At 44.3% G+C, this 115,343-nt stretch carries 85 protein-coding genes, 2 tRNA genes and 1 CRISPR repeat array (1 of these 88 running past the window's edge); of the genes, 28 read left to right on the plus strand and 59 right to left on the minus strand.

The features are described from left to right. The first annotated feature begins 117 nt into the window (after positions 1-117). Both NBH07_RS13435 and NBH07_RS13440 read left to right on the plus strand, forming a co-directional pair. Positions 118-2,952: a SusC/RagA family TonB-linked outer membrane protein gene (locus tag NBH07_RS13435; protein WP_080504959.1), complete on the plus strand. Its 2,835-nt coding sequence runs from the start codon at positions 118-120 to the stop codon at positions 2,950-2,952. 20 nt (positions 2,953-2,972) lie between these two features. Beyond that, on the plus strand, positions 2,973-4,343 hold the full coding sequence (locus tag NBH07_RS13440; protein ID WP_005855624.1) for a RagB/SusD family nutrient uptake outer membrane protein: 1,371 nt from the start codon (positions 2,973-2,975) through the stop codon (positions 4,341-4,343). A gap of 77 nt (positions 4,344-4,420) precedes the next feature. On the opposite strand, the gene NBH07_RS13445 is transcribed toward NBH07_RS13440, so the two are convergent. From NBH07_RS13445 to NBH07_RS13455, 3 genes are all read right to left on the minus strand, one after another. Further along, positions 4,421-5,893, minus strand: coding sequence for an ATP-binding cassette domain-containing protein (locus NBH07_RS13445; protein ID WP_036628661.1), 1,473 nt, complete (start codon positions 5,891-5,893; stop codon positions 4,421-4,423). A 136-nt stretch (positions 5,894-6,029) separates the two neighbouring features. Then, the gene (locus NBH07_RS13450) at positions 6,030-7,517 is read right to left on the minus strand and encodes a SusD/RagB family nutrient-binding outer membrane lipoprotein (RefSeq protein ID WP_005855620.1); all 1,488 of its coding nucleotides are present in this window, start codon (positions 7,515-7,517) and stop codon (positions 6,030-6,032) included. A 25-nt stretch (positions 7,518-7,542) separates the two neighbouring features. Further along, on the minus strand, positions 7,543-10,788 hold the full coding sequence (locus NBH07_RS13455; RefSeq protein WP_005855618.1) for a SusC/RagA family TonB-linked outer membrane protein: 3,246 nt from the start codon (positions 10,786-10,788) through the stop codon (positions 7,543-7,545). A 561-nt stretch (positions 10,789-11,349) separates the two neighbouring features. Between NBH07_RS13455 and NBH07_RS13460 the strand changes: the two genes are divergently transcribed. After that, positions 11,350-12,018, plus strand: coding sequence for a 3-keto-disaccharide hydrolase (locus NBH07_RS13460; RefSeq protein ID WP_005855615.1), 669 nt, complete (start codon positions 11,350-11,352; stop codon positions 12,016-12,018). A gap of 51 nt (positions 12,019-12,069) precedes the next feature. Here NBH07_RS13460 and argB read toward each other — a convergent pair whose 3' ends face one another. Then, a complete protein-coding gene (argB, locus tag NBH07_RS13465) occupies positions 12,070-12,837 on the minus strand; it encodes an acetylglutamate kinase (protein ID WP_005855613.1) in 768 nt (255 codons plus the stop codon). A 77-nt stretch (positions 12,838-12,914) separates the two neighbouring features. On the opposite strand from argB, the gene NBH07_RS13470 reads away from it, so the two are divergent. From NBH07_RS13470 to NBH07_RS13495, 6 genes are all read left to right on the plus strand, one after another. After that, a tRNA-Gly gene (locus tag NBH07_RS13470) sits at positions 12,915-12,987 on the plus strand. A gap of 363 nt (positions 12,988-13,350) precedes the next feature. Then, positions 13,351-14,538 carry a lipoprotein N-acyltransferase Lnb domain-containing protein gene (locus NBH07_RS13475; RefSeq protein WP_005855611.1) on the plus strand — a complete coding sequence of 396 codons (1,188 nt, stop codon included), beginning with the start codon at positions 13,351-13,353 and terminating at the stop codon, positions 14,536-14,538. Next, positions 14,535-16,121, plus strand: a complete 1,587-nt coding sequence (locus tag NBH07_RS13480; RefSeq protein ID WP_005855609.1) for an alkaline phosphatase family protein — start codon at positions 14,535-14,537, stop codon at positions 16,119-16,121. The genes NBH07_RS13475 and NBH07_RS13480 overlap by 4 nt, the downstream gene beginning before the upstream one ends. 132 nt (positions 16,122-16,253) lie before the next feature. Further along, positions 16,254-19,634: a preprotein translocase subunit SecA gene (secA, locus tag NBH07_RS13485; protein WP_005855607.1), complete on the plus strand. Its 3,381-nt coding sequence runs from the start codon at positions 16,254-16,256 to the stop codon at positions 19,632-19,634. Positions 19,635-19,730: 96 nt separating this feature from the next. Next, the gene (gene ald / locus NBH07_RS13490) at positions 19,731-20,825 is read left to right on the plus strand and encodes an alanine dehydrogenase (protein ID WP_005855604.1); all 1,095 of its coding nucleotides are present in this window, start codon (positions 19,731-19,733) and stop codon (positions 20,823-20,825) included. Positions 20,826-20,980: 155 nt separating this feature from the next. Next, complete coding sequence (locus tag NBH07_RS13495; protein WP_005855602.1) at positions 20,981-21,724, plus strand: tetratricopeptide repeat protein; 744 nt, start codon at positions 20,981-20,983, stop codon at positions 21,722-21,724. Between the two features lie 91 nt (positions 21,725-21,815). Here the strand turns inward: NBH07_RS13495 and rseP are convergent, their stop codons facing one another. From rseP to NBH07_RS13535, 8 genes are all read right to left on the minus strand, one after another. Further along, complete coding sequence (gene rseP, locus NBH07_RS13500; protein ID WP_008780932.1) at positions 21,816-23,144, minus strand: RIP metalloprotease RseP; 1,329 nt, start codon at positions 23,142-23,144, stop codon at positions 21,816-21,818. 30 nt (positions 23,145-23,174) lie between these two features. Continuing rightward, on the minus strand, positions 23,175-24,326 hold the full coding sequence (locus NBH07_RS13505) for a 1-deoxy-D-xylulose-5-phosphate reductoisomerase (protein WP_009276294.1): 1,152 nt from the start codon (positions 24,324-24,326) through the stop codon (positions 23,175-23,177). Positions 24,327-24,332: 6 nt separating this feature from the next. Further along, positions 24,333-25,196 carry a M23 family metallopeptidase gene (locus NBH07_RS13510; RefSeq protein ID WP_008780930.1) on the minus strand — a complete coding sequence of 288 codons (864 nt, stop codon included), beginning with the start codon at positions 25,194-25,196 and terminating at the stop codon, positions 24,333-24,335. A 28-nt stretch (positions 25,197-25,224) separates the two neighbouring features. Beyond that, the gene (rimM, locus tag NBH07_RS13515; RefSeq protein WP_008780929.1) at positions 25,225-25,746 is read right to left on the minus strand and encodes a ribosome maturation factor RimM; all 522 of its coding nucleotides are present in this window, start codon (positions 25,744-25,746) and stop codon (positions 25,225-25,227) included. 12 nt (positions 25,747-25,758) lie between these two features. Next, positions 25,759-27,063, minus strand: coding sequence for a UDP-N-acetylglucosamine 1-carboxyvinyltransferase (murA, locus tag NBH07_RS13520; protein ID WP_008780928.1), 1,305 nt, complete (start codon positions 27,061-27,063; stop codon positions 25,759-25,761). Then, entirely contained in the window at positions 27,060-27,665 is a 606-nt protein-coding gene (locus tag NBH07_RS13525; RefSeq protein ID WP_008771685.1) for a DUF4290 domain-containing protein, read from the minus strand. The genes murA and NBH07_RS13525 overlap by 4 nt, the downstream gene beginning before the upstream one ends. Positions 27,666-27,731: 66 nt before the next feature. Then, positions 27,732-28,229, minus strand: coding sequence for a GNAT family N-acetyltransferase (locus NBH07_RS13530; protein WP_009276293.1), 498 nt, complete (start codon positions 28,227-28,229; stop codon positions 27,732-27,734). Between the two features lie 95 nt (positions 28,230-28,324). Next, positions 28,325-30,139 carry a glycoside hydrolase family 2 protein gene (locus NBH07_RS13535; RefSeq protein WP_122380673.1) on the minus strand — a complete coding sequence of 605 codons (1,815 nt, stop codon included), beginning with the start codon at positions 30,137-30,139 and terminating at the stop codon, positions 28,325-28,327. Between the two features lie 394 nt (positions 30,140-30,533). On the opposite strand from NBH07_RS13535, the gene NBH07_RS13540 reads away from it, so the two are divergent. From NBH07_RS13540 to NBH07_RS13595, 12 genes are all read left to right on the plus strand, one after another. Then, entirely contained in the window at positions 30,534-30,992 is a 459-nt protein-coding gene (locus NBH07_RS13540; protein WP_009017720.1) for a Lin1244/Lin1753 domain-containing protein, read from the plus strand. Positions 30,993-31,662: 670 nt separating this feature from the next. Further along, positions 31,663-32,097, plus strand: a complete 435-nt coding sequence (locus NBH07_RS13545; protein WP_009017719.1) for a hypothetical protein — start codon at positions 31,663-31,665, stop codon at positions 32,095-32,097. 201 nt (positions 32,098-32,298) lie between these two features. Continuing rightward, on the plus strand, positions 32,299-33,150 hold the full coding sequence (locus NBH07_RS13550; RefSeq protein WP_005855566.1) for a DUF3298 and DUF4163 domain-containing protein: 852 nt from the start codon (positions 32,299-32,301) through the stop codon (positions 33,148-33,150). 20 nt (positions 33,151-33,170) lie between these two features. Continuing rightward, complete coding sequence (gene rsmG / locus NBH07_RS13555; protein WP_009017718.1) at positions 33,171-33,863, plus strand: 16S rRNA (guanine(527)-N(7))-methyltransferase RsmG; 693 nt, start codon at positions 33,171-33,173, stop codon at positions 33,861-33,863. Next, complete coding sequence (locus NBH07_RS13560; RefSeq protein WP_005855561.1) at positions 33,860-34,498, plus strand: MBL fold metallo-hydrolase; 639 nt, start codon at positions 33,860-33,862, stop codon at positions 34,496-34,498. The genes rsmG and NBH07_RS13560 overlap by 4 nt, the downstream gene beginning before the upstream one ends. 12 nt (positions 34,499-34,510) lie before the next feature. Next, the gene (gcvP, locus tag NBH07_RS13565) at positions 34,511-37,363 is read left to right on the plus strand and encodes an aminomethyl-transferring glycine dehydrogenase (RefSeq protein WP_156682595.1); all 2,853 of its coding nucleotides are present in this window, start codon (positions 34,511-34,513) and stop codon (positions 37,361-37,363) included. Then, complete coding sequence (locus tag NBH07_RS13570) at positions 37,360-38,469, plus strand: glycoside hydrolase family protein (protein WP_039848705.1); 1,110 nt, start codon at positions 37,360-37,362, stop codon at positions 38,467-38,469. Before gcvP ends, NBH07_RS13570 begins: the two co-directional genes overlap by 4 nt. Positions 38,470-38,581: 112 nt before the next feature. Further along, positions 38,582-39,961: an MFS transporter gene (locus tag NBH07_RS13575; protein WP_005855557.1), complete on the plus strand. Its 1,380-nt coding sequence runs from the start codon at positions 38,582-38,584 to the stop codon at positions 39,959-39,961. 183 nt (positions 39,962-40,144) lie between these two features. Continuing rightward, positions 40,145-40,624, plus strand: a complete 480-nt coding sequence (locus tag NBH07_RS13580) for a helix-turn-helix domain-containing protein (RefSeq protein ID WP_250833525.1) — start codon at positions 40,145-40,147, stop codon at positions 40,622-40,624. Between the two features lie 154 nt (positions 40,625-40,778). Further along, entirely contained in the window at positions 40,779-41,684 is a 906-nt protein-coding gene (locus tag NBH07_RS13585; protein ID WP_005855555.1) for an electron transfer flavoprotein subunit beta/FixA family protein, read from the plus strand. A gap of 4 nt (positions 41,685-41,688) precedes the next feature. Continuing rightward, positions 41,689-42,708 (plus strand): electron transfer flavoprotein subunit alpha/FixB family protein, encoded by a 1,020-nt coding sequence (locus tag NBH07_RS13590; protein WP_009017714.1) that lies wholly within the window; start codon positions 41,689-41,691, stop codon positions 42,706-42,708. 4 nt (positions 42,709-42,712) lie between these two features. Then, positions 42,713-44,419 carry an acyl-CoA dehydrogenase family protein gene (locus tag NBH07_RS13595; protein WP_008780918.1) on the plus strand — a complete coding sequence of 569 codons (1,707 nt, stop codon included), beginning with the start codon at positions 42,713-42,715 and terminating at the stop codon, positions 44,417-44,419. Between the two features lie 51 nt (positions 44,420-44,470). On the opposite strand, the gene NBH07_RS13600 is transcribed toward NBH07_RS13595, so the two are convergent. The 3 genes from NBH07_RS13600 to tpx all read right to left on the minus strand — a co-directional run bounded on the left by NBH07_RS13600 (position 44,471) and on the right by tpx (position 47,605). Beyond that, positions 44,471-45,754, minus strand: a complete 1,284-nt coding sequence (locus NBH07_RS13600; protein WP_005855552.1) for an MATE family efflux transporter — start codon at positions 45,752-45,754, stop codon at positions 44,471-44,473. A 27-nt stretch (positions 45,755-45,781) separates the two neighbouring features. After that, a complete protein-coding gene (locus NBH07_RS13605) occupies positions 45,782-46,999 on the minus strand; it encodes an MFS transporter (RefSeq protein ID WP_005855551.1) in 1,218 nt (405 codons plus the stop codon). Positions 47,000-47,104: 105 nt separating this feature from the next. Next, the gene (gene tpx / locus NBH07_RS13610) at positions 47,105-47,605 is read right to left on the minus strand and encodes a thiol peroxidase (RefSeq protein WP_005865275.1); all 501 of its coding nucleotides are present in this window, start codon (positions 47,603-47,605) and stop codon (positions 47,105-47,107) included. A 165-nt stretch (positions 47,606-47,770) separates the two neighbouring features. Here tpx and NBH07_RS13615 point away from each other — a divergent pair, with 165 nt between their 5' ends. Then, positions 47,771-49,042: a DNA recombination protein RmuC gene (locus NBH07_RS13615; protein WP_005855549.1), complete on the plus strand. Its 1,272-nt coding sequence runs from the start codon at positions 47,771-47,773 to the stop codon at positions 49,040-49,042. After that, a complete protein-coding gene (locus tag NBH07_RS13620) occupies positions 49,039-50,622 on the plus strand; it encodes a YfcC family protein (protein ID WP_009017712.1) in 1,584 nt (527 codons plus the stop codon). The genes NBH07_RS13615 and NBH07_RS13620 overlap by 4 nt, the downstream gene beginning before the upstream one ends. Here NBH07_RS13620 and trxA read toward each other — a convergent pair. From trxA to tamL, 8 genes are all read right to left on the minus strand, one after another. Continuing rightward, positions 50,619-50,918 (minus strand): thioredoxin, encoded by a 300-nt coding sequence (gene trxA / locus NBH07_RS13625; RefSeq protein WP_005855547.1) that lies wholly within the window; start codon positions 50,916-50,918, stop codon positions 50,619-50,621. The two genes, NBH07_RS13620 and trxA, sit on opposite strands and share 4 nt — an antisense overlap. Before the next feature lie 866 nt (positions 50,919-51,784). Beyond that, positions 51,785-53,673: direct repeats of the CRISPR family, unit length 47 nt; unit sequence GTTGTGATTTGCTTTCATTTTAGTAACTTTGAGCCATTGGAAACAGC. 107 nt (positions 53,674-53,780) lie between these two features. After that, complete coding sequence (gene cas2 / locus NBH07_RS13630; RefSeq protein WP_005855545.1) at positions 53,781-54,113, minus strand: CRISPR-associated endonuclease Cas2; 333 nt, start codon at positions 54,111-54,113, stop codon at positions 53,781-53,783. Between the two features lies 1 nt (position 54,114). After that, complete coding sequence (gene cas1 / locus NBH07_RS13635; RefSeq protein ID WP_005855544.1) at positions 54,115-55,044, minus strand: type II CRISPR-associated endonuclease Cas1; 930 nt, start codon at positions 55,042-55,044, stop codon at positions 54,115-54,117. 114 nt (positions 55,045-55,158) lie between these two features. Next, the gene (gene cas9 / locus NBH07_RS13640; RefSeq protein WP_005855543.1) at positions 55,159-59,433 is read right to left on the minus strand and encodes a type II CRISPR RNA-guided endonuclease Cas9; all 4,275 of its coding nucleotides are present in this window, start codon (positions 59,431-59,433) and stop codon (positions 55,159-55,161) included. A 507-nt stretch (positions 59,434-59,940) separates the two neighbouring features. After that, positions 59,941-60,789, minus strand: coding sequence for an IS3 family transposase (locus NBH07_RS13645; protein ID WP_009017645.1), 849 nt, complete (start codon positions 60,787-60,789; stop codon positions 59,941-59,943). A gap of 32 nt (positions 60,790-60,821) precedes the next feature. Then, on the minus strand, positions 60,822-61,202 hold the full coding sequence (locus tag NBH07_RS13650; protein ID WP_008780911.1) for a transposase: 381 nt from the start codon (positions 61,200-61,202) through the stop codon (positions 60,822-60,824). Between the two features lie 248 nt (positions 61,203-61,450). After that, positions 61,451-61,524, minus strand: a tRNA-Arg gene (locus NBH07_RS13655). Between the two features lie 78 nt (positions 61,525-61,602). Continuing rightward, entirely contained in the window at positions 61,603-63,963 is a 2,361-nt protein-coding gene (gene tamL, locus NBH07_RS13660) for a translocation and assembly module lipoprotein TamL (protein WP_009017643.1), read from the minus strand. 76 nt (positions 63,964-64,039) lie between these two features. Between tamL and NBH07_RS13665 the strand changes: the two genes are divergently transcribed. Continuing rightward, positions 64,040-64,807, plus strand: coding sequence for a TrmH family RNA methyltransferase (locus NBH07_RS13665; RefSeq protein ID WP_005855539.1), 768 nt, complete (start codon positions 64,040-64,042; stop codon positions 64,805-64,807). Positions 64,808-65,083: 276 nt separating this feature from the next. On the opposite strand, the gene NBH07_RS13670 is transcribed toward NBH07_RS13665, so the two are convergent. The 4 genes from NBH07_RS13670 to ileS form a co-directional block, all read right to left on the minus strand. Beyond that, entirely contained in the window at positions 65,084-65,869 is a 786-nt protein-coding gene (locus NBH07_RS13670; RefSeq protein WP_250833526.1) for a DUF4296 domain-containing protein, read from the minus strand. Then, entirely contained in the window at positions 65,870-66,487 is a 618-nt protein-coding gene (locus NBH07_RS13675) for a lipoprotein signal peptidase (RefSeq protein ID WP_005865261.1), read from the minus strand. Further along, complete coding sequence (locus NBH07_RS13680; RefSeq protein ID WP_005855535.1) at positions 66,488-66,868, minus strand: TraR/DksA family transcriptional regulator; 381 nt, start codon at positions 66,866-66,868, stop codon at positions 66,488-66,490. It abuts the gene before it with no gap. A 167-nt stretch (positions 66,869-67,035) separates the two neighbouring features. Then, entirely contained in the window at positions 67,036-70,458 is a 3,423-nt protein-coding gene (gene ileS, locus NBH07_RS13685; RefSeq protein WP_005855534.1) for an isoleucine--tRNA ligase, read from the minus strand. Between the two features lie 225 nt (positions 70,459-70,683). Here ileS and NBH07_RS13690 point away from each other — a divergent pair, with 225 nt between their 5' ends. Beyond that, positions 70,684-72,891 (plus strand): alpha-galactosidase, encoded by a 2,208-nt coding sequence (locus tag NBH07_RS13690; RefSeq protein ID WP_009017640.1) that lies wholly within the window; start codon positions 70,684-70,686, stop codon positions 72,889-72,891. 8 nt (positions 72,892-72,899) lie between these two features. Here the strand turns inward: NBH07_RS13690 and NBH07_RS13695 are convergent, their stop codons facing one another. From NBH07_RS13695 to NBH07_RS13825, 27 genes are all read right to left on the minus strand, one after another. Then, positions 72,900-73,949, minus strand: coding sequence for a DUF3810 domain-containing protein (locus NBH07_RS13695; RefSeq protein ID WP_039848700.1), 1,050 nt, complete (start codon positions 73,947-73,949; stop codon positions 72,900-72,902). 95 nt (positions 73,950-74,044) lie between these two features. After that, entirely contained in the window at positions 74,045-74,473 is a 429-nt protein-coding gene (locus tag NBH07_RS13700) for a D-Ala-D-Ala carboxypeptidase family metallohydrolase (protein ID WP_005855530.1), read from the minus strand. Between the two features lie 5 nt (positions 74,474-74,478). Continuing rightward, on the minus strand, positions 74,479-74,676 hold the full coding sequence (locus tag NBH07_RS13705) for a hypothetical protein (protein ID WP_005855528.1): 198 nt from the start codon (positions 74,674-74,676) through the stop codon (positions 74,479-74,481). A 5-nt stretch (positions 74,677-74,681) separates the two neighbouring features. Then, positions 74,682-75,131 (minus strand): HU family DNA-binding protein, encoded by a 450-nt coding sequence (locus NBH07_RS13710; RefSeq protein WP_005855526.1) that lies wholly within the window; start codon positions 75,129-75,131, stop codon positions 74,682-74,684. Positions 75,132-75,331: 200 nt separating this feature from the next. Continuing rightward, positions 75,332-75,835: a hypothetical protein gene (locus NBH07_RS13715; protein ID WP_008771657.1), complete on the minus strand. Its 504-nt coding sequence runs from the start codon at positions 75,833-75,835 to the stop codon at positions 75,332-75,334. Between the two features lie 1,159 nt (positions 75,836-76,994). Beyond that, a complete protein-coding gene (locus NBH07_RS13720; RefSeq protein ID WP_009017637.1) occupies positions 76,995-78,251 on the minus strand; it encodes a nucleotide sugar dehydrogenase in 1,257 nt (418 codons plus the stop codon). Between the two features lie 11 nt (positions 78,252-78,262). Continuing rightward, positions 78,263-79,702: a flippase gene (locus tag NBH07_RS13725; protein WP_156682596.1), complete on the minus strand. Its 1,440-nt coding sequence runs from the start codon at positions 79,700-79,702 to the stop codon at positions 78,263-78,265. Between the two features lie 37 nt (positions 79,703-79,739). Beyond that, complete coding sequence (locus NBH07_RS13730) at positions 79,740-80,615, minus strand: ATP-grasp fold amidoligase family protein (RefSeq protein ID WP_009017635.1); 876 nt, start codon at positions 80,613-80,615, stop codon at positions 79,740-79,742. A 42-nt stretch (positions 80,616-80,657) separates the two neighbouring features. Further along, entirely contained in the window at positions 80,658-81,380 is a 723-nt protein-coding gene (locus NBH07_RS13735) for an O-antigen ligase family protein (protein ID WP_229045728.1), read from the minus strand. A 559-nt stretch (positions 81,381-81,939) separates the two neighbouring features. Next, positions 81,940-83,088: a glycosyltransferase family 4 protein gene (locus tag NBH07_RS13740; protein ID WP_009017633.1), complete on the minus strand. Its 1,149-nt coding sequence runs from the start codon at positions 83,086-83,088 to the stop codon at positions 81,940-81,942. Beyond that, positions 83,085-84,332: a CapA family protein gene (locus tag NBH07_RS13745; protein ID WP_011966008.1), complete on the minus strand. Its 1,248-nt coding sequence runs from the start codon at positions 84,330-84,332 to the stop codon at positions 83,085-83,087. The genes NBH07_RS13740 and NBH07_RS13745 overlap by 4 nt, the downstream gene beginning before the upstream one ends. A 4-nt stretch (positions 84,333-84,336) precedes the next feature. Further along, entirely contained in the window at positions 84,337-85,563 is a 1,227-nt protein-coding gene (locus NBH07_RS13750) for a CapA family protein (protein ID WP_009017631.1), read from the minus strand. 12 nt (positions 85,564-85,575) lie between these two features. Further along, the gene (locus NBH07_RS13755) at positions 85,576-86,577 is read right to left on the minus strand and encodes a sugar-transfer associated ATP-grasp domain-containing protein (RefSeq protein WP_009017630.1); all 1,002 of its coding nucleotides are present in this window, start codon (positions 86,575-86,577) and stop codon (positions 85,576-85,578) included. A gap of 14 nt (positions 86,578-86,591) precedes the next feature. Continuing rightward, positions 86,592-87,668: an NAD/NADP octopine/nopaline dehydrogenase family protein gene (locus NBH07_RS13760; RefSeq protein WP_156682597.1), complete on the minus strand. Its 1,077-nt coding sequence runs from the start codon at positions 87,666-87,668 to the stop codon at positions 86,592-86,594. 36 nt (positions 87,669-87,704) lie between these two features. After that, the gene (locus tag NBH07_RS13765; RefSeq protein WP_009017628.1) at positions 87,705-88,796 is read right to left on the minus strand and encodes a sugar-transfer associated ATP-grasp domain-containing protein; all 1,092 of its coding nucleotides are present in this window, start codon (positions 88,794-88,796) and stop codon (positions 87,705-87,707) included. Between the two features lie 12 nt (positions 88,797-88,808). Continuing rightward, positions 88,809-89,786, minus strand: coding sequence for an ATP-grasp domain-containing protein (locus NBH07_RS13770; RefSeq protein ID WP_011966005.1), 978 nt, complete (start codon positions 89,784-89,786; stop codon positions 88,809-88,811). A 2-nt stretch (positions 89,787-89,788) separates the two neighbouring features. Then, a complete protein-coding gene (locus tag NBH07_RS13775) occupies positions 89,789-90,724 on the minus strand; it encodes a 1-aminocyclopropane-1-carboxylate deaminase/D-cysteine desulfhydrase (RefSeq protein WP_009017554.1) in 936 nt (311 codons plus the stop codon). Between the two features lie 2 nt (positions 90,725-90,726). Further along, the gene (locus NBH07_RS13780) at positions 90,727-91,251 is read right to left on the minus strand and encodes a GNAT family N-acetyltransferase (RefSeq protein ID WP_009017553.1); all 525 of its coding nucleotides are present in this window, start codon (positions 91,249-91,251) and stop codon (positions 90,727-90,729) included. Continuing rightward, entirely contained in the window at positions 91,248-91,898 is a 651-nt protein-coding gene (locus NBH07_RS13785; RefSeq protein ID WP_008780894.1) for a sugar transferase, read from the minus strand. The genes NBH07_RS13780 and NBH07_RS13785 overlap by 4 nt, the downstream gene beginning before the upstream one ends. Before the next feature lie 15 nt (positions 91,899-91,913). Next, entirely contained in the window at positions 91,914-93,200 is a 1,287-nt protein-coding gene (locus tag NBH07_RS13790) for a DegT/DnrJ/EryC1/StrS family aminotransferase (RefSeq protein ID WP_008780893.1), read from the minus strand. Between the two features lie 6 nt (positions 93,201-93,206). Further along, positions 93,207-95,654, minus strand: a complete 2,448-nt coding sequence (locus NBH07_RS13795) for a GumC family protein (RefSeq protein WP_156682598.1) — start codon at positions 95,652-95,654, stop codon at positions 93,207-93,209. 30 nt (positions 95,655-95,684) lie between these two features. Further along, positions 95,685-96,482: a polysaccharide biosynthesis/export family protein gene (locus NBH07_RS13800; protein WP_005855491.1), complete on the minus strand. Its 798-nt coding sequence runs from the start codon at positions 96,480-96,482 to the stop codon at positions 95,685-95,687. Positions 96,483-96,531: 49 nt separating this feature from the next. Further along, the gene (locus tag NBH07_RS13805) at positions 96,532-96,960 is read right to left on the minus strand and encodes a BT0820 family HAD-type phosphatase (RefSeq protein WP_005865215.1); all 429 of its coding nucleotides are present in this window, start codon (positions 96,958-96,960) and stop codon (positions 96,532-96,534) included. A 34-nt stretch (positions 96,961-96,994) separates the two neighbouring features. Then, positions 96,995-98,944 (minus strand): polysaccharide biosynthesis protein, encoded by a 1,950-nt coding sequence (locus tag NBH07_RS13810; RefSeq protein WP_009017551.1) that lies wholly within the window; start codon positions 98,942-98,944, stop codon positions 96,995-96,997. A 238-nt stretch (positions 98,945-99,182) separates the two neighbouring features. Then, positions 99,183-99,620 carry a hypothetical protein gene (locus NBH07_RS13815; RefSeq protein WP_009017550.1) on the minus strand — a complete coding sequence of 146 codons (438 nt, stop codon included), beginning with the start codon at positions 99,618-99,620 and terminating at the stop codon, positions 99,183-99,185. 9 nt (positions 99,621-99,629) lie between these two features. Further along, entirely contained in the window at positions 99,630-100,292 is a 663-nt protein-coding gene (locus NBH07_RS13820; RefSeq protein ID WP_005865210.1) for a transcription termination/antitermination NusG family protein, read from the minus strand. Between the two features lie 419 nt (positions 100,293-100,711). After that, positions 100,712-101,644, minus strand: a complete 933-nt coding sequence (locus NBH07_RS13825) for a tyrosine-type recombinase/integrase (protein ID WP_005865208.1) — start codon at positions 101,642-101,644, stop codon at positions 100,712-100,714. A gap of 905 nt (positions 101,645-102,549) precedes the next feature. Here NBH07_RS13825 and NBH07_RS13830 point away from each other — a divergent pair. The 3 genes from NBH07_RS13830 to NBH07_RS13840 are packed head-to-tail and all read left to right on the plus strand — an operon-like array spanning position 102,550 to position 108,860. After that, positions 102,550-105,744, plus strand: a complete 3,195-nt coding sequence (locus tag NBH07_RS13830; RefSeq protein WP_009276268.1) for a SusC/RagA family TonB-linked outer membrane protein — start codon at positions 102,550-102,552, stop codon at positions 105,742-105,744. Between the two features lie 13 nt (positions 105,745-105,757). After that, the gene (locus tag NBH07_RS13835) at positions 105,758-107,269 is read left to right on the plus strand and encodes a RagB/SusD family nutrient uptake outer membrane protein (protein WP_008771643.1); all 1,512 of its coding nucleotides are present in this window, start codon (positions 105,758-105,760) and stop codon (positions 107,267-107,269) included. A 34-nt stretch (positions 107,270-107,303) separates the two neighbouring features. Beyond that, positions 107,304-108,860 carry a M81 family metallopeptidase gene (locus NBH07_RS13840; RefSeq protein WP_122246742.1) on the plus strand — a complete coding sequence of 519 codons (1,557 nt, stop codon included), beginning with the start codon at positions 107,304-107,306 and terminating at the stop codon, positions 108,858-108,860. A gap of 119 nt (positions 108,861-108,979) precedes the next feature. Here NBH07_RS13840 and metH read toward each other — a convergent pair whose 3' ends face one another. The 5 genes in view from metH to NBH07_RS13865 are tightly spaced (at most 33 nt apart) and all read right to left on the minus strand, a layout consistent with a single transcriptional unit that may run on beyond the window. Further along, a complete protein-coding gene (metH, locus tag NBH07_RS13845) occupies positions 108,980-112,603 on the minus strand; it encodes a methionine synthase (RefSeq protein ID WP_156682599.1) in 3,624 nt (1,207 codons plus the stop codon). Then, complete coding sequence (locus tag NBH07_RS13850) at positions 112,596-113,555, minus strand: nucleoside recognition domain-containing protein (RefSeq protein WP_005855462.1); 960 nt, start codon at positions 113,553-113,555, stop codon at positions 112,596-112,598. Before NBH07_RS13850 ends, metH begins: the two co-directional genes overlap by 8 nt. A gap of 6 nt (positions 113,556-113,561) precedes the next feature. After that, positions 113,562-114,023, minus strand: a complete 462-nt coding sequence (gene smpB, locus NBH07_RS13855) for an SsrA-binding protein SmpB (RefSeq protein ID WP_005855460.1) — start codon at positions 114,021-114,023, stop codon at positions 113,562-113,564. 14 nt (positions 114,024-114,037) lie between these two features. Further along, positions 114,038-114,604, minus strand: a complete 567-nt coding sequence (locus tag NBH07_RS13860) for a YIP1 family protein (RefSeq protein WP_008780886.1) — start codon at positions 114,602-114,604, stop codon at positions 114,038-114,040. Between the two features lie 33 nt (positions 114,605-114,637). Further along, on the minus strand, positions 114,638-115,343 hold the 3' portion of the coding sequence (locus tag NBH07_RS13865) for a BFO_2992 family lipoprotein (RefSeq protein ID WP_057319669.1). The gene runs 44 nt beyond the window's last position; the window shows 706 of its 750 coding nt (coding positions 45-750); its start codon lies beyond the right edge, outside the window — the gene reads right to left on this strand; the stop codon is at positions 114,638-114,640.

Below are 115,343 nucleotides of genomic sequence, written 5' to 3' on the forward strand. Positions count from 1 at the left end.
AAAATTGTAACAAGTTATTTCTTGAGCGTTACTGAATAATCACAAGCAATGACAAGGTTCCGCGAAAACTAAGTAATAATAAAAAATAACCTATTATTCATAGGTTCCGCGAAGACTCTGGTATTTTCATACGTCGGAATGGTTGCGAAAGAAGCTCCAATCCAAGATGTAATGAAAGTTGTTTTGAATACGGCGGCGACAGAGCTGGATGAAGTTATGGTTGTCGCTTATGGTACGGCGAAAAAATCATCTTTCACGGGATCCGCTAAAGCGGTAAACGCAGAAGATATCGTAGCTGGCTCCAAAGAGTCCTTGGATAAGGCTCTTTCTGGAAAGATGTCCGGTGTTCGCGTAACCTCCAACACTGGTGATCCAGGAGCTCCCGGTGATATCAATATCCGTGGTGTCGGCTCTATCAGCGCAGCCAAGTCTCCTCTATATGTCGTGGATGGCGTGCCTGTAAAATCAGACTCGGATATGGCATACTACGGGAAACAGTCCAGTTTGCTAAGCTCCTTGAACCCTGATGATATTGAGAGCATGACGGTGTTGAAAGATGCCGCAGCAGCTTCCTTGTACGGCTCTCGTGCAGCGAATGGCGTTATCATCATTACGACCAAAGCCGGAAAAAGAGGCAAGACGAAAGTAAGTTACAATGGCGAGGTCGGCTGGAGCAATATGGCTGTAAAACAGTACGAGACAATGAATGCCTCCGAATTGCTCCTGTACGGAAAAGAAGCGATTTCCAATTATTATATCCTAAACGGACTCGCTGGCAACCGTGATCAAGCATACGCCTTGATTGACAAGGAAGGCGACATGGAAGCATTCTTCAACGACCCATCGGGTAACACGGATACCAATTGGCGTGATGAGGTTTACCGTACAGCCTTGACGCATAACCATCAATTATCCGTAAACGGAGGTAACGACCGTACACAATTCTATGTAGGTCTTGGTTATAATAATGCGGAAGGTATCGTAATCGGTAGCGATTTCGAACGTTTCTCCGGTCGTATCAATTTAGATCATCAAGTAAATAATTGGTTGACTATCGGTGTTAAGCAAATGATCGCATTCACTACCCAAAATGGTTTCCGTGATCAGCAAAATCAAGATCAAGGTATCGGTACTGCTTCTCCACTGAGCTTGGTGTACTCCTCAGACCCGACGGCTCCCGTAAAGAATCCGGACGGTACATACAACGCCGACTCAAACTGGGGTGCCGCTTCCAATCCGCATCTAATGTTGGGCAAGGAACAATGGATTAAATCCCGTGTAATGCGTAGTATGTCTAACATTGATTTAGGCGTAAAATTCTCCAAGCAATTATCGTTCAAGACGATTTTTGGTTACGACTATATCGATACGAAACACTTTGAGTATTGGTCTCCCAACAGCGTGGACGGTAAGGCCGTAGGCGGCTTGGGATCTCGCTATACTTACGAGAACCGCAATTTAACAAGTTCTTCCACGTTACGCTACGCTAATACATGGAACGATGTTCATAATTTTGACATCCTAGGTGGTTTCGAGGTAACAGAAGACGAACTGACAGCCATCTATACTACGGCAAAACAATACTCAACCGACAAGTTACCGGAATTAGGAAACGGACAACCAGATGGCGCATCCAGCGAAGTATTTGGCTCCGGAATCGTATCCTACTTGGCTACCGGCAACTATAATTACGACAATAAATACTATCTGTCTGCCAGTTTCCGTCGGGATGGTTCTTCCCGCTTGGGAACCGATAATCGCTGGGCGAATTTCTGGTCCGTATCTGGCGCATGGCGCATCAGTGGCGAGAATTTCCTTAAAGACAATGAATTGTTCTCTGATCTAAAAGTCCGCTTCTCTTACGGTACAAATGGAAACTTGCCGGGCTCATATTACGCGAACCAAGCGTTATATGCGTTCTCTGGTGGTTATGGCCCCTCTTCCGCCATCTATTGGAATCAAGCAGGAAATGAGGAATTAGGTTGGGAGAAGTCCAAAAACATGAATGTGGGTTTTGACTGGAACTTATTCAACCGAGTAAATCTGACAGTAGAATATTACAACAAAACAACGACCGACCTGTTATTCGAGATCCCGACTTCTATCGTCACAGGTTTTGAGAAAAACTGGCAAAACCTTGGTAAGCTACGCAATAGCGGTATCGAGATAGAGGTAAATTCCCAAAACATCAAGAATCAGCACTTCTCATGGGACACGAATTTCAACCTTACATTCCAGAAGGCGACGATCAAGGAATTGCCGAACCATAACGACATCGAATATGGAGACGGCGATATGTATCTGCACCGAGAGGGAGAATCCATGTATACTTTCTATCTGCCGGAATGGAAAGGCGTGAATCCGGATACAGGACTAGGAGAATTCTGGAAAGATCCAAACGATCATAGCAAAGGAGTAGTGAACAAGTACGATGAGGCTGAAAAAGGAATCGTAGGCAAAGCCATTCCCGACGTAACGGGAGGTTTGACAAACACGTTCCGGTTATATGATTTCGATCTTTCATTCTTGATTACCTATCAATTTGGTGGCGATATATTCGATTATCCGAACTACTTCTTCCATCATGACGGATTCCGTTTAGGTTCATTCAACCTAGAAAAGAGCGTAGCGGGTAATTATTGGATGAACCCGGGCGACAACGCCTTATACCCGAAGCCTATCTACCAGAATCCATATCGCTCGGATCGCTTCTCCAGTCGTACCATCGTATCTTCTGACAATATCCGTATGCGTGAAATCACCTTGGGATACAATGTACCGGTATTGAAAAACATATTCAGTAATCTGCGTGTGTACTTCCGTGCGAATAATCCGTTCATGATCTGGGCAAAGACAAAAGGCATCGACCCGGATGTTCCCTTGAATGGTTATCGCCAGGTAGATACCCCGGTCTCTAAAAGCTTTGTCTTTGGTGTAAACATCACATTATAATTTATTAAAATAGAATCTATATGAAAAAGATATATTTAGTAGGTCTAGCGTTCGCCTTATTAACGGCCTCCTGCGATGATGTCCTAGAAAAGACATCATCTACCCAATTACCTACGATAGACGCAATCTCTTCCGTAGCCGATTTGACAAATGCCGTGAATGGCGTATACGAGCAACAGGCTACAGAGGTAGGCTCGTATGGAGCGGAATTCACATTGCTGGCCGATTTACGAAGTGGGGATTTCCAATCTATCTCCACGGTGAATCATGCCGGCCCCATGTATCGTTACCAAACAGGTAAAAACGATGAGATGGTTTATAGTTTCTATAAATTATTCTACAATAGTCTAGCTCGCCTTAATAATGTATTAGCCGCCGCCGAGAATCTTGAAGGTGCGGATGTAGACATATTGAAAGGAGAACTATACGCTATGCGCGCCTTGTATCATTTCGATTTAGCCAGAGTATTCGCTAAATTACCATCAACAACAGATATGAACGATCTGGGCATCGTACTCTCCACAGAGGTTTATCCCACGGATTATATCGGGACCCGGGCGACCTTACAGCAGACATACGACCAGATATTGAAAGATATCGAGACCGCATTGCCTCTTTTGAGTAAAGATAAACAAACCGGACACATCAATTATTGGGGGGCTTTAGCGATCCGCGCACGCGCTTACCTTTACTTAGAAAAGAATAAAGAGGCACTGGCTGACTGTAAGGAGATTATCGCTTCCTCTCCTTATAAGTTATACACACGGGATGAATATATAGGCGCATGGGATAAGGAAGGAACGAACGAGGCTATATTCGAGATCTTAGTTACCCCGAATTATAACGCGCAACGTAACTCTATCGGTTATTTTACACATGCCTCCGGCTACGGTGAATGTGCCGCTACTGAATCTTTCCTGGAAGAGCTGGCTAAGCATCCGGGAGATATCCGTACGGAATTATTCGCAAAAGAGACCGATAATGGCTATGACGGGACCTATCCGCAAAAGTATAAGGGACGTGACGGGCAAATCTATGTAAACAATCCAAAGGTCGTGCGCCTTTCCGAAGTTTACCTAATAGCGGCCGAGGCCGCACTAAAAGCAGGGGATACCTCCGCGGCCGCCGGATATATGAATACGTTACGCAAGAATCGTATTGAGAATTATACCGATGTCGCTTCTATCACGTTGGATGATATCTTACTGGAAAGACGCCTAGAATTATTCACGGAAGGACATACCGCTTGGGACGCTTGGCGTAACGGCAAGTCTGTCAACAATAAATTCGTAGGTGAGGTTAAGCCGGGCGATTACCGTACGATCATGGCAATTCCTATCGGAGAAATCACCGTATCAAGAGGTCAGTTGATACAGAACCCAGGATATTAATCCTTTATCCATAAGTATTTATTGATTTTAGAGGATGTGCCACTTCACCACGGCACATCCTCTTTTTCTTTGTACGCTCACGAGTGCTTCACTAGCTCGAACCGCTTGTCTACACAAGCAGGTAATTCATGCGGGTAATGGGTTACGTAAATCAAGGTTTTTCCCGGGCGATCGCAGAATTGCTCGATAATAGCAGCCGCCTTTTTCTTATTGCTCACATCCAGACCGTGGAGAGGCTCATCTAATATAATTAAATCGGGATCTTTCACGAAAGCTCTCGCTAATAAAGCCAAACGTTGTTCTCCCGATGATAAGGTCAAGAATAAACGGTCTTTCAAATGTTCGATGCCAAAAACTTTCATCCACTCCAAGGCTACCGTTTCTTGCTCCGCATTACACTTACGAAACAAGCCGATCGAATCGAAAAAGCCGGAACCGACAATATTCAAGGTAGGGACATTCTCCTTATAATATAAGTGCATCTCCGGCGATACATATCCGATACGCTTCTTGATATCCCAAATACTTTCCCCGGAACCTCTCTTTCTATCAAACAAATACAACGTATTCGCATACGACTGGGGATTATCCGCGTAAACCAAACTCAGCAAGGTAGATTTACCAGCGCCATTCGGACCGAATAACGCCCACTTCTCCCCGTTCTTGATTTCCCAATCCAAATCTTTCAAGATCGTACGGCTACCATAGCGTATTTTCACATGCTCCATGCGTAAAGTCACCTCATGTAAAGAGGCTATCTTGTTCATATCCACAGGTAAACGAACCTTACCAACTTCCTCGCATGCATGAATGCCTTCCGTTGGAAAAAGACGGGCGATTAATTCCGTATCCGACATAAACTCCTCTCGAGTCAGCGGAGGCAGGCAAGTACGATCATGGATAGGCAATACATGCGTGATCATTGCCGGTATGTCATTGGGGTTAGATAATAACAAGACAACTTGAACGCCATTCAATTTTGTCATTTGCCCCAGCATCTCTACCAATAAATCCCGGGATGGAGCGTCTAAGCCGATAAAAGGATTATCCAAGATCAAGACACGAGGACGGCTAAGCAACGTCCGGACAATCAAGAATTTTCGTAATTCACCACTTGATAAGAAGATCAACCGCTTAGGCAATAAATCCTCTATACCGAAAAGAGTCAATATCTTCGCTAAATTATCAGAGCCGGCATATTCCTTCAACAATTCCTCGACAATAGGCATCTCCTCCGTCTCTGTTGAATGCCAACGCTGTTGGTAATAAGAATTCCGGCAATCCGCCAACGAATAAATATCCTTAAACGCTATACTCTTGATAAAGTCACTCACCTTACCATCCCCGGAGAACACGACCTCACCTTCCTTAAAAGCGAATTTACGCTGCATAATATCCGCTATCAAGGTTTTACCAGCGCCATTCGGACCGACCACAGCCCATTGCTGCCCTTCATCAATTCTCCAATTCACGGGTGCCGTAAACCGCAATTCCGGCAAACGAGTAACGATATTCTTAATATCGACCACCATCATTCCTTCTTTTTCCATCTTTTTTCTAAATAAGCCGGACAAAGGTACATAGTTTATTTAAAAATGACAGCATAATGACAAAAAAAGGGGCCACTCATCACGAGCAGCCCCTCTATAGTATACAGGCACTTGGTATGTCTATGTTAACTAGTAGTTAATGAACGCCTGTACGTGTATCCCACCACATTTGTTTACCCCACAAATTATCCACGACTTCCGCATCGAAGGGAGCACAATTCGCATTGTTCAAATTACGTTCCTTATCAGGATACGGAGAGCGGAATGGAGGTACGTTATGATTAGAATAGTTTGCCGGACGGCCCGGAGCCGGATACAAGTTGTCTGGCACGCCTGTACGGCGATACAATGACCAACCTTCCATTCCTTGCTTGAACATGGCAACCCATTCCTCATAATAAATCTGTTTCTTATCATTCGTGAACTTACCCGCGTTCGCAAGGTAATCCGCTATATCTTCGGCAGATACGCTATTCTCTTCCATGGAATAGGTAACAGCCTTATTGTATGCGTCCTCTGCGGAGATTCCGGTATTCCATCCCAACATAGATGCCTCAGCGACACAGAACCAAGGCTCAGCGACACGCATATAAGGAGAAAAACCAGCCAAGTCCGTAAAGAAACGTGCTCCCCAAATGGAATATTTAGAAGCTACCGCATTCGCTTTCGCCCCGATCGTATAACCTACATACTTAGGCTCACCGGCCTCCACACTTTCTTTTGTGGGTTGGAAATAAGATGAGCGACGAGGGTCCTCACGTGTATTCATATGATCCACGATCACGTCTGCGGCACAATACTCCGTCTTACGTGTACGATAACCGTCTGCCATCGGTTCGTAATAGTTGGGGTCTGTTCCGATCCACCAGAAGAAAGCATTATCATCGTTGCTTTCCATGATCGGATACTTAGTGGGATTACCCATAACTTCCTCTACGGTCTCCTTAGCCAACGCCGGGGAAACCTCTGAGATACGCATCGCTAAACGAAGACGCATAGAATTACAATATCTCTGCCACTTCTCGATATCACCACCGAATAACAGGTCTCCCTCGCCTAAGTCATCACTACCACCATCGGCAAAGCCATCCGCTGCTTCCTTCAACGTAGCCAATAAGCCCGGATAAATATCCTCTTGCTTATCGTATTTCGGCTGCAAGATTCCATCCGTCATCTTAGCGGCATCCGTATAAGGGACATCACGCCAACGATCCGTGGCCACCTGCATCAAATGAACCTGCATAACCTTCGATACGTTCAGCATATTAGGAGTCTCATTAAACGTGGCACGCTTCTCGATATCTTTCAGGTTATTCAATATACGATACAAATACTCCCAGTTCGTATCCTGTACACCCGTACGGAAATTATAGCGGGACTCGTCGATATAAGTCATCTTCGAAGCATATCCGCAGAAAGTCATCGGCTCATCCATTGCGAACCACCGATCATACAGACGATAGGATGTGTAATATAAAGAATACGCCAGAAGATTCGTCGTAGGCACATCCGTAGGGCTATCTGGGTCTGTATTGACCTCCTCAAACGAATCGGTACACGAGCTACCGAATACAGTAGCGCCGACCATCATAGCCATCATGAAATTCTTGATATATCTTTTCATATTAAATTCCTCAGATTAATGTTGATTAAAATGTTACACCTAACTTAAGACCAAAACTACGAGAAGGAGGATAAGAGTTGGACTCAAAACCTACACCAGAGTTGAATCCTCTGCTTGTAGCCGCAGTCTCGGGATCATCACCACCGGTACTTGTAGACTCCGGATCAATATGAGCGATATTTGACTTATGCACCCAAAGCAACGCCAAGTTCGTACCAACCAATGATACATGAGCGGCCTTGATACATTTAGTCTTCTCTAGAATTGATTTCGGGAAATTATATGTCAGGTGAGCCTCACGCAATTTCAAGTAAGAACCATCGAATACAGACATCTCACAAATCGTATAATAATTATAGAAGAAGTCCTCCGCGTTGACAGCGACATCATTAATCTTACCATCTGCGGTCTTGAAGACCTTGTCCGTCATATAATTCTGGCCAAGTACGACGCCATTCTCACGCAAATCGCCTTCTGCCGTGTGTTTCAAGATACCCGTCTGAGAACCGAATGCTTGTGTAACAGAATATATGTCACCACCCAAACGGAAATCCAATAAGAAACCGAAGCTCCAATCCTTATAAGAGAACTCATTGCTGAAACCAGCCAACCACTTCGGCGTAACATCACCGATCTCTTTTCCGGCCTCGTACACAGGAATACCATCCTCTACCAAGATCGAGCCATCCTCATTATATACGTAACCAGTACCTACCAAAGTACCCCAGCTCTTACCGACCATAGCATAGTTCTTCACGCTCCAGCTACTACCGATTTGGTAAGCGTCCAAGGACTGTCCGGTAACGGGATCTGTATAAAGCTCATCGATTCGGCTCTTATCCTTCGCCCAGTTCAACGTAGCCGTCCAGTTGAATCCCTTCGGATTCTTGATGATATCACCGGATACCTGCAACTCGACACCCTTGTTGCTGATCTTTCCAGCGTTGATATACATAGAGGTATAACCGGTAGAGGTAGCCACATTCGCATTCATGATCTGATCGCTCGTCACCTTATTATAATATGCGGCATCAATATGCAAACGATTGTTGAACAAATTAGCCTCAACACCAACTTCCCAAGTCTTTACGCTCTCCGGACGAAGATTTGTAGGAGGAAGGATTGTCGGATTATAGAACAATGTAGTACCATTGAACGAAGAACTGATCAATGAATAATAAGCGTTCGAACGATACGGGTCCGTTGCGGAACCGATCTTTGCCCAACCACCACGCAATTTCAAGAAATTCAAATAATCGCCATTTTGCAATCCGGGGAATGTCTCGGTCAAGATCCAGCTACCACTGAAAGAAGGATAGAAGAAAGCGTCCTTGATCGTAGAGTCCCAGTCATTACGGACACTTACCTCGGCATAAGCCATATTCTTGTAGCCGATAGAGGCATTAGCGTATACAGAGTTTGAACGACGTTTCTCATGGTCGTTCAAGGTGTACGGGGTTCCATGAGCGTTCGCTACGGTAAACAACCCCTCTGCGGTCAATTCGTCCGCACCTGTCCCCATGATAGCTGTTTGATAATCACGATAGTTGGCTCCAGCCAAACCATTCAAGGCCCAATCACCGAAGTTCTTGTTCACGTAGGCGATAAAGTCCGCGTTAAACTCAGTCATCGAACGGTCGAAGCTACGGAAATATCCATTCGGATAGTCGATATTCCATAAAATACGAGAGAACTGATTAGAATCGTAATGATCCAAGCCCATACGACCTTCAAACTTTAACCAATCGGTCGGTTTGATATACAAAGAGGTCTTGCCATAGAAACGATTACGATCATAACTATTGGTATTCTTATTCAATGTCCAATACGGATTCGCATGGAAAGACTGTATCCAGTTATAATGCGTATATTTTCCATACTCATCCACTTGATCCCAATTATTCTTCAAATCCTTCAAATCAACTTGACGACCAAACCACTGCATGATAGACTGCAAAGCATTCGTACTGTTATATCCCGTACCCGGCAAGTTCGCGCTTTTCGTGCGAATATAATTCGCAGACAAGTCGAAATCAATATACTTATTAAACGTCATTTTCGTGTTCACCGCCATAGCATAGCGCTTCTGATCAGTGTTCGGGGTCGTACCGCTTTGATCACGGAAAGATAAAGATGCGCGTGTAGACGTTTTATCCGTAGAGGCAGACAAAGCCACCGTATGATTCATTGAATAACCCGTTTGGAAGAAATTCTTGATATTGTCCGGGCAGGAAACCCAAGGAGTAGCCTGACGCACGCCATCGATCACCGGGCTATTGTATTGCGGCAAATTCAATCCGATATCCAAGCGAGGTCCCCAAGACTCATCCGCGTTATCGTTGATACCACTACCCATACCATCTACATAATTGTAACCATTCTCCAAGGCAAAAGTTTGATAATCGCCAGAATATCCCCCCGCTTGCGCTTCCTTCCAATCATACTCGGAAGCGTAATAGCCTTGTCCGTACTTATTCTGCAATCTAGGCAAATTATAAACCCGGTCAATCGTGATATCACCCTCATAAGAGATAGATACACCCTTGTCTTTCTTACCGGATTTAGTAGTAACCAAGATAACGCCATTACCGGCACGCATACCATACAAAGCGGCAGATCCACCCTTCAACACAGAGATGGACTCTATATCCTCCGGATTAATATCATTCAAGCCGGAACCCAAGTTTACAGTGGCACCTTTCGCATTATCATTAGCGATAGGCACACCGTCCACAACGATCAACGGTTGGTTATTACCAAAAGAGGAATTACCGCGAACCACGATATTCTGCGACGCACCAACCTGTCCACCTTGAGAAGTAATCTGCACACCGGCGATCTTACCGGAAAGTGAGGTCGCCAAGCTCTGTTGGCCAGCTTTTGTCAACTCATCAGATTTCACCTCTTGCAGGGCATAACCCAAGGCTTTCTTCTCACGAGTCAAACCCATAGCGGTTACAACCACCTCATCCAACGCTTTTGAATCCGAGTCCAAAACAACGTTGATCACGGATGCCACAGGTACTTCCTTCGTTTTCAATCCTACATAAGAAATAAAGATCATCTTAGCGTCTCTCGGTACATCTAAACTAAAGTTTCCCTCAAAGTCCGTAACCGTACCAATCGTAGTGCCTTTCACAACGACAGCCGCACCGATCACGGGTTGCTGATCTTCCGATGATATAACATTACCTGTTATCTTCATCGTCTGTGCCGTTGCGACTCCTATGCCTATAAACAAGCATAATAACAAAAAAGTCAACCTTCTCATAAACACACTTTTTTATTTAACAGTTAATTATTTAAATCAAATTTCACACATAACTTACCATAGTTTACGAAGAACTTAGTTTAAAACAGCAGGATTATACATGCATATATATAAAATTACATTAAAATATTTACTTTACTTTTACATACAATCACACATACACCTAATCCTCACACTGCAAATATAAAGAATATTTTCTGTTAAAAACAAATAATACCATGATTTTGTGTCATTAAAACAGTCAAATATATTTCATAACGTCATTTCCAGACCTATTAAATGTATATTTTGACACATAAGCAATATCATAATAACACAAAACCAATCAAGCAATAGGTGTTTTTTAGTTAATCTATTTTACAACAATAAAGATTATACAAAATTTTAATATCATTTTAACAAACTATTTGATCTTTGATAAAAAAAAGAAGATTTCCTTAAGAATCATAGCATTTCAACCTATTTCGCTTTCACTTGTAAATAAAATCGTTCTTCGTAGACTATGTTCCTTCCAAAATAAATGAATACATTTGCCTTACGTAAATCTTTAAAACTAATAGCATGAAACATTTTCTTTTAGCCATGGCTACTTTATGGTGTGTGGCAAGTACATTCTCCTCATTCGCGGCGGATAACAATAAATGGAAGCCTCTCTTCGGTAAAAATCTGGAAAACGCCAACTACAATCCGGAAGTTTGGAGCGAGACTGATGGCGTGTTAGGCGCCGTGAAGGACGAGTCTATCTGGACAAAGGATGAATATGAGAACTTCGAGCTGGATCTTGATTTTAAGACCGACGTGGGCACGAACAGCGGAGTAGTCGTTTACTGTACGGACACGAAGGATTGGATACCCAACTCGGTAGAAATACAGATAGCGGACGACCATTGTGAAAAATGGGGAAACGGCAAGCCGTATGAGAAATGCGGAGCCATTTACGGACATCTAGGCGCCGTGCAAGACAAGGTAGTCAAAAAACCCGGGGAGTGGAATCATATGCGTATCAAATGCGCCGGACAACATATCATGGTTATCCTCAACGGAAAGAAAGTTACCGAAATGGATATGAGCAAATGGACTTCCGGCACCAAGAACCCGGATGGAAGCGATATCCCAAGTTGGTTGCCCAAACCTTTCGCCGAATTACCGACCAAAGGATTTATCGGATTACAAGGAAAACATGGAGATTCATTAATCTGGTTCCGTAATATCAAGATTCGGAGTCTTTGATAGACCTATTATATAATGTACGTGAGGGGCCATAAACAGCCCCTCATCTATTTAAAAGACTCTCGTCCCTTTTCCTTGGTGAATCTCCGAGGCTTGCGTAATAATCACTTGCTTCACCCCGGCGTCTATCGCTTGGTAAGCGTTTTCCAGCTTCGGGATCATGCCCCCTTGGATAATTCCTTGTTCTACATATCCCTTAAACGCTATACGATCGATTTCCGGTATCACGCTCTCATCATCGTTCTCGTCCAACAAAACGCCTTTTTTCTCGAAACAGAACATCAATGTCACCTCAAAATGTTTTGCCAACGCTTTAGCGGCTTCTCCCGCTATCGTATCAGCGTTCGTATTCAACATATGGCCTTGCTTATCATGTGTAAGAGGAGCCAGTACCGGCACGATACCTTGATGGATAAGAGAGGCTAGCAAATCGGCATTCACCTCTTTCACGTCGCCTACGAAACCATAATCCACCTCTGCCACGGGACGTTTGTCGGAGCGCATCAAATTCATGTCCGCACCAGTCAATCCTAAAGCGTTTACGCCCAACGCCTGCAAGCCCGCTACGATGTTTTTATTCACCAACCCGCCATAGACCATTGTCACGACCTTCAAGGTCTCGGCATCTGTAATACGGCGACCGTTCACCATCTTGCTCTCGATCCCTAGTTGGGCGGCAAGCTTGGTAGCCGAGCGTCCTCCCCCATGCACCAAGACCTTATATCCCTCGATAGCAGCGAAATCGTTCAATAATTGACGAAGCGTTTCTTCTTCCTCAACGATCTTCCCTCCTACCTTTATCAAGACTAGTTTTTCCATACTTAATTCTTTTTTATAAAATTTTCTCGCCAAAGTTACTAAAAAAAGAAAGATTTGTATACATTTGCACTCGCAATGCGGTAGTAGCTCAGTTGGTAGAGCATCAGCTTCCCAAGCTGAGGGTCACGAGTTCGAGCCTCGCCTACCGCTCTATCAGGCATTAGGCGATTATCCAAATAAGGATGGTCGCCTAATTTTGTTTTATCTCCTCAATGCTCCTTCTAAAAGCAACGTCTGTTTCTCTAGCTAGAAACTAGAGTTTTGTGCAAGGGAAACTTCTGTTTCCTCATAGGAAAACTTTTGTTTTCCCTAGAAGAAACTAAAGTTTCTTAAAAAAAAATCCGCAAAAAACTGCAACACTCTTATAATCAAAGACGTAACCAAGTTTCCTTTTCCCTTTATAATAAAAACAAAGCTATCTCTTTTCTCGACATAAAGCCATATGTTATGCTTAAACGATCTATACTGTTTAAGAAAAATAATCTACCTTTGCGTCAAATAATCAAGAAGAGAATGACAAAAAGCATATTTCTATTCCTGCTGGGGATTCTTTCCCTATCGGCGATGGCGCAACCCAAACTGAGCGAGGAAGCCCGTATCAGTCTGATGACCAGCGCACCGTACGATGAAGAGGTATTCACCGTGTACGGGCATGCCGCTCTACGCATATACGATCCCAAGCAAAATATAGATTATATATTCAATTACGGTATATTTGATTTCTCCAAACCTAATTTTATCTACCGATTCGCTAAAGGAGAGACGGATTATAAACTGGGAGTAGCCGATTTCCAAGACTACGTGATCGAGTACCAAATGCGGGGCAGCGATATCACGGAACAAGTATTGAACCTCACCCAAGAAGAGAAAGAACATATATGGGATGCCCTGCTTATTAATTACAGGCCGGAGAACAGGGTATATCGTTATAACTTCTTCTTCGATAATTGCGCTACCCGCCCTGCCGCGATCTTGGAAAAGGAGATCAACGGGAGCGTCGATTATCAGTATCCCTATCAATCCCAGACCTTCCGGGATCTTATTAATTATTGTACCCGAAACCATCCGTGGCTCACATTCGGATGCGACCTAGCGCTAGGCAGCCCCACCGACCGGGAGGCCACCCAACACGAGATGCTCTTCCTCCCCCCTTATCTAAAAGAAGCGTTCTCTAAAGCCACCATCACGGGCCCGGACGGGACAATCCGCCCATTGGTGAGCGAGACCCACGTGATCGGAGCCGGGGAAGCCGACGAGCCGGAAAAAGATATCTGGGATTTATTCACCCCTTTAGTCTGCGCTTGGCTTCTGTTCGGAATCGTTTTAGGGCTTACTTGGATCGAATGGCGCAAAAAAAAATACTTCCTGTGGGTGGATTGTGTCCTTTTCTCAGTAGCCGGAGCCGGAGGTGTCATCCTCTTCTTTCTTAGCTTCATATCCGTCCATCCCTGCACGTGGCCGAACTGGTCTTTGGTATGGTTACAGCCGCTCGATTTGATCGCTGTTATTTTGTTTTGCGTAAAAAAGCTGAAGAAGGCTGCATATTACTATCATTTTATTAACTTTGCGGCGCTTACGCTGATGTTACTGGGATGGCATTTCATTCCGCAACATCTAAACAGTGCCTTTATTCCGCTTGTAGCCTCGATTTGGGTTCGTTCGGGTTGGGGTGTTTACAGAAAGATATGGAGAATCGGATGAGAAAAATTATAACGTCACTTATCGCTATCCTCGTGGTAACAAACCTTGAGGCGCAGCAGCGTACCCCCAAATTGGTGGTATGTATTACTGTGGATCAGCTAAGGGGCGACTATATAGAATACTTTTATAATACATTTGGCGAACGGGGCTTCAAGCGTTTGATGAACGAGGGGTTGGTGTACAACAATATCCGCTTCGAGTTCTCTGACATAGACCAAGCCAGCGCGTTTGCGACTCTTTTTACCGGAAGCAACCCTTGCTTCAGCGGTATCGCCGGAGATAAGACGTTTGATTTCGAGAAAGAGAAAGAGGTCTCGATCTTAAATGATCCCGAATATCTGGGTAATTACACGAAAGAGAATTATTCGCCCAAGAATTTATTCAGTTCCACGATCGGCGACGAGTTGAAAATCGCCTCTCAAGGAAGAAGCGACGTATATTCCATCGCCCCGGATGCCGAGAGCGCCATCCTTTCCGCCGGACATGCGGCGAACGGAGCTTTCTGGATGGATAACACCAACGGGAAATGGGCTACCACGACGTATTATAAGGGAATCCCTTGGTACGTAGACCGCTATAATAACGGCCCGGAATCCTTGGCGTCACGCTTGGAAACCATGGTATGGACTCCTACCCTTCCGATGGAGAAATACGATGCCTTTCCTTACGTATTGGATGATCTACCTTTCCGCTATACGTTCAGCGAGAAGTTCGCGAACTGCTATCCGAACCTAAAGACCTCGCCGTTCATCAATAAGGAGATCAATCGTTTGGCCCTCCAGTTCCTAGAGTACGGAGGGTTTGGTACACGCAGTTGCCCGGATATGTTATCTATCACGTACTACGCAGGCAATTACCGGGGTACGATGAGCAAGGAATACACCCGGGAGATTCAAGATACGTATTACCAACTCGATCAAGACATCGAGAAGCTATTGGATACGATCGACAAGAAAGTGGGCTTGGCCAATACATTGGTAGTCTTCACCGGTTCCGGTTATTATAAAAGCGAGGAGTCTTATCCGGACGGCTTGATGGTGAACGGTGGCGAGTTTCACCCGAAACGTTGTCTAGCCCTGCTTAATATGTACTTGATGGCCATTTACGGCCAACATACCAGCTGGGTACAAGGATACTACGACAACCAGATCTACTTGAACCGCAAGGCGATAGAAGACGCCAAGCTGGATTTGACGACTTTACAGAACAAGGCCGCCGAATTCATACAGGAATTTAGTGGCGTACAACTCGTCACTACGGGTAGAAGCTTGCTTACGGGTGACTGGAACGAGGGAACCGCCAAATTCCGTCAAGGTACGCATCATCTGAGACGGGGCGATCTGATCATCGAGTTGCAACCCGGTTGGAAAGTGAACCTCGACAATCCGAAAGAAAAAGTCAAGATTATACGCAATAATGCTGTTATCACCCCGCTGGTATTTATGGGCAACGGGTTGAAACCCCAACATATCTACCGCGAAGTCAAGGCCACTGAGGTAGCCCCCACGGTAACCCATGTGCTAAGAATCAGGCCACCAAACGCTACGCAAAGCTTGCCGCTCTGGGAGCTGACAACCAAATAATAGAGAATTGATTATTAAAGTTGATAATTATCAAGGGTTGTGGCTCTTCTTTCTATTTATTATTATCTAATTATTCAAACAACAAAGTAATAACAGACGATAGTTGCTCAACTATCCATTAACATAAGAATCATGGGATTTAATGAGTTTATGACGAAGCTGTTCGGCAATAAGTCGCAGCGTGACCTTAAAGAAATCACACCTTACGTAGATAAGGTAAAGGCCGTATATCCGTCAATCAAGGCACTCTCGAACGATGAGTTGCGTGCGAAAACAGATGAGATCAAACAACGTATCCAAGACTACGTAGCCGAGGAGAAAGCGCAAGTGGAAGAGCTTCGCAAAGGCATCGAGGATAAGGAACTGGAAGAACGTGAGGCGATCTGGGCCGAGGTAGATAAAATTGAGAAAGCCATCACGGACAAGATGGAAGTAGTACTGGAGCAATCCTTGCCCGAGGTATTCGCCATCATGAAAGATACGGCCCGCCGTTTCGCCGAGAATGAGGAAGTGGTAGTTACCGCTAACCAATTCGACCGGGATCTGGCCGCTCGTTTCGACTTTGTCCGCATCGAGGACGATAAGGCGATCTACGCCAATCACTGGAAAGCCGGTGGTAACGAGATCACTTGGGATATGATCCATTACGACGTTCAGCTATTCGGTGGCGTCGTTCTTCATAAAGGTAAGATCGCCGAGATGGCTACCGGTGAAGGTAAGACCTTGGTGGCTACCCTTCCGGTATTCTTGAACGCCTTGACACGTAACGGTGTACACGTGGTAACCGTGAATGATTACTTGTCAAAACGTGACTCCGAGTGGATGGGACCGCTTTATATGTTCCACGGGCTTTCCGTAGACTGTATCGATAAGCACCAGCCGAATTCCGAGGCTCGCCGTAAGGCTTATGAGGCGGATATCACGTTCGGTACGAACAACGAGTTCGGTTTCGACTACTTGCGCGACAATATGGCGATCAGCCCGAAAGACTTGGTACAACGCAAGCATAACTACTCCATCGTCGATGAGGTGGACTCCGTATTGATCGATGACGCTCGTACGCCGCTGATCATCTCCGGACCGATCCCTCGTGGCGAGGAACAATTATTCGAGCAATTCCGCCCGAACGTGGAGGTTGTCGTGAACGCGCAGAAAGACCTTTGCTCCAAACTATTGATCGAGGCCAAGAAGAAAATGGCTAGCGACGACCAGAAGGTCGTTGAGGAAGGCTCTATCCTTCTGTACCGCTCCTTCAAGGGATATCCCCGCAACAAGGCGTTGATCAAGTTCTTAAGCGAGCAAGGCGTAAAGGCCCAAATGTTGAAGACGGAAGAATATTTCATGTCCGAGAACATGCGCCATATGCACGAGGCGACCGATGAGTTGTATTTCGTGATCGACGAGAAGAACAACAGTATCGAATTGACGGATAAAGGTATCGACCTATTGACCGGTAAGACGGACGACCCGACCTTCTTCGTACTTCCCGATATCACTTCCCAATTATCCCAATTGGAGAATATGACAGGAACCGAGGAAGAGAAACAGGCCCAAAAGGACGAGATATTGGCGAACTATTCCGTCAAGAGCGAGCGTGTACATACCATCAACCAATTATTGAAAGCTTACACCTTATTCGAGAAGGATGATGAGTATGTGGTTATGGACAACAAGGTCATGATCGTTGACGAGCAGACGGGTCGTATCATGGACGGACGTCGTTATTCCGATGGCCTGCACCAAGCGATCGAGGCTAAGGAACGTGTAAAGGTAGAGGCCGCTACACAAACATTCGCCACGATCACCTTGCAGAACTACTTCCGTATGTACCATAAGTTGTCCGGTATGACCGGTACGGCGGAGACGGAAGCAGGCGAGTTCTGGGATATCTACAAATTGGACGTAGTAGTGATCCCGACCAACCGACCGATCGCCCGTAACGATATGAACGATCGTATCTACAAGACAAAACGTGAGAAATATAACGCTGTTATCGAGGAAATCGTTCAGCTGACGGAAGCAGGCCGTCCGGTATTGGTGGGAACAACATCCGTAGAGATCTCCGAGCTATTGAGCCGTATGCTTACGATGCGTAAGATCCAGCACAATGTATTGAACGCTAAGTTGCACCAGAAAGAGGCCGAGATCGTGGCCTTGGCGGGTCAAAAGAGTACGGTTACGATCGCTACCAACATGGCCGGTCGTGGTACCGATATCAAGCTGTCCAAGGACGTGAAAGACGCAGGCGGTTTGGCTATCATCGGTACGGAACGCCATGAGAGCCGTCGTGTAGACCGTCAGTTACGTGGTCGTGCCGGACGTCAGGGAGACCCGGGTTCTTCCGTATTCTTCGTTTCACTGGAAGACGACTTGATGCGTTTATTCGCTTCCGAGAAGATCGCCGGCTTGATGGATAAGCTTGGTTTCAAGGAAGGCGAGGTTCTGGAGCACAATATGTTGAGCAAGTCCGTAGAACGTGCCCAGAAGAAGGTAGAGGAAAACAACTTCGGTATCCGTAAACGTCTGTTGGAATACGACGACGTGATGAACTCGCAACGTAACGTAATCTACACCCGCCGTCGCCACGCCTTGATGGGAGAGCGTATCGGTCTGGACGTATTGAACACGATTTACGATACTTCTACAGCTATCGCCGATCAACACGCCGAGGACTTCGAGGGCTTCAAGTTGGAATTGTTCAAGACATTCGCCATGGAAAGCCCGTTCACGGAAGACGAATTCAAGAGCATGAAACCGGAGCAACTCGTAGAGAAATTGTTCGAGGAGGCATTGAAGACTTATAAACGTCGTATGGAACGCATGACGCAAGTCGCTCACCCGGTCATCAAGCAAGTGTACGAGAATCAAGGAGCGATGTACGAGAATATCATGATCCCTATCACGGACGGCAAGCGCATGTATAATGTATCTTGCAACCTGAAAGAGGCTTACGACACGGAATGTAAGGCAATCGTTAAATCCTTCCAGAAATCAATCGTATTGCATATGATCGACGAGGGATGGAAAGAGCATCTACGTGAGATGGATGAGCTGCGCCACTCCGTACAAAACGCTAGCTACGAGAACAAGGATCCTTTGTTGATCTACAAACTTGAATCTTACAACCTGTTCAAGACAATGGTAGACAACATGAACCGTAAGACAGCCGCCATCTTGATGCGTGGACAGATCCCGGTACGTGAGGAGCCGACCGAGGAGCAACGCCAAGCCATGCAAGCCCGTCAAGCGGCCGTAGCCCAGCAAGCCGCCCAAGCGATCGCCGAGGAAAGAGCCCGTCAACGTATCGCCGTACAAGAGGCCGCCCCGGAGAAGCACGAGGATATGAGCCGTTACCGCACGGAGAAAACAGACTTGAGCGGAAACAACACCCAAGCCGAGGCACCTCAACCGAAGCAAGCTCCGGTCCGTGCCGAGAAACGAGTAGGACGCAATGATCCATGTCCTTGCGGAAGTGGCAAGAAATACAAGAACTGCCACGGACAAGGTTTATAAGGAACAAGAAATAAGATAAAAAAAGAGGGACAGAATACCAATCTGTTCCTCTTTTTTGTATATTGCAGGCATATAAACCCATTAAATGCTACCATTATGATTATTGGAATTCCAAAAGAAATCAAGAACAACGAGAACAGGGTAGCTCTTACTCCCGCCGGAGCCAAAGAGTTGGTGAAAAGAGGTCATACCGTGTATGTGCAACACACGGCTGGTATAAACAGTGGTTTCGCCGATGACGCCTATGTGGCGGCAGGGGCCCGGATACTCCCGGCCATTGAGGATGTATATGGAATTGCCGAAATGATCGTAAAAGTAAAAGAGCCGATCGCCAGCGAATATCCCTTGGTACGCAAAGGACAGCTTGTCTTCACCTACTTCCATTTCGCATCCGACGAGGCTCTCACCCTTGCCATGATAAAGAGCGGCTCCATCTGTCTGGCTTACGAGACCGTGGAGAACCCAGATCATACGTTACCCCTTTTGATTCCTATGAGTGAGGTGGCCGGACGCATGTCCGTACAGGAAGGCGCCCGTTTCCTTGAGAAACCGCAAGGTGGCAAAGGCGTATTGCTAGGTGGCGTGCCAGGCGTGAAACCGGGTAAGGTATTAGTTTTAGGCGGTGGTGTGGTAGGCCACAACGCCGCCTTGATGGCCGCCGGGCTAGGCGCCGATGTCACGATTGCCGACATCTCGCTTCCCCGCTTGCGCTATCTGTCCGAGACGATGCCGAAAAACGTGAAGACATTGTTCTCTTCCACGCATACGATCGAACAGGAATTACCCACAACCGATTTAGTGATCGGCGCCGTATTAATCCCCGGAGCCAAGGCCCCGCACTTGATCACCCGGGATATGTTGAAGTTATTAAAACCGGGCAGCGTATTGGTAGACGTAGCCATCGATCAAGGCGGTTGCTTCGAGACCTCCCATCCGACTACGCACGCCAATCCGGTTTATGAGATAGACGATATCCTCCATTACTGCGTAGCCAACATTCCGGGAGCGGTCCCGCAGACTTCCACGTTAGCCTTGACCAACGCTACCCTGCCGTACGTGATCAAGCTTGCCGACAGAGGTTGGGAAAAAGCCTGCGAAGAAGATCCGGGCCTAGAACTGGGATTAAACATCGTGGAAGGAAAGATTGTCTACCCCGCCGTGGCTGAGGCTTTTCCTTCACTCAAAGCATAAGTTTCAAAGAATCTTTCATCAGTAGGGATTGCCGTAAGCAATCCCTTTTTTATGTTTTCTATTTTTATTGTTTTCTAAAAAACGTAAAATATCTTGGCTTCTTTTCCCGCACGCCTTAACTTAGAGCACAAAATCAATCAAATTTAATAATTACCATGAAGAAAATTGTTTTATTAGTGGCTTTATGCCTATGTGTCGGAAACCTATTCGCACAAGACGCTGACAAATTAAGAGATGAAGGTGACGCTGCTTTGAAAGCAAAAGATTACGCTACCGTCGTAACAAAATACGGCGAATACTTGAAACAAAACAATTACCAAGACACCGCCCGTATCTTCAATTGCGGATACGCCGCTAATCAAGCGAAGAACTACGCCGAGGCCGCCAAATACTTCGACATGGCCGTTAAGATGAACTACAACGTAGACGACTCTTATGTAGGCGAGGCTATGGCTTACCGTAACTTAAACAAGACTGAAGAATTCCTGACTACGGTAAAAGAGGGATTAAAAGTGATTCCCGATGGAAACAAGAATAAGACCAATCTGGAAAAGTTGCTTTACGGTTACTGCATCAAACAAGGACAAGCCGCCCAAAAGAAGGGAGATCTGGCCGGTGCCGAGAAAATGTACAAAGAGGTCCTAGCCGTATCGAACAAGGATTACCAGAGCAACGCTTACTACAGCCTTGGCGCCATGCTGTATGGCAACGGAGCGAAGATATTACAGGCCGCTACCCCGATCGCTACTTCCGAGCCGGATAAATACAACGCCGAGAAAGCGAAAGCCGACAAAGACTTCAAGCAAGCGAAAGAATATTTGACAAAGGCTGTCGAACTCGACCCGAAAGACGAGAACTCCAAGAAGATCCTCGCTTCTATCAACGACATCCTGAAATAAGAAAGAGGACTTTATTCATACAAAAAAACCTCCCGGATCACATAGAAAAGTGATCCGGGAGGTTTTTTGTATCTAGTTGTAGAGACGTACGTTACTTGAAGAAGAAGCGGAAGATGTCATTTCCATTCGCATAGATCAATAAAGCGAACAGGATAAACATACCTGCCATTTGGGCATACTCTAGGAATTTATCGCTCGGTTTGCGACGGGCCACTACCTCATAGATCAAGAACATCACGTGTCCGCCATCCAAGGCCGGAATCGGCAAGATATTCATGAACGCCAAGATGATAGATAGGAAAGCCGTACGTTCCCAGAAAATCCGCCAATCCCAGACAGACGGGAACAATCCGCCGATCGTACCGAAACCGCCCAAACTGGAGGCACCTTCCTTCGTAAACACATATTTCATGTCGTTCACATATCCCTTCAAGGTATTAATACCTAATTTAATACCGGCGGGGAACGACTCGAAGAAACCGTATTTGCGGGTCACGGTCTGATAGAGATCCGTAGGCAACATCACCGCTACGCCAATTTTCCCGGCCGAGTCCGTCCTCATGGTCAAGGACTCCAACTGGCCGTTCCGGTAGAAATCTACTGTCACCTCTTCACCCTTATTCTCTGACAATAACCCAGAGGCATCATAAAACGTCGGGGTAGCCACACCGTTAATAGCCACCACGCTATCCTTCGGCTGCATGCCGGCAAGAGCCGCCGGGGCATTCTTGTCGGGAAGCTCACGAACAACCATCGGGATACGCAAAGGATCGGCGAAGCCTTTTCCGTCACGCATGCAACGTTGCATCATATCCTCCGGTATGGAGATCACGGTCTCCCGCCCGTCACGGAGCACCGTCACGGTCTTTGCCTCCACCACCTTGCGGAAACTGTCGCTACCGAAACGCTCCAACTCCTCATTGTCCGCTCTCAGCAAGATATCACCGTCCTGAAAACCGACGTTCTGGAACGTCTCGCTATAATTCATACCCATCTTCATGTTCTTCAAGGGCAAGTACGTATCGCCCCACGTAAACAAGATCATGGAATAAATAAACAAAGCCAGCAAGAAGTTGAACACCACGCCCGCTACCATAATCATCAAACGCTGTCCGGCCGGCTTGGAGCGGAACTCGTAAGGCTTGGGCGGCTGGGCCATCGCCTCCTTGTCCATACTCTCGTCGATCATACCGGAGATCTTACAATATCCTCCCAACGGAAGCCAGCCTACACCGTATTCCGTGTCACTGTTTTTCGGCTTGTACTTGAATAGCGAGAACCACGGATCGAAGAAGAGGTAGAACTTCTCTACCCGCACCTTGAAAATCCGGGCAAAGATAAAATGCCCGAACTCGTGGACAATCACCAGTATCGATAAGCTCAAGATGAGCTGTAACGCCTTAATCAAAAAAGTTTCCATCTACTATTGTTTGTTCTGTTTTAAATTATTTCAAAATAACTCGGCCGCCAACCGCCTAGCCTCGGTGTCGGTAGCCACGTAATCCTCATACGAGGGATTGACGATAAACGAGGCTTTCCGCATAGTCCGCTCGATCACGTCGCTCATTTGCAAGAAGCCGATACGATCTTGCAGGAAGGCAGCTACCACCACCTCATTGGCGGCATTCAAGATACAGGGCATATTCCCTCCTTGGCGGGCCGCCTCGAAAGCGAAAGCCAAGTTGCGGAAACGTTCCATATCCGGCTCCTCGAACGTCAAAGTCGAATATTGGTTAAAATCCAGACGGGGCGCCATGCTCCTCATACGTGTCGGAAACGAGAAAGCGTAGGCGATCGGCAATTTCATGTCGGGAATTCCCAGCTGGGCGATCACGGCGCCATCCTCAAACTGCACCATCGAGTGGATCACCGACTGTGGGTGCACCACCACCTGTACCTGATCCGGCGTGACATCGAACAACCATTTCGCCTCGATCATCTCGAAGCCCTTGTTCATCATCGAGGCCGAGTCTATCGTGATCTTCGCCCCCATCGTCCAGTTCGGATGCCTCAAGGCCTGCGCCTTCGTCACGGTAGCCAGCTCCTCCAGCGTCTTCCGCCGGAACGGACCGCCGGAAGCCGTCAGCAAGATCTTCTCGATCGAATTATCGTACGCACCTGTTAAACATTGAAAAATGGCCGAATGTTCCGAGTCCACCGGCAAGATAGGCACCTTATGCTCGGCGGCCAGCTTCATGATCAGCTCGCCGGCCACGACCAAAGTTTCCTTATTCGCCAAGGCGATCGCCTTTCCCGCCTTGATCGCCGAGATCGTCGGTCGCAAGCCGGAATAACCCACCATCGCCGTCAGCACCATATCGATCGGCTCCGACTGCACCATCTGGGCGATAGCGTCGGCACCCGCCCATACCTTGATCGGCAAGTCCTCCAAGGCCTCTTTCAGCTCGGGATATTTCCGCTCGTTGGCGATCACCACCACCTCCGGCATATATTTCCGGGCCTGATTGATCAATAAGTCCACTTGGTTATTCGCGGTCAAGGCATACACCTCGAAAAGATCGGAATGCTCGCTCACTACCTCCAAGGCTTGGGTTCCGATGGAACCGGTCGAGCCTAATATCGCTAACTGTCTTTTTTTCATGGAATATCAAAAAGCTATATATTCTTCCGGATTCACAGGATTGCCCTTATACCACAACTCGAAATGCAGGTGCGGCCCGGTAGACAACTCTCCCGTATTCCCGACCAAAGCGATCGCCTCACCGGCTACCACATGGTCTCCCACCTCTTTTAGCAACAATTCGTTGTGCTTATAAACCGAGATGAATCCGTTCTTATGTTGTAATTGAATTACGTTTCCGTGGTTCGGATCGAAACCGGTATAGATCACCGTACCATCCAACGTAGCCAAGACACTCTCCTTCGGGGCCGCGGCCAGATCCACGCCATAATGATGGACATCCGTCTCATAATGAGAGGTGACCACGCCATTCACGGGCTTATAGAAAAAGACCCCCTCGGTCGGGACCTTGCCCGGGTCGGTCAATACCGATAAATTATATTTCTCCTCTTCCTCGTAATCTTTCACGAAGCGAGTCTCTTCCTTGCTACGAGGAATCTCATAGTTAATATCGTTGCTAGCCAAAGAATCTATCTGGCGGATCGAGTCCAAGGGCATCGTACCGGAAATGATTCCGGCCACGTTATCCAGATAAAGGGACTGGATCTCGATCATACGCTCCAACGAATCCGCCCGCAAGGCATTCTGCATAATCTCCTTGCGAACCTCCACGTCGAGATAACCCGGCAAGTAGTTGCGAATCGGTGTCTTGATGATGATAAAAGCGGTAACGGCGATCAAGAAAAAGGCGAACACCGCCAAAGTGACAAACGCCGATAACTGCGAAAGCCGGAAAGACCACACCTCCTCCAACGTCCCCTCATTGATGAAGGAAAGTTTATATTTAAACCGGATCCGGTGCCAAAACGATTTCGTATTCTTCTTTTTCAACCCCTAATCTTCAATTATAAATTCTCAATTATAAATCAATCAGTCCCTCCGGCAAAGACACAGTGAGGCTACGGGCCTCATGGTCGGCCTCGGTGATCAACTCCTCCACGGCTGGGATCAACAGCTCCTCGCCTTTATGATCGACACGCAGAAGGACGTTGATTGTCGTCTCATCCACGTCTGTTATCTCTCCTAAATAGCCTTTCTGTACGTCCGTCACGGTATAACCGATAAAACTGTCCCACGTCATATCCCCCACGAGATCCTCCTCGTCCACGGCGTCCAAAGGATAAAACACCTCCTTGCCCACAAACATACGAGCATCCTCCTCGGAATTCACGTCCTCCAGTTTCACCAAGACCACCGTATCGGTCTTATAGCGGAAATCCTCCACGAAGAACGGTACCAAGATACCATCCATCTCGCAAACAATGTACGGGTCCTCGGCATCTTCCAGCACATCGCTATTCGTCACCAACGACAACTCCCCCTTGATGCCATGGGGCTTGGCAAACTGCCCGATCTTGAAAACCTCTTCTTCTCTAATCATCGCCTAAAATCTTTAAATCCTCGTGATACGTGCCCCGATCCGGTTCAATCGCTTATCGATCCCTTGATATCCCCGGTCGATCTGGTCTATATTATGGATCGTGCTGGTGCCCTCGGCGCTCATGGCGGCGATCAGCAAGGCGATACCCGCACGGATATCCGGGGATACCATCGTAGAGCCCCGTAACTTGAAGCGGTTGCCCAGCCCGATCACCGTAGCCCGGTGCGGGTCGCAAAGGATGATCTGGGCTCCCATATCGATTAGCTTGTCCACAAAGAACAAGCGGCTCTCAAACATTTTCTGGTGGATCAGCACGCTTCCCACGGATTGCGTAGCCACTACGAGAAATACGCTCAGCAAGTCCGGTGTAAGCCCCGGCCAAGGAGCGTCGGCGATGGTCATGATAGAACCATCGATAAACGTATCGATCTCGTAGGAATCATGCCGGGGGATATAAATATCATCGCCTCGCTGCTCCACGGTAATACCCAAGCGGCGAAAAGCGTCCGGGATGATCCCCAGCTTATCATATCCTGTATTCTTGATGGTGATCTCCGATCCGGTCATAGCGGCCATACCGATAAAGCTACCCACCTCGATCATATCGGGGAGGATGGTATGCTCCGTGCCGGAAAGCGACCGTACACCTTCTATTGTCAATAGGTTAGAACCGACACCTGAGATTCTCGCTCCCATGCGGTTCAGCATCGTGGAAAGTTGTTGCAGGTAAGGCTCGCAGGCGGCGTTATAGATCGTCGTCACCCCCTCGGCCAGCACGGCAGCCATCAAGATATTCGCCGTTCCGGTCACGGAAGCCTCGTCGAGCAGCATATAAGCGCCTTTCAACTGGCGTGCCTCTATCTCGTATACTTGCCGCTCGGCGTCGTAGCTAAAGCAAGCGCCCAGCTTCTGGATTCCCACGAAGTGCGTATCCAGCCGGCGTCGCCCGATCTTGTCGCCACCCGGTTTCGGGATCAGCGCCCTGCCGAAGCGGGCTACCAACGGGCCTACGATCATCACGGAACCCCGCAGGCTACCACTCTTGCGCAGGAACTCCTCGGTACGTAAATACTCCATGTCCACGTCGTCCGCCTGAAAGGTATAGGTATCGGCGGACGGATGCTCCACCTTGACCCTCATATCCCTAAGGAGCTGGATTAAGTTATTCACGTCCAAGATATCGGGCACATTGTGTATGGTCACCTTCTCCGGTGTTAGCAATGTCGCACAGATCACCTCCAGCGCCTCATTCTTGGCGCCTTGCGGGACGATCTCGCCGGACAAGCGATAACCACCTTCTATAACGAACGAGCTCATCTGCCTTTACGCGTAAAGTTTCTTTTGTGGGCGCCACTGTTATTACGGGCCAATATATCACGGCTCTCGGCCAGTTTATGTTCCTCCTCGCTCAATACGATCTTGCTGCCGGAGAGTTCGTCCAGATCCTTGAAGATCTTACGGTCGTCCACGCTTTCCTTGTTCCAAGTAAGGAACGATTTCTTCATCTGGTTGGCCAGCAGTCGCACGAGCTGGTCTTTCTCCATGCCGGGTTGCAGCTCCGTGGCCTTGCGGATCATCAGCTCCAAGGTCTTTCCGTAATGGCGGTAGCGTATACGGTTATTGTTGTACGGGATACGAGGCGGACGGCTATACAGGTTCTCCTTCTTGATGATCTCGTACGGATAGTCTATATCGAGCTTAAAATCGGCCATGATCGCCAGATGATCCCAAAGGATATGCTTAAAGTCGTTTACGTCACGCAAGTGCGGGAACATGTTTCCCATGATGTTGATAATCGTGTTGGCGCAACGCTTACGCTCTTCCCTGTCTTGGATAGTCACGCAATAGTCCACCATATTTTGGATATTGCGTCCGTATTCGGGCAAAGTCAATCTTTTTCCTTCTGTATTGTATTTCATTCTTTACATTTTGTTTATCGCGAAGATAGGTATATTAATTGAGAATTGAAAATTGAGATTCGAAAGTTACCTCTCGTTAGGCTTAATTATCAATTCATAATCTACCACGTCCAGCCACCGCCCGAATTTCAGCCCTACTTTCTCGAAGTGGGATACTTTTCTGAACCCCAGCTTCTCATGCAGCGAGTAGCTGGCCTCATTCCCCTCAGTGATGCAGGCGATCAGGGCGTGGTAGCCGCCTGCCCGACATTCCTCGATCAGCCTTTCCATAAGCTGCCGGCCGATCCCCTTGCCCTTGTATCTCGGGGATAAATAAACGGTGGTCTCAAGCGTATATTTATAAGCTGCCTTTTCTTTCCACGTATGGGCATAGCAATATCCCACGACCTCATCCTGATCCACGTACACCAGATAAGGATAGCTCGCCGAGATCCCGGCTATGCGACCCTCCATCTCCTCCACCCGCAAAGGTTCCGTCTCAAACGTAGCCACGCTATTCACGACATATTCATTGTATATATCCACGATCGCCTTGGCGTCTCGCAAACTCACATTCCGAATCATATTCATTTCGCTAAAACAATCCGATCCGGGAAAGAATCTCTCTTTGCCCGGACCGGATCTATCATCGAGTCAAATAACTATTTTTTCTAAGCCTTCTACTCAGACAAGGCCTTGATCACCTCTTGGTTCGCCTTGCGCACCTCGGCCTCGTTGATCTTGATCACTTTACGGTCGTAGGTCATAAGGCCGTTCACCTCGCCTTCCACGTCCGTGGTTTGCGTGTAGACAGCGGCGGAGAAACCCTTCGGGACCATCGCCTTCAACTCCTTGGCGTACTTCACGTACTCGGCGGTCACCTCATCGCTATTCTTAAACTGTACATAGCCCCAGTTGCGTTTATTCCACCACAAATGGTTCTCCACGGCCAAGCCGATACCACCATACTCGCCCAATACGTTTACACGCACCGGATCGAACAGGTACATCGCCGGGCCCGGGTAATTATGCAAATCCAAGATATCGCCGCACGCACGGAAATTACCGCCACTGGCCGGATTCACCAGACGGGAAGGATCGTATGTTTTTGTCCACTCGGCAGCCTTCTCGGTATCGAACTGGCCCCAAGCCTCGTTGAAGGGCACCCATACTACTACGCTAGGATTCGAGACGCACAGGTCCATGATCTCCTTCCACTCCTTGTAATAATTACGGATAGACTCCTCGGTACGCTCCTTGTCGGTTCCACCGTTATACGTATGAGGCGCCCATTGGTTACCCATGTCGCCGCTAGGCATATCCTGCCAAACCAGCATACCTTCCTTATCGCAATGATAGTACCAGCGGGCCGGCTCTACCTTCACGTGCTTGCGGATCATGTTGAAGCCCCACGCTTTCGTCTTCACGATATCATACAGCAACGCCTCGTCCGTGGGAGCCGTGTAAAGCCCGTCGGGCCACCAGCCTTGATCCAGCGGGCCGTATTGGAACAGGTTCTTGTTGTTCAAGCGCATACGCATGATGCCGTTGGCGTCACGCTCGGCGGATATCTTACGGAAGGCGGTGTACGATTTCACCTCGTCCACCTTCTTGCCATTCTTCGACAAGCTCACCTTCATATCATATAAATAAGGATTGGAAGGTTCCCACAACGTAGGATTTTGCACGGCCAAGCGTAATTCTGTCCCTTGTACGCCCTTGGCGGTAGCAACCACCTGCCCCTTATCGAGCAAGCTGACCTCCACGATGTCCGACACCGGGGAGTCGGAACAAGCCCCGACCGTCACGCTCATCACGCCATTATCGATATTCGGGATCGCCTTGATAGAGGTGATATGCGAGGAAGCGACCGGCTCCAGCCATACGGTCTGCCAGATTCCGGTGACCGGCGTATACCAGATTCCCTCCGGGTTGGCCACTTGCTTTCCACGGGGTTGGTAGCCTTTATCGCTCGGGTCCCATACACGCACCACCAGCTTATGCGTACTTTTGCCATTCAGATAGGGAGTGATATTCAAGGAAAACGGGGTAAAGCCTCCCGTGTGGGAACCGATCAGGATATCATTCACGAACACGTCCGCTTTCCAATCCACGGCGCCGAAGTTCAACAAGATATCTTTTCCTTTCCATGAGGAGGGCACCGTAAAGGTTCGTTTATACCACAACTCATTCTTCTCCCCCACTTCTTTTTGCACGCCGGACAAGGAGGATTCCACGGCGAACGGCACCAAGATATTCCCATCGAAACTCGTCGGCTCCACCTGTCCTTTCGGAAGGATAGCGTATTCCCACTCGCCGTTCAAATTCTGCCAATCCGCACGTTCCATCCCGGGGCGTGGATATTCTGGCAATACATTCCGGGGATCTACTTTCTCAGCCCAGTCCGTCTTGATCTTGTCTCCGGCGGGCTTCCACTGCGCCCCGGCGCTACAAATCGTTGCGAACGCACAAAAGGCTAACAATAATTTTCTCATGATATTATTTACATTTTGAATTGATAATACACTTTCAAGTGACAAAGATAGTAGAAAATATCCAAAATCCACATCGTCTTCGAATACCAATAGGAGAACCGTACCCAAATCGATCTAACCATAAAATGCCCGGAATATCTCTTGTGACAGAATCTCACAAGATAAGGTTATTGTATTTTTTAATGTTCCTATTTTACATCAATATCATTTCCGGAAAAACACGTACGTGAATTTCCCAAAACACGTACGACTTTTCGGAAAAACATGTACGTGTTTCGACGCAAACATTACGATGTTTTTACGACTCTGATTTTCAACCCCTTGAAAACACGACCTGATTTTCTGCTTATTGTAAAATTCTTCTTATTCAAGGATACCCGGAAAAGGAGAAGTAATGGCACGACCTATTAAAAAGGAGCCGGATTATGTCCCGCTCGACACGGATTTACTAAGCAACCGTAAAATCCGTCAAATAAAGCGCAAATACGGATCTGACACTTTTCTATTATATATTGCCCTGCTTTGTGACATCTATGCCAATGGCTATTATATCACGGCTTACAAGGAAGAGCGTGAGCTTGCCTTTCTCCGCAAGGTATTCCAGCAATACAAGGCCGGTTACCCGCTGGAACGCCTTTATCCCGCCCGTGTCTACCAGTCCTTGCAAGAGCGGGGATTGATACACGATACCCCCGAGGAGAAACGCCACGCCATGAGCCTCTTCGCCCATTGGAGACCACCGGGTCACCTGCCCATCAGCGAGGACTATCGGCTGACGATGGTGCGACAGCAAGCCATGGCATGGTTGCTGCGGAGGTATTTCGATGGGCTGATAGCTAAAGAGAAAGCATAAGAACGAGTAGTATGCACTTGCATATCTGTTAATAATTCGCCAATAAAAACATTGATTTACAAAATATATAGTTATATTTGCATCGTCATGTGGCTATAGCGTTAGCTGAAAAACATGGCGACATATTATGTATTAGAGCATCGAGTGTTATTCTAGGCATTGTCAAACATCCCTAAAAGCAAAGTCAACTAGAATAACAAACTTCATGCTCACGCTGTTGTATTATCTCAAATATACAATAATGGCGTGAGCTGTCGTTTGTTATAGTTGACAAAGGTATGGGGATACCTGACAAGCCTATAACAATATAACGGCAGCTTCACGCTTTTTTTTGTGTCTGCCCATAAAAACTCTATTTCTCCAATAATTATACATTTGGCCTATAATTAATCGAATTTAACAACATGGCTTTTCGGAGGAAAAGCTTGGTTATTTAGTTAAATAAAGAAAAGAGCTATCTCGTTCGTGAGAATATAGGTAGCTCACTATTGTTTAACCTTTTTAATGCGTTCACATCCTATTGATGGTAGACTTGTGCCAATAGGCTATAGTTAAATTTTATCATCATTATCCATAATTTCCTTCAAACTATAATGGTATGATAAAAACTAATTGTACATTTAGGGCAATCCTATTTTAGTTGTTAACTAATTAAAACTGATTCAGAAACATGAGAACTTCTTTATTCATATTTTTCATGGTCATTTTTATTGGTTGTAGTGAAAATGACATTATCGATGAAGGGGAAAAACCAGAAGATCCTCAAGCCGAAATAGAGGTTTATTATGACCAAGAAAGTACAAGCTCAAGAAAACCTGATGCAGGCGCAAAAGTGTATTTGTATTATGACATTAATATAACGACAGAGTTTGGTGGCCTTGCATCTTATGAAGGAAATGGAATATTAAAGTATAAAAGGTATAATACAGTCATTAAGCCAGATTCTGTTTTATATACAGATTATTTAGGAAAGACTGTTTTTGATCTAAAGCCTATGGATGTGATGTCTATAGTGGCAGAAAGCTCTTATTTTCCAAATATGATAACCTATACAGTTTGCTTTCATCTAGATGAAAGCATGAAAATAACATTTGTATTCTCATAAGGCTGGGTACGCCCCTAGGTGATATAAAATGGGAACTATTCTTCTCACGCAAGAGAACACCCGGAAAGTATCGGACAAATAGACAACTCAACCCGAAAACCACCGAGGAAAGATTGTCCTCTTATTAAACTTCATCGTGCAATTTGATTATACAATTTAATAACGTACATTCGCGTACAAATAAATTAAATCTGTAGTCCGATGAGAACGCATTTACGCGAAAGCATGCTGGCGCTTCTTTTGATAGGTATCTTAGCCACGGGTTGCGATACCGGAACGAAGAAGGCTTCCGAAAACAGTATCACGTTTGATTCTATCAGCGTGGAAAAGACTTACCATTTGTTAGATAATCCGGATAATCCCAATTGCAATCTAGAGATCAAGTTCGTTTATCCCCGGAAATATTCGGATAAAGAGGTTCTTAAGAACCTACAGAGACAGTTCGTCTCCTCTTATTTCGGCGAGAATTATGAGCAATTATCCCCCGAGGAGGCGGTACGGAAATATACCGACGACTATCTGGCCGCTTATAAGGATCTGGAAGAGGATTACAAGGCTGAGGTGGCGAAATCCGACGAGACACCGGTGGGCTCTTGGTTCTCTTACTATGAGATGTCGTCGGATGATATCGCCTTCAACCAAGACGATATCATCAGCTATACGGTAAGCTTCGAGAACTATACGGGCGGAGCGCATGGCGCACATTCCTACAATAACCATGTAGTGAACCTCAAGACCGGTAAGCCGATCACCGAGGAGGAGATATTCGTGGACAACTATCAAGACAATCTGGCGCGAATATTGGTAGATCAGATCGCCAAGCAAAACAACGTATCCGACGCCAAGGAACTGGAAAATATCGGTTTCTTTAGCGTGGACGAGATCTTCCCGAACGGGAACTTCCTCGTAGACGAGACGGGCATCACCTATTCTTTCAACGAATATGAGATAGCGGCATACGTGGTAGGCGTCACGAACGTCCATCTCCCTTACAAGGAAATCCGCTATTTGCTGCGGGATGACAGCCCGATAAGTCAGTTAATTGAAAATTGAAAATTGAGAATTGAAAATTAATGATAGATAAACCTATAAACAGTTGTCCTATGGAACAAAATACAGAGAAATTCTCAATTCCCAATTCTCAATTTTCAATTCTCACATCTTATTTCCCCGATCTCACCGACCGGCAAAAAGAGCAATACGCCGCCCTATATGACCTATATACGGATTGGAACGCCAAGATCAACGTGATCTCACGGAAGGATATCGAGAACCTATATCCGCATCACGTGCTTCACTCGCTGGGTATCACCGATATGCTGCGTTTCAAGCCGGGTTCCTCGGTGATGGATCTGGGTACGGGAGGCGGTTTTCCCGGCATCCCCTTGGCGATCTTATTCCCTGAGACCCATTTCCATCTGGTAGACAGCATCGGGAAAAAAATCAAGGTGGGACAAGCCGTGGCCGAGGCGATCGGGCTGGAGAACGTATCCTTCCGCCATTGCCGGGGCGAGGAGGAAAAGCAGCTTTTCGATTTCGTGGTAAGCCGTGCCGTGATGCCTCTGGCGGATCTGGTAAAGATCGTCCGCAAGAATATAAAGAAAGAACAGATCAACGCATTGCCCAACGGATTGATTTGTCTGAAAGGTGGAGAGCTGGCGCACGAGATATTGCCTTTCCGGAACCAAGCGATAAGCATGGATCTGAAAGACCATTTTAAAGAAGAGTTTTTTGAAACTAAAAAAGTAGTGTACGTACCCTTATGATTACGATAAAATCTTTCGAAGTAAACTATTTCTCCGAGAATACTTACTTGCTATACGATGATACCAAGGAGGCAGTCCTTATCGATTGCGGCTGCCTGCGCAAAGAGGAACAAAAAGAAGTAAGCGACTTTATCGCCCAGAACGGGCTGACGCTGAAACGTTACCTTTGTACGCACCTCCATCTGGATCACATATTCGGCAACGAATTCGTCCATAACACCTACGGGTTGAGCCCGGAAGCCCATAAAGCGGACGTGGAGGGCCTTCCCTCCCCCGAGGAGCAAGCCAAGGCGTTCGGCCTGCCGATGAAGGCGAAAAGCGTCCCGGTAGGGAAATATCTGGTAAACGGGGAAATCATAAAGTTCGGGAAATCCGAGCTGGCGGTATTGAGCGTTCCCGGTCATTCGCCCGGAGGCGTGGCTTTCTATAACAAGAAGAACGGTTTCGTGATCGTCGGGGATTCCTTGTTCGCCGGAAGCATCGGCCGTACCGATTTATGGGGAGGCAACCAAGATATACTGCTTGCCGCTATCAAGGACAAATTACTGTCGTTGCCGGACGAGACCGTGGTATACCCCGGCCATGGCCCCGAGACACGAATCATTGATGAGAAATTAAATAATCCTTATTTATAAAATACTAGAATTATGGACACAAATAAGTTTGTAAACCGCCACGTGGGCATCTCAGCGGAAGATATTCCCGCTATGTTGGAGACGATTGGCGTGAAGTCTTTGGACGAGTTGATCGATCAGACCATTCCGGCCAACATCCGTTTGAAAGAGCCGTTGAACCTCCCGGAGGCCATGACGGAACGTGAGTTCGCCGAGCATATCGCCGAGCTGGCTTCCAAGAACGAGGTATTCACCTCTTATATCGGTATGGGTTGGTACGACACGGTTTGCCCGGCCCCGATCCAACGTAACGTATTCGAGAACCCGGTTTGGTACACCTCCTATACGCCGTATCAGGCGGAAGTATCCCAAGGACGCTTGGAGGCGTTGCTGAACTTCCAGACTGTTATCTGCGAACTGACCGGATTGCCCTTGGCGAACTGCTCGCTACTCGACGAGGCGACAGCGGCAGCCGAGGCGGTTACCATGTTTCATGGTTCACGCAGCCGTGCGCAGGTGAAAGCGGAAGCCAATACGGTATTCGTTGACGAGAACGTGTTCGCCTCTACGCTGGCCGTCATCCACACCCGCATGATCCCGCAGGGCATCCAGGTGGTAGTGGGCGATTATAAGAAATTCGAGTTCACGCCGGACGTGTTCGCCGCCATCGTACAGTTCCCGAACGCGGATGGTTCGATCGAGGACTATAAGGAATTCGTGGCCCGTGCGGGCGCCGCCGGAGCCAAGGTAGGCGTAGCCGCCGACTTGATGAGCTTGGTATTGTTGACTCCTCCGGGAGAATGGGGAGCGGATGTCGTATTCGGTAGCAGCCAGCGCTTCGGTATCCCGATGTTCTACGGGGGTCCTTCCGCCGCTTTCTTCGCTACGAAGGACGATTATAAACGTACGATCCCGGGACGTATCATCGGTATCTCCAAGGACGCTTACGGCCATCCGGCTTATCGCTTGGCTTTGCAGACCCGCGAGCAACATATCAAACGTGAGAAGGCTACGTCCAATATCTGTACGGCTCAGGCGTTGTTGGCTACCATGGCCGGATTCTACGCCGTATATCATGGAGCGGAGGGGTTGCGTAACATCGCCGGACGGATTCATTCCACGGCCGGATTCTTGGCCAAGGAGTTGGAGAAACTGGGATATACGCAATTAAACAAGGATTATTTCGATACCTTGAAGATACAGCTTCCCGCACACGTGTCGGTGAACGCGCTGCGTGAGATCGCCTTGGAGTGCAAGGTGAACTTGCGTTACTTCGAGGCCGGACAAGTAGGCGTCAGCATAGACGAGACGACATTGCCTACGGACATAGGCGTATTATTATACATCTTCGCCGGCGCCGCAGGTAAAGACTATATGCTGGACGAGTCTATCCCCGCCCAGACTTATTTCGACGCTAAATTCGCCCGTACCTCCGATTTCTTGCAGCAAGACGTATTCAAGAAATATCATACGGAGACCGAGTTGATGCGTTACATCACCCGTTTGGGACGAAAGGATGTTTCCTTGACCCAATCCATGATCTCGCTGGGATCTTGCACGATGAAGCTAAACCCGGCTTCTACGATGTTGCCGCTTAGCCGTGCGGAATTCATGAATATCCACCCGTACGCTCCAGAGGAGCAAGTGGAAGGCTATACGGAGCTGATCGAGAACCTGTCTTCTTACTTATGCACGATCACGGGCTTCAAGGGCTGTACGTTGCAACCGAACTCCGGCGCCGCTGGCGAGTACACGGGTCTTCGTGTGATCCGTGCTTATCAGGAAAGCATCGGCCAAGGCCATCGTGATATCGTTTTGCTTCCGGCTTCCGCCCACGGAACCAACCCGGCCAGCGCTATCCAATGCGGGTATAAGACCGTAACCGTTAAATGCGACGAGAATGGTAATATCGATCTGGAAGATTTCCGTGCGAAAGCCGAGGAGAACAAGGAGCGTTTGGCTGCCAGCATGATTACCTATCCGTCTACGCATGGTATCTTCGAGGTGGACATCAAGGAGATGTGCGACATCGTTCACGCTTGCGGAGGACAGCTTTATATGGATGGCGCCAACATGAACGCACAGGTTGGATTGACAAATCCGGGTACGATCGGCGCCGATGTATGTCACTTGAACCTGCATAAGACCTTCTCTTCTCCTCACGGAGGTGGTGGTCCCGGCGTAGGCCCGATCTGCGTGGCCGAGCATCTGGTTCCGTTCTTGCCGCAGCATCCGGTGCTTTGGGGCAGCGACTTGAATACGGTATCCGCGGCTCCTTATGGTAGCGCCGGTATCCTACCGATCACGTACGCTTACATACGCTTGCTGGGTACGGAAGGTCTTGAGACAGTAACGAAGACGGCCATCTTGAACGCCAATTACTTGGCCGCTAAGTTCAAGGATACGTACGGTATCGTCTATACCGGAGCGACAGGCCGTGTAGGTCATGAGTTGATCTTGGAATGCCGCACGGTAAAAGAGCGTTCGGGCATCGACGAGGGCGATATCGCCAAGCGTTTGATGGACTTCGGCTACCACGCTCCTACCCTATCTTTCCCGGTACACGGCACCTTGATGGTAGAGCCGACCGAGAGCGAGAGCAAGGCCGAGCTGGATCGTTTCGTAGAGGTAATGGAATGTATCTGGAACGAGATCAAGGAGGTGGAGGAAGGCAAGGCTTCGAAGGAGGACAACGTCTTGAAGAACGCCCCGCATCCGGAATACGAGGTGACCGCCGACGAGTGGAAACACGCGTATCCCCGCACGAAGGCCGCCTTCCCGCTGGAATGGTTGCACGACAGCAAGTTCTGGATTAACGTAGCCCGTGTAGATAACGCTTATGGCGATCGTAACTTGATCCCGACTTTATGCGCTTGCGAGATATGAAGAAGCTCTTTATCGCTTTGGCGGCCGTCGCTCTGACGGCTTGCGTCAAGGCGCCCGAGAAAACAGTCAAGGTCTACGCATGGCAAGGCGAAGGCGGGAATACCACCGAGCAAACCTTACAAGCGGACTTTAGTAAATGGCATGCCCACGGTGTAGACGGGATGTGCTACAACGCCGGCCACGACACGGAGAAAATCCAGCGTGCCGCCAAAGCGGCCCATGCCAATGGCATGGAATACCACGCATGGATTCCTGCCATGTTGCAACATGGATTGGACTCCACCCTCTACGCCGTGAACCGGAAAGGCGAGTCGGCCTATTCCGTACAGGCCTATGTCCCTTATTACAAATGCCTGTGCCCGAACCAAGAAGGTACGGCGGAGTTCTTGCTGGATCTATATGGCAAGGTAGCCGATATCCCGGAGGTGGATTATATCCATCTGGATTATATCCGTTACGTGGATGTCATCCTGGCCCGCGGACTTTGGGAAAAATACGGCTTGGTGATGGACGAGGAATATCCTACGGCGGACTATTGCTACTGTGACAAATGCGTGGCCGATTTCAAGGCCGCTACCGGTATCGACATCAAATCCGTAGAGGATCCTTCCAAATGCGCGGAATGGGCGCAGTTTCGTTGCGACCTGATCACGAAATTGGTAAATCGCATCGCCGACGAGGTTCACGGCAAAGGCAAGAAAGTGAGCGCCGCCGTATTCCCGGGGCCGGACTCTCACGCTAAATGGATGGTTCGTCAAGAATGGAATAAATGGAATATCGACGCTTTCTTCCCGATGAATTATAACGATTTCTATCTGGAGGACGCTTCTTGGCTGGCTCCGATCGTGAAAGAGGAAGTAGCCGCCGTGCAAGGCAAGAAGCCGGTTTATAGCGGTCTGTTCATCTGCGAGGATTGGCAGAACAAGGCGAATATCAAGGACCCGGAAGGCCATGGACTGATCCCGTCCGAGATCGAGGAGGCCGTAAGAGGCTCCATGGAGAACGGAGCGGCCGGCGTGGCGTTGTTTACGCCGGGCAACATGACGGATGAGCATTGGAAAGCTTTCGATAAGGCGATCCACCAACCGTATACCGTAAAGCCCTAATTCGTAATTACTATACGATAAAACAAAGACGAGGAGGCGCAGCTCTTCATTTTCTCGCCTGCGCCTCCTCTTTGACTTATCCATCTAATCTATCTTACTAATAAATAATATCATGACAACTAAGAAACAAGAGAAAATCAAATTCAGTAAAGCATTCTGGGTAGCGAACACCGTCGAGTTGTTCGAGCGAGCCGCTTATTATGGCGTATTTATCGTTATAACCCTTTATCTTAGCCGCATCTTAGGCTTTAACGACATTCAGGCCGCCAGCATCGCCGGTATCTTTTCCGCTTGTCTGTATCTGCTGCCCACATTCGCCGGAGCGTTGGCCGATAAGATCGGTTTCCGCAACTCGATGCTACTGGCTTTCACTTTGTTAACTTGTGGCTATCTAGGACTGGCTGTTTACCCTACTTGGCTTCAATCCGCCGGACTGGTTGAATACAGCACGACGACTACCTTTACGGGATTGCTGGAGAGCAATCTTCAGTACGGCATTATCCCTATCATGGCCTTGATCGTATGCGGCGGGGCTTTTATCAAGAGCGTTATCTCCGGCACGGTCGCTAAAGAGACTACGCCGGAAACCCGTGCGAAGGGCTTCTCTATCTTCTACGCGATGGTAAATATCGGGGCCTTCTCCGGGAAGACCATCGTGAAGCCGCTTCGTGAGGCGTTGGGCAACGAAGGTTTGATTACCTTGAACTATTTCTCGGCGAGCATGACCTTCCTTGCCTTGCTAGCCATCTGGTTCTTCTACAAAAGCGCTCAGCATTCGGGCGAGGGCAAGACGTTCGGGCAAATCTGGAACGCCTTGATCAAGGTTTGTAGTAACGGACGGCTCATTACATTAATCATCATTATCACCGGATTCTGGATGGTACAACACCAGCTGTATGCCACGATGCCAAAATATGTGCTTCGTTTGGCCGGCGAGGGAGCCTCTCCTTCTTGGTATGCCAACGTAAACCCTTTAGTCGTAGTTCTGACAGTCAATCTAGTAACACAGATGATGCGGAAGCGGACAGCGCTTACCTCCATGACGGTGGGTATGTTTATCATGCCGGTGTCCGCTCTTTGCATGGCATCCGGTAATATGCTGGATACTAATTCCTTGATCCTAGGGATGCATCCCGTAGCCTTCATGATGGTGGTGGGTATCGTCTTCCAAGGGCTGGCGGAGACGTTCATTTCCCCTCGCTTTCTCGAGTATTTCTCCTTGCAAGCACCCAAGGGAGAGGAAGGTCTCTATCTTGGATTCAGCCATTTGCATTCTTTCCTCTCCTCTATCTTCGGATTCGGGCTATCCGGTTTCCTTTTAAGCAAGTATTGCCCGGAGCCAACCCTGTTCGCCTCTCACGAGGAATGGCTGGCGGCAAGCGCGAACGCCCATTACATCTGGTATTACTTCGGTGCGATCGCCTTGGTATCCGCCGTAGCGTTGATCGTGTACGGACAAGTCGTAAAGAGGCTGGATAGCCAAAAGATTTGACCCAGTAAAACTACGAGGTCAAATCCATTACCTTTGATTTGACCTCGTAGTTCTAAAATATCTAATCCAATCACATGGATTTGACCTTTAAGGCTTGCGATATCCAATCATAATCCGTAGATTTGACCCGGAAGAATCGCAAGATCAAATCCTTGAGAAAAAACAACCTTAAAACATATCATCATGGAAGAAACATTCAAGAGAATCCCCCCGGAAGATGTCTTTATCACCGTCTTCAAGCGTAAACCCACCGAAGAAGAGCTTTGGATGGGCGTCCCTCCCGACTTCGACGGCAACCGCCCCTCGGGCAACAACCTGATCGATCTCTTCGCCTATCTCATCCGCAAGTACGGCCGGATGGACACCAGCGAATACGCCCGCATAATGCAACTCAAGACCAGCGAGCTCCGGGGCGCCATCCTCGCCATCGGCGGCATGTCGGCGATGGAATGGCGCAACCGCTACCTTCTCCTCGAAGCTCAGGAGCTGATGGAGCGGACGGACATGAGCATCACCGAGATCGCCGCCAAGCTGGGTTTCTCGCAGCCCTCGGTATTCTCCAAGTTCTTCCGCACGCTGGCGAAATCGCAGCCTTGGGAATGGCGCATCGAGAAAAAAAAACCGGGCTCAAACCGGAAGAGAACCTATCATTGCTACGAGTAATCAGCAGGCAATACATGCTCAAACACACGCCAAGTGTGCAATTTCCTCCGCAAAGTTCTTTGTTATAAAGAATGTTTGATTACTTTTGCACCTCGAGATTAACAAGAAAGTAGAAGTATTACATCAATATAAAAATCTAATATTCCTATATAATATGAGTTTAAGAATTATAGTTTTAGCGAAACAGGTCCCGGATACACGAAACGTGGGAAAGGACGCCATGAAGGCGGACGGTACGATCAATCGCGCCGCCTTGCCTGCGATCTTTAACCCGGAAGACCTGAACGCGTTGGAACAAGCGTTACGCTTGAAAGACGCTTACCCCGGGACGACAGTTACGCTGCTGACGATGGGCCCGGGACGTGCCGCCGAAATCATCCGCGAGGGTTTGTATCGTGGTGCTGACGGCGGTTTTTTGTTGACCGACCGTGCGTTTGCCGGAGCCGACACGTTAGCCACATCCTATGCGCTTGCCACGGCTATCAAGAAAATCAACGATTATGATATTATCATCGGTGGTCGCCAAGCGATCGACGGCGATACGGCACAGGTAGGTCCGCAAGTCGCTGAGAAATTAGGACTGACCCAGATCACGTATGCCGAGGAAATCCTAAACGTTGATAAGGAGGCCGGACGTATCACCGTAAAACGTCATATCGACGGGGGTGTCGAGACCGTGGAAGGTCCGCTTCCTATCGTTATCACCGTGAACGGCTCCGCCGCTCCCTGCCGTCCCCGCAACGCGAAGTTGGTACAAAAGTACAAACACGCCATGGGTAAACAGGAACGGGCCGTGCAACCCGCCTGTCACCAGGACGGTACGCCGACTCTTCGCTACCCGGAATTGTACGAGACCCGCCCGTATTTGGATATTCAAGAATGGAGCGTAGCCGACGTGAATGGTGACTTGGTTCAATGCGGCCTTAGCGGTTCGCCGACGAAGGTAAAAGCGATCGAGAATATCGTCTTCCAAGCCAAGGAAAGCAAGACCATCTCCAGCGCCGACCAAGAAGTAGAGGATTTGATTGTCGAACTGTTAGCTAACCACACCATCGGATAAGATTATGAACAACGTATTTGTATATTGTGAGACAGAAGGCACGAACGTTGCCGATGTAAGTCTTGAGCTTCTGACTAAAGGTCGTAAGCTAGCCAATCAATTGGGCTGTGGGCTGGAGGCGATCGTTGCCGGGTCCGGCCTTGAGGGTGTAGAGAAACAAGTATTGCCTTTTGGCGTCGACAAGGTTCATGTGTTCGACGCTCCGGGTCTGTTCCCTTATACGTCACTTCCTCATTCCTCTATCTTGATCAATTTGTTCAAGGAGGAGAAACCGCAGATTTGCTTGATGGGCGCTACGGTGATCGGTCGTGACTTGGGCCCTCGTGTATCCTCGGCCTTGACAAGCGGCTTGACGGCCGATTGTACCTCTTTGGAGATCGGCTCGCACGAGGACAAGAAAGCGGGTATCACCTACGAGAACTTATTATATCAGATCCGTCCGGCGTTCGGTGGTAACATCGTAGCCACGATCATCAACCCGGAACATCGCCCGCAAATGGCGACCGTTCGTGAGGGCGTGATGAAAAAGGAGGTTTTGGACGAGAACTATAAAGGCGAAGTGATCCACCACGACGTAGCGAAGTATGTCCCCGAGACAGACTATGTGGTGAAAGTGATCAACCGTCATGTAGAGAAAGCGAAGCACAACCTGAAAGGCGCTCCGATCGTAGTAGCCGGAGGTTATGGCGTAGGCTCTAAGGAGAACTTTAATTTATTGTTCGATTTGGCGAAAGAGCTTCACGCCGAGGTAGGTGCCAGCCGTGCGGCTGTCGATGCCGGTTTCTGCGACCACGACCGTCAGATCGGTCAGACCGGTGTCACGGTGCGTCCGAAATTATATATCGCTTGCGGTATCTCCGGGCAGATCCAGCATATCGCCGGCATGCAAGACGCCGGTATCATCATTTCGATCAATAATGATGAGAACGCCCCGATCAACACGATCGCCGATTACGTAATCAATGGTACGGTAGAAGAGGTGATTCCTAAGATGATTAAGTATTACAAAAAGAACAGTAAGTAAGATTATGGCTAATTTCTATACAGATAATCCCAGCTTGAAGCATCATCTTCACCATCCGTTGATGAAGCGTATCGTAGAGCTGAAAGAGCGCGGCTATGCCGACAAGGATACATACGATTATGCTCCGATCGATTTCGAGGACGCAATGGATAGCTACGAGAAAGTATTGGAGATCGTTGGTGAGATTTGCGGGGAAATTATCGCCCCGAACGCTGAGGGCGTAGACCATGAGGGCCCCACGGTAGCGAACGGACGTGTCACGTACGCTTCCGGGACACAGCAAAACCTCGATGCCGTTCGCAAGGCCGGCTTGATGGGTATCGCTATGCCTCGCCGCTACAATGGGTTGAATTTCCCGATCGTCCCTTACATCATGGCCGCCGACTTGGTTTCCCGTGCCGACGCCGGTTTCGAGAACCTTTGGGGTCTACAAGATTGTGCCGAGACCTTATACGAGTTCGGCAACGAGGATCAACGCCAACGTTACATCCCTCGTGTTTGCGACGGAGAGACCATGTCTATGGACTTGACGGAGCCGGACGCAGGTTCCGACCTTCAATCCGTTATGTTGAAAGCTTCTTACAACGAGGCTGACGGTTGCTGGTATCTGAACGGCGTAAAGCGTTTCATCACGAATGGCGACGCTGACATCCATTTGGTATTGGCCCGTTCCGAGGAAGGTACGAAGGATGGACGTGGCCTTTCCATGTTCATCTACGACAAGCGCAATGGTGGCGTGAATGTCCGTCGTATCGAGAACAAAATGGGTATCAAAGGCTCTCCTACTTGCGAGTTGGTATTCAAGAACGCGAAAGCCGAGCTTTGCGGTGATCGTAAGCTAGGTTTGATCAAATATGTAATGGCTTTGATGAACGGTGCCCGTCTGGGTATCATGGCTCAAGCCGTAGGACTTAGCGAGGCTGCCTATCGTGAGGCTTATGCTTACGCCTTGGATCGTAAACAGTTTGGTAAGTCTATCATCGAGTTCCCGGCGATCGCTGAGATTATCGCCTTGATGCGTGCGAAAGCGGATGCTTCCCGTTCTATGTTATACGAGACCGCCCGTTTCGTTGACGTCTACAAAGCGTTGGATGATATATCCAAGGAACGTAAACTGACTCCGGAAGAACGTCAAGAATTCAAGAAGTACAGCAAGCTCGCGGATGCTTTCACCCCGATGGGTAAAGGCATGACTACCGAGTACGCAAACCAGAACGCTTACGACGCTATCCAAGTTCACGGAGGTTCCGGTTTCATGAAGGACTACGCTTGCGAACGTATCTACCGGGATGCCCGCATCACGAATATCTATGAGGGTACCACCCAATTGCAAGTCGTAGCGGCCATCCGCCACGTCACCACGGGTACTTACTTGAACCAGATTCGTGAATACCAAGCGATCGAGTATAAGCCGGAATTAGAGGCTCTGAAGAACAAACTTGCCGCTATGACCGAGAAGTATGAGAAAGTGGTAGCCAAGGTTACGGAGACAAAGGATAACGAATATATTGACTTCCAAGCTCGCCGTATGGTCGAGGCAGCCGCTCATTGCGTATTCGGCTACTTGCTATTGCAAGACGCAAACAAAGATGACAGCTTCCGCCGTTCCGCCGAGGTTTATGTAAACTACGGACAAGCTGAGATTGATAAGATCGAATCCTTCATCAACAACTTCAATCGTGAGGACTTAGCTTATTACAAACAACAGTAAATAGGTTTTCCTAGGATAAAATGAGGCGAGGATCAGTTACAGGTTCTCGCCTTATTTTTTTAACCGCCAAAGTACCCATTGCATACCGCCACGTAAAGACAGATACCAAAGGAAAGCCATCCATAAGGCATGATTCCCCATCGATTGATAAAACAAGTAATACATAATAAAGAAAGTGCCCGAGGCCACAAGCATCGAGTAAAGCATCTGGCGTGTGGCCGTGGCACCGATAAAGATACCGTCCCAAAGGAAAGCGGAGAATCCACATAAAGGAATCGCCAACACCCAATAGAAATAATCCCCGGAAGCTTCAATGACTGAGGTATCGTTCGTCAATAATCCCAGAAAATTCTTCCCTCCCAACGCATAAAGGATCGTGAAAGACAATGAGAGGCCGATTCCCCATAGGAACAATAAGCGAATGCATTTACGTAACCCCACATCGTTTTTGGCTCCAATAAAGCGACCGGCTAATGCCTCTCCCGCATAAGCGAATCCATCCATTATATAAGAGAACAAGGTAAATAACTGCATCAACAAGGTGTTTACGGCTAATATCACATCCCCTTGTCTCGCACCTGTAGAAGTAAAGAAAGTCGTAACAGCGACCAAGCACAAGGTCCGGAAAAATATATCACTATTGACTGAGAAGAAGCGACGCATCGCCTCCCTACCCCAAAGCCCGTTCCAATCAATATACGCTTTCAAACGTTTATAATATTTCAACCAAAGAGCAAACGCCATGAGGAGACCCGCATATTGGGCGATCAGTGTTCCCAACGCTACGCCTTCCACCTTCATACCCAGCACAAACACGAAACATAGGCTGGCCACAATATTCACGATATTCTGCGCGATAGCGATAAACATCGGGAAACGAGAATTCTGCATACCGATAAACCAACCGGCAAAGCCATATAACCCCAATACAGCCGGCGCTCCCCAGATACAGATATTAAAATAGAGAGAGGCCCATTGTTTTACCTCCTCCGTTGCGTCGATCAAAGTAAACGCAACCTTCAAGATAGGGTATTGAAGTATCAAAAGCCCCAAAGATATCAGGAAACCAACCCCGACAGACCGGAATAAGATCCGGGTAACTTCCGTCAAATCCCGTTTCCCGTACGCTTGGGAAGTCATACCGCTTGTCCCCATACGGAGAAACCCGAATATCCAGTAGATAATATTAAACAGCATCCCGCCTACAGCGATCGCCCCGATGTACGAAGCAGATCCAAGATGTCCCACGATCGCCACATCTATCAATCCCAATAAAGGTACGGTTATATTGGAAATAATAGAAGGTATCGCCAGTTGAAGTATTTTCTTATTCATATTAAATAGTGTCTAAATACGATATCGTTATCTCTTAAAACTCTCTTTCAGACTGATCAACGAAGGGATAAAAAAGGATATAATACCTATCAAACATAAAAAGCCCCCACTTATTATAAAGGTATTTCCAAGCCCGATAGAATCCGCCAAAAAGCCGGTACTCAAAAGACCGATCATCGAAGGAAGCATACTAAAGCTCATGTAAAAAGAGAATACCCTTCCCATAACTCCCGGATCAATGCGAGATTGGATAACCGTAGTAAAAGTAGCAAAATACAGGGAACCACAAACACCTCCTAAAGCCGTCAGCACCGCAAACCAGATAAAACCGGATACCGGTAACAACCCGGAAAACAAGAATGTCAATCCCAACGCTATATACATCCCATTAATCAACAGGATCTCATTCCAACGATATTTCTTAAGCCCCAGTAAAGCACCCGCGAGCAAGGCTCCTCCACCCCATGAAACCTCGACCAAACTCACTTGGAAAGCATTTCCGGCAAAGTGATTCAACGTCATCAACGGGAATAAGACACTTACCGGCATAATCACGAATGTAGCCAATATAGACAATAGGAATAACCACGATAGCCCATATTGGTTACGGACTTCCATAATCGCCTCTTTCGCCTCTCTCCAAAGATGCAATTCTGAATTTCGTTCCTCATGAGAAGGATCGGGAATAAAGACAAAGCAGAGCGATAGACAAGCGAACGCCGCTCCAGCCACATCCAATAAGAGGATATTCGTCATCTTCATCATCGTTATGAATAGACCGGCCAAAGCGGGCCCGGCGATATTACACACCGACTGGATCACCTGATTAATCCCAGCTATGCGCATCAACTCTGATTTTGGAGCCAGCAAAGGAACAGAAGCTTGCATAGCGGGCATATGAAAGGCAGAACCTACGGAACGAAGGGCCAATAACACATATATATGACTAATCTTAGCCAAATCAAAATAAAACAAGACCGCCAATATCAACGTACAAAAAGCAATAAAGCTATCTGCCATAATCATCACCCGCTTCCTTTTCCACCGGTCGATAAAGATCCCCGTGAAAAGCCCCAAAACAGATTGAGGTAACAAAGCGGCCATCGTAGCAAATGCCAATACCTCAGCGGAACCTGTCTCCAGACTCAACCACAAGACTATCGCGAAATTAACAATCGAACTTGTCAGTATAGATAAGAACTGCCCCGTCCAAATAATGGCAAATACTCGCTTCCAGTTATCCATATAAACGTGTTTGTATTAAAAAAACGAAGGCCGCGAGATTCACATCCGACGGCCTCCTACACTAACCCTTAACTTTAACCAATGAAAAACAATAATCTACTACATTTATTTCAATGCAGCTAAAGCCGCATCGTAATTCGGTTCGGTAGTAATCTCGGGAACAAGTTCCTCATAAACCACCTTACCAGCTCCATCGACCACTATTACGCCACGGGCTAATAACCCTTTCAGCGGACCGTCTACCAGAAGCATCCCATACTTATCCTCAAAACATGAACACCGGAACACTGACAATGTAATCACTTTATCAATACCTTCCGTAGTACAGAAACGTCCATGCGCAAAAGGTAAATCTTTAGAAACAGCTAATACCACCGTATCCGGATGCGAAGCGGCTTCTTTATTGAAGCGTCTTACCGATGCCGCACATACACTTGTATCCAAGCTCGGAAAAACATTTATCACCACTTTCTTTCCTTTCAAGTCGCTTAGCGACAATTCGGATAAATCACTTTTTACACCCTTAAAGTCCGGAGCCTCTGTCCCAACTTTTGGCAACTCGCCGTTCGTATGAATCTCGTTACCTTTTAATGTTACTTTTGCCATCTTTGTATGTAAATTAAATAGTCTTACTTTAAGTTGGCTGCGCAAATATAAGCAGCTTTCTGTCGATAAAACAAACGAAAATAAACAATGTTTTTTCATTTAACTCTATTTAACTACTGTTGCAAAATACAGATTACCTATCTTTGACGTCAAAATTAAAAACAGATGGATTGGATTATTATCGGCGGACTTCTTATAATCATCGTGACGCAAATCCTTTTGCGTCCTAAACAGCTAAATAATAACAAAGAAGACCTAGAAAAGTTACTAAACGAGATACAACGCTCGTTCGACCGTATCGAGAAAAACTTTAGGGAGGACTTCCGCCTGAACCGGGAAGAAAGCCGGTTAGTAGCAAAAGATAACCGAGAAGAGCTGGCTCGTTCCATGAATGAGTTCAAGGAAGCCTTCGAACGTGGAATCGATTCTTTTAACAGGTTGCAGAAAGAGAAATTCGCCGCCTTGGACGAACGCCAACAGAGATTAGTGGATAACACGGAAAAAAGGCTGGAAGAGATCCGAGTCACCGTAGACGAGAAACTTCAAAAGACATTGAATGACCGTATCGGGCAATCTTTCCGTTTAGTCACCGAACAATTAGAAAGTGTACAAAAAGGACTGGGCGAGATGCAAACCTTAGCACAGGATGTAGGAGGATTAAAACGGGTACTTAGTAATGTTAAGACCCGGGGAAATATCGGGGAGATCCAACTCAGTATGTTATTGGAGCAGTTATTGGCACCAGAGCAATACGAGGCGAATGTACATACCCGGAAAGGTTCGGATGCGGTCGTTGAATTCGCAGTCAAGCTCCCCGGGCGGGATGATGCCCGAGAATTCGTATACCTTCCCATAGATGCTAAATTCCCGAAAGATGTATACGAACAGCTCCTAGACGCTTACGATGCCGCAGATTCCCAAGCGATCGAGACAGCCGGAAAATTATTGGAGACAACGATCAAGAAGATGGCTAAAGATATTTCGGACAAATATCTGGCACCTCCCGCCACGACCGATTTCGGCATTATGTTCCTGCCGTTCGAGGGCATTTACGCCGAGGTCGTACGCCGTTCCGCTTTATTGGAGGACTTGCAACGAAACTACAAGGTAGTCGTAACAGGTCCCACTACCCTAGCGGCCATACTAAACAGTTTACAAATGGGCTTCCGTACATTGGCGATCCAAAAGCACTCAGGGGAGGTATGGACGATCTTAGGGGCCGTGAAAAAAGAATTCGAGAAAGTAGGCGGTATGCTCGAGAAAGCCCAAAAGAACTTGCAAACCGCCAGCGGGCAAATAGAAGAGGTTTTAGGTACCCGTACCCGTGCCATCCAACGTAAACTCAAAGACGTAGATACGCTTAGTGACCGTGAGGCCCGGGCTATCCTTCCCGAGATCGGAATATTAACTGAAGAAGACGAAAAAGCAGAATCATGAAAAAGAGACAAATACCCCACACTTACGTAATTATCTTTTACATTATCTTATTTTGCGCCATATTGACATGGATTATTCCCGGTGGGCAATATACGGAAAGTATCAGCCCGGACAGAGAGCGAACCGTTGTATATGAATCCGTGGAAAGCGTACCCCAGACTTGGGAGGTACTCTCCGCCTTTTATAAAGGATTTGTAGACAAGGCGGATATCATTGTCTTTATCCTTATCATCGGCGGGGCATTCTGGATCGTGAACGACAGTAAGGCATTTGATATCGGGACAGTCAGTTTCCTACGGAAAGCACGCAAAATGGAGAACAACCCCATCCTTCGTAAAATAGGCATAGATAATTTCTTATTGACCGCCATCATGCTACTTTTCAGTATATTCGGGGCCGTATTCGGGATGAGTGAGGAGACCATCGCTTTTTGTCTGGTCTTGGTCCCGATGGCGATATCTATGGGATACGATTCCATAACCGGCGTATGTATGGTTTTTATAGCGGCGGGATTAGGTTTCGCCGGAGCGATTTTAAACCCTTTCACTATCGGTATAGCGCAAGGCTTAGCAGGAATTCCTCTTTTTTCCGGCATCGAGTATCGTATCGTTTGTTGGTGTATTATCAATGTGGTAGGCTTCACATGGATATTGCGTTATGCCGCCAAGGTAAAAAAGAACCCTCAATTGTCACCAGTCTATGAGGATGATCAATACTGGAGAGACCTACATAATACCCATTCTTTGGAAATCGTGTACAGGACCCCGAAAGCCGCATGGGTCAGTTTTATCCTATTGGCAATCATCTTAGCGGTCTTTTCTGTCTATTATCCCCAGACATCCTTAGAAATCGGGAATAGTGTAATCGAGGGACTTCCCTTAATCCCGATTCTTAGCGTAGCGTTCATAATCAGTTCGATATTCACTCTGCGGAAAACCGTACATTTATATATATTGAACCTTTTATTCTTCACGATCTTTTTCCTGATAACAGGCGTAATGGGCTATGGATGGTACATTATGGAAATAGCGACTTTATTCTTCGCCTTGGGCATAGCGGCGGGAATCGCCAATGGACGCGATCCGAATGAGCTTGTGAAACTATTCTTAGAGGGTTGCAAGGATATTATGAGCGCCGCCTTGGTTGTCGGTTTGGCAGGAGGTATCATCGTAATCCTACAAGAAGGCAAAGTGATCGATACGATTCTCTTTAACCTAGCGAAAGGGATGGAAGGCTTGGGGCAAGTAGCTACGGTCGGGATGATGTACGTTATCCAGACGCTTATCAATTTAGTTATTCCTTCCGGAAGCGCCAAAGCGGCCCTTACCATGCCTATCATGGCCCCATTCTCGGAGTTGATCGGTTTATCCAAGCAGGCCACCGTCATGGCCTTTCAGTTTGGCGATGGCTTCACGAACCTGATAACTCCCACATCAGGTGTCCTGATAGCGGTTCTAGGAGTAAGCCGTATCCCGTATGATAAATGGTTCAAATGGGCATGGAAGTTCATCCTTGTCCTAGTGATCCTAGGATTCCTATTATTGATCCCAACGGTATTGATCCCGATGAACGGCTTTTAATCGATATAGCTTTGCGCCTTCCGCAATAGGCTTCCGTGATCCATCACGCCGGAAGAGCGCCATACGATCTCACCTTTCTTAAAGATGATCAAAGTGGGTACGGATTGGATCCTCAACTGTGTGGCAAGTGCTTCGTTCTTATCTACATCAATTTTAAGGACACGCACTTGTCCCGCCAACTCCTTCCCCAATGCCTCGACCGTCGGACTCAACACCTTACACGGGCCGCACCATGTCGCAAAAAAATCCACCAATACAGGTTTATCCCCTTTAATGATATCGTCGAATGTTTCCATCTTACCTACTCTTTATATATTTACAATCTGTTTAATCTCAACCATAGGGAACCAAGCCCCATAGTTTCCAGCTTAAGCCTATCAAAAACAAATGTACGAAATTAAATCATTTATCTAAGACCTAAACAACACGGCTCTTTCATTTACCCATCCGTTTCAGCAGGCCGGAATGCATGGATCTCAAGTAAAATTCCGCACAATAAGCTCACGAGAGAAACTTATATATAAGAAACTGATAATCAGTATTAAAAAATAGGATAATCTTTCCAAAAAAAATAAAAAAGCCGTACCTAAACAATCTTTTACCAGAACACCGCACCAAAATATTCCTCAATCAATGCAAATTGTCATTCTGACACTTTGCAATCTAAACGCTTGGAGAATCGATTATTTCGAGGCAAGGTACGACTTGCTTCCAAATTCGAAAATATTTTTTCACAATAATCTATTGAACAACGCATTACAAATTTTCACTGATTTATTCTAGCGAAAGATTTCGTCTTCTGTCAACCTCAGTCGGACAAACAAGCGACTTTTTATCTGAAAACAATAAGCTTTTCATCCGAAAACAATCGGATTTCCGGTCGGAAACAATAAGGATCGCAGTCGAAAACAGCATACAACGCCGTTATAAACACCTTACTATTGGATCATAATCCCTCTACAAAGCCTATTCATACACTAAAAAATGGCGAAATACGCTGTTTCCGCCTTCCTTTTCTCTCTATTTTCGCATTTCCATAAAAAGCCTTTATCAGCTAAAAGTCTCCATTTTGAGCAAAATGACAGAAAAAGAGATATTTTGATGACATAAAAGAGAATGGCTTACTTTTTGGTGTAGCTGCCCCAATATTTTGCAATATTTTATTGTGACTTGCTTTCATTTTAGTAACTTTGGACCATTGGAAACAGCTTCTCTGCGTTTTGGTTCAATGCGATTGCAGTTGTGATTTGCTTTCATTTTAGTAACTTTGAGCCATTGGAAACAGCATGCAAAGCGTAAACGATAATTTTTTATTAGTTGTGATTTGCTTTCATTTTAGTAACTTTGAGCCATTGGAAACAGCCTTCTTAAAATTTTTCAGAAAATATATACAGTTGTGATTTGCTTTCATTTTAGTAACTTTGAGCCATTGGAAACAGCATTCGCATATCTACAAGTAGTTGTCCATGGTTGTGATTTGCTTTCATTTTAGTAACTTTGAGCCATTGGAAACAGCTTTTTGCCATTACGTCCCATAGTTTACATAGTTGTGATTTGCTTTCATTTTAGTAACTTTGAGCCATTGGAAACAGCATAAGAAAAATCCGGAAAATTTTCCTTTGGGTTGTGATTTGCTTTCATTTTAGTAACTTTGAGCCATTGGAAACAGCTCTTTTCTTGTTTTTCAGCCTTTTCTAATTGTTGTGATTTGCTTTCATTTTAGTAACTTTGAGCCATTGGAAACAGCTCAGGAGGATGCTGACAATAAGGCTAAGGCGTTGTGATTTGCTTTCATTTTAGTAACTTTGAGCCATTGGAAACAGCGACTTTGTTGAGATCTTTGTTTGTCATAAGTTGTGATTTGCTTTCATTTTAGTAACTTTGAGCCATTGGAAACAGCGGAAGCATTCTTCAAGGGTACACAAGTCTTGTTGTGATTTGCTTTCATTTTAGTAACTTTGAGCCATTGGAAACAGCGGAACTCGATCATACTTAACGTACACATCAGTTGTGATTTGCTTTCATTTTAGTAACTTTGAGCCATTGGAAACAGCTCGATTTCATCATAACAGGCGCCTGTCGCAGTTGTGATTTGCTTTCATTTTAGTAACTTTGAGCCATTGGAAACAGCGCTTTGGATATAATGAGCCTATAGAGTACGTTGTGATTTGCTTTCATTTTAGTAACTTTGAGCCATTGGAAACAGCCTACTGCAATCTAATTTATTAGACTTGTGTGTTGTGATTTGCTTTCATTTTAGTAACTTTGAGCCATTGGAAACAGCCTTAATGCCGTTCTCTTTCAAGATCTCGTTGTTGTGATTTGCTTTCATTTTAGTAACTTTGAGCCATTGGAAACAGCTTGTTATCTCACATTGCAAATATAATACAGTTGTGATTTGCTTTCATTTTAGTAACTTTGAGCCATTGGAAACAGCAAGTTCGTATTCAGTCGCAATACGAATAGTGTTGTGATTTGCTTTCATTTTAGTAACTTTGAGCCATTGGAAACAGCATTGTTATCTCACATTGCAAATGTAATATAGTTGTGATTTGCTTTCATTTTAGTAACTTTGAGCCATTGGAAACAGCCTCTTTACAAAGTTGTATTACAAACTCTTGTTGTGATTTGCTTTCATTTTAGTAACTTTGAGCCATTGGAAACAGCAGGCACTACGGCTTTGTCTACTTTTGTATGTTGTGATTTGCTTTCATTTTAGTAACTTTGAGCCATTGGAAACAGCGCAAGGATATATTGCCACGTGTGGATGAGAGTTGTGATTTGCTTTCATTTTAGTAACTTTGAGCCATTGGAAACAGCATCGATATTTCAGCTACCTTAGCATCTGATGTTGTGATTTGCTTTCATTTTAGTAACTTTGAGCCATTGGAAACAGCTTAACCGATTTTCAAAAGAACGAAGAAAATGTTGTGATTTGCTTTCATTTTAGTAACTTTGAGCCATTGGAAACAGCGACATTTACGAGGAAGTGGTAGAGGTCTAAGTTGTGATTTGCTTTCATTTTAGTAACTTTGAGCCATTGGAAACAGCATATTATCTATTAAAAACTATTAATCAATGGATTACAAAGCACATCAGAATAAAAAAAACAGATATTGTTTCCATTAAAAATCCCGCTTGACAGCGGGATTTTTCTTTTAGAACAACTCCAATTGCTGTCCAGGAGTATTCACTTCCACCGTTTTCTTTCCATAAAAAAGTTCAATATTCCCAAACTGCTTATCCGTAATACACATGATTCCGACATTCCCATGCTCCGGAAGAAAAGATTTAACTCTTTTTACATGTACGGCCGCATTCTCGCTACTAGCACAATGGCGGACATAAATAGAAAACTGAAACATCGTAAATCCATCTCTTTGTAGATTTTTCCTGAAATCCACATACGCCTTTTTCTCCTTCTTCGTCTCGGTAGGCAAATCAAACAACACAAGTACCCACATAACACGATATTCGCTAAACCGATCCATATTACATTTCCGGATAGGAGATTCTACGCAATTCGCCACTAAAGCACTTATACAGAGAAGCCGTAGTTTGCCCGACAGCCACCATCAACGGACTACGTTTTCCTGACATATAAGTTTCTAGCACAGGAATAGTAAGCAGCTGCGCTTTCAACTCTCTCGTTAGTTCCGCATAATCCACTCCCTGCTTTATGATACCACAGACCAATTGATCCACATACGGACGATAAGGCTCCATGATGTCATCTGCCAAGCAATAAGCATTATAACGATTATGATGGTGGATTCCTAAAGTAGGCAAAAGCCCACTTGCCACCAAGCTACGAGCAACAACCGCCCGCAGAATAGCATATCCATAATTCAACAAATTGTTAGGCGGAATGCCCTCCCTGTCTCTTGTGAAACCTTCTATCCAAAACAAATTCTTCCAATAATAAGCAGCCGCTCGGGCTTCCAGGTTACTCGTATCTCCGCTTTTCACATCCGAAGCCCATGCGTACATACATTTCACTTCTGCGCCAGAACATTCTTTCAATACGGCTGCCTGATTTTCAATCTTCGTCTTTATGGTCTGCTGCCAAAGCTGTTTCTTTAACGGTAGAGAGGCATCCAACTGTTGCCGGAATCTTTCGTTTTGCGTCGTGTTCCCATACAGAGGAAGCATCAAACCAACCGGCATACTTTTACTGTTACATGTAATGACAGCACAATTATTTTCAAGTAAAGCTTCCAACACGCCCGAAGAGATGGTGATCTGCTTGTGATCCAGTACCACAACTCCAATATCCTCAATGGGTTTCGTCACTTCTGAAGTTCGTTTGAAACTTTCAGGTAACGTATCATTCCTGACTACCTCCGGTAATTTTATCATCAACTGAGCATTTTTCAGAGACAGATAAACGGGGTTTCCAAAATAAAGGGTTTTCTTGATCATAAGCAGTTAGATTTTAAATTACTATTAATCAGTATAAAAGTCTGTTTCTAAAAAGGGTACAACCTTTTTGAGAATAGCATACACCCTATTTATTTCAATTTCTAATAGATACTATTAATATTCTCCCACTGATACTATTTGTCCAATGTGGTTAATTCGGATCTTGACAACACTATTACCAAAAGAAAGTGTTTTATATTGTTTATAAGCAATATCTTTCAACTCTTTCATATCTTTCACTGTTGTTTCCAAATGATGTCTAAATTTATAATCTCGAACAACATTATTTCCATACATAACTTTTGACATAGTCTGCACCCTAAATAAATTCGGACTAATCATTGCATAATTATCCGGATTCAACAAATCCACCTCCTTCGGATTGAAGCCTGTCTTTTCATTCGGGAACACGAAATATTCATTCTGCTTCATGCTAAACAAAAATTGCCAACCTTCACTTTTTCTGTAATCCTTATCAATAATAGGAAGTCCTAAATTAGCCCGTGTTACAGCCTCAAAGAAGGGGACAACCACCTCGTCCAGTTCATACATCAGATTACCATCCTCATCAAACGTCACCTGTCCTTTCTTGTCTAAAACAGGTTTACGATAAATAGCCACATGATGGTTGTTTCCGGTATTTACAAAATCCACAGGGATTTGTTTTCCATTTTCATCCCATATCGGATTCCCATTCTTATCTTTCTTCACGTGTATCGATTGGGCATTATTGATTCCTCGGATGCTAACCCGCTTGATACTTATCCCCTTTTCCTTATTCAGCCATATCGGATTTTCCCAAAAATTAACAAATGCCTTTTTGGGATCTCCACCGTATTCTTTCAAACGCCGTTCTAAAATAGCACGTACCTTTACATCAACTACTTTATCCACATTCAAAGCAGGATCGACCGGTTTTCGGATAGTATAAATAGTTTCAAATTCAACTGTTTGTACCTTCTCCGGAACTCGTATGGTCTGATACTTATCAGCATAAAGCGGATTCTTTTCCAATGCATTTTTTCCTGTAAATGCTTTCTTTGGATCATTACCGAATGTTTCCAACCGTTTAAGTAAGGCATTTCGATAAGCCCGTTTACTCACAGTCGCTATTTTAGCCGCATCAAAAGAAGCATTCACCTTTTCTATTTTTGTCACATATTGTTTGTGACTACCATAAACCGTTTCCAAATGCAACTGACCTCGCGGAGTTTGCTGTATCTTCGTATTTTCACCCTTTCTCTTTTTTGTTCGATTAACATTGACAGTCACCACCTTGTTCTTAGCTTTAATAGATACCAGCAGTTTTTCCAAATGCTGTTTGGCTTCTATCCGGAATTGCTCCAATGGAATAGGAGGCAAAGCTCTTCCTTTGTCAAAATAACGGGTCTTGATACCTATTATATTCGTATGGTTTCTATTGCCTGAATCTTGTGCCGCATTTTTATTATTGAAATACTGAATAAACGCATCCTTTGTAAAAGCTACCGTCAGCGCATCCATCGCATGATGCCGATGGTCATTCCTTTTTGTCCAATCCTTTATTCTTTTGATTTTTCTTCCGTCCTTATCTTCGTATGTTTCCACAAAACCCAAGGCTTCATATTTAGGCAGGTTCAGTTCTTTCATTACATCCACCAATTGCCAGTCTTCACGCAATTGATCTGTAATGGAACCGGTAGTTGCCACTACTCTACGGCAGATTTCGTTCAACATAGCGAGTGCTTTTTTCGCTATATATTGTGTATTTCTCAAATCCCTATCAATGAAACCATCCGGTATATCCTTCTGTTCCATTTTCAATTTCCGAAGTTTCGCCTTTTTGTCATTGAACAAGCTTTCGCAACGATTTATATATTGTTGCAAGCCTTCTTCTCCATATTTTTCTTTTACAAAATCATAAGCGGTCTTATTTCCCTTTTCTATATTAATAGCCTTATACTCCAATGTCTTGTTAGATAAAGAATCATCAAAAAGACGGGATTGTGGAATAATATGTTCTATATCTATCTCCTTACTGAAAATCTTTTCTTTAGGTATATATTGATTGGAATACAATGTTTTATATCCATTATCTTTCAACTCTTCATAAAGTTTGTAACGGATAATATCATTGCGGCTCACGTTCATCATACCAAATTCATCTTGCAACAATTTACGGATCTCCTCATGCTCACGGGTACTCTTTGCGATAGCTTTCGTCAGTTCCTCACGTTCTTTGGCACTCTTCTTTAATTCACGAGCCAATTCCACTCGGATTTCATCAGGTTTTCCATACGTATCAATGATTGTATTGATTACATTCACCATCTGACTCAAAATCTTTTCAACCACCGGATTTCGGAGACTGTTTTTAGGAAGAACCTCCAGCTTGCCCTTTAAAACCTTATTTTCTATCTCCTCCTTAGTCAGTGAAGATTTGGAATGACGATAACCGGCATATTCACAAGCCACATCATACAGATTACCCTCTTTCAAATAGGGTAAAATCCTTTTGATGGCTTTCGCGCTCAAACTTCCGTAATCATCTTGAAACGAAAGACTGGCTAGCTCTACAGCATATTCTTTCTCAACTCCGCAAAGTTGCATGATCTTTTCAATCAGTTTGCCGTTACCGGTCGACGTATTATCTCCTTCAAAAGAATACAACAGATGCCAAAGTCTGAAATAAGGTTGCATCTCGAGCTCTTTCCCCTCTTTGGTTAAGTCAATGGTAAACAGATTCGTATTCCAACCTAAATCGGTAAAGATAGTTCTTAGCTGTCCGATTATCTCATCTGCTGGTTTCTTAAAATCCAACGGTTCGTAGCCATACTTTTCTATCATTTTGCTATAGGCAGAAAAGAGAGAAAACCCAGTACGATTTCCATCTATTTGTTTGAAGTTCAAATCCAATTCCTGTGGATTTTCAAATAAGAGCTTCAACACATCTGCTTTCTTCATGTTTTCTTTTATCGCAAGTTCTCTTGCCAGTATTTCTTTTTCTTCTGGATACAAAGCCCTACTTTCGCTTGCCGACAAAGCATTTCTTTTCTTCTCTCTTCCCAATACCTTTATGTCATTCAATGTCTGCCATACCTTAAATTCCTGAAACAATGGATGCGAACGAGGTATCACCTTGCATCCTATGACTTTGGTCTGTTTCTTTCCATCCTTTTCTACTACAATCTCCAACCTTTCAAACTCACAGAAACTAATCAAGCCTTTCTGACTTTTCAGACGTCGTTGGTAAAAGATGATCATATCGCGAATCTCTTTTTTCAATTCAGCTGTCAATTCCTTATGAAATTCTGCCTGCTTTTCCCAAATTCTATCAAATTCATCCAAATAATCCTGCCGATAGAATACCATATTGCGCAAACTTGCATGGGGATTCTTGTCTAACTCAGCCATCTGATACTGTCCGACCGTTTGATGATTAAAGTATAACACTTTGCTCCTATCACTAATGGCTCCCAAATAACCACTAGACGCATTTATCTGACCATTGATCTCTTGCAAGACTACGGCTATCTCTTCCAAACCTAATTGTTCAGTAAGAGCTTGCGCACGCCAACGATAATTTTCCTTTTTCAGTTCATACCCCTTAGTCGTCCGTTTAAGACCGACAAGTTTACATTCTTTTTCTATCGTTTCATTCTTTGCTTCTCTGTCATTCCAGCCAACCACTTCTTCTTTCCAAACAAAATAGTTAGCCAAGATAGCCCATGTCTGGCTTCTGTTTTTTCCTTTGATTTCTTCTTTGGCGGCATCACAGAAAACATCAGGATGAAATTGCTTTTGAACACTCCATATTCTATCCAACTCTTCTTGCAAATCAGAACGGTAAAAGTCTGGCAAAACTTTCTTGCCCGATTCAAGTAACTGCGAACAAAGTTGCCCCGGAGTCAAATCCTCCTCATACAGCTTTTTAGCAATCTCCATTCCATCAATCAAAACTCCATCTTCTTCCTTTTTTACCTTTCGACTACTTTTATATCCACGTTTTTTATTAATCATCAATAAGACACGGGATAGTTCCTCTAAAGAAATCTCTTCTTCAGCAGCTTTAGCCCGTAAACGACAGGTTTCAAACGTAGTTCTGTTTCCTTGTTCCGAAAGGATAGTTTCGTCGGTAATAAAACCCAGCTCTTTCAAAAATTCAACCAACGCATCACGACGTAATTTATATCGCTGCAAATTACGGCGCATACTTCTTTTAAGAGTTCTTTCCGCATTTGTAGTGATACTTTTCCCTTTTTCAAAGTTCTGCGTTTCATCTACTGTCAAAGGATTTACTCTCACACCTAATCGGATGATTGACGAGACTTCCTCATCTGTTTCAGCTTCGTTCACCAACGCCCACCCTATACTATTTGTCCCTAAATCCAAGCCTAAAATCCTTTTCATAGTATGTTATCTTTACATTTTCCCAAATATAAAAATTTTATTTCAGAAACACTTGCACGCAAGCATTCCATTTCATATATTTGTCATACTAAAATGAAGCAAATCACAATAAGGATTATTCCGTTGTGAAAACATTAGGTTCCCTCGCCCTTCTGCGGGGGATTTTTTTATGCTACGAAGTTCTAAAATCAGCCTAAATGCCAGCTTGGTAGAAACCCGTGGAAAGGACAGTATATCTTCTATGCCACTTGCAGTATATATTATATTAAATGACAAAGTAAGTAGTACTTACTTTTACGGCATATTCCTCAATCCTGTCCATTCCTAAAATCACTTGTCACTTTTGGGGTAGTTAAACAACTTTACTTGTCAATAAACTCATGATCCTCCTGGCTTACTTGTCACTCTCTGATAAAGCCTACCAAAAAGCCTGTCATCAAGAATGGACAATGGATATACCAGAGTGATCCATATTCTCGGCGTACAAATGTAAGGAATCAAAAAGAATCAGGGTCTTTTTCGCCAAAGATTTTTCCCCGGCAGTTTGCCTTTATACACCTCCATCGGGCACTCCATTCCGATGCTCATATGAGGTCTTCGGTTGTTATAAAAGTCAATCATACGATTGATCTCATTGATCGCCTGTTCTTTATCCCTGTACATTTCCTGCTCGTATATCCATTCGACCTTGAAGATCCCGTTCTGTCTTTCCGCCATGGCGTTGTCTGTCGGCTCATATCCTTCTGTCATGCTTATCCGTATGTGATGCTCCATGAGGCAGCTGACGTAAGCCTCGCTGGCGTATTGTGACCCCCTGTCCGAGTGGTGTATGGTACCGCAAAGGTTGCCGCCTCCGGCGATCCGGATCGCCATGCGCAAGGCCTCTGTCGTATGCGAGGCGCTGAGACTGTCGGATAGGCACCAGCCCAATACGGCGTGCGAATAGGCGTCGGTGACAAGATGCAAGTACAACACGTCCCCCAATATCCACACGTACGTGATGTCCGACACCCATATATGGTTGGAATACCGCACGTCTTTTCCCTTGATAAGATTGGGGTACCTTTTATAGACATGATTGGAGTCTGTCGTACGCCTACGTTTGTTGGGATTGAGCTTAAAGCCTTTTGATTCATAAACCTTTAAGAACGAGTCTCGCCCGAGGGTCACAGCATGTCCCAAATCCTTTTCCAGTAAATGGAACAGCTTGAAACCTCCGATACGGGGACAACAAAGACGATAATAGCCTATCATGTCAGCAAGAAGCTTGACGCGTTGTCTCTCCGATACATCCGCCTTCATGTTCGCGTAATACCATTGGCGTTTCTTTCCAAACAGCCCGCAAAGGGTAGCCACACTCTCATGGGGATACTCCTCACGTAACGCCGTTACTGTTTGGCACCATCTTTTCTGAATATACTGATGCCTTCTTCCTCTTCCGCTATCTCTATCATCTTCTCGAAGGCACGGCTACGCATCTTCTCCAGCTCCAAAGAACGACGCAATTCCTCTATGCGCTTTTGAAGGGACTCCATATCTGTCAAATCCGATTGCTTGGGAACCATCTGTAACCTCTCTTTTGTTTCTGATGGCAAAGGTAACTGGTCCGATCCCACTGGGTATTCTTTTAGCCATCTATATATGCAAGGAGGGCTCAAAGAATATTTCTTCGTTATCGCATACTTGCTCATTCCGCTACTGTAATACTCGCGTAACACGGATAATTTAAAGGGTTCCGTGAACACTCTTTTGGGCTTTCTTTTGATCATTTCTATACTTTTTAGCCCCTTAAAAGTGTCAAGCTATTTCAGGACAAGACATCCATATAAGACAAATTCCAGCTCAGTAGCAAATCATAGAGGATAGGCATATAGTTTTTCCAGTCGGAAAAAGAAAGAACCTCTTGTCGATCCCTCCCCCCAAAAAAGTATCTTAAGTACATCGGCTCACGCACCTAAGATACTTTGCCAACGAAGTTATGACACAAAAAAGGGAGACTCTTTTAGAATCTCCCTCGTGATCGGGCTGGGATTCGAACCCAGGACCCACAGCTTAGAAGGCTGTTGCTCTATCCAGCTGAGCTACCTGACCATCCTTATTTTCGTGGTGCAAAGGTAAGGATTTTTCTTTTCCTTGCAAACTTTTAGTACACTTTTTTACATATTGAATTTAGAATGGATAACCAACGGCAAAATGCAAGGCGAAATTATCCTTGAAATTAGGACGGGTTATCGCCCAACGCCTAGACTTTTTCTCCTGAGGATTATAAGCCTTGAAGCCTGTATCTAAACGTAGTAGAAAGAAATCAAAGTCCAAACGAAGTCCCAAACCATAGGAAACAGCGATCTCCTTATAAAAACGAGAGAAATCAAAGTTTCCAGCCTTATAGCGTTCATCTGATACATTCCGGGTCCATATGTTTCCGGCATCTATGTAAGCCGCCAGTTCAAACTTCCAAAAAAGTTTCGTTCGATATTCCAAGTTCAAATCCAAGCGGATATCCCCCGATTGAAGAGCAAAAGAAGTCGTGCTGTCAACTTCCATACTACCCGGACCTAACTCTCGTACAGACCATCCCCGGACACTATTCGCTCCCCCCGAGAAATAAGCACGCTCAAAAGGTAAATAGTTTGAGTTACCATAAGCCATCCCCACTCCCACTCCTATATGGAAAGCTAACTTGTTACGACTGTCAAGCACGATTCCTTTACTAAAATCGAAATCCAATTTCACATATTGCGCATATTCCGTACCAAATAACTCATAATAACCGTCATCATTTTTCTTCGCCCCCGTAAGATGCGAAAAGGCACTCAACAAATTCCCCGCGACCTCGACCGACGCACGTAGGGAATGCGTGTTTCTCAAACGATTCTGGGGAGAATAATTACTGAAGGAATAAGTATATCCCGAACTCATGATAAAATGGTTCGTATAGTTATACAACACCATATAATCCGGCAAGCTATTGATAAAGTCCATATTCTTATCCGGCAAATACACATAATTCAAGTCTACAAGCTTAAAGGTATGGCGTGCCTGTGTATTACCCCGATCTTGCCAAATATAACTCCAACCACCAGATAGAATCGCCCTCGTATACTCCGGACGTTTTTGCAGGTTATAACTTATTTTCACTTCAGTTGACGCACGTAGCCGCCTACGAAAATCCGAACTCAAGAACGGGAACAAGAAACGAGGAAACAGCAAGGATCCTTCCGCACCTAACTCCCAGTAATTACCAAAGCCATTCGCCTTATTTCCGGATAACGCCTCGTAAGCCCCTCTCACCCTCGCCGAGAACAGCTCCGATCCTCGGAAGATATTCCTATGCTGATAATTCAAGCTGGAGGCAAACCCATAATCACCCGCCGAGTTAGTACCTTCCAAATCCACTCCCACCGTATTTATCTTCGCGGGAGAAGTGAGAATGTAACAATCCAACTTCATCGTATCCCGCTCCTCTACTTCCGTAAAACGTATATTTACGTTCCTCAAAGCCCTTAGAGAAGCGAACGCCGAATAGGTCTGCTCTATATTCTTCTCACTAAATAATTGCCCCGGACGAATATAAGTACTCCTCCGAAGCACGCTCGGACGGATACTCTTCCCGTTTCGGCCATATACGATATTCACCCCTGCGCTGAGCATCGTATCTGTAGCCATGAAACTAGCGTCCTCTCCTACCCCCATCGGATTATAATCGGTTAAGACCGTTACATCCTTAATATAATACTGACGATGCGGCTGATCCTCTACCGACCCATTGGGCAACACCTTCCGATAAGGTTTCATGGACATATCAAGATCCACGACATTTTGGTTAAAAGAACTATCAGCGATATATCCTAAATAATCCCGATTAAAACCATAATACCCGTTCCAGCGAAGTAAGGTTGTAATACGCTCCCGCTCCTTGTCCAATATATCCCGGTCGAATAAAGTTCCTTCCTTAACTAATTGGTTATACTCTTCCTGTGAGGACCGGAACGCAGAAGCTAAGGAAGAGCGGCGAGGCGCTTTCAGATGTGCCAAACTATCAATTTTCGGATCGGGGAACTTCATCGTGTAATTGCGTATCCTATACGGATCGTTCGCCTTTATATGGTAAGTTACAACCGCTTTCTTATGGCGTGCCGTATCGATCGTCGTTGATACATCCGCATGGACATACCCTTTATTAATGTAAAAACGCTCTAGTTCCATGGCGGACTGTTCCACCAACATCGTATCCAGCACCACGGGAGGCTCACCAATCCTACGTAACTGTTTATTGATCCATTTCTTCTCATTCTTACCAGACCAATCATAGACAAACAACTGCCACTTCATCAGACCAAACACCTTGAAGTTTGGTTGCTGCCTAAGATAAGATTTTAAATCCGCAGACTTATAGTCCCTGTTATCCGACACGATCTCCACCTTATCCAGCAAATATTCCCCATCCGGCACAAACTTGGTCGTACTACAAGAGGTTAGTAGTAGTACGATACAGATAAAATAGCATATACGTAGAGATCGATTCATCATTCCAAGCTTTTTACGATCGCGAATGTACTGGAATTTAAAGAATTTACCGTACTTTTGTTTTGTAAAAAGAACTAAGATGCTAAGCAAGACCAAAGTCAAATACATCCGTTCTCTGGAATTAAAGAAATTCCGGAATGAAAATAATGTTTTTGTAGCCGAAGGAAATAAATTGGTAGCCGATATGTTACCGGCCTTTGAATGTGAGTTATTAATAGCCAAGCCATCTTGGATGGCTACACAAGGCGATATTCCGGCCAAGGAGTTATTGGTAGCGGAAGAAGATGATATTCGTAAAGCCAGCTTCCTGAAAAATCCCCAAGATGTACTCGCGATCTTTAAACGCCCCAATTGGGATATAACGGAAATAACGCCGGAAAAGGAGCTTGTTCTCGCATTAGACGGAATCCAAGATCCGGGCAACTTAGGTACGATCATCCGGTTAGCGGACTGGTTCGGTATTTCCCATATCGTATGCAGCAAAGATACCGCCGATGTTTTCAGTCCAAAAACCGTACAAGCCACTATGGGTGCGCTCGCCCACGTAAAAATACATTACACCGATCTGGAAACGTTCTTACAGGCCCAATCAGCCCAAGCCATACCTTTATACGGCACCTTCCTTGGCGGAGAAAACTTATATGAGAAAACCTTATCCGGAAACGGTATCTTGATAATGGGTAATGAAGGAAATGGAATACGTCCCGCCATAGAGGCTTTTGTAAACGAAAAATTATATATCCCGAACTATCCGGAAGGAAGAGACACCTCAGAGTCTCTCAATGTGGCCATCGCTACAGCTGTGGTCTGTGCCGAGTTTCGCAGACGCCAAGGGAATCCCGCTTAAACGATATATATGGACTGAACAACCCGGCGTAATCTTTTCGGTTAACGCCGGCCAAGATCCCATCACCTGCTTAAAACCAATCGCCGGTTCCGAGGAAAGAACCGGCACCAGCACTCCATCATAAAAAGCGGTTCCAGCTATCTCCTCATTCAACGGGTAAACACCATGAAACGCACCATTATCATCCAGTTCGATATAATGCATACGATAAACCTGCTTACACCAAACGTAATGAGCGGCAATTCTTCTCATAAGTATAATAAACAAATAGAGAGATTACTTAATAGAATCCTTAGGTAATTCGGCAAGCTCCTTACCATAGTTATATTTCATCAAGCTTAAGCTATCTATATACACCTTATAATAAGTCATATCCATATTATCCATACGGATATATCCAAACACACGCTTTACTTTCTTAGTTGGTATAGTCTTCAAGATCGTCTCGTGATATCCATCTTTCGTGATCTTACTATTCACCGTCAAGGTCGTATCACCTTGGTCTGCGCTTAAACGTACCTCCGGCTTATAAGCCATTTTGTTATTCAATCCCCAGACACGCACGCCCAGCACGAAACTACTGCCCGAGGAATAATTCGTTTCCGGACGTATATCGAAAGTCACCCCATTAAATACAGAGGTAGGAGACAAGACCAGATAAGAACGGCGAGGCCAAATATCCACAGAATCCCGGTTCGATACCGGCGCAGCGTCCGCCTGCACATCCCCTAAGTTATTGATCCGTTTATTAAGATCGGCCAAGACCCGGTTGTAGACCTCCATGTAAATATCCAAGTTACGGCCGTACCACACCAACGAGCTATCATACACCGCTTGTGTAATATCATGCTTACGGAATACAGACTCATACAAGGCAAGCTTCATGGTATCGGATTTATAAGTATTATAATCCACATTTACCATGGCCTCAGCCAGCAACATATCCGTCAAGACACCCTGCATCTTTTTCTCCGACAGAATACCATCCGGAACCTTACTACATGCCGCCAGCAACGTCGTGGCTAATAAAGCCATACCATATATCCGTAATTTTCTCCGCATTTATTTCTCTTCTTTCGAAAGGCTAGCCGACAAAGTATGCCGATAAAATATTAACAAAAGGAAAACTCCCACGCAAATCGCCGAGTCCGCCAAATTAAAGATCGGACGGAAGAAAACGAACTCCTGTCCACCCCAGATCGGAACCCAATCCGGGAATACGGTCTCTATCAATGGGAAATAGAACATATCCACCACCTTACCATGCAGCCAAGAGGCATAACCACCTCCCTCCGGCATAAAAGTAGCGAGTTGCCCGAAACTATGGTCGAAGATCACGCCATAGAATATCGAGTCGATTATATTACCCACCGCCCCCGCAAAAACCAAAGATATACAGGCAATAAAACCGAATTTATAATTTTCTTTAACCAGCTTATACAAATAATATCCGATAAACAATACAGCCACGATACGGAATACGGAAAGGAATAATTTCCCAATCACCTCTATACCGAATGCCATACCCGGATTCTCGGTAAAATAGAGATAAAACCACGGAGTTATCTCTATACTCTCATGCAACTGCATGTGGGTCTTAATCCATATTTTCAGCGCTTGGTCAAGAAGAAGGAGCAGTATTATGATTAACACTGCTCCCCAACCTTTAGAATATCTCATTTACTTTGCACCTCCTTGTTTTGCTTCGATACTTAAAGTCGCATGAGGCACAGCACGTAGCCTTTCTTTCGGGATCAATTTACCAGTCTCCCGGCAAATACCGTAGGTCTTATTCTCGATACGGATCAAAGCGGCCTGTAAATTCTGGATGAATTTCATCTGGCGTTGCGCCAAACGGCCCGCCTCTTCCTTCGATAACGTAGAAGCGCCTTCCTCCAGCACCTTGAATGTAGGAGACGTATCAGCCACGTCGTTACCGTCGGAATTCGTAACCCCTGATCGCAAAAGCTCGTAATCCCTCTTCGCGATTTCCAGTTTCTCTAATATAATAGCGCGGAACTCCTCGAGCTCAGCGTCTGAATATCTTGTCTTCTCTGCCATGGTTCTAAAAAAATTTAGGTTCAACAATCGTTCAAATATCAATCAAAAAGAAGAATTAAGAATGAATATAAAATCATATTATTTCTTCTTTGCATGCAAAGATAATATAATTATCGATTTTCCTATATTTCATTCCTAATTCTTCCGCAAGAAATGCTATTCTATTTTTAAGCTTTCTCGATCTTTACGGACAATTTAAAGTCCTCGAAATCGAGTTCCGTAGCGTCGCTGATCGCATTATCCATGATTTCGATAGATTCCGCCAATACTTGGTTAGCGATATAATCCTTATAATCATAGATCGCCTCATCCATCTCCTCGCAAGAAAGAATGGATACATGGATCTTATCCGTTATATCGAAACCGCTGCTCTTACGCAAGTTCTGGATACGATTCACCAACTCACGGGCCAGCCCCTCCTTACGCAAATCCTCGGTTACGGTAATATCCAAAGCGACTGTCAAGCGACCTTCATTAGCGACCAACCAACCCGGGATATCCTCAGAGATGATCTCTACATCCGTACGCTCCAAAACGGCCTCCTGTCCATCTACCATCAAGGTAAACGTTCCGGCTTTCTCGAAAGCGTTGATATCTTCTTGGCTCATCGATTGAATCGTGGCGGCCAACGCCTTCATGATCTTTCCGTAGCGCGGGCCCAACTTCTTAAAGTCCGGTTTGATCTTCTTCACCAAGATACCTGCCGTATTATCCACGAACTTCAGCTCCTTCACGTTCACCTCGTTCAAGATCAGGTTCTTCACGGCCTCGATACTCTCTTGTTGATGAGCGTCTACAACCGGAATCATTACCGTATGCAACGGCTGTCGAACCTTGATATTCACCTTGCGGCGAAGAGCCAATACCATAGAAGAAACATCTTGAGCCATTTGCATACGCTCTTCCAAATTCTTGTCGATCTTAGACTCGTCGTAAACCGGGAAATCGGACAAGTGTACGGACTCAACGTTCTCACGTCCCGTAACAGCGACCAAGTCCAAGAATAACTGATCGGCATAGAACGGAGCGATCGGAGCCATCAACTTAGCCACTGTCTCCAAGCAAGTATATAAAGTCTGGTAAGCGGACAACTTATCCTCCGTCATACCACCACCCCAGAAACGGCGGCGGTTCAAACGCACATACCAGTTACTCAAGTTATCATTTACGAAATCAGAGATAGCACGTCCGGCACGAGTCGGCTCGTAAGCCTCCAAGTAGCCATCCACATCCTTCACCAAGCTGTTCAACAGAGAAAGGATCCAACGGTCAATCTCCGGACGCTTGCTCCATTCCACATCCGGATCGGAGTAGTCGAAGCCATCCACGTTCGCGTACAAAGCGAAGAATGAATACGTATTATATAATGTACCAAAGAACTTACGGCGAACTTCCTCGATACCATCGATATCAAACTTAATATTATCCCATGGAGAAGCGTTCGTGATCATGTACCAACGCAACGGGTCCGAACCATACTTCTCGATCGTAGAGAATGGATCAACAGCGTTGCCCAAGCGTTTAGACATCTTGTTTCCGTTCTTATCCAATACCAGACCGTTAGACACGACAGCCTTGTAAGCCACGCTATCAAAAATCATGGTACCCAGAGCGTGCAGGGTAAAGAACCAACCGCGTGTCTGGTCAACACCCTCAGCGATAAAGTCAGCCGGATAGATCTGACGATTATCGAACTCCTTCAAGTTCTCGAACGGATAGTGGATCTGGGCATAAGGCATAGCGCCGGAATCGAACCATACGTCGATCAAGTCTGTCTCACGCTTCATCGGCTTACCAGAAGCGGAAACCAAGATAATATCATCCACATACGGACGGTGCAAATCGATCTTCTCGTAATTCTCCTTCGTATAATCTCCCGGAGCGAAGTCCTTGTAAGGGTTAGACTCCATAAAGCCGGCCTTCACCGATTTCTCGATCTCGCCAAACAACTCTACCACGGAACCGATACACTTCTCCTCGCTACCATCTTCCGTACGCCAGATCGGTAACGGAGTACCCCAATAACGGCTGCGGCTCAAGTTCCAGTCTTGCAAGTTCTCCAGCCATTTGCCGAAACGTCCCGTACCCGTGCTCTGCGGTTTCCAGTTGATCGTATTGTTCAACTCGATCATACGCTCACGGCAAGCGGTCGTACGGATGAACCAGCTATCCAACGGATAATACAATACCGGTTTATCGGTACGCCAGCAATGCGGGTAATTGTGGACATGCTTCTCGATCTTGAACACCCGGTTCTGGGCCTTCAGCATCATGCAGATCTCTATATCTAACGTCTCATCTTTATCCGTCTTCGTATCATCGTAAGCGTTCTTCACGAATTTTCCTTGCCATGGATCATAATCAGAGGCGTTCATACAATTTTGTACAAACTCCGGAGCCAAGTCTTCCAGCTTATAGAACTTACCGGTCATATCCACCATAGGGCGCATATTTCCATCCTTATCCTGCATCATCAAAGGAGGAACCCCGAATGTTTTCGCCACACGGTTATCGTCCGCACCAAACGTCGGTGCGATATGTACGATACCCGTACCATCCTCTGTCGTAACGAAATCACCCGTGATCACACGGAATGCACCTTCACCCGGATTTACCCATGGGATCAATTGCTCATATTTCATACCGGCCAACTCGGAACCCTTCCACTCACCTACTACGCTGAAAGGAACCAGCTTGTCACCCGGTTTGTAATCAGACAAAGAAAGCTCCGCAGCTTTCGGATTGAAATAAGCAGACAATAAATCTTTCGCTATAACAGCAGTCATCGGGATACCCGTGTAAGGATTATAAGTCTGTACAGCCAGATAAGTAATATTCGGGCCTACGCAAAGCGCCGTATTGGAAGGCAACGTCCAAGGAGTCGTTGTCCATGCCAAGAAATAAGGATCGCCGAATTGTGCCATCTCCGGTTTCGGGTCCAATATATGGAACTGTGCCGTACAAGTCGTATCCTTCACGTCACGGTAACAACCCGGTTGGTTCAACTCGTGCGTGCTCAAGCCCGTACCTGCGGCGGGCGAATACGGTTGGATCGTATAGCCTTTATATAAAAGACCTTTCTTATAAAGCTCTTTCAATAGATACCACAAGGTCTCGATATAGCGGTTATCATACGTGATATACGGATTCTCCATATCCACCCAATAACCCATCTTCTGCGTCAGATCCTCCCACTCTTTCGTGAACTTCATCACGTCCTTACGGCAAGCGGCGTTATACTCAGCGACAGAAATCTTCTTACCGATATCTTCCTTCGTGATGCCCAAAGCCTTCTCCACGCCTAACTCGACAGGCAGACCGTGTGTATCCCAACCCGCCTTACGATTCACCAAGAATCCCTTCATGGTTTTATAGCGGCAAAAAATATCCTTAATCGAACGGGCGATAACATGGTGAATACCCGGCATACCGTTTGCGGATGGAGGGCCCTCGTAGAATACGAATGTAGGATGTCCCTCTCTTGTTTCAAGACTCTTATGGAAGATGTCTCCATCCTTCCATTTCTTCAGCACCTCTTTATTTACGTTCGACAAGTCAAACTTAGAATATTCGGTAAATTTCTTACTCATATCGCGATGTATTTATCTTGCTTCTAAAAAATTGCCGCAAAGTTAGTGATTTCTTTCGAATTAGACAATATGGAATTTTCATTAATGAAAGCACGGGTTTCTTCTGCGTGAAACAAATTTTAGTTAAAGCAGAAAAGTAACAGTATCTGATAAAATCCTATTAGGAAACCTACCGGCTCTCTCCTACTTTTGCCCCTGAATTTAAATCTAACACCTACTAATAAAATGAACATTAAGAGTAAATTCGGTTATTTATGTTGCGCCTCCCTATTGACCACTAGTTTATGGGCACAAGACGTATTGATTTCCACGAGGAATACCTCATTATTGCTAGACGCACCTGTCGGCGGAGAGGTAAGATTCATCTACTATGGAGACAAGTTATCCACTTCCGACGCGGCTACCTTGCTCGAGACCGAGCAGAAAACATTTTCCGCTTATCCGGTCTACGGCTTGAATTGCCCCTCCGAAAGCGCATTGTCCGTTACCCATGGCGACGGGAATATGACCCTTCAACTGGAAGTCATAAAAGTAGATACACGAAAAGAGCAAACGGCAGATATCACAACGATCCGATTAAAAGATAAAGTGTATCCTTTTTATATGAATCTCTGTTACAGAACCTATCCGGACGCCGATATCATCGAGACTTGGACAGAGATCACGCATGAGGAGAAAAAAGCGATCACCCTCAATCGTTTCGCTTCCGCTTATCTGCCGATCCGGAAAGGAGACGTATGGGTTTCCCACTTATACGGCTCATGGGCAAACGAGGCTCAATTGGCACAAGAACCGTTACGACCGGGCATCAAGATGATAAAAAACAAGGATGGTATCCGCAACTCCCATACCGCCCACGCCGAAGTGATGATCTCCCTAGACGGAAAACCAAAGGAAAACACCGGTTCCGTTATTGGCGCCGCCCTATGCTATAGCGGTAACTACAAATTATTCTTCGATACGGATGATAGCGACTATCACCATTTCTTTGCGGGAATAAACGAGGAGAACTCGGCTTACACCCTCAAAGCCAAAGAAAGTTTCCGTACACCGGAATTGGCGCTGACTTACAGTAAGGACGGCTTAAGCGGAAGCAGCCGAAATTTCCACGCATGGGCACGCAAACATAAGATAGCGAATGGAGCGACCGCCCGGAAAATCTTACTAAACAGTTGGGAAGGTGTATATTTCGATATCAATCAAGAAGGTATGGACCAAATGATGAGTGATATCCAGTCTATGGGCGGCGAGTTGTTCGTCATGGACGACGGCTGGTTTGGCGATAAATATCCTCGTAATAAAGATAACTCGTCCTTAGGGGATTGGATGGTTGATGCCCGAAAACTACCAAGAGGCATCGAGGGCCTGATCGCCGACGCCAACAAGCATGGTATTAAATTCGGTATCTGGATCGAACCGGAAATGGCCAACACGACAAGTGAATTGTACGAGAAGCATCCGGAATGGGTATTGAAAGCTCCAAACAGGGAAATCGTCCTGGGGCGTGGCGGTACACAGGTCGTTCTTGATCTCTCCAATTCCGAGGTGCAAGACTTCATATTCGGTATCGTCGACAACTTGATGACAACATACCCGGAGATCGATTATATCAAATGGGACGCCAATATGAGCATCCTGAACCATGGCTCCCAATACCTGCCTTCGGATCAGCAAAGCCATATGTATATCGAATATCACGAAGGATTCAAGAAAGTCTGTGAGCGTATCCGAGCCAAATACCCGGATTTAACCCTACAGGCTTGCGCCAGCGGTGGAGGCCGGGCAAATTACGGGGTCATGCCTTACTTCGATGAGTTTTGGGTAAGCGACAATACCGATGCCTTACAGCGTATCTATATGCAATGGGGCACTTCTTATTTTTTCCCGGCTATCGCCATGGCCTCACATATCAGCGCCGCCCCCAACCATCAAACATTCCGGGTCATTCCCCTGAAATATCGGATCGACGTAGCGATGAGCGGCCGTTTGGGCATGGAGATCCAACCCAAGAATATGACAGAAGAAGAGAAAACACTTTGCCGTAAGGCGATCGCCGATTATAAGACGATCCGTCCCGTCGTGCAATTCGGCGATATCTACCGTCTGGTTTCTCCGTACGATCGTTTGGGAGTAGCTTCCTTGATGTACACCTCACCGGAGAAAGACAAAGCCGTATTTTATTGGTGGAAGACCGAGCATTTTGTCAACCAACATTTACCCCGTGTAAAAATGAACGGATTATCCCCAGACAAGAAATACAGAGTCTGCGAACTGAACCGGATCGACAACGAGCCTCTGGCCTTCGAGGGTAAAGCTTTCACCGGGGAATATCTCATGGCGAACGGACTGGAAATCCCTTATAATCACATTGTCGATTATCACAAGCAGAATGATTACTCGAGCCGAGTGCTTTATTTGGAGGAAGTTAAATGATGAATAAATCATTCTCCTTCCAAAGCGATCAATAAGGCGATCACCTCCGAATAATTAGCGGTTCCGGCAGGTATCTTATTGCCTTTCAGGAAAAGATTATAGACCACGTCTTGCGCCTCGCCGATCAGCGGGCTGTATAGGGATTGCCAATAGGCTACTTTCTCGTTATACAAGTCCTTGATCTCGGGGCGTAATCTTTTCTTCCATGCCTCAAAAGAGTCCTTATCCAAAGCCACATATGCGTTGCTCAACACATAAGGCAGCAAAGAGAAGTAACCTGAGAACCGGATTTCCGGCACGGAAGAACTCGTGCATATTAAATAACTGTATAAATTAGCCTCGGCCTCGTTGGATATACTAAGCACATGAGCCATCTCATGGGCGTAAGTGGCGGGATATTGCACGGGCAAGAGCTGGCCGTTCAAATTGAACTCCGTGAAAAACGGCCCCATATATCCCATCACCCCTACTCCACTCATCAACCGGGAGAACAGCATCGTTTTAGGATGAAGATAGGTTCCGGGAGTGGTAAGCCCGAAACGAGTAGGCAATTCCCGATACCCTTCCTGCACCGCCTCTTTCACGACCTCCCGATCGATCGTCTCTATCGGAACCCATGAGGCGTTCAGGGAATCCGTGTAGGCATCCAAGAAGGATTGGAAATGTTCCGAGGAAAAAGGCACATAAGTGGTTTGCGTACGAGTGAAAAAATCTTCCCGGAAATAATTCAATCCCCAAGCGATATAGAACCAGACATACACCCATGCCAGATATTCCACAACATGCCTTATTGTCCTCCCGATCCTCCGCCTCCTTATAATCGCATACGACAGATACCCTAATAATCCGGCGATGCTACCATAAATAAAACAATCCCCTACGGAAAAAGGGAACAAGCAGGAGAAACGAGATAGCATACCCGATACCCATGGATAAATCGAACGGGAATACCATTCGCCTAATCTGGGATTTCCCATCACGATCCATACAGAGATGAGAAGGATCGCCAATATAATCCAACGAACACGTATCTTTTTTAGATATTCAAGCTTAATCATAGGAGGCAAATATATCATATCCTTTTCAGTCCACCAAATCACAGATCTTCCCTTCCGCACTTGATCATGGGCAAGTCTCTTTCCGCACCGAAGTATCAAGATTTGTTATAAACTAACACTTGCATCCTGTTATTTCCATTTATCTTTAAGGAAAGATGCAAAAAACGTTTTCGTCTATATAATATAGCTTGGTCAAATACTAAACCGGAACATTGCAACACATCCAACAGTTTTTCCGGCCCATCGGCAACATAGCAATCTGCTGCTTCTCCTTTCAAGTGTTGGCTGGTAACGACCCCGCCAGCAAGACGATTTACCTTCTCATTCCGATATCCACTCAATATAGCAATCGGTGCCCCATACAATAGACGTAATGGTTCCAATAAACCAACTGCCAAATTTTGAAGCGCTAGACATGCACAAGGAGGAGGCTGATTATTTATCGCATTGTCCACGGCAATACCACTATAAGTAAACTCATCCAAACAAAAATGCTCTGTTAACCTTTTATCATGTCTTTCCATAATTTTCAATTATTAATTTTCAATTTATAAGAGTAGTCCACCCCAAAAAGGGCTCCGGCAAACGTACTGATCTCACCGAAAGCCACCAGTACACTGTTATCGATCAATCCTTGCGGATCAATCCAGAATCCACTGAAGAGAAGTGTGATCCCGCTCATTGAGAGCAGGATCGCAACAATTAATTGAACCGTCAAACGCCTCATAGCTCTTAGATTTCATCCGGACTTTCACTATCACTCCCGTTTCCACCCGCATCTTCTTCATTCGGAAGCGCAGTTTTCTCAAAACTTGTCCGGCTCTTGGCTACCCGTAGCGCCTTGCCCGGGTAGAACCGTACTTTCGGCTCCCGAATCAAGTTCGTCGAAAACGTCTTCTCATCCGGCACCCCCGACGATCCGAAACAAAAGCGGAAAAGCCCCAGCTCACCTACACTGACACGCCTGCCATGCTGTAAATGACGGACCAACACCACATTCATACGATCCAGAACCGCCTTCACGCTAGCGCTACCTACACCAGAGCTATCCGCCACCTCCTCCGCAAATTCATCGAAAGTAACCAGATCTCCATACACCATTTGAGCGTATACCTTTTCAGGAATAGATTCGTGATCCTCACCTAGATTCTTTCTCATTACCAATTTAAATTTCAATGCCATAACTATACGTTTTTAATGAATAAATGAATGTAACCATGCTTCGAACACATGACAAAGGTATAATAGCCACAAAGCCTAACTTAGATGATGCAAAACAGTTAACGACCTAGCAGCCAACACACACATTCCCAAATCAACGAAAAACACACCAAATTTCATCGACTTCAATCCACGTACATTTAACATTTATCAATAAAGAATCACATCTCATCCGTTATTTCCCTCTTCCCCGCCAGTTCCAGAATATCACTTGGTAATATATTCAATGCGCTCAAACGGCTAGCCAAGGATTTCGGCAAGACCTCCGAATTAGGATCCGATAAACTCCGGACGAAAAACGCCATACATAAACAAGCCGCCAAATGAGAATAAGGCAAACGCCCATCCCGATCCGTAAACTCCACCAGCTTCGCCATCCGCAAAAACAAGTCCGGTCGATGCAACTCATAACGGGCATTCTTCCACGGCGTATGCCTTGTCAAATACCACACCATCAAGTTCTCCCCTCGCTCCCCATCCAAATAACCATCCACCAATCTCCGATATCCCATCGGCAACTCTTCATAATGCCCGAAAGCCAGCTTACAAAACCCCAGCAAATGCCTTTCCCTATCTTCCGCCGACAATCCGGCCAGACGTACACTAAACAACTCAACGGTAGGCCAACCCCGAAACTCGCCCAACAGTCCCTTCAAATCTTTCATAAGATTTTTCATTTCCACGATCACAGGGGGAATATTTATCCCTGCACCGCAGAAGGCCGAATCCCACATTATATATACGGATCATCAAGGCATACATAAAAACAGAACCGGCCTCCTTACCTCCCCGAAGGGAAAAAGAAGACCGGTACAAAATCTTTATTCTATATCGATTCTACAGTCTATTCTATCATCTACACATTCATCATCGCACCTTTGTGGTTCTCATTTCTTGCAAACACTTCCATGGAAGTTCCTCTTTCTTTTTTGGCGTTATACCGATAAGCATATCGGCGATATGTACTCCCATGATTGACACCATGGGAGTTGAAGACATAGAAGAGGAGATATCTTAAAAATCGACTCCACATAAACAAAAGTAAACCGCCAATAGTACTTTCCTAATTAATTTATGGCAATCACGCAATACCTTTGTTGGTACTCAAATTAGAGCATGCACCAATGTATAGGCGCTTTTATAGCACCTACCTAATTTTATGTTAAAAACGTTGAATTTAACTGTTAGTACATACCAACTTTATATTCTGGGGTATGAGATTAACAAAGTCCTTACAACCATTAAAAATATTTTTGAAAAATTCACCAAGGAAATCCCATGCGCACTTCCCTTGCAGCCTCACAGTACTGATTACACCATGATATGCAACTACCATTTCTACACCTTCGTCACGACCAAAGTGTAACATACTGTTACATCGCATAGTAAGTGATCGTCAGACTCTTTCTTCAAGAATAAGATTCTCTTCATTATAATCACGTTCCTTTCTAAAGAAGAAATCCAAACTGTCCGTAAAGACCAAGGCTCTCTTTTTCACCTCCTTGATCATACGCTTTAACATATTAGCCCGGACATGTGACAGGCACAGTTGGTGTTCAGCCTCCTTAAATGTACAGATCTCAACTCATCTCCCATGAAAACATCTTAACCATTTTTCAAACAGGTTATACGGTACCTTATTTCTAAAACAGAAGGATCGGATGGAATCCTTGTTCGTGACCGCTTCGGATTTGTAGCGGAGGAAAAAAATTTCAGAATTGTTATTGCTCTACATATTAATTGGGTTTTAATTACAGCAACAAAGATCTATATTTCTGTTGAATGATGCTATACGTCATTTTTGGACGCTAACCTTAATTTAGATTAATCCCTTCTATATACATCTCGTGTATATACCTTATTTTTCACATCATCCAATTCCACATCATATCGATTGGCTATAATAGCTGCACTACGTTTTTTAAAGAGATCCAAATCATTAACAACTTCTGACCCAAAGAATGTAGTATTATCCGACAAGGCTGGTTCATAAACAATCACAGTAGCCCCTTTTGCTTTCACTCGTTTCATTATTCCTTGAATAGAAGATTGTCTAAAATTATCAGAATTAGACTTCATCGTCAATCGATAAACACCGATCGTAACAGGATGTTCCCGTACACTACTCCATTCATTCTCTTCCCCGTAAGCATAATAACCCGCCATACGAAGTACTTGATCTGCTATAAAGTCTTTCCTAGTCCGGTTACTCTCCACAATCGCTTCTATCAAATTTTCGGGTACATCCTCATAATTAGCGAGTAATTGTTTTGTATCTTTCGGCAGACAATACCCCCCATAGCCAAAAGAAGGATTATTATAGTGATTACCGATACGAGGATCCAAACACACACCATTTATGATCGATTGAGTATCCAACCCCTTCATTTCCGCATACGTATCCAACTCATTAAAATAAGAAACACGTAGTGCAAGATATGTATTTGCGAATAGTTTTACGGCCTCAGCTTCTGTCAACCCCATAAATAAGGTATCTATATTTTCTTTTATAGCACCTTCTTGCAACAGTTCAGCAAAAATATGAGCGGCATCTACCAATTCCGGATCAGACAAATCCGTACCCACGATGATCCGGCTAGGATACAAATTATCATACAAAGCCTTAGACTCTCTCAAGAACTCCGGACTAAAAAGAATACGCTTTGTATGAAAACGCTCACGTACGGAAATCGTATAACCAACAGGTATCGTACTTTTAATGACCATAAAAGCATTTGGATTAAAACGAAGCACCTGCTCTATCACAGCCTCAACAGCGGACGTATCAAAGAAATTTCGCTGGCTATCATAATTTGTCGGAGCCGCTATCACCACAAAATCAGCGTCCTTATAAGCCATTACCGCATCTAGCGTAGCTTTCAAATTCAATTTATGACTAGCCAAATACTCTTCTATGTAATCATCTTGAATCGGTGATTTTTTATTATTGATCAAATCTACCTTCTCAGGAACTATGTCTATGGCTACCACCTCATGATGCTGTGATAACAAAGTGGCAATTGATAAACCAACGTAACCGGTACCGGCCACGGCTATTTTTAACTCTTGAAATGATTTCATCTATTATGCATTTATTTTTTCAATTCATACAAAATTTTATTCCTTACATTTATTCCCTTTACTTTAATACAATAAAATACAGCCAAAATAGTAAATAAAATAGTTCCAATTACAATTTGTATTACCATAGTAAAGAATGGAGATACATTTAAATATTCTATATACAATACGGCATTATACATCACGAGCCCCATACAACAAAAAGCAAGCCCATCTTTCAAATAAATCTTAAATGGAATTTCCTTATATATCATAGTAAATTGCACTAAACAAACCGCAAACTCTGCGAACAACGTACCAACTACAGCACCGATCCCACTATATTTTGGTATCAAACAGTAATTTATTATTAGATTAACCACTGCCCCTATAGTCAATGAAGTAATAAAAACTCGATCCTTACCTTTAGGAATAATATATTGTGTCCTCAACACGCCAGCCCAACCTTTAAATATTATAATAGGACAAAGTATCACTATAAATAATCCACATCGAGCAAACTCATCACCATAAAACCAAGGAGCAAAATTCGGAGCAATTCTCGCTAATATAAATGCCATCAATACACTCATAAACATTGCAAATAACATAATATTATCCATCATATTCCTAGTCTTAATAGTATCGTTTTTGGCATATAAATTAGCCATTCTAGGCATAAGAACAGAATTCAATGCTAAAATTATCGTATTAGGTATCTGAGTTATTCGCTCTGCATAAGTATAAAAACCAACTTCTTCTTCCGTACTAAAACTTCCTAACATCAATTTATCCATTATATTATATAGACTGACAGCTACAACTGGCAAAAAAAGGACCAGATTAGGTTTAATATGCTTTACAATGCCAGTAAGAGAAGGTCTTCTAAAATTTACATTTGATAACACAAATGGCCATACAGCTAATACAGCCAATAAGCTTCCAACAGAAAGGATTCCCGTATAAATTGATAAATCAGACTGATCTTTTACAAATAAAAAAATCGCAAATACCATTCCCAATCGGACAATTACACTACGGATCGTAGTCAATTTAAACTTTTCTAAACCAAAGCAAAGCCAATTAACATCAAAAATTCCCGATGCAACATAAAAGAATTGCATACAATATATCAATCGATTTTCTTTCACATAAGAAATACAGTAAATAAAATATAAAGCCGTAACAAATAATCCAACCAGTAACTGAAAAGAATAAATTTCCCAAAATGTTTTATCCAAGGTATTTCGATCGTCTCTTATTGCAGCAATCGTTCTATTCCCATAATTGATCACTCCTAACATCACAAAAAGATAAAAATAATTAGCAAGAGCTTGTGTATAAGAATATATACCGATATTGTATGCCCCTAAAACTCTTGACACATAGGGTGCAGTTATAAATGGCAATATGATTACCAATAGTTGATAACATACATTGTACACAAGATTCTTTTTTATCTTTCCTTCCATCACAAATACTCCAAATTCAAAACAACCATTTATAAGATTACTCAAAATGCCCTTTATACTTATTTGGAAGAGTCAACATACTGCCCAATAATAGATTCCCTTCTTTCGAATAATATTTAGCCATTCCATACATAGGTGTAAACGTCATTTCCCCTAAAATTGGCTTACCAAAACTATCATAGAAATCAACTCTTACAAAAGGAAATCCTTTTGACAATATTCGAGCATATTTTATCATCTGATCCAAACAAGCAGGTTTATTAGCCCTACGCATATTACTTTTAGCACCAATATCAAATACATTCCATTCAAGATCATACCATTCAAGTACAAGTTCCGACTCCCTGTTAAGGCAAACCAACACACACTTTGGCTCTCCATTAAAACAATATACCTTATAATCTTCCGGAAGTCCTCTTTCACTAGTTTCAATAAACTCTTCAGCAATAATACGAGGTGTCATTTTTGAATAATGAGGCTCATAAGTATTGGTACCATAAACAGAATGAAGCCATTTATTTAAAGAAATATCAGCAGAATGAATATCTAATTCATCTTTATTAAAGCATACAATATTATACTTACAACCATGTGTACATTTAATCACAAACTTTTTAGGAAATCGATTCCACTCTATACCCTTCACATCAGTATAGACTCCATATAGCTGAGGCATTAATTCCATGAGACCTAAAGAGCTAACATATTCTCTAAGCTCATATTTATCAGCACATTTAACTACTATAGGCTTTTGCCAATACAAGGCAAGCCAGCATATTTTTTCATTAAAACCCTGAGGGTTTACTAAATCCAAACTCGTTCCAAATATTCTATAATATTTCTGCTTAACATAAAATACAGGAGACAGTTGTTTTAAAATTCTAGAAAATAAAAATTTAATTTCACCAAACATTAGATTAATTATTTAATATAAAAAACAAATGCAAGAGTTGTACTAGTATAAATTCAATCGGATACTTGCATTATTACTAAAAGATTCAGCATCCAGATGTTTACAATAGGGAATTTTTTCTTTTATCAAAAAACCCAAGTATAGAACAATAAACATCAAATTTAGTGTATACACTTCTGACAAGGACATAAAGAAGAATACAGCAAATAGCAAAAACACTATATTCTTGACCCTCAAATCCAAACAAAACAACATTGATTTAATTGACTTCCAAACAAGTAAAAAACAAACCAACAACAATATGATTCCTCCCATAAGTAATATCTGAAGAATAATATTATGAGCATTAAAAGAAGAACTTCCTATCTCAATATATCTATTATTGTTTTCAACAGCCCCATAACCTATAAGAAATGATTTTTCAATCATATTAATAGCACTATTCCAAATTATAGTTCGAGTAGAAAATGTTAAATCCTTTCTTAAAACGACTTCCACTAAATAGGCAAATTTATTTTGTATTTGATACACAACTATCAAATAGTGGATCATAAACACAGTGATGGCCATGGCAACTAAAATAAAATTGTATCCCCGATGAATAGAATGTACAATCTTCCCCTGTGTATCTTTAGGCAATACAAAAAACAAATAGCCAATAGTAAAAAAGAAACATCCAACAAGCGATGTAGCAGACTGATACACAAATTCACAACCCCACATGCATATAAACAACAGAAAGACTTCCTTATTATTTTTATTCAAATAAAAGTTTTTCAAAAAAACGAACACTATTGAAATCATATAAAACGGTATAACCTGATTAGATACTCCTAAGAAGTAATACGATTTATCTATACCTGAAAATTGAGAATTAAAAAAATACAATCCATTGGGATAAAGAAAGGTAAGAATAGTATTAACTAAAATCAATGACATCCCAAAAAAAGAAGTTCCAATAAAGAATAATCGCCTGCTCATCCTATAAAAAAAGCAATAGAAACATATCAGAGAATAAGACCTCTCAAAATTCAAAAGAAAATTTCCCAAGTTTCCCGCATTCTTCATCGTTACAAATAGAAACAGGAAAAAGAACAACAGAATCAACCACAGTAATTCATTTTTTCTAAAAAATACAAAAAATACAACTATTGAACAGACACAAATCACATGATGTATATATCGAATATAGTTATATGCAGAGGTAAATGTGATAAATTCAGGACATAATAAAGCGAACTGTATTCCCCAAAAAATCACATGCCACATAAGTTTATTGATAAACTTCCGTTTCAAAACGATGTTCATAAATCCAATTTAAATATCAGAATATTATCTTTTTATATAAATTCAATATGGACTCTATTAGAGTTGTACTAGAAAACCGATTTATAGAATCCAGATATCCTCTATCCAATAATATTTGCATATCCATCTTATGCTCCATAGCATATTCAATACGCCCAGCCAAACTTTCCGGATTACCTTCCTCGTACAACAAGCCATTATAACCATCCTCGACAATCTCTAATGTCCCACCTGTATTAGCTCCAATAACAAGCATTTTAGCCAACATATTCTCTACAGTAACTCGTCCAAAAGCTTCCTTTTTTGAACAAGTCAAACCTATATCACATTGTCTTCGCAACTCCCTTAAATCATCATGATGCTCTAAAATGCAAATTTTTTGTTCTAGCTCATGCTCTTTTACATACGATTTCACATATTCCAAATACTCCTTCGTTTCTCCTTGTCCCACCAAAGTCAATAAAACAGTATCAATACCACGTTGCATTAATAACTCTACAGCCTTTATCGCATCCATTTGGCCTTTTTGAACAGAAATTCTCCCTGCCAAAAGCATCCTAGTTACCGGAGATTCAAATCTTGTAACATCTTCCAGTTTATATTTTTCAACCGGAACTCCATTATATACAAGATCCATTTTACGCCCCAAGAGAGGCTCAAATTTAGCCTGTACATCTTTTGATATCGCTATAACAGATGAGGCCCTTGCAACCAATCGATATACATACTTTTCACGAAACAACTTTTTACCCAAATCAGCTTCCATGAATTGACGAATATGCCATACATATGGAATCTTCAATTTTTGTGCGATCTCTGCACCAATACTACTATCTAATCCATTTATATGGATAATGTCAATATTCTCCGATTTAAGAACCTTTTCTATTTTTCTTTTCTGTATAGAATTACAGATACTTTTCACAAAGAACTTCACTTGCGTCATCGGAGTTTTTTTGTTCAAATCCATTCGCATCCCATATAATGGAGCGACTATAAATTTTATCTTCCCTTCTGCAATTCGCCCCTCTAAATTCCTCGTATTGGCAAGAACGACAACAACTTCAATTCCTCGACGCAACATTTCATCAATGATATTATACATGGAAAGAGTTGCCCCATCGCTATTGGTAATGCTATAATGCGCAAAAAAACAGACTTTCATAATGCATCCTTAATTTTTTCAAAACATACGTACTCATCCAATATATCTATCGCCATTTCCTTCTTACCGGTAAAAGTATTGTATATTTTCGTACAATCACTTATCAACATGTCCCGTTCACTAGTAATATCACACTTATCATACAGCGCATTAATAGGATATACACTTAGATTTCCATTTTTAGATTCTACAATCTTTAATATAGAAAATGTAACTTTATAAAGAGACATTCTTTCTTTATCAAAATAGAAATGTAATAACACCGAATACTCGGGCAAATTTTCTCTTACTAAATAAAGAGAACTAGGAGATATGCTGAAATTACCCAACGAATAGGCAACTAAACAGCCTTTATCTACGAATTTCTGAACGACATGGGGGTGATTTCCTACTATAGCATCCGCTCCTGCACGAACTATTAAATCTACAATATATTCCGTGTATGCTCCGACCTTAACATTGAATAAGCCACCGGAATGTAAACAAACAATAACATAGTCGGCTTCACACCTTGCTTTTTCTATATCAGATTTAAGCCGTTCTAAATATCTTGGATAGATGTCATCCTCTAATAAATCATCTGATTTAGGAAGATTTTTCAACATGCCAAGTTTCTTTTTGATTCGCATTCGCTGCTCTAAAGTAGTAACCTTTCGTATGTATCGAGAAAGTTTACTACGAATACCCGGTGTATTTAATGTCTTTTTAAATTTCAGCCACTCACGTTCTTGCGACTTCAATACATTAACATAGAACTCTTCATCTTCTTTGAATACAATCCCATTCTCTACTACATTTGTTCCATACGTATAAGCTATTAAAGCAATCTTCTTACCCCCCAACTCCAAAAGTTCATAAGAAGTTCGTTCTTCTTTACTCCTATAAGTTCCAAAATGCTTTATTCCATACTGATCCAATAGATCCAATGTCCTAATCAACCCTTCGGTTCCGCGATCAAGACAGTGATTATTGGCCGTACTTACATAATCGATACCAGCACTTTTCATTGAACATACAAAACGATCCGGAGTATTAAATGAATACACGTCATTCGTATATCCGGCCTCCTCCCCAGCAAATACAGTCTCCAAATTACCAACAACAAGATCTGATTCCCGCAACTTATCCTTCACTCCATGAAAAACAAAGTCAAAGTCATATTTTTTATCAGATCTAGAAGCACTCAATAAGGGACGTTCGCACATTATATCCCCGGTAAAACTTATTTTATAATATTCTTTCATCACATCATCTCAATACATACTCCCTCTGTATCACATCTTTGAGGATAGGAGTCCCAGTAATTCGTTCATAAATTCTCTTTACATCTTCCTGTAATTGAATACGATCATCCCCCTCCAATTCATCATTTAGTTCATCTATTGGATAAACAACAATCATCTTATTGGAATCTTCAACAGCCTTTAAAATAGAGAATGTGATCGTTCTTACATTCCCTTTATCTCGATCTTTTGAAAAATAAACATGCAAAGCCATAGAATATTCAGGTAGGGCATCATGAATTATATAATCGGCACTCGGAGATTGATTAAAACTACCCAAAGAATAAGCAACAACCTTTCTGTTTTCTATTCTTGTTTTCTGAATAACATGCGGATGATTTCCTATTAACATATCAGCACCATGTTCTAAAACAAAATCAGCCATAAACCTACTATAGGTTCCCGGAGTTTCATTAAATTGTCCCCCAATATGCGAACATACGATCACATAATCAGCTTTTTCTCTTGCGGTTTTCAGATCTTCTGCCAATAATCCTAAATATTTATTATCAGTATCACCATCCATGATAACATCTACCCTCGGCTTTAAGAATACTTTTCCCCGCCGAAGTTGCATTCTTGCCACAACCCTATTTATTCTTCTCCGATATCTTGCTTTAATAAACCTAAAAAAAATTCTTTTAGCCCATTTTCTTTTACCAACAAGAATAAATTCACTTTGCTCTTTAAGCAAATTCACATGGAAATCATTTCGATCATCTAGAGCAATTCCCGTATTTGACGCATTTGTCGAATAGGTATTCGATATTAGTGCTATTACAATATGATTCAAATATAAATACAGAATTCGTTTTGAAGCGTTCTCATATGTAAAAGTACCCGTATGTAAAACCTTATTTCTATCTAATTCTTTAATTGTACGAACAAGGCCTTCAATCCCTTGGTCTAAACAATGATTATTAGCAGTCGTAACACAATTGACACCTCCCTTCACCATTGCTTGGATCAATTCATCTGGAGAGTTACATAACAGATACTGATTCTGGAACCCATTCTTATCACCCGCACATACGGTCTCAAAATTACCTACCACATAATCAGATTCCTCAAACAATTTTTTAACTTTTCCAAAGACAGGGAAAAAATCATAAGCATCTGTATTCCTATCATATGCAGCATTCAGCAAAGGCCTATCACTAGTAATATCCCCGATAAAAGTAATTTTTTTCATGATCGATTCTGATTATTCCTTACAACTCTCTATCTCAAGTAACAAAGGCTCATACAATGGCCATTTTCCAACCTGATCCTCTATTTGTGTCACATCTGGATCAGCCCCAGGATTTCCTTCTATCAGAACGATTTCTCCACTGCTTTTTATTGTTACATCCCACCCTACGTATCTGACTTCAGGATGAACCCTTGCTGCTTTCTTTACCATATCTACAACTTCAAACCATCTTGGAATTTGAAATCCCACAATAGGTTTTCTTGAATCCGGATGTATTGTATATCGATTCCATTTACGATCTACCCCTGTTGTATTAACAATACCTGTTTCGACATCTATTAACGAGGCTATCCCATCATGATGAAAATTGTCGGCAAATTTTCCCTTTCTACTTAACCTTAAAACCGTAGCCATAATTCTAACTGAATCATCCGCACAAATCAGTGTCACAACACGAATCGTATTCACCGCAGTATTATTAAAAGCAGCCAACTCGCAATCTTGCTCTAGTACTTCTTCTAATAAAATCTTGTCTTTCTTACACGTATCATAGAAACGATCCAAATCACTCACATCAGCCAAATGAATAATATCAATCCCCTTTCCAAACATTCCATCAGGAGATTTGCAAAAAAGTGTTGAATTTCTTTTACAAAAAGAATAAAACTCTTCTTTTGAACAAACCTTTGTATCAAGCCAATCTCGACCTAAATAGTCTTTAAACTCTTGATTAAACAATGGTTTCTGATCAAAAAATATTCTTGATTTTGGATCATTACATATTTTTATAATTTTCAACAACTTACCATGTGTAATAAATTGATCCCTCTCGATTCTTCTTTTAAAATAAAAACGATACTGAACATAGTCTATTAATTCTATGTTATATTTTATTTTTTCCCACAAAAAATCAAAGACTATATAAATTCGTTCTAAAACATTTGCATTAGGAAGAATCTCTTTATCAATATCACGAAACAAACGAATAAATTTCTGCAAAATACTTTCTTTCATAATTCTTTTTAGAATCAGCAGTCCATCAGTATTTTCTGAATATTTTCCTCACCCAACTTCTCCGGAGTCCTACCTTCCGCACGAAGATCACGTCCTAAAGCCGCACTAGCTATTTCGATAAGACTTGAAACAATAGGAGTTGCGACATCTAACGACTTTCCTAAAGCCTCTAACATCACTAACCCCTGCGGTACATCCTCTGAAATATATCTGGAATCCACTTGGGTCGGTCCTTTCGCACGGGTATCCATTTCCGCATAATCCAAGAAAACCTCTTTAGCGTCCTTATTATCATCTAATGAATTTCGGTATTTACAAGCCTCCACATAACTTAGCCTTGAAAAACCTAGTTTCTCCAGAACATTCATCTTTTCTGCATCCATCGCCTCTAAGATTCTCCAGGTAGCAGGGTTGTCCCTGGTATATGCCTCATGATACATGCAAAAATCACCATGTGATTTCTCTATACGCGGTATGCTCATAACAGAACCTACTGTATGCACTACTAAGTTTGGATTATGAAGAGCCGCTTCTACCACAGAATCCAAATAAACAAATCGTTCTTGTAATTTATCCAATTTTTCTATCGCTTCCTCTTTTCTTGATGAAGGATAAATACCAATCGGATTCCTTACATTTCGAAACCCTACCTTAAATTGCCCCGGTTCCATAATACGACCGTCTATAAAAGAGCTTTGAGCTTCCGCTACAATGATAGGTTTATCTTGGCAATATTTAAGAACATATGCGGTAGACAAATATCCCGGATTGATCAAAAGTATTTGATCTTTTTGTAGATATGGTGCTATCTTTTCTATTAATTGCTCATGATAATTCGTTTGAATATATATGATAACGATTTCAGCGTCTTGCAGCTCCTCTAGGTCTCTTGTAACTCGATGAATATACGCAGTAGAAACTTTGCCAAACTCATTTAAAGTCATTTCTCCTTTATGTGATTGCATATACTCAAAATTATCATCATGCATCGCATGAGATGTCTTGATCAAAGTAACTTCATGTCCTTTCAATGTTAAATCAGCCGCAACTGCACACCCTGCGTTACCAGCTCCTAAAATAGCAATTTTCATTTTTAATTCTCCTTGCCTAAATTATTATATATCTATTTAATTCTGCGCATATTCCAAAGTCTTCTTCACAAAGACCTCCTCCAACACACGTTCTGTCAAATCTCCGAATGTGGGGCCACAAGTGATCTGATTGGAACCCGGGCAAACATTATATTCAATGAAAACCGGTTCCCCTTTCACATTCACAGAAAAATCCCAACCGATTAGTTTGAAATGGGCCAATTTCAAATGTTGCTCTTTTATCATAGCTATGATTTTATCATAAGAAGGTACTATAACATCCGCAAAACGAATACCGTGTTGATTTTCTGTAACCCACTCGGCTTTTCGATTAACACCTTTCTCGGTCAACCGCCCATTAGCTTGAATCGGACAGGCGAATCCACCCGCACCAATATTATCGACCTTATGTCCACTTGCCCCCATTCGTAAAATAGAGGATAAAATATAGATCATACCTTCAAATAAGAACGACACAACACGAATCGTATTTAATGAAGAAGGATTCAACGCAGCCAGTACCGCATGCTGCTTAACTGCCTCTTGAACAATAAAGTTCGCCTTTAAACCATCTATAGCTGATATTAATGATTTTTGATCCAAGTCCTGTGAGTCAAAGAAACTAATCAATCTACCTTCTCCACTATCTATTGAGGGCTTAATCAAAAACTCTCCTTGATACACCATACATTTCTCTATAGCCTGTTCTTTAGTGATTATACACATATGCGCATCATAAAAGATTCCGGCCATATTTTTCACAATGGTCTCAGGTCTAACTAAATCCTTGAAAAAAACATCATGTAAACATTTGTCCTCACCAAAACGACGGAACTGTGAATTACTGAAATAAGGGACTATAACCCCATACCATAAATCATCCGGGATATAGCGCGGATCCGGCTCATGAGTTCGATCCCAAAAGATCTGATACCACATTTTATCTGGTCTCAATCCATATTTCTTCCAAAAAGGAATCACAATCTCATTATACTCTTTCGTGCATTTGCATCCGCCATTCATTCGCTTTAAACGAAGCTTAGCCTTTTTACGATACTCATATTTCCGATAAAAAGATTCAGCCTTGAAATTCAGGTCATCCCATTTTTTACGTACACCACTTCTCATATTCTATCCATTCTATCGAATCAAAACTTCATTATATTTCATCATATAAATATCCTCCGAATAATTTCCAATATTCACCGGATTAGTCTTTCCGGACAAATTATTAACAATCAAATCCATATGATTACAACCACATTCATAAGCATGAGGATACCCTCCTCCAAAACGAGGATTCACTTCTGATATATAATAATCACCTCCGATCTCGAAAATATCAATATCTATTTGCCCCCGATATCCAGCCTCTTTCACAAATCTGTTGATCAAACAAAATAGCTTTTCATCTTTAAAAGAAACCGCTTTATCTGTTTCTCCTGCCCGCATAACGATTTTCCTTTTCGTGAAAATAGAAACGACCTCACCACTCAACATATCAATATATACATCCGCTCCTATTTCCTGACCGTCTAAAAATTCTTGGATCATTAGGTTATCCGCATGGGCAAAAAGCAACTCGATAGTCTCTTTATCATTCACTTTACTTATAGCGAGAGAAGCGCTACCTCTGACAGGTTTTACAAATACCGGATAAGAGATTTTTCCCAACTCGATATCCTTAAAAAAAACAGACTTATCGGTATAACTTTTAGCGGTCTTATAACCATGCGTTGTTAGCCATTCATACATTTGTATCTTATCTAGGCTCATCTCACATAATTCATAACTAGATCCTATCACCTTGACACTTAATGCCGCAAATTCTTTTTCGTGCTTGGCTAACAGACTCAATTCAGGATCTATTAAACTTAATATGGCTGTTATCTTCTCTTTTCTACAAATATCAAAAATAACCTCCATATAATCCGAAGCCATCATCCGAGGTACTTGGTAATATTTATCAGCTTCATATATTGCCGGAGCGATATTACTCATATCTGTAGCGATAACAGAGCCTAAACGATTACCCTCTTGATCCGTCAACGCCTTTTTAAGATATTGGACTATCTTATTCCTCGTCCCTACACTTAAGATTAATATATTGATTTCCATTTCTAAATTATATTTTCTAATCTCATCAAATCATCAAAAAATAAAGGGGTTCCACCCGTATGAATAAATAGGATATTTTCTCCTGTCACATTATTTTCTTGTATATATCTTATCATTCCGGTATATGCTTTCGCTGTATAAGTAGAGTCCATTGGTATTCCAAAATTCACTAAGACGCTATTAATCGTATAATCTATATCCTTGGATTTTGTTCCATATCCTAAACCGACATAATCATCAACAAAAACTATTTCACTTTCTAATTGGATCTTTGATAGATGTATCCCTTTACTCGCTAAATATTCATACGAGCTATCCAATACCACTTGTTTTCCCCGAGGATTTTTCCGAGCGATACTAATACCTATAATCTTTCGTTTATCTTGACTCATCAATTGTCCGCAAACCAATCCTGCTTGCGTTGTACCCGTACCTGACGCTAGAAAGATAAGACCAAAATGAATTTTACACTCATGCTCATATACTGCGATTTCCTTATAGCAATCCACATAAGCCTGCGTTCCTAGATTACCATGCCCGCCACCCGCAATAAAATAAGGCTTCTTTCCTTCCTCTTTCAATGTAGCCAACAATCTCTCGATGGTGTCATGGACCTCATTGACAGGAGTAATCATAAAATGAGAGCCGAATAACTCCATCATCTTACTATTGAATGTAGGCAAAGAAGATTCTTTTGGAGCGACAATATAACAAGGCAATTTCCTTGAAGCTGCCATATTTGAAACGATTCGGCAATGGTTGGAGCTACCACTTCCATACGTAACTACACAATCAAATCCCCCTTGATCTATTTCTTTAAAGAAGTTCATGGCTTTTCTTGCCTTATTCCCACCAAAAGAGATAGGGATCAGATCATCACGTTTTATATAGATATTATTTTTATTGGAATCACTAAACAAAAAGTATAAAGGAGTCATATCTATTTCCCTTTATTATTTTCACGAAATTCAGAAGCTGTAATGCTATAATAGAATCTATCTACTAAGGTTCCTCTGTTAACCGCAGAGTTTTTATCTAAACGATGCTTCACAAAACCACATTTCTCAAATAATTTCTGAGCTGGTATATTGTCTACTTCCGTATATAAATAGACTTCTAGCAAATCCAATTCATCAAAAGCATATTTCAACAATAAGATACTAGCATCTTGCGCTATACCTTTTCCTCTATACCGACTTTCTCCTAACGTAATATAATATTCGGCCCGTCCATCTACGATAGATAATAAACCTATTACACCCACAGGATTTCTATCATATTCAATGATGGCATCATAGCGATCTGCTCGATCCTTATTCTTATGAAACCAAGCCCGAGTCTTATCCTCGTCCAAAGGAAGTTCGTAATGCAGGAACTTATTATTCTCACAATCGTTTATCCATCGGACCTTATTCAATATATCATTTTCCGTAAAAGGTCGGATATTTACATTTCCAAATTTCATTTTACACCATTTAAATCCAGCCTATTTTTACGGGAGACATCCAATCTTCCCGCAGGAATTTGTTTCCCGACCAACACATCCGACCTTTTTACTACTTTTAGAACCGTACGTAAAATGATTTTACAATCTAAAAACAATGAACAATGATCTACATAATAAACATCCTGTTGCAAACGTTCGTCCCACCCGGTAGCGTTTCGTCCGTTAATCTGTGCCCACCCAGTCAATCCCGGTCTCTGTTCATGACGACGCAATTCCTCTTTTGTATAATATGGAAGATATTCAACCAAAAGGGGTCTTGGCCCTACAACACTCATATCTCCCTTTAATATATTGAAAATCTCAGGTAACTCATCCAGGCTTGTTGAGCGAAGAATACGACCGAATTTGGGTAAACGTTCGTCATCAGGTAGAGGATTTCCTTCTTTATCACATTTATCAATCATAGACCTAAATTTGTATAACTTAAAAACCTTTCCTTTTTTTCCGGGTCTGTCTTGAGTGAATAAAATTGGAGAGCCTAATCTAATTTTTACTAAAAAAGCAACTAATACAAGTAACCACCAAAATAGAACAAGAAACAAAAATGAACATAAAATGTCCATTACTCTCTTTATATATTGTTTATAGAAATTCTTCAAGTCCATTAAAATGACTATTAATCACCTATAAAAACATCTCCGAACAATCTCTATCACCACCTCTTGCTGCTCCACCGTCATCTTGTTATCCGAAGGCAGGCACAAACCTCTATGAAAAATATCCATGCCTACATCCAACGGCTTGCCATCCTTTCCACGGACACTACCACTTATGTACGCATTTGTCTTCGCCCGGCCGTTACCTTCCCGGGTAACAAATCCATTCATCCGATAAATAGGTTGCATGTGCATGGGCTTCCAGACAGGACGGCCCTCCGCATTATATTGGGCAAGTTTTTCCAAGATCTCAGTCGGACAACTTTTTCCGGATTCACTGATATATAAAGCATCGCACTCCCCGCATACTTGCTTACACATAGCATCCTCGTCAATCAATAGGCAAGACAGCCAATAATTGGGTTCGGAATGCCTCGCATCAAACGGATTCATGGTTACCGGAAGATCCTTAAATCCCGATTTATATCCTTCATAAATAGCCTTCTTTTGAGCGATATGTTCCTCCAGATAAGGGAATTGACCTCTTACCACTCCCGCTATCACGTTACTCATGCGATAATTATATCCCAGTTCCTCATGTTGATACCAAGGGGCATTCTCTCGGGATTGGGTAGACCATTTACGTACTTTGTTCGCTGCCTCCAAATCATCCGTCAATAACATTCCCCCAGAAGATCCCGTGATAATTTTATTTCCATTAAATGAAATAGCGTTGTAATGACCAAAAGTTCCGGTTTGTACACCTTTATAAGAGGCACCCAACGATTCCGCCGCATCCTCTATGATAATAGCATCATGCCTCTGACAAATAGCCCGGATTTCATCGATCTTGCCCGGTGTCCCATAGAGATGAGCGACCACAACGACCTTCACTTCCGGATAAATTTCGAAGGCTTTCTCTAACGCAATCGGATCCATATTCCAAGTATCATATTCCGTGTCGATAAACACGGGTACTCCACCCTCGTAGACAACCGGATTTACCGTAGCGTCAAAGGTCATATCCGAACAAAAGACCTTATCACCGGGTTTTACCCCGGCCAACCGAACCGCCATATGCAAAGCAGCTGTCCCTGCTGATAAAGCAACCGCATACTGACAACCAATCTTCTCACAAGCCAGACGTTCTACCTCATTAATATTCTTGCCTACAGTAGACATCCAATTACTCTCATATGCCTCTATTATATATTTGATTTCATCTCCATGCATCGTAGGAGAACTCAGCCATATTTTAGAAGCAAACGGTGTTATTTGTTTTAATTTGAAGTCTTGATCCTCTCTCTTCATATCCAGTTATTTTCTTTTCTTATTCTCTGCCTCAAAACCATACCCATAGCCGTATCCATAACCATAATGTTTACCATAGCCATAACCATATTTCTTACCATAACCGTAACCATAGGTGTTCTTACGTTTGCTCAGGTCGATTCCATTGATCACTACCGCTAACTTGTCAAATTTATGCTCGTCCCTAAGAACATTAATGTAGCAGAAAGCGGCTTTCGGGGTCACGTCCGCACGGCAGACATAAACACACATGTCGGCCACACGGCTTATTATGGCCGTATCAGTTACCATACCGATCGGGGCTGTATCCAGCAACACGTAGTCATAACGGGATTTCAATTGCTCTATCGCCTTCTCCAAGGTATCACGGGCTACCAGTTCCGTCGGGTTCGGGGGAATCGTTCCTCCTAAAAGGATATCCAGGTTCGGACTGATGCCGGAAGGCTGCACAAGATCAAAAAGATCCTTATCCTCCGGATCCATCAGATAATTTGATATTCCTTCCTGCCTTTTCGATAAATCGAAGACCTTATTCAAGTCCGGCTTACGGATATCCATACCAACCACTACCACCTTCTTTCCCAAATAAGCCAAGCTGACAGCGAGATTTCCAGTCACGAAAGACTTACCTTCTCCGGGCTGCGTAGAAGAGAAAAGTATGACCTTTTGATCTTTCCGGAGCATAAAGAGCAGATTGGTCCGCAAACCTCGGAAGGTCTCCTCCATCATGTCGTTCTTATTCTCGCGCACCACGATCGCTCCCTTATCGAAGGATTTATGACCACACAAGGGCAATTCGCCCAAAATCGGAACATTCGTCAATTGCTCCACATCGCCACGATTCTCGATCTTATATTTCAATAATTCCACGACAAAGATGATTCCCACCGGAATAAACAGGCCCACCACAAACGCAGCCAATAAAAACACGAGCTTCTTGGGAGCCACAGGATCCTTCCCGGGTAATGGTTCCTCTACAATACGACCATTATTAGCCGTGGCTGCCAATGTGATCGCATTTTCCTCCCGCTTCTGCAACAGCATGATATATAAAGTCGCCTTGATTTCTTGCTGGCGAGAAATAGTCATGAACTCTTTCTCTTGCTTTGGAGCATCACTAATCCGGCTCTCAAATTTACTAGCCTGACGCTCAATATCTTTCTGGGCGATTTGTAGTCCTCGCAAGACACTATTCACGGTTGTCTCGACATTGCGTCTCATCGCCTCAACGCCGGTGTTCATGTTTATCACCGCCGGGTTATTTTCCGAAGAGGTACGTAATAAACGTTTACGCTCGATGATCATCGTGTTATATTGTTCAATCACCCTAGTGAGGTTTTGATCCTGTAACCCTACGTTTGCAGGAATTACCTCTTCCTTGTTGACCGGATCGTTGATATAGGTACGCAGAAATTGAACCAAGCTGATCTGTGTAGCGTTCTCCGTACGTTGCTGCTCATACTTGGAACTCTCTTGTAAGGCTAGACGGGCATCACTTGTCAAATCCGTCAGACCGGATCGTTGCTTGAAGTCCGCCAACTCGCTCTCCGCCGTACCCAACTCATGGTTAATTATACCGATACGCTCCTCTATGAACTCAGCGGTTTTCTGAGCTACCTCATTCTTCTCATCGTTTGCGTCTTGATTATAGAACGCAACCAAACGATTCACGAAATCCACGCCTCGCTCCTTTACTGTATTGTTCACGCTGATCTTCGCTATCGTCGTGGTCTGGGAAGAGGCGGTCACGCTCAAGTCTTTCATATAATCCTCGGCGGTCTCCGTCGGCGTATTTATGGTAACACGTAAAGCGATTTCCTCTTCTTCCATATACAAGGTATCGCCTCGCGTAAAGCTTAAAACACCCACAGGTGTTGGTAACACCGCCGGCAATTGATCAAATGCCTGTTCTATCTCTTGCTCTTCCTTATCTTGCACATATTCAGCCTTAACAGACAATTTTCCTGTTTTTGTAAATGTAAGATCCAGCTTAATCGGCTCCTCCAATTTATCGGCCTCTTCCGGTGTCATATAAATCCGCACCGGACTATTCTTATAAAGAGGCATCGCATAACCGAACGCTCGCTTTTCCGCTACACGAACATATAAATTCAGGTCGTTCACGACTTTTTTTATCAATGTACGGGATTTCAATATCTCCACCTCGTTATCAAAATTATTTGTCATGGAAAACATTCCCAAATCTTGAATGGCCGCCAACGGATTGTTGCCCGAACCGCTTCGCTTATCCTCCTCCTTTATCAACACGGAACTGGAAATGTTATATACAGGCGTTTGATAACGAAGAAACAGGTAAGTAGCGATGCAACATATCAATATACTAGCAACAAACCAACGCCAATAAAAAAGGTATTTGAATAAAAGAGCGACCAAATCAATCTCTTGTTCCTCGTTCTCTATCCCAGTGTTATTATTTATCCGTTCGTCTATCATCTCTCTTAATTTTCAATTCTCAATTTTCAATTACTTAAGTATGTTTACCAACAGGCCGGCAATAGATACCAGAATCGAGAGTGAGCTTACCCAAAGGGTCGTGCTGTTACCGATATCGGAGTTCTTAGCCTTCGTCTTGTTCGGGGTCACGTAAATAATATCGTTTTGCTTCAGGTAATAATACGGGGAAGTCACGACTTCGGCATTATTCAAATTCAAGTTAATGATCTCACGCTTACCGTTCACGTCCTCACGGATCAGCTTGACGTTATCACGGACACCGTAAATCGTCATATCGCCTGCCATCGCCAAAGCCTCCAGAACGTTCACCTTCTCGTTGCCGATCGTGAAGCTACCCGGACGGGCCACCTCACCCAACACGGAGATCTTGTAATTAGCCATACGGACCGTAACGATCGGGGATTCCTTCAAATAAGGTTTCAAACGCTCACGAATCAAGTCCTCCGCCTCGTTCTTGGTGAGACCACCCACTTCCAAGCGACCGATAACAGGAAAATCGATCTCTCCTTTATTATTCACCAAGTATTGCTGCATGGTCGGTTGCGTGGTCGTACTGATATTTGTCAAAGCCGCATTGATTGGAGTCTGTACCGTCAAGTTGAATGGGGTCGCAGCCTTCGGGTCTGTCGTATTGACCGTGATGCTCAACAAGTCTTTTGGCATGATCTTTGCGTCATACAATGGAAGGGTCTCCTCAAAATCGTTCACTGCCTCTGGGTTTTGGAGGTATGGTACGTTCTTGTAAGAAGTACAACTCGCTACCAATAGAGGTAAAGCTAATAAAAGTAGTAATCTTTTGATTTTCATATTATTTTGTTATCTTTTTTTATTTCATTGAACACAGAATGATATGGATTTAGCGAAACAAACGAGAGAAAAGGCCTTTCGGTTTCTCCGGTTCGTATTCCGACTCGTATTTCCGCATTAAATCCTCATAGGAAAGTCTTTTACTCACCATCTCATAAATCATACCCCAGTCCGGGAGACCACCAAGATTACGGTCATCAATAAAAATGTCGGCCTTCAGCTTACGGGAGAAATGGTTATTCAGGCTTTTCTCTTCCTCCGGGTAATCTCGGTTCACGGCGTAAAACTCCAAGCCCCGCTCTCGGCAAAAGGTGACAGCCTCATCCAAAAGCTTACCCTCTCGCACACTCCATAAGATCAGCTTGTGGTGTTCTATTTGTAACTTTCTCAATGTCTCGAAAGCGAAAGGGATCTCCTTCCCTATCGCCGGATATTTATGCTCAACGATTGTTCCGTCAAAATCTACTGCGATAATCATTTATAATTCAGATTTATAACTACCAACTAAATTGCTAATTCACTCCGTCCAATCTCGTGAATTGAGAGTTTTGGCTCTTGAACTCGGGGACGAAGGATTTCATCTCTCTCACCATAGGAAGAATATGTACATGAAGGGATAATTCAGCTAATAGATCAATGTGCTCTACCACATCCTTGTAGGCGTACTCCCGGACTGCTGCCACACGAATCTTCTCATGAGGGGTTTCCTTCGTATTCTCCTTGTTGCTCAATAGTTCCTCATATAATTTCTCACCGGGACGAAGACCTGTGTATTTAATCTCTATGTCTTTATCCACCTGCAAACCAGAAAGCTCGATCATACGCTTCGCTAAGTCAGCGATCTTGACCGGCTCACCCATATCAAAGATGAATATCTCGCCGCCCTTGCCCATCGTACCGGCTTCCAACACCAAACGGCAGGCTTCGGGGATTGTCATGAAGTAGCGGATGATATCGGGATGGGTTACCGTAACTGGGCCTCCTTTGGCGATCTGATCGCGAAAACGAGGTATCACGGAGCCATTACTTCCTAATACATTACCGAAACGGGTCGTGATAAACTTAGTGTTTCCCGCTAGAGCCCCCTTACTGATCGCCACACTCAAGCTCTGCACATATATCTCAGCGAGGCGCTTGCTACATCCCATGATATTCGTTGGATTAACGGCCTTATCCGTACTGATCATCACGAATTTCTCTACACCATAGCTTACGGCGGCATCCGCTATCACTCGGGTACCAAACACGTTGGTACGAACAGCCTCGCAAGGGTTCTCTTCCATCAAGGGGACGTGCTTATAAGCTGCCGCATGGAATACTACCTGGGGATGCCAATTGCGGAATACGTAATCTACACGGTCCGGATTCCGGACATCGCCTATGATAGGTACAAAATCCAGTTCCTTATACTTCTCCTCCAATTCCAGGCGTAAGTCATGCATCGGAGTCTCGGCGGCATCAAGGCAGATCAATTTCTTGATCGGGAAATGCGCCAGCTGGCGGCAGATCTCGCTACCAATGCTACCGGCCGCTCCCGTAACAAGGATCGTCTTATCTTTCAATAAGAGACCGATCTCGCCCAGATTTATACTGATCTCCTCACGACCCAGCAAGTCCTCAATACGGATCTCACGGACTGAACGCTTCATTCCGCCCTCATGGACCTCCTCCATATCAGGAACCACGAGAGGCTTCAAGGAGGCCTGCTCGCAATAATGAATCAAACGATCACCTTCTCGTCGGACGGTCTTTATATTCGGGAAAAGGATACCATCCAAGTTATTTCTGGGGATCAGACGCAACAAGTCATCAATGTCCTCGATCTGGTAAACGGGAAGTTCCGCTATGCGAAGGTTCTTTTTAGCGCTACCAAACGTCAAGAAGCCGATGATGCTATAATTTTGCATGAATACTTGCCGGTTGGGTGATGTGGCTATCATCACGCTATCCTCATCCATACCGAACACCAGTACACGCTTGCGCTTTTTTCCAAGTTGGGACAACACGCTATTATATACATTAATCACGAATACACGTAAGGTGATCAGCAGAACAATCGTCAACATACAATCGGTTATCCCTCCCACCCAATATATAGAGGAATTGAAATTCGCCCTCAAAAGATGAAGCAGTATGAACATGAGGATGGATTTTGTGATGGCGACACCACCAATCCTCCATAGTCCACGTAGCGTGGAATGACGGATCACCCCGTGATAAACCTTGAACGTAAGAAAAGAAAGGATACTGGCCACAAAGGAAGCTATTCCTACCTTTAATACACTAATCCCGCTTATGTATACATGCATGATGGACAATAATCCCAGCACTCCTATCAAAGATACACATAGGGAAATGAAAAGATCCGCACAAAAAATGATCCAGCGGTTGATATACCGCAAATTTACCAGACGCCCCAGCGCTAAACGCCAGCGATTATAACGATATTTCACCTTTTCCATATTTGTTTTATTCATATCTATCTAACTATAATAATAAGCGACCGAACCTCTCAAGTGGTTGGAGTGGTATAAGCTAAAGCAAGAGTCTAGTCTATCGGTTAAAGAAAAAGGGACTCTCCTCGCTACTAGAGATAGCTGACCTCTTGATCGATATCGGCCGCCTAATTCTCATTTTCTAATTGCGACCTAGCGATAATATATTCTTGATTGGAGGCTCTCTTGAACCTCAGAAGTATCTTTAATCAATCTCCATGTCACGATCCATGGACGTGGTTTTTACTTCCGGCATCGGAAAACACCTCACCTCTTCCTTATGCCACTCCTTGTAACCGTCAAGCGTACGAGTAGGGACGGATAACCGACCGTAGTCATTGCCTTCGCGATGGAAAAGATGGTTACATGTATAGGAACGTAACTCGCCATCTGTCCAAGAGACCATCACGATTGGAAACGGGTACGTGGTGAGGCTTAACGGGGTCACTAAGGTACGGGAAGATATTTGGCGTAACAGGTAAGCTGATTTCTCGAACGCCACCCAATACGGACCCGTACAGTAAAGATGGATGAAGGCACGATTATCCGACTCTCGCTTAAGAATCTCTTTCAAATGGTTTCCTAACAACGAGATAAGGCGTACTCCGGATCTATCCTCTTTTTTACCATAGTGCGTATCCATCTATGTGTATCATAATAGCTCTAGCAGGTCACGGGTGATATTTACTTTGGCACATCCCAGTAGATCTACACGGATCACAAAGTTAAGATTGCCATCCTCCACTTCCAGCACGTTACCTTCTAGACCATGCAACTTACCGCCGTTAATACGTACCCTCGCTCCAAGAGGCAGCGGACGGGGATCGATAATGACAGGCTCTTCGGAATCGTCCAGCATCCTACGGAGTTTCACCATCTGCTCATCCGGAATGAAGGCTACGGGGCGTATGCCTCCAGACCGTTCGCCAGCTATGTTTACCATGAAACGTTTGATATAAGGAAGATGCACGATCTCCTTCCTACGCAAGACATCGGTGCAACGGATGAATACAATGGAACGGAAGACGATCCGGTCTACTTGCTTACGCTTGCCGCTTGGCAGAAGACACATCTCTTTTTGGGAGGCTATATAAACCTCATAGTCCTTCTCGCCTTCCGGCTGACTGGCTATGCGCTTTTCCAGCTTGTCACGGCATAGTTTCTCGGACTTGTTGTTGACGATAGCGATGTACCAATGTTTCTGATCAGATTTTCGCCGTAACGGGTTTTCAGGAATGGTTCTTTCAACGCCTACGGCGTCGATACCCTCATGAGGTACCGAATTTACAACCGTTTTTACAACATTCGCTCGCATTTCGTTGATTGCTTAAAAGAGATAGTTTGATATATGCACCATAACCCTTTTTCGCCATGTGAGAAATTAGGCTACTTAGTGAGTAGCGCAAAAGGTGGGAGAATGGTTATTACTCAGTTGTAGAGACGGAGCATGCTCCGTCTCCCACCGTCTGACAGTAATTTAAAACATCTTTTAGAGGGGATGAGACGGGGTATACCCATCTCTACAAGAATGTATGTTCGATTTTAGGGGGGGACGTGATGATTTCGGAAATACGAGGCCATTTCGTCTCTATTGCCATGTCTATACATCAGAAATAAGAACGAAGATTTAACGAGAATCCAACTGGAAACACAAACAAACCCTAATGATTGCTTGTTTTTTGTTATTTTTTACTACATTTGCGGCGTGAAACAAACGCTACTCACTAAGTAGCCTCATCCCACTTTCGACACATAATTATAGACACAACCAAAGCAAGTGCTATTCACCTCTGTCATTTTTTCTAAAGAGAAACTTCTCAGATAAATCTGGGTGGTCTTGATGGACTTATGCCCCAATAATTCACTGATCATTTCTATAGGGACATTTTGCTCTTTCAATGCCATGGCAAAGGAATGGCGGATCGTATAAGAGGTAACATCCGATGCTATTCCAGCGGCCTTTTTCAACGCCTTCAAATTTCGATTGAACCGAGATAGGGCCGCATTGTATTCGAGATATGCCTCATAGCCCGTCTTCGTTCCACTCAAAAAAGGGAATAAATAGCCTGAGGCCGGCTTCTTGTCACCCATTAATTCCTTGCGCATCAATTCTGCCGTATCCAAGATTTCCAGTCTCATCGGTGTGCCTGTCTTCTGCCGATTATAGTCCAATATCCCGTTTTTGATATTCCTTTCTTTTAGGTGGGCGAAGTCCACGAACGACATTCCTGCATACTGAAACAACAAACAAACGACCAGTTGTGTCTCCCTTAGCACCTCACTCTCTACCTTCACCGTCATCAACTTATGTTGGTTCTCTAAGGATAGGGATTTCTTGCGCTTACTCTCCACTCCCGTAAAAACTCCTTGGAACAAACCGGGGATATATTCCGCATCACCATTCTCCACCGCCTTGTTATAAATACAACGCAAACGGCGGATATACGTGGAGACCGTATTACGCATGCAATCGTTTTCCAACAAATAAGCCTCATATCGGTGAAGATTGGCCTTATTGATATCCGAATAGGAAATGTTCTCTGTTCCACTATACTTTATAAAGGAGTTCAACGCATCCTGATAACTTTTGGCGGAGGAATAACGCTTTTCCTCTCGTAACTGGGACATATACCTTCTCACCCCTTCCACGAATCCTTTCTCATCCATATCTCTCTGTTTTTTAATAATATTTGAAATGAATAGACAAATGTAACCATACTATCTGAATGCAAAAAGAATTACCGAAACACTATCATAATGTTAACTTTTTAAATATATTTCAAACACAGACTTTTTCAAAACAATTGCTTTTAAACCGATTATTATGGAATTTAGTACCCAAAACAGCACATTTTTTAGGATATATCCTAAACTTGTATGTATTTAGTCGGCTTATAATTTCTATTTCCCGGCAGATAACCGACATCTACCCGGCACCTAGTTCGAATTATCCGGCACTTGCTCTAATTTAGTTGGGATCTACTTTTAATCATAATCTTCTGTACACTGAAAATCGAGACTATATTAGAGCCTTTGCACCCTAGAACGGCAAAAAAGTCAATTGATTTTCAAATACTATTCAGGAAGCATTTATTAGTTTTCTGAAACAAGAGATATAATAATTCGGCGGATATTGATAAAAAGAAGGCAAACTGCAAGTATTTTCCTTCATACACATTCTATTCGTCAGGGCTTAACTACCAGAGAATCGCATATAATAAACACACACCCTATCCTATCTCAAATACAAGAAGCAGAAGGAGAGAGAAATGACAAATTGACATAATTAAGCCGTATTAATGACTTCTATCAATTGAATACACAATATTAAATTAGCAGAGACTTGCTTGCAGGTGTCGTTTTTTTTCACGAATATTGCAAATCAAACAACCAAATAAACATATTCAGTTTACTAAAGTTAATCTTAAAGAAAGGAGAGCCTATGAAACAGGAGCCATCATGAACCATATCTAGCAAGGAAACTGGCTGGAAGATATGGCTTATAATCCAGCCAAACAAGTTTCTAAACGCCTTTAAATCAATTAATACTAACACTAAAACATTACAAATGTATGAATGAAATTTGTAAGGGGAATCCTAACCCCCGATTAAACACAAAAACTAAATTGGGCAGAGTCATGAAGTTAACCTCAATCCCGCTATTTGTTTTTACCACAGGTGTATACGCTTCCGTACACTCCCCAAACATGCGCATTAAAAGCGACATCATGATTATAGAGAAACCATCAATCGTATCCACCCCGCAACAAAACACCCGTCAGATCACCGGAACCGTGATTGATGCTACCGGTATGCCGATAATTGGCGCCAATGTGATGGTAAAAGGGACAACAAACGGGACAATAACGGATATAGATGGAAAATTCACGTTAGAAGTAGCCAAAGACGCTATTTTACAAGTGTCCTATATCGGTTATATGAACCAGGAGATTCCGGTAGGCAATAAATCGGTTTTAAGCATCTCCTTGCAAGAGGACACACAAAAGTTGGATGAGGTGGTAGTGATTGGCTACGGTACGATGAAGAAAAGTGATATCACGGGGGCTATCTCGTCCGTGAGCGAGGAGAAAATCGCTCGCCAAGCAGTGGCCAATGTTTCTACCGCATTGCAAGGCTTGGCTACCGGTGTATCCGTCACTTCCAGTTCCGGATCTCCGGGTTCCGCCGCCACGATCCGTATCAGAGGTGTCGGTACGGTAAACGACGCGGAACCATTGTTCGTCGTGGACGGGATGCCCGTGACGGATATAAACTACCTGAACACATCGGATATACAGTCTATGGAGGTGCTTAAAGACGCTTCCGCTTCCGCTATCTACGGTTCCCGCGGTGCGAACGGCGTAATCCTTATCACTACGAAAAAAGGCGCCGCTGGAAAAACCACCGTTACGCTCGATGCGTATTGGGGTATGAACAAAATATTGAACAATCTCGATTTGATGTCAGGTCCAGAATGGTACGACTATCAGGAACAGTTGAACACAGTGAGGAGCGTTCCCATCAACTTGGCCCTTGTTAATCGTAATGTTTCCACCAATTGGATGGACGAGATTACGCATACGGCCTTTATGCATAACTACAGTGTCGGCATAAGCGGTGGTAAAGAGAACGACTATAAATTCAATCTGGGCTTGAACTATATCAACCAAGATGGAACGATCAAGAAATCCAACTACGAACGGTTCAGTGTCCGTCAAAGCACGGAAAAAACGGTGCTCAAAGATCATTTGGTAGTGGGTACCAACGCGTCGATCGCGAGATCTACCGACGCAAGTATTAGTGAGCGCAACAGTAGTAATGTGTACGACTCCGACTATGGTGTCGTAAGTAACGCAATCCGTTTGGATCCGGTAACTCCCGCCCAAAACGCAGACGGTTCATATGGTTACTCTCCTTATATTGACTACTATAACCCATTGGCAAGTATCATGTATCGGGATAATCAGCGGGAGAAACTTGCTTTCATCGGCAATATGTATGGGGAATGGCAGATTATAAAAGGATTGAAGTTCAAGAGTAGCTTCGGAGCGGAAATCAGAAGGGTAGACAATAAAACCTTCTCGCCTGTCTATGAGGTATCCTCAAGCCAAAGAAATTTAGAGAGTAGTTTATCGAAGTCGCAGACCAAAGGGCACTACTATACGTTCGAGAATACCCTTTCGTATGAGAAAACGTTTGCCGAGAAGCACTCCATATCCGCTCTCGTAGGTTATACCAACGAATGGGGTAAGCAGGAAACCTTGAGCGTAAACGCGAGAGATCTTATCGGAGAGTCGGATAACCTGCATTATATAGACGCTACGCTGGACAAGAACAAGACCACGGCCAGCAATAGCGCTACGGAATATGGTTTGATGTCTTATCTGGGCCGCCTACACTACGATTACAATAACAAATACCTTATTACGGCCACTTTCCGGCGAGACGGCTCCTCTAAATTCTCTTCCAAGAATCGCTGGGGTAACTTCCCCTCGTTCGCTCTAGGTTGGAGAATCGACAACGAACCGTTCTTCCAGAAATTGAACGCCGAATGGGTTTCCTCCTTGAAACTCCGCGGGGGCTGGGGACAGATCGGAAATCAGAATATCACCAATTATGTGGATCGTAGTTTGCTGTCATTGAGTACGCAATACGGCGCTTTATTCGGAGCGAGAGAGAATGAGACCTTGTATCAAGGTATTGCCGTGAGCAGATTGGGCAATCCGGATATTAAATGGGAAACCACTGAATCTCTGAATATCGGTCTTGACGCAAGCTTCTTTAACACCCGCATGGTCTTCAGCTTCGAGTATTATTACAAGACAACGAAGGACATGCTGCTGGCCGCTCCTATGCCTATCTACATGGGATATGCCAGCAACACCTACACCAATATCGGCGAGGCGAACAACCGCGGTATCGAGATGAATCTCGAGTGGAGAGACAAGACCGAAAGCGGTTTCGAATACAACGTGGGAGTAAATATGTCGACCATCCGTAACCGCATGACGAAATTGAATGGTGGCACACCAATCTCCGATGGACCATTCCGAAACGGAAGCATGTACCTCACCTATACGAATGAAGGTATGCCTATCGGTGCGTTCTGGGGCTATAAGACAGACGGGCTTATCCAAACACAGGAACAGTTGAATGCCGTTAAGCGGGCGGATTTCCAACCTAATGCCGAATTGGGCGATGTATTGTTCGTAGATACGAATGGCGATGGCAAGTTAGACTCAAGTGATAGATGCATGATCGGTAATCCTATTCCGGATATCATATACGGTATCAACATGGGTATGGCGTGGAAAGGCTTCGACCTCAATTTGCAGTTTGGTGGAACAATCGGTAATCAGATATTTAACGCGATGCGTTATTACACCTACTTCCCAAACGATATAACGAACAAAGATAGAGCGTTAATGAACTATTGGACGCCAAATAATACAAATACGGACATCCCTCGCCTGACGGCTACGGACGTAAACGACAATGACCGCTTCTCGGACATGTACGTAGAAAACGGGACTTATTTCCGCTTGAGAAACGCCCAGCTAGGTTATACCCTGCCCGCTTCTCTCACGCAGAGGATAAAACTACAAAAAGTACGTTTTTATGTAAGCGGCCAGAACTTGTTTACGATATCCAGTTACTCGGGTATGGATCCGGAAGTGGGTCAGTCCAGCTCTTTGTCTAGAGGCATAGATTACGGTATCTATCCTCAGAACATTTCATTCACCGGAGGTATTAATGTTACTTTTTAAAATTTATAATGTCATGTTTAAAAACAAATATATCATAGGAATCGTACTAGCGATTTTAACAGGATTCAGCAGTTGCGCAGATTTGGATTTAGCTCCGTTAGGAAGTCCGGAGGCTGGAGAGATATCAGAGGAAAGACAAGCTTTCTTGCGTCTGACCGCTGTCTATTCCGTCATGAAGGACTTCCGTTACACATGGTCAATGCAATGTTTCGGCGACGTGTTGTCGAATGACGCGACCTACAGCGGTTCTTCGAACGACGCACAAACCTTCACGTTGCTGGAGAATTATCAGTATCAAGCGGATCATACCGAGATCTTGAACAAATATCGGTATTCTTACCAATGTATTAATAAGGCCAATTTGTTTATACGGGATATGGAAATGGCAGACGATGCCCTATTCTCGAAATATAACAGGGAACAGATGATCGGTGAGGCCAAGTTTATTCGCGCCTATACTTATTTCGAGCTTGTGAAAACCTTTGGTGGTGTTCCTTGCTATACGGGAGTCTTGGATCTCGATCATGAGAGACTCGGACGTGCGTCTGTCGAAGAGATATACTCGGTTATCGAGCAAGACCTAAACGATGCGGTTAGCGTATTACCTAAGAAAAGTGAGGTGGCTAACTACGAGTCAAGCTATGCGGGAAGGATTACCAAAGGCGCGGCCATCGCCATGCAAACACGTATTTATCTGTATGAGAAAAAATACGATGAGGTAAAAAAGGCATTCGAGAAATTCCAGAATGAGTGCGGGGGTGAGTATAGCTTGGTCGCTCCGGAGGATTACGCTTGGCAGTTCTCACTGGACGGCGAGCACTGCTCCTCTTCTATTCTAGAAGTGAATATGTATGTCTCTTCCACCCAAAGTTCGTATAATGTAAATAACGGTAACCGTCACGTGCTGATGTCTATGCCCCGAAACATGACGATCGGCTTCGGTTGCGCGCAACCTACACAGGCCTTGGCGGACGCTTATGATGCCGAGGGGGATGTCATACGAAAGAAGACCACTCTCCTTTCCACGGAAGAGGCCATAGAGATCGAGACCGCAGCCAAAGGCGATGTGGCACCCGTTACGGACGACCGAACGGGCTGGTACAATCGCAAATTATATCTTGCGCCCGGACAAAGAGAGGAGAACCGGGGAAATAACCAACCCACGAACCTCAGGCTTATCCGCCTTGCGGAGGTATATTTGAACTATGCCGAGGCTTGTTATTTCAGCGGCGATATCGCTAATGCGCAAAAGTATCTGAATGAGGTAAGAAGCCATGTCAACTTGGCTCCTAAAAACCATACAGGAAGCCAATTGTTTGAAGACATCATGAACGAGCGTCATCTGGAGTTTGGAATGGAAGGCTTCCGGTTCTTTGACGTGGTACGTGTAGGATGGGGAGAGAAAGTCTTTAACGGAACCAAGAAGGCGGAATTTGGAGCTAAGACTCCTTTCAGCGCCGGTGCGGAAGTATTGCCTATACCTCAAACCGAGATTGATATTAGTGACGGTTTAATAACTAATTAATAAGGAAATAACAATTCGCAAAAATCATAATAGCATGAAAAGGAATTTAGTATTGCTCGGAATCTGTCTCTTGGCCGTATCGTTCGTTGGAGAGGCCTTTGGACAGAAGAAAAAACCTCGTATCGGTATTGCCGGTATACAGATAGAAAACAGCGTGTTCGTCCCGAATAGGCAGCCGCTCGTAGGACACCCCGTAAGAATGCCAGACTATCTCAGCCCAGACTCCGCAATGGGACAGGCGGCCACTTGGCTTCCCACGCAGATTGGCTATGGCGGTGGAAGAGGCCCCGTGACAAAAGAATCGTACGACGCGTTTGTGGAAAAAACATTGGAGATGATCAAGGCCAATATGCCATATGACGCCTTCTGGTTTTATAACCACGGAGCTTGTAGCGTGGAAGGCGTAGCCGATCCCGAGGGCGAATTCATGGAGAAGGTGCGTAGCTTGATCGGAAACGATGTCTTGACTACCACCACGATGGACCTTCACGGAAATACGTCTTGGTTGGTAGCTCTCAACTCCGATTTGATTACGACTTATCGTCAAGCACCGCATGCGGATTCTCGCGAATCGCATCGGCGAGGGGTCGTCAATTTGTTGGAACGTCTTGAATCAGGGAAAGGACGTCCGGCATACAAGGCATGGGTTGCTGTTCCTGTCCTAGTATCCGGCGAATGGTCGAGTACCCGCGTCGAGCCTGCGAAATCGCTGTACGCATTGGTTCCCGAGGTTGAAGCCATGCCCGGAGTGATAGACGCGGGGATCTGGATCGGTTATGTTTGGGGAGACAACCCACGGAACCAAGGAACCGTGATGGTTTACGGTGACGATGAGGAACAGGTAAAAGCCGGGGCGAAGAAACTCGCCCAGAAATTCTGGGATGTCCGTAAGCAGTTCTCGCTGGAAGCTCCGGGATATTCGCTCGAGAAATGTATCGATCTGGCAGTAGCAAGCAAAAAGAAGCCTTTCTTTATCAGTGATATGGGAGATAATCCCGGCGGAGGCGGCTCAGGCGAGGTCACTTGGACTTTGGCGAGACTCTTGAAGCGTCCGGAATTCCAGACTGATAAGGGAAAGAGCGTTCTTTATTGCTCCATCCCGGGAGAAGAAGTGGTTAAGCAGGCACGTAAGGTCGGCGTAGGCGGACACGTAGAAGGCATGGTAGGTGCCATGGTCGATAATTCCTACGAAGGTCCCGTGAAATTGTCGGGTACCGTGGTTTATGTCAGCCCGGAAGAAGACAAGAACGCGGAATCATGGAGACGGAAAAGAGATATCGCTATCGTAAAGACCGGAAGCGTTTATGTGGTAGTAGGCACATCGTCTCCCACTCCAAACCTAGAGGGTTCAGGAATTGACCCGAAGGAAATGGATATCGTAATGGTTAAACAAGGTTACCTTGTAACCCAATGGTACAATATACAAGCGGATTGGGTAATGGCTTTTACAAGAGGAGGTGTGGATCAGGACTTCAAGAAGCTTCCCTATAAGAATATCGTGAGACCGATGTTCCCGATCGATCCAGACATGGCTGATCCGGAGTTGAACATTATCATGGTTCCTTCCGCCAAGCATTACTATGGCAGATAGATCGTATTGATCGATTTTTTACTGCAATGCCTATGCAGTGTTACTGCAATAGGTGTTGCAGTATTACTGCACAGGCATTGCAGCATCACTGCAACCCGGGTTGCAGTGATGCTACTAAATTATCCTATATTCCTACTCAATAACTTTCGGACTTGCTCCTCCGTTAAATTCCGGCGGCTCGCATAATCTTTCAATTGCTCCTCATCGATAGAACCGATCATGAAATATTGAGAAGAGGGATGAGCAATATAAATTCCACTGACCGAAGCCGTAGGATACATGGCACCATTCTCGGTTAACGAAACACCAATTTGCGACATATCAAGCAATCCATCCAATGTGAAATTCAATAATTGATCCGGTAGAGAAGGGTAACCGATAGCCGGACGGATTCCTTGGTATTTCACCTTGTAAAGATCCGGGATAGACAAGGATTCGTCTTTAGCATATCCCCAATATTCTTTACGTACTTTCTCATGAAGATATTCGGCTGTAGCTTCCGCTAGGCGATCGGTCAAGGTTTGCAGCAACATTGAATTATAGGTATCGCCTTCTCGCTCGAATTCATCCTTCAATTCATCCGCACCAGCTCCTGCCGTAACCACAAAGGCTCCCACATAGTCGGTCCGTCCTTCAGAAACCGGCAATACATAATCGGAAAGACATTTGTAGATACTTTCCTCCTTTTTCGCTTGCTGCCGTAATAAAGGAAGAACAGTATTTCCCATCCGGATCGTATCCCCTTCGCTATTGGCGGGGAAAAATCCGTAAATCGCTTTACAATACTCAACCTTCATATTGACCAGCCGATCTAAAAGCCTGACAGCGTCCTTATGCAATTGCATCGCCTCAGCGGCTTTCGCACGATCCTTTTCCCCATTCAATTTCCATGCGCTAAAAAAGAAGGTCCAGTGGATATAAGGAATCACTTCTTCCAAGGGGATATAAGGGATAACATGTACCCCCATCCGGGCTGGAACAACCGGTATATACCCGGTCCAATCTATTTCAATCGGATGCTTACGAGCCTCAGAAAGAGAAATCAAGACCTCTTTCTTCTGTCCTAAGGAGGCACGCAAAGCTTCTTGTTCTTGTTCCAACTCCATGATATAGGCATCACGGGTATCCGGATTCAATAGTTTGGCGGCGATCAACGGATTCTGTGAGGCATCCAACACATGGATCACCGGATAATCGTAATGCGGAGCGATCTTCACCGCCGTATGCAATTTGGAGGTCGTAGCGCCACCCACCATCATAGGAATTGTAAGTCCCGCTTTCTGCATCTCGTCCGCGACATGCGCCATCTCTTCTAAAGAAGGGGTTATCAGGCCGGATAAGCAAACCAGATCCGGTTTCTCCTCGATCGCTTTCTTTATGATCACATCTGCGGGAACCATTACCCCTAAATCAATCACCTCGTAGTTATTACAAGACAATACGATAGAGACGATATTCTTACCGATATCATGTACATCCCCTTTTACCGTAGCGAAAATCACTTTACCGGCCTTCGCAGAGCCGGAAGCTTTCTTTTCAGATTCAATGGCCGGTTGTAAAATAGCTACGGCCTTTTTCATCGTACGTGCGGTCTTCACGACTTGAGGGAGAAACATCTTTCCGGCACCGAATAACTCGCCGACCTTATTCATTCCGCTCATTAACGGACCGTCAATTATATCCACGGCATGCGGATAAATCTGCAAGGCTTCTTGTAAATCGTCCTCCAAATAGTCTCCGATCCCTTTGATTAAGGCATGTTCCAAACGCTCCTTCAATGAAAGCTCACGCCAAACCTCATGCTTCTCCGGAGTTTCTCCGGAAGTTTGTACATGTAAATTTTGAGCATAAGTAATTAACTCCTCGGCAGCTTCCGGACGGCGTGCCAAGATCACGTCTTCCAACAAGGTACGGAACTCCGGCTCTATATCCTCATAAAGTACGGAGGTAGACGGATTCACGATACCCATATCCATCCCCTTCCCAATCGCATGATATAGAAATACGGAATGCATAGCCTCGCGTACATGATTGTTCCCTCGGAAAGAGAAAGATAAATTACTTACACCACCACTCACCTTCGCACCCGGCAAGTTCTTCTTGATCCATTCAACGGCACGGATAAACGCCAGACCATAGCCATTATGTTCCTCCATACCGGTAGCGATCGCCAATACGTTCGGGTCAAAAATAATATCTTGGGGATTGAAATCGATCTTCTCGATCAATAGGCGATAGGCCCGTTCGCAAATCTCAATCTTTCTTTCATAGGTATCCGCCTGTCCTTTCTCGTCGAAAGCCATCACGACCGCAGCCGCACCCAGCTGCTTTATACGGGCGGCATGTTTAAGGAAGACCTCCTCTCCTTCTTTCAAGGAGATGGAATTCACGATGCTCTTTCCTTGCACGCACATCAAGCCTTCCTCGATCACTTCCCATTTGGAAGAATCGATCATGACGGGTACACGGGCAATATCCGGTTCGGAGGCGATCAAGTTTAAGAATGTCTTCATTTCTTTCACGGCATCCAACATACCATCGTCCATATTGATATCGATCACTTGGGCGCCATCCTCCACTTGCTTACGAGCGATCGTCAACGCTTCCTCATAACTGCCTTCTTTTATCAAGCGTAAGAATTTCCGAGAACCGGCCACATTACAACGCTCTCCCACGTTCACGAAATTATTCTCCGGTTTCACCTCCAGCAGTTCCAAGCCCGACAGCCACAGGCAATCCGGTTTCAAAGCCGGGATATGCGGTTTAGCTCCTTTCACCAACTCCGGATACCGGGAGATATGCGCCGGAGTCGTTCCGCAACAGCCTCCGATAATGTTCACTAATCCCTCTTCCACAAAAGGCTTCACATGTTGGGCCATTTTATCCGGCGTCTCGTCATAGGTACCAAAACTATTCGGCAATCCGGCGTTCGGATAAGCGCTGATATAATAGGGGGCATACTTCGCCAACTCTTGTAAATAGGGCTTCATATCCGCTGCTCCGAAAGAGCAGTTTAAGCCAACCGAAACAATATGTGTATGCTGTATGGAAGCTAAGAAGGCCAATAAAGTCTGTCCGGAAAATGTTCGTCCACCTTGCGCGGACAAAGTCAAAGACAACATAATCGGCAGGTCTTTTTCTTTCTCTTTCAACACGACCTCAGCTGCTTCCAATCCCGCTTTTACGTTCAACGTATCGAAAGTAGTCTCGAAAAGGATGATATCCACCCCGCCGTCAACAAGTCCCTCGACTTGCTCCTTGTAGGCATTATACAAATCTTTATAAGTGACGGCACGATAAGCGGGATCGCTTACATCCGGACTCATGGAAGCTGTCTTATTAGTAGGACCGATCGATCCGGCCACGAAGATCGTACGATCCGGATGCTCTGCCATATAGGTATCCGCCACTTCCCTCGACAATCGGCCGGCGGCCAGATTTATCTCACGTACATAGGCCTCCATCGCATAATCTGCCATGGAAATAGCATTCGCGTTAAACGTATTCGTAGCGAAGATATCCGCTCCCGCATCCAAATACTGACGATGAATAGACTGGATTACATCCGGGCGGGTGATACACAATAAATCATTGTTCCCCTTCAATTGTCCCGGAAAATCGGCGAAACGTTTGCCTCGGTAATCTTGTTCGTTTAGTTTGAAACTTTGGATCATGGTACCCATACCACCATCCAAGATCAAAATGCGCTCATTCAAGAGTCGCAGAAATCGTTCCTTATTCATAAATATGTTTTACCTTTCTTGCGTACATATAACTATATCCCCGGAGGATCCATACCACAGCGATGGCGAAAAACAGACGGGTAGGCACCACCCAAAGAACGGGTACCCCTATCGCAGCAAAGATGATCGTATCTTCCAACAGGGAATGGCACACGGCCAAATGATGGTTCAGCAAGTTGCCGTCACCGTAAGACAACTTCCTCTGCTCCATTTGCTCTACCATAATAGCCCCGCCATAAGCCAGTCCGACCACATTACCTACCAACCACAAAAAAGCGGCATCTTGAGGCAAGCCAAATAATCGCATCAGCGGAGAAAAGACCGAGGACAATCCTTTCATTAGATTAAACTCTTCCAATATATAATGAAGGATCATTAAAGCCGTAACAATTATCAAAATAGAAATCACCACCTTCATCGAGCTGGTAAACCAAAGTACGAATACTTCCAACCAATTATCGCATACAGCCGCGCTTTGAGCGATCCCGACCTGTCCCCATCCTTCATGGGGCATTACCCAATTCAAAGAAAAGGCGATCACGAAACTCATGATCAAACGGAGCAGCGTCATCTCCCAGAAAGAAGACCCGGTCTTTGCCTGTACGGAGGATTCTACCATTAGATTATGGGAAGTAAGGCACATCAATGCCAATATCGTAGCTTCACGGACTCCTAAAGACATCGAGGTGATCAAAGCGATCGGAGCATATAATGGGGAGAATATACTGGTTATAAAAACAATGGCTGTCTCCCCCGGCAGACCCACCAACGAGAACACGGGCACTAACCAATCCGAGATCTGACCTAATATTCCGGAATATTGCAATATACGGACCAATAAAGAAATAGGCAAAATAATCTTTAGCAGCCATAAACACGTCTTGCCTGCTTTAGGCAGAGCTTTCAGGATACATCCCCAAACCCTACCGATCACGCCTTGCCCTGTTTCCATCTCGACTTATCGTTTGAAAGCCCGATCCATCTCCCGTCGGTCGTCACGTTCCCGGATGGAGTCTCGCTTATCATATTCCTTTTTACCTCGTGCGATCGCGACGACTACTTTCGCCAATCCTTTCTCATTGATAAACAAACGAGTGGGAACGATCGTAAAACCACTAGCACGAACCGCACCCTCGATCTTTCGTAATTCCTTTTTGGTAAGAAGTAATTTCCGGTCCCGCCGTGCGTTGTGATTATTGTACGTACCGTAAAAATATTCGGCGATGTACATATTCTTCACCCACAGTTCCCCTTTTTCCACGATACAAAACGTATCTACCAAACTCGCCTTCCCTAAACGGATCGATTTAATCTCCGTTCCGGTCAGTACGATCCCGGCCGTAAAAGTGTCGAGCAACTCGTAATCGAACGTCGCCCGCTTATTCTTTATCTGTATGTTATTACTAATCTTCTCTTTCATCTTGTGTTATTCTGTCAAAAACTCAAACCGGGCATCAGCATCGATAACAAAATCTCGATAACAGCCGGAGTCAGTAATATAATGGCGGTTGTAAATCCTACGAACTTCAGACGGATCTTCTCCTCGACTCCCATATACGGACCAGCGCCTTCCCAAACAATATAGAATGTATAAAGGATAAATATCCGCAAGAAGAAAAACTCGGGAAGCAACATCAATACGATATTCAAAGCGAACATCAACGATGAGGAATACCCGACGAAGCGCAACCACAGTTTCAAATCCTTCTCCCGTTTAAATATACCTTGCCATATCTCGTTCATCAGATAAGCCCCGAGGTAAAAACCACCGAACGAGGACACCAATGTCCGGATAGACGACTTCAAGGCCAGCTCTAAATCAAACTCCTTCCGCGTAAACAATACGCCCAGAAAAGCTGCGACGGTAACGAAGCCGATCAAAGGATACACGAATCGGGATAAGAACTCCTCCTGCTTCTCTCCTTTTTTCGCTAACAAGGCCCACGCCTTCGCCGGCTGTGAGATGATAGCGATTACCCACCTAAATATCTCCTTATACATCTCTGTTTACTTTTAAATAGCAAAAGTATATATTTAATTCGTAAAACGCAACGTAAATACGTCGGTAGCCCCCCAAACACATGCGGTTGTATCCGCATTATAGCGTTCGGCATAATTTATTTTAAAATTTATCACATTTTGCCCCTCACTACTCTCTATCGCTTTGGCTTGGTCCAAAAACTTATCGATCGTAAAAGCGGTCGTATTCACCCATTTCGTGGAATCGCCGGTACCTCCCTCTTGGGTTACCCGAAGGTATAGGTTATAGACCCGTTGTCCGGTGCTGTCTTCTTCCACCTCCTGATCAGGGTTATAGGATAAATTGAAAATATCCTTTTGGTCTACCTGATGATTTACATGTTGGGTTTGCAAGAAGAAACGTCCTTCCAAATAAATACTTTTCTTAAAGTCCAGCGTAACCAGACGCTCCTTGTCCAATACAACCGTAGTATCAGTCAATGTCTCATGCAAAGGCCATACAGCGACCGAATCATACTTATAAATCTCAGCGTTGTAAACACCATTGCCCAATTCCTCGCTAAAATTCGTCTTGAAATCAACCACACAGCAATCGCCATCTTTCAAATCCGTCCGATTCTCAAACTCAGAGGAAGAGACGATAAATATATTCCCTTGATCATCCGCCGTATAGATACATCGCATAGGATTCTCACGTATCACTCCTACCCGATGATAATTGATGGAGTTACTTCCATCCCCCATACAAGAGGTCATTAAG

Origin of the sequence: Parabacteroides sp. B2-S-102, from assembly GCF_023656665.1 — a bacterium.
GTDB classification, from domain to species: domain Bacteria; phylum Bacteroidota; class Bacteroidia; order Bacteroidales; family Tannerellaceae; genus Parabacteroides; species Parabacteroides distasonis.

Coding starts and splice junctions, on each gene's coding strand:
- NBH07_RS13480 (WP_005855609.1), top strand. CDS start 14,535: ATGAGAAAAATTATAACGTCACTTATCGCTATCCTCGTGGTAACAAAC.
- NBH07_RS13680 (WP_005855535.1), bottom strand. CDS start 66,868: ATGGCAGAGAAGACAAGATATTCAGACGCTGAGCTCGAGGAGTTCCGC.
- NBH07_RS13710 (WP_005855526.1), bottom strand. CDS start 75,131: ATGGCATTGAAATTTAAATTGGTAATGAGAAAGAATCTAGGTGAGGAT.
- NBH07_RS13620 (WP_009017712.1), top strand. CDS start 49,039: ATGAAAAAGAGACAAATACCCCACACTTACGTAATTATCTTTTACATT.
- NBH07_RS13785 (WP_008780894.1), bottom strand. CDS start 91,898: ATGGACTTGAAGAATTTCTATAAACAATATATAAAGAGAGTAATGGAC.
- NBH07_RS13835 (WP_008771643.1), top strand. CDS start 105,758: ATGTTTAAAAACAAATATATCATAGGAATCGTACTAGCGATTTTAACA.
- NBH07_RS13815 (WP_009017550.1), bottom strand. CDS start 99,620: ATGGATACGCACTATGGTAAAAAAGAGGATAGATCCGGAGTACGCCTT.
- NBH07_RS13670 (WP_250833526.1), bottom strand. CDS start 65,869: ATGCGGAGAAAATTACGGATATATGGTATGGCTTTATTAGCCACGACG.
- NBH07_RS13575 (WP_005855557.1), top strand. CDS start 38,582: ATGACAACTAAGAAACAAGAGAAAATCAAATTCAGTAAAGCATTCTGG.
- smpB (WP_005855460.1), bottom strand. CDS start 114,023: ATGAAAGAGAAGATTAGTAATAACATACAGATAAAGAATAAGCGGGCG.
- NBH07_RS13775 (WP_009017554.1), bottom strand. CDS start 90,724: ATGACTCCTTTATACTTTTTGTTTAGTGATTCCAATAAAAATAATATC.
- NBH07_RS13770 (WP_011966005.1), bottom strand. CDS start 89,786: ATGGAAATCAATATATTAATCTTAAGTGTAGGGACGAGGAATAAGATA.
- NBH07_RS13475 (WP_005855611.1), top strand. CDS start 13,351: ATGACAAAAAGCATATTTCTATTCCTGCTGGGGATTCTTTCCCTATCG.
- NBH07_RS13615 (WP_005855549.1), top strand. CDS start 47,771: ATGGATTGGATTATTATCGGCGGACTTCTTATAATCATCGTGACGCAA.
- NBH07_RS13580 (WP_250833525.1), top strand. CDS start 40,145: ATGGAAGAAACATTCAAGAGAATCCCCCCGGAAGATGTCTTTATCACC.
- argB (WP_005855613.1), bottom strand. CDS start 12,837: ATGGAAAAACTAGTCTTGATAAAGGTAGGAGGGAAGATCGTTGAGGAA.
- NBH07_RS13570 (WP_039848705.1), top strand. CDS start 37,360: ATGAAGAAGCTCTTTATCGCTTTGGCGGCCGTCGCTCTGACGGCTTGC.
- NBH07_RS13600 (WP_005855552.1), bottom strand. CDS start 45,754: ATGAATAAGAAAATACTTCAACTGGCGATACCTTCTATTATTTCCAAT.
- NBH07_RS13755 (WP_009017630.1), bottom strand. CDS start 86,577: ATGAAAGAAAGTATTTTGCAGAAATTTATTCGTTTGTTTCGTGATATT.
- NBH07_RS13595 (WP_008780918.1), top strand. CDS start 42,713: ATGGCTAATTTCTATACAGATAATCCCAGCTTGAAGCATCATCTTCAC.
- NBH07_RS13695 (WP_039848700.1), bottom strand. CDS start 73,949: ATGATTAAGCTTGAATATCTAAAAAAGATACGTGTTCGTTGGATTATA.
- cas1 (WP_005855544.1), bottom strand. CDS start 55,044: ATGATCAAGAAAACCCTTTATTTTGGAAACCCCGTTTATCTGTCTCTG.
- metH (WP_156682599.1), bottom strand. CDS start 112,603: ATGAATAAGGAACGATTTCTGCGACTCTTGAATGAGCGCATTTTGATC.
- NBH07_RS13560 (WP_005855561.1), top strand. CDS start 33,860: ATGATTACGATAAAATCTTTCGAAGTAAACTATTTCTCCGAGAATACT.
- NBH07_RS13830 (WP_009276268.1), top strand. CDS start 102,550: ATGAATGAAATTTGTAAGGGGAATCCTAACCCCCGATTAAACACAAAA.
- tpx (WP_005865275.1), bottom strand. CDS start 47,605: ATGGCAAAAGTAACATTAAAAGGTAACGAGATTCATACGAACGGCGAG.
- NBH07_RS13705 (WP_005855528.1), bottom strand. CDS start 74,676: ATGAGGCGTTTGACGGTTCAATTAATTGTTGCGATCCTGCTCTCAATG.
- NBH07_RS13860 (WP_008780886.1), bottom strand. CDS start 114,604: ATGTATAAGGAGATATTTAGGTGGGTAATCGCTATCATCTCACAGCCG.
- NBH07_RS13840 (WP_122246742.1), top strand. CDS start 107,304: ATGAAAAGGAATTTAGTATTGCTCGGAATCTGTCTCTTGGCCGTATCG.
- ileS (WP_005855534.1), bottom strand. CDS start 70,458: ATGAGTAAGAAATTTACCGAATATTCTAAGTTTGACTTGTCGAACGTA.
- NBH07_RS13550 (WP_005855566.1), top strand. CDS start 32,299: ATGAGAACGCATTTACGCGAAAGCATGCTGGCGCTTCTTTTGATAGGT.
- NBH07_RS13530 (WP_009276293.1), bottom strand. CDS start 28,229: ATGATTCGGAATGTGAGTTTGCGAGACGCCAAGGCGATCGTGGATATA.
- NBH07_RS13505 (WP_009276294.1), bottom strand. CDS start 24,326: ATGAAAAAAAGACAGTTAGCGATATTAGGCTCGACCGGTTCCATCGGA.
- NBH07_RS13720 (WP_009017637.1), bottom strand. CDS start 78,251: ATGAAATCATTTCAAGAGTTAAAAATAGCCGTGGCCGGTACCGGTTAC.
- gcvP (WP_156682595.1), top strand. CDS start 34,511: ATGGACACAAATAAGTTTGTAAACCGCCACGTGGGCATCTCAGCGGAA.
- rimM (WP_008780929.1), bottom strand. CDS start 25,746: ATGATTAGAGAAGAAGAGGTTTTCAAGATCGGGCAGTTTGCCAAGCCC.
- NBH07_RS13455 (WP_005855618.1), bottom strand. CDS start 10,788: ATGAGAAGGTTGACTTTTTTGTTATTATGCTTGTTTATAGGCATAGGA.
- NBH07_RS13590 (WP_009017714.1), top strand. CDS start 41,689: ATGAACAACGTATTTGTATATTGTGAGACAGAAGGCACGAACGTTGCC.
- NBH07_RS13725 (WP_156682596.1), bottom strand. CDS start 79,702: ATGGAAGGAAAGATAAAAAAGAATCTTGTGTACAATGTATGTTATCAA.
- NBH07_RS13745 (WP_011966008.1), bottom strand. CDS start 84,332: ATGAAAGAATATTATAAAATAAGTTTTACCGGGGATATAATGTGCGAA.
- tamL (WP_009017643.1), bottom strand. CDS start 63,963: ATGATGAATCGATCTCTACGTATATGCTATTTTATCTGTATCGTACTA.
- NBH07_RS13825 (WP_005865208.1), bottom strand. CDS start 101,644: ATGGATGAGAAAGGATTCGTGGAAGGGGTGAGAAGGTATATGTCCCAG.
- secA (WP_005855607.1), top strand. CDS start 16,254: ATGGGATTTAATGAGTTTATGACGAAGCTGTTCGGCAATAAGTCGCAG.
- NBH07_RS13675 (WP_005865261.1), bottom strand. CDS start 66,487: ATGAGATATTCTAAAGGTTGGGGAGCAGTGTTAATCATAATACTGCTC.
- NBH07_RS13740 (WP_009017633.1), bottom strand. CDS start 83,088: ATGAAAGTCTGTTTTTTTGCGCATTATAGCATTACCAATAGCGATGGG.
- NBH07_RS13665 (WP_005855539.1), top strand. CDS start 64,040: ATGCTAAGCAAGACCAAAGTCAAATACATCCGTTCTCTGGAATTAAAG.
- NBH07_RS13820 (WP_005865210.1), bottom strand. CDS start 100,292: ATGCGAGCGAATGTTGTAAAAACGGTTGTAAATTCGGTACCTCATGAG.
- NBH07_RS13585 (WP_005855555.1), top strand. CDS start 40,779: ATGAGTTTAAGAATTATAGTTTTAGCGAAACAGGTCCCGGATACACGA.
- NBH07_RS13805 (WP_005865215.1), bottom strand. CDS start 96,960: ATGATTATCGCAGTAGATTTTGACGGAACAATCGTTGAGCATAAATAT.
- cas9 (WP_005855543.1), bottom strand. CDS start 59,433: ATGAAAAGGATTTTAGGCTTGGATTTAGGGACAAATAGTATAGGGTGG.
- NBH07_RS13525 (WP_008771685.1), bottom strand. CDS start 27,665: ATGAAATACAATACAGAAGGAAAAAGATTGACTTTGCCCGAATACGGA.
- NBH07_RS13730 (WP_009017635.1), bottom strand. CDS start 80,615: ATGTTTGGTGAAATTAAATTTTTATTTTCTAGAATTTTAAAACAACTG.
- NBH07_RS13445 (WP_036628661.1), bottom strand. CDS start 5,893: ATGGAAAAAGAAGGAATGATGGTGGTCGATATTAAGAATATCGTTACT.
- rseP (WP_008780932.1), bottom strand. CDS start 23,144: ATGGAAACTTTTTTGATTAAGGCGTTACAGCTCATCTTGAGCTTATCG.
- trxA (WP_005855547.1), bottom strand. CDS start 50,918: ATGGAAACATTCGACGATATCATTAAAGGGGATAAACCTGTATTGGTG.
- NBH07_RS13535 (WP_122380673.1), bottom strand. CDS start 30,139: ATGAGAAAATTATTGTTAGCCTTTTGTGCGTTCGCAACGATTTGTAGC.
- NBH07_RS13540 (WP_009017720.1), top strand. CDS start 30,534: ATGGCACGACCTATTAAAAAGGAGCCGGATTATGTCCCGCTCGACACG.
- NBH07_RS13690 (WP_009017640.1), top strand. CDS start 70,684: ATGAACATTAAGAGTAAATTCGGTTATTTATGTTGCGCCTCCCTATTG.
- NBH07_RS13460 (WP_005855615.1), top strand. CDS start 11,350: ATGAAACATTTTCTTTTAGCCATGGCTACTTTATGGTGTGTGGCAAGT.
- NBH07_RS13795 (WP_156682598.1), bottom strand. CDS start 95,654: ATGATAGACGAACGGATAAATAATAACACTGGGATAGAGAACGAGGAA.
- NBH07_RS13650 (WP_008780911.1), bottom strand. CDS start 61,202: ATGATCAAAAGAAAGCCCAAAAGAGTGTTCACGGAACCCTTTAAATTA.
- NBH07_RS13765 (WP_009017628.1), bottom strand. CDS start 88,796: ATGAGAAGTGGTGTACGTAAAAAATGGGATGACCTGAATTTCAAGGCT.
- NBH07_RS13605 (WP_005855551.1), bottom strand. CDS start 46,999: ATGGATAACTGGAAGCGAGTATTTGCCATTATTTGGACGGGGCAGTTC.
- NBH07_RS13715 (WP_008771657.1), bottom strand. CDS start 75,835: ATGAAAGATTTGAAGGGACTGTTGGGCGAGTTTCGGGGTTGGCCTACC.
- NBH07_RS13810 (WP_009017551.1), bottom strand. CDS start 98,944: ATGGAAAAGGTGAAATATCGTTATAATCGCTGGCGTTTAGCGCTGGGG.
- NBH07_RS13545 (WP_009017719.1), top strand. CDS start 31,663: ATGAGAACTTCTTTATTCATATTTTTCATGGTCATTTTTATTGGTTGT.
- NBH07_RS13780 (WP_009017553.1), bottom strand. CDS start 91,251: ATGAAATTTGGAAATGTAAATATCCGACCTTTTACGGAAAATGATATA.
- NBH07_RS13760 (WP_156682597.1), bottom strand. CDS start 87,668: ATGAAAATTGCTATTTTAGGAGCTGGTAACGCAGGGTGTGCAGTTGCG.
- ald (WP_005855604.1), top strand. CDS start 19,731: ATGATTATTGGAATTCCAAAAGAAATCAAGAACAACGAGAACAGGGTA.
- NBH07_RS13495 (WP_005855602.1), top strand. CDS start 20,981: ATGAAGAAAATTGTTTTATTAGTGGCTTTATGCCTATGTGTCGGAAAC.
- NBH07_RS13440 (WP_005855624.1), top strand. CDS start 2,973: ATGAAAAAGATATATTTAGTAGGTCTAGCGTTCGCCTTATTAACGGCC.
- NBH07_RS13450 (WP_005855620.1), bottom strand. CDS start 7,517: ATGAAAAGATATATCAAGAATTTCATGATGGCTATGATGGTCGGCGCT.
- cas2 (WP_005855545.1), bottom strand. CDS start 54,113: ATGGATCGGTTTAGCGAATATCGTGTTATGTGGGTACTTGTGTTGTTT.
- NBH07_RS13800 (WP_005855491.1), bottom strand. CDS start 96,482: ATGAAAATCAAAAGATTACTACTTTTATTAGCTTTACCTCTATTGGTA.
- murA (WP_008780928.1), bottom strand. CDS start 27,063: ATGAGCTCGTTCGTTATAGAAGGTGGTTATCGCTTGTCCGGCGAGATC.
- NBH07_RS13700 (WP_005855530.1), bottom strand. CDS start 74,473: ATGGAAAGACATGATAAAAGGTTAACAGAGCATTTTTGTTTGGATGAG.
- NBH07_RS13850 (WP_005855462.1), bottom strand. CDS start 113,555: ATGGAAACAGGGCAAGGCGTGATCGGTAGGGTTTGGGGATGTATCCTG.
- rsmG (WP_009017718.1), top strand. CDS start 33,171: ATGATAGATAAACCTATAAACAGTTGTCCTATGGAACAAAATACAGAG.
- NBH07_RS13790 (WP_008780893.1), bottom strand. CDS start 93,200: ATGAAGAGAGAGGATCAAGACTTCAAATTAAAACAAATAACACCGTTT.
- NBH07_RS13750 (WP_009017631.1), bottom strand. CDS start 85,563: ATGAAAAAAATTACTTTTATCGGGGATATTACTAGTGATAGGCCTTTG.